Annotated in this window: 104 protein-coding genes and 2 pseudogenes (1 of these 106 only partly in view); 35 read left to right on the forward strand and 71 right to left on the reverse strand. The window is 49.7% G+C overall.

Annotated elements, in window-relative coordinates; genetic code table 11:
* Positions 1-12: 12 nt before the first annotated feature.
* The 7 genes from DFQ01_RS02160 to DFQ01_RS02190 form a co-directional block, all read right to left on the reverse strand.
* On the reverse strand, positions 13-927 hold the full coding sequence (locus tag DFQ01_RS02160; RefSeq protein ID WP_110042229.1) for a DUF4097 family beta strand repeat-containing protein: 915 nt from the start codon (positions 925-927) through the stop codon (positions 13-15).
* Positions 928-1,338: 411 nt separating this feature from the next.
* A complete protein-coding gene (locus DFQ01_RS02165; protein ID WP_110042230.1) occupies positions 1,339-1,818 on the reverse strand; it encodes a DinB family protein in 480 nt (159 codons plus the stop codon).
* 71 nt (positions 1,819-1,889) lie between these two features.
* Positions 1,890-2,645: a class I SAM-dependent methyltransferase gene (locus tag DFQ01_RS02170; protein ID WP_110042231.1), complete on the reverse strand. Its 756-nt coding sequence runs from the start codon at positions 2,643-2,645 to the stop codon at positions 1,890-1,892.
* Between the two features lie 24 nt (positions 2,646-2,669).
* Positions 2,670-3,425 carry a class I SAM-dependent methyltransferase gene (locus DFQ01_RS02175; RefSeq protein WP_110042232.1) on the reverse strand — a complete coding sequence of 252 codons (756 nt, stop codon included), beginning with the start codon at positions 3,423-3,425 and terminating at the stop codon, positions 2,670-2,672.
* Between the two features lie 175 nt (positions 3,426-3,600).
* A complete protein-coding gene (locus DFQ01_RS02180) occupies positions 3,601-4,575 on the reverse strand; it encodes a hypothetical protein (RefSeq protein ID WP_110042233.1) in 975 nt (324 codons plus the stop codon).
* 107 nt (positions 4,576-4,682) lie between these two features.
* Positions 4,683-5,039 (reverse strand): hypothetical protein, encoded by a 357-nt coding sequence (locus DFQ01_RS02185; RefSeq protein WP_110042234.1) that lies wholly within the window; start codon positions 5,037-5,039, stop codon positions 4,683-4,685.
* Between the two features lie 24 nt (positions 5,040-5,063).
* Positions 5,064-5,525, reverse strand: a complete 462-nt coding sequence (locus DFQ01_RS02190; RefSeq protein WP_146216828.1) for a hypothetical protein — start codon at positions 5,523-5,525, stop codon at positions 5,064-5,066.
* 386 nt (positions 5,526-5,911) lie between these two features.
* Here DFQ01_RS02190 and DFQ01_RS02195 point away from each other — a divergent pair, with 386 nt between their 5' ends.
* The 3 genes from DFQ01_RS02195 (at position 5,912) to DFQ01_RS02205 (ending at position 10,046) form a co-directional block, all read left to right on the forward strand.
* On the forward strand, positions 5,912-6,799 hold the full coding sequence (locus DFQ01_RS02195) for a cation diffusion facilitator family transporter (RefSeq protein ID WP_425452340.1): 888 nt from the start codon (positions 5,912-5,914) through the stop codon (positions 6,797-6,799).
* A gap of 203 nt (positions 6,800-7,002) precedes the next feature.
* A complete protein-coding gene (locus tag DFQ01_RS02200; protein WP_110042237.1) occupies positions 7,003-7,707 on the forward strand; it encodes an ABC transporter ATP-binding protein in 705 nt (234 codons plus the stop codon).
* Entirely contained in the window at positions 7,701-10,046 is a 2,346-nt protein-coding gene (locus DFQ01_RS02205) for an ABC transporter permease (RefSeq protein WP_425452341.1), read from the forward strand. The genes DFQ01_RS02200 and DFQ01_RS02205 overlap by 7 nt, the downstream gene beginning before the upstream one ends.
* 92 nt (positions 10,047-10,138) lie before the next feature.
* Here DFQ01_RS02205 and DFQ01_RS02210 read toward each other — a convergent pair whose 3' ends face one another.
* Positions 10,139-10,897, reverse strand: coding sequence for an SDR family oxidoreductase (locus DFQ01_RS02210; RefSeq protein ID WP_110042239.1), 759 nt, complete (start codon positions 10,895-10,897; stop codon positions 10,139-10,141).
* 110 nt (positions 10,898-11,007) lie between these two features.
* Between DFQ01_RS02210 and DFQ01_RS02215 the strand changes: the two genes are divergently transcribed.
* Together DFQ01_RS02215 and DFQ01_RS02220 are read left to right on the forward strand one after the other, a co-directional pair.
* On the forward strand, positions 11,008-11,415 hold the full coding sequence (locus tag DFQ01_RS02215) for an RrF2 family transcriptional regulator (RefSeq protein ID WP_174812898.1): 408 nt from the start codon (positions 11,008-11,010) through the stop codon (positions 11,413-11,415).
* Positions 11,416-11,811: 396 nt separating this feature from the next.
* Positions 11,812-13,359, forward strand: a complete 1,548-nt coding sequence (locus DFQ01_RS02220) for an MFS transporter (protein ID WP_110042241.1) — start codon at positions 11,812-11,814, stop codon at positions 13,357-13,359.
* Positions 13,360-13,426: 67 nt separating this feature from the next.
* Here DFQ01_RS02220 and DFQ01_RS02225 read toward each other — a convergent pair whose 3' ends face one another.
* The 7 genes from DFQ01_RS02225 to DFQ01_RS02255 all read right to left on the reverse strand — a co-directional run bounded on the left by DFQ01_RS02225 (position 13,427) and on the right by DFQ01_RS02255 (position 21,426).
* Positions 13,427-14,224 carry a TetR/AcrR family transcriptional regulator gene (locus DFQ01_RS02225; protein WP_110042242.1) on the reverse strand — a complete coding sequence of 266 codons (798 nt, stop codon included), beginning with the start codon at positions 14,222-14,224 and terminating at the stop codon, positions 13,427-13,429.
* Between the two features lie 213 nt (positions 14,225-14,437).
* Positions 14,438-15,808 carry a lytic polysaccharide monooxygenase gene (locus DFQ01_RS02230; protein WP_245946481.1) on the reverse strand — a complete coding sequence of 457 codons (1,371 nt, stop codon included), beginning with the start codon at positions 15,806-15,808 and terminating at the stop codon, positions 14,438-14,440.
* A 460-nt stretch (positions 15,809-16,268) separates the two neighbouring features.
* On the reverse strand, positions 16,269-16,565 hold the full coding sequence (locus tag DFQ01_RS02235) for a hypothetical protein (RefSeq protein WP_110042243.1): 297 nt from the start codon (positions 16,563-16,565) through the stop codon (positions 16,269-16,271).
* 151 nt (positions 16,566-16,716) lie between these two features.
* A complete protein-coding gene (locus DFQ01_RS02240) occupies positions 16,717-18,261 on the reverse strand; it encodes a histidine kinase N-terminal 7TM domain-containing diguanylate cyclase (protein WP_110042244.1) in 1,545 nt (514 codons plus the stop codon).
* A gap of 196 nt (positions 18,262-18,457) precedes the next feature.
* On the reverse strand, positions 18,458-19,360 hold the full coding sequence (locus tag DFQ01_RS02245; RefSeq protein ID WP_110042245.1) for a glycine betaine ABC transporter substrate-binding protein: 903 nt from the start codon (positions 19,358-19,360) through the stop codon (positions 18,458-18,460).
* Positions 19,353-20,192, reverse strand: coding sequence for an ABC transporter permease (locus DFQ01_RS02250; protein WP_217490358.1), 840 nt, complete (start codon positions 20,190-20,192; stop codon positions 19,353-19,355). Before DFQ01_RS02250 ends, DFQ01_RS02245 begins: the two co-directional genes overlap by 8 nt.
* Positions 20,185-21,426 (reverse strand): quaternary amine ABC transporter ATP-binding protein, encoded by a 1,242-nt coding sequence (locus DFQ01_RS02255; RefSeq protein ID WP_110042247.1) that lies wholly within the window; start codon positions 21,424-21,426, stop codon positions 20,185-20,187. The genes DFQ01_RS02250 and DFQ01_RS02255 overlap by 8 nt, the downstream gene beginning before the upstream one ends.
* 230 nt (positions 21,427-21,656) lie before the next feature.
* Here DFQ01_RS02255 and DFQ01_RS02260 point away from each other — a divergent pair, with 230 nt between their 5' ends.
* On the forward strand, positions 21,657-22,217 hold the full coding sequence (locus DFQ01_RS02260; RefSeq protein ID WP_110042379.1) for a GbsR/MarR family transcriptional regulator: 561 nt from the start codon (positions 21,657-21,659) through the stop codon (positions 22,215-22,217).
* 130 nt (positions 22,218-22,347) lie between these two features.
* Here the strand turns inward: DFQ01_RS02260 and DFQ01_RS02265 are convergent, their stop codons facing one another.
* Positions 22,348-23,487, reverse strand: a complete 1,140-nt coding sequence (locus DFQ01_RS02265; RefSeq protein ID WP_110042248.1) for a 5-methyltetrahydropteroyltriglutamate--homocysteine S-methyltransferase — start codon at positions 23,485-23,487, stop codon at positions 22,348-22,350.
* Between the two features lie 405 nt (positions 23,488-23,892).
* Between DFQ01_RS02265 and metE the strand changes: the two genes are divergently transcribed.
* Positions 23,893-26,163, forward strand: coding sequence for a 5-methyltetrahydropteroyltriglutamate--homocysteine S-methyltransferase (gene metE, locus DFQ01_RS02270; protein ID WP_110042249.1), 2,271 nt, complete (start codon positions 23,893-23,895; stop codon positions 26,161-26,163).
* Positions 26,164-26,248: 85 nt separating this feature from the next.
* Here metE and DFQ01_RS02275 read toward each other — a convergent pair whose 3' ends face one another.
* From DFQ01_RS02275 to DFQ01_RS02285, 3 genes are all read right to left on the reverse strand, one after another.
* Positions 26,249-26,752, reverse strand: a complete 504-nt coding sequence (locus tag DFQ01_RS02275; RefSeq protein ID WP_110042380.1) for a cysteine hydrolase family protein — start codon at positions 26,750-26,752, stop codon at positions 26,249-26,251.
* 82 nt (positions 26,753-26,834) lie between these two features.
* Positions 26,835-27,776 carry a LysR family transcriptional regulator gene (locus tag DFQ01_RS02280; protein WP_110042250.1) on the reverse strand — a complete coding sequence of 314 codons (942 nt, stop codon included), beginning with the start codon at positions 27,774-27,776 and terminating at the stop codon, positions 26,835-26,837.
* A 105-nt stretch (positions 27,777-27,881) separates the two neighbouring features.
* On the reverse strand, positions 27,882-28,763 hold the full coding sequence (locus DFQ01_RS02285) for a LysR family transcriptional regulator (RefSeq protein ID WP_110042251.1): 882 nt from the start codon (positions 28,761-28,763) through the stop codon (positions 27,882-27,884).
* Positions 28,764-28,943: 180 nt separating this feature from the next.
* Between DFQ01_RS02285 and DFQ01_RS02290 the strand changes: the two genes are divergently transcribed.
* From DFQ01_RS02290 to nspC, 3 genes are all read left to right on the forward strand, one after another.
* Complete coding sequence (locus DFQ01_RS02290; RefSeq protein WP_110042252.1) at positions 28,944-29,984, forward strand: YeiH family protein; 1,041 nt, start codon at positions 28,944-28,946, stop codon at positions 29,982-29,984.
* Between the two features lie 869 nt (positions 29,985-30,853).
* Complete coding sequence (locus DFQ01_RS02295) at positions 30,854-32,101, forward strand: saccharopine dehydrogenase family protein (RefSeq protein ID WP_110042253.1); 1,248 nt, start codon at positions 30,854-30,856, stop codon at positions 32,099-32,101.
* Position 32,102: 1 nt separating this feature from the next.
* Positions 32,103-33,230, forward strand: a complete 1,128-nt coding sequence (nspC, locus tag DFQ01_RS02300; protein WP_110042254.1) for a carboxynorspermidine decarboxylase — start codon at positions 32,103-32,105, stop codon at positions 33,228-33,230.
* Positions 33,231-33,285: 55 nt separating this feature from the next.
* On the opposite strand, the gene DFQ01_RS02305 is transcribed toward nspC, so the two are convergent.
* From DFQ01_RS02305 to DFQ01_RS02315, 3 genes are read right to left on the reverse strand one after another with little or no spacing between them, the layout of a single operon-like run.
* A complete protein-coding gene (locus DFQ01_RS02305; protein WP_110042255.1) occupies positions 33,286-34,080 on the reverse strand; it encodes an SDR family NAD(P)-dependent oxidoreductase in 795 nt (264 codons plus the stop codon).
* Between the two features lie 53 nt (positions 34,081-34,133).
* Complete coding sequence (locus tag DFQ01_RS02310) at positions 34,134-35,150, reverse strand: AraC family transcriptional regulator (RefSeq protein WP_110042256.1); 1,017 nt, start codon at positions 35,148-35,150, stop codon at positions 34,134-34,136.
* Positions 35,150-36,346, reverse strand: a complete 1,197-nt coding sequence (locus tag DFQ01_RS02315; protein WP_110042257.1) for an MFS transporter — start codon at positions 36,344-36,346, stop codon at positions 35,150-35,152. The genes DFQ01_RS02310 and DFQ01_RS02315 overlap by 1 nt, the downstream gene beginning before the upstream one ends.
* A gap of 167 nt (positions 36,347-36,513) precedes the next feature.
* Between DFQ01_RS02315 and DFQ01_RS02320 the strand changes: the two genes are divergently transcribed.
* Positions 36,514-37,188 (forward strand): TVP38/TMEM64 family protein, encoded by a 675-nt coding sequence (locus DFQ01_RS02320; RefSeq protein WP_110042258.1) that lies wholly within the window; start codon positions 36,514-36,516, stop codon positions 37,186-37,188.
* Between the two features lie 48 nt (positions 37,189-37,236).
* Here DFQ01_RS02320 and DFQ01_RS02325 read toward each other — a convergent pair whose 3' ends face one another.
* Entirely contained in the window at positions 37,237-38,052 is an 816-nt protein-coding gene (locus DFQ01_RS02325) for a YitT family protein (protein ID WP_425452348.1), read from the reverse strand.
* Between the two features lie 355 nt (positions 38,053-38,407).
* On the opposite strand from DFQ01_RS02325, the gene DFQ01_RS02330 reads away from it, so the two are divergent.
* From DFQ01_RS02330 to DFQ01_RS02340, 3 genes are all read left to right on the forward strand, one after another.
* The gene (locus tag DFQ01_RS02330; RefSeq protein WP_245946483.1) at positions 38,408-38,935 is read left to right on the forward strand and encodes a TetR/AcrR family transcriptional regulator; all 528 of its coding nucleotides are present in this window, start codon (positions 38,408-38,410) and stop codon (positions 38,933-38,935) included.
* A 101-nt stretch (positions 38,936-39,036) separates the two neighbouring features.
* Positions 39,037-40,236 carry an MFS transporter gene (locus DFQ01_RS02335; RefSeq protein ID WP_110042260.1) on the forward strand — a complete coding sequence of 400 codons (1,200 nt, stop codon included), beginning with the start codon at positions 39,037-39,039 and terminating at the stop codon, positions 40,234-40,236.
* A gap of 177 nt (positions 40,237-40,413) precedes the next feature.
* Positions 40,414-40,995 (forward strand): DUF3238 domain-containing protein, encoded by a 582-nt coding sequence (locus DFQ01_RS02340; RefSeq protein ID WP_110042261.1) that lies wholly within the window; start codon positions 40,414-40,416, stop codon positions 40,993-40,995.
* Between the two features lie 124 nt (positions 40,996-41,119).
* On the opposite strand, the gene DFQ01_RS02345 is transcribed toward DFQ01_RS02340, so the two are convergent.
* The 9 genes from DFQ01_RS02345 to DFQ01_RS02385 all read right to left on the reverse strand — a co-directional run bounded on the left by DFQ01_RS02345 (position 41,120) and on the right by DFQ01_RS02385 (position 54,654).
* Positions 41,120-42,781 (reverse strand): glycerol-3-phosphate dehydrogenase/oxidase, encoded by a 1,662-nt coding sequence (locus tag DFQ01_RS02345; protein WP_110042262.1) that lies wholly within the window; start codon positions 42,779-42,781, stop codon positions 41,120-41,122.
* Positions 42,782-42,965: 184 nt separating this feature from the next.
* Entirely contained in the window at positions 42,966-44,462 is a 1,497-nt protein-coding gene (gene glpK, locus DFQ01_RS02350; protein ID WP_342769972.1) for a glycerol kinase GlpK, read from the reverse strand.
* The gene (locus DFQ01_RS02355; RefSeq protein ID WP_110042263.1) at positions 44,463-45,041 is read right to left on the reverse strand and encodes a glycerol-3-phosphate responsive antiterminator; all 579 of its coding nucleotides are present in this window, start codon (positions 45,039-45,041) and stop codon (positions 44,463-44,465) included.
* 303 nt (positions 45,042-45,344) lie between these two features.
* Positions 45,345-46,121 carry a hypothetical protein gene (locus DFQ01_RS02360; RefSeq protein ID WP_110042264.1) on the reverse strand — a complete coding sequence of 259 codons (777 nt, stop codon included), beginning with the start codon at positions 46,119-46,121 and terminating at the stop codon, positions 45,345-45,347.
* A 119-nt stretch (positions 46,122-46,240) separates the two neighbouring features.
* Positions 46,241-48,052 (reverse strand): CotH kinase family protein, encoded by a 1,812-nt coding sequence (locus DFQ01_RS02365; RefSeq protein WP_245946484.1) that lies wholly within the window; start codon positions 48,050-48,052, stop codon positions 46,241-46,243.
* Positions 48,053-48,236: 184 nt separating this feature from the next.
* A complete protein-coding gene (locus tag DFQ01_RS02370; RefSeq protein WP_110042265.1) occupies positions 48,237-49,433 on the reverse strand; it encodes an efflux RND transporter periplasmic adaptor subunit in 1,197 nt (398 codons plus the stop codon).
* Positions 49,434-49,449: 16 nt separating this feature from the next.
* Positions 49,450-52,551, reverse strand: coding sequence for an efflux RND transporter permease subunit (locus DFQ01_RS02375; RefSeq protein WP_342769973.1), 3,102 nt, complete (start codon positions 52,549-52,551; stop codon positions 49,450-49,452).
* Positions 52,552-52,618: 67 nt separating this feature from the next.
* Positions 52,619-53,977 carry a sensor histidine kinase gene (locus DFQ01_RS02380; protein WP_110042266.1) on the reverse strand — a complete coding sequence of 453 codons (1,359 nt, stop codon included), beginning with the start codon at positions 53,975-53,977 and terminating at the stop codon, positions 52,619-52,621.
* Positions 53,974-54,654, reverse strand: a complete 681-nt coding sequence (locus DFQ01_RS02385; RefSeq protein ID WP_110042267.1) for a response regulator transcription factor — start codon at positions 54,652-54,654, stop codon at positions 53,974-53,976. The genes DFQ01_RS02380 and DFQ01_RS02385 overlap by 4 nt, the downstream gene beginning before the upstream one ends.
* 209 nt (positions 54,655-54,863) lie before the next feature.
* On the opposite strand from DFQ01_RS02385, the gene DFQ01_RS02390 reads away from it, so the two are divergent.
* A complete protein-coding gene (locus DFQ01_RS02390) occupies positions 54,864-55,004 on the forward strand; it encodes an alpha/beta hydrolase (RefSeq protein WP_245946493.1) in 141 nt (46 codons plus the stop codon).
* Positions 55,005-55,077: 73 nt separating this feature from the next.
* Here DFQ01_RS02390 and DFQ01_RS02395 read toward each other — a convergent pair whose 3' ends face one another.
* Positions 55,078-55,800, reverse strand: coding sequence for a YceI family protein (locus DFQ01_RS02395; protein WP_174812899.1), 723 nt, complete (start codon positions 55,798-55,800; stop codon positions 55,078-55,080).
* A gap of 189 nt (positions 55,801-55,989) precedes the next feature.
* Between DFQ01_RS02395 and DFQ01_RS02400 the strand changes: the two genes are divergently transcribed.
* Entirely contained in the window at positions 55,990-56,673 is a 684-nt protein-coding gene (locus DFQ01_RS02400; RefSeq protein WP_110042269.1) for a response regulator transcription factor, read from the forward strand.
* Positions 56,658-58,061, forward strand: a complete 1,404-nt coding sequence (locus tag DFQ01_RS02405) for a HAMP domain-containing sensor histidine kinase (RefSeq protein ID WP_110042270.1) — start codon at positions 56,658-56,660, stop codon at positions 58,059-58,061. The genes DFQ01_RS02400 and DFQ01_RS02405 overlap by 16 nt, the downstream gene beginning before the upstream one ends.
* A gap of 134 nt (positions 58,062-58,195) precedes the next feature.
* Here the strand turns inward: DFQ01_RS02405 and DFQ01_RS02410 are convergent, their stop codons facing one another.
* The 8 genes from DFQ01_RS02410 to DFQ01_RS02445 all read right to left on the reverse strand — a co-directional run bounded on the left by DFQ01_RS02410 (position 58,196) and on the right by DFQ01_RS02445 (position 66,113).
* Positions 58,196-58,618: an OsmC family protein gene (locus DFQ01_RS02410; RefSeq protein WP_110042271.1), complete on the reverse strand. Its 423-nt coding sequence runs from the start codon at positions 58,616-58,618 to the stop codon at positions 58,196-58,198.
* Positions 58,619-58,642: 24 nt separating this feature from the next.
* A complete protein-coding gene (locus DFQ01_RS02415) occupies positions 58,643-59,611 on the reverse strand; it encodes an ABC transporter ATP-binding protein (RefSeq protein WP_110042272.1) in 969 nt (322 codons plus the stop codon).
* Positions 59,595-60,584, reverse strand: a complete 990-nt coding sequence (locus DFQ01_RS02420) for an ABC transporter ATP-binding protein (RefSeq protein ID WP_110042273.1) — start codon at positions 60,582-60,584, stop codon at positions 59,595-59,597. Before DFQ01_RS02420 ends, DFQ01_RS02415 begins: the two co-directional genes overlap by 17 nt.
* Before the next feature lie 63 nt (positions 60,585-60,647).
* Positions 60,648-62,252 (reverse strand): ABC transporter substrate-binding protein, encoded by a 1,605-nt coding sequence (locus tag DFQ01_RS02425; protein ID WP_110042274.1) that lies wholly within the window; start codon positions 62,250-62,252, stop codon positions 60,648-60,650.
* A gap of 22 nt (positions 62,253-62,274) precedes the next feature.
* Positions 62,275-63,123, reverse strand: coding sequence for an ABC transporter permease (locus DFQ01_RS02430; protein ID WP_110042275.1), 849 nt, complete (start codon positions 63,121-63,123; stop codon positions 62,275-62,277).
* Positions 63,116-64,096, reverse strand: a complete 981-nt coding sequence (locus tag DFQ01_RS02435; protein WP_425452349.1) for an ABC transporter permease — start codon at positions 64,094-64,096, stop codon at positions 63,116-63,118. The genes DFQ01_RS02430 and DFQ01_RS02435 overlap by 8 nt, the downstream gene beginning before the upstream one ends.
* Positions 64,097-64,162: 66 nt before the next feature.
* Positions 64,163-64,792 (reverse strand): TetR/AcrR family transcriptional regulator, encoded by a 630-nt coding sequence (locus tag DFQ01_RS02440; RefSeq protein ID WP_245946486.1) that lies wholly within the window; start codon positions 64,790-64,792, stop codon positions 64,163-64,165.
* Between the two features lie 244 nt (positions 64,793-65,036).
* Positions 65,037-66,113 (reverse strand): HupE/UreJ family protein, encoded by a 1,077-nt coding sequence (locus tag DFQ01_RS02445; RefSeq protein ID WP_174812900.1) that lies wholly within the window; start codon positions 66,111-66,113, stop codon positions 65,037-65,039.
* A 170-nt stretch (positions 66,114-66,283) separates the two neighbouring features.
* Between DFQ01_RS02445 and DFQ01_RS02450 the strand changes: the two genes are divergently transcribed.
* Positions 66,284-69,037: an S-layer homology domain-containing protein gene (locus tag DFQ01_RS02450; protein WP_110042278.1), complete on the forward strand. Its 2,754-nt coding sequence runs from the start codon at positions 66,284-66,286 to the stop codon at positions 69,035-69,037.
* Between the two features lie 83 nt (positions 69,038-69,120).
* Positions 69,121-70,281 carry a HupE/UreJ family protein gene (locus DFQ01_RS02455; RefSeq protein WP_174812901.1) on the forward strand — a complete coding sequence of 387 codons (1,161 nt, stop codon included), beginning with the start codon at positions 69,121-69,123 and terminating at the stop codon, positions 70,279-70,281.
* Positions 70,282-70,447: 166 nt separating this feature from the next.
* On the opposite strand, the gene DFQ01_RS02460 is transcribed toward DFQ01_RS02455, so the two are convergent.
* The 3 genes from DFQ01_RS02460 to DFQ01_RS02470 form a co-directional block, all read right to left on the reverse strand.
* Positions 70,448-70,798, reverse strand: coding sequence for a VOC family protein (locus tag DFQ01_RS02460; RefSeq protein WP_110042280.1), 351 nt, complete (start codon positions 70,796-70,798; stop codon positions 70,448-70,450).
* Between the two features lie 90 nt (positions 70,799-70,888).
* Positions 70,889-71,323 carry an RNA polymerase sigma factor gene (locus tag DFQ01_RS02465; protein ID WP_110042281.1) on the reverse strand — a complete coding sequence of 145 codons (435 nt, stop codon included), beginning with the start codon at positions 71,321-71,323 and terminating at the stop codon, positions 70,889-70,891.
* A 146-nt stretch (positions 71,324-71,469) separates the two neighbouring features.
* A complete protein-coding gene (locus tag DFQ01_RS02470) occupies positions 71,470-71,868 on the reverse strand; it encodes a VOC family protein (RefSeq protein WP_110042282.1) in 399 nt (132 codons plus the stop codon).
* A gap of 539 nt (positions 71,869-72,407) precedes the next feature.
* Here DFQ01_RS02470 and DFQ01_RS02475 point away from each other — a divergent pair.
* Positions 72,408-73,073: a class I SAM-dependent DNA methyltransferase gene (locus DFQ01_RS02475; RefSeq protein WP_174812902.1), complete on the forward strand. Its 666-nt coding sequence runs from the start codon at positions 72,408-72,410 to the stop codon at positions 73,071-73,073.
* A 393-nt stretch (positions 73,074-73,466) separates the two neighbouring features.
* Here DFQ01_RS02475 and DFQ01_RS02480 read toward each other — a convergent pair whose 3' ends face one another.
* Positions 73,467-74,441 carry an SDR family NAD(P)-dependent oxidoreductase gene (locus DFQ01_RS02480; protein WP_110042284.1) on the reverse strand — a complete coding sequence of 325 codons (975 nt, stop codon included), beginning with the start codon at positions 74,439-74,441 and terminating at the stop codon, positions 73,467-73,469.
* Between the two features lie 141 nt (positions 74,442-74,582).
* Here DFQ01_RS02480 and DFQ01_RS02485 point away from each other — a divergent pair, with 141 nt between their 5' ends.
* Complete coding sequence (locus DFQ01_RS02485) at positions 74,583-75,158, forward strand: TetR/AcrR family transcriptional regulator (RefSeq protein WP_110042285.1); 576 nt, start codon at positions 74,583-74,585, stop codon at positions 75,156-75,158.
* 384 nt (positions 75,159-75,542) lie between these two features.
* On the opposite strand, the gene DFQ01_RS02490 is transcribed toward DFQ01_RS02485, so the two are convergent.
* From DFQ01_RS02490 to DFQ01_RS02500, 3 genes and pseudogenes are all read right to left on the reverse strand, one after another.
* Positions 75,543-76,397 (reverse strand): SDR family NAD(P)-dependent oxidoreductase, encoded by an 855-nt coding sequence (locus tag DFQ01_RS02490; protein WP_110042286.1) that lies wholly within the window; start codon positions 76,395-76,397, stop codon positions 75,543-75,545.
* Positions 76,398-76,444: 47 nt separating this feature from the next.
* Positions 76,445-77,395 (reverse strand): NAD(P)H-binding protein, encoded by a 951-nt coding sequence (locus DFQ01_RS02495; protein ID WP_110042287.1) that lies wholly within the window; start codon positions 77,393-77,395, stop codon positions 76,445-76,447.
* A 47-nt stretch (positions 77,396-77,442) separates the two neighbouring features.
* Positions 77,443-77,643 (reverse strand): annotated as a pseudogene (locus DFQ01_RS02500) (3-beta hydroxysteroid dehydrogenase); the annotation flags it as partial.
* A 297-nt stretch (positions 77,644-77,940) separates the two neighbouring features.
* On the opposite strand from DFQ01_RS02500, the gene DFQ01_RS02510 reads away from it, so the two are divergent.
* On the forward strand, positions 77,941-78,492 hold the full coding sequence (locus DFQ01_RS02510; RefSeq protein ID WP_110042288.1) for a TetR/AcrR family transcriptional regulator: 552 nt from the start codon (positions 77,941-77,943) through the stop codon (positions 78,490-78,492).
* A gap of 122 nt (positions 78,493-78,614) precedes the next feature.
* Here DFQ01_RS02510 and DFQ01_RS02515 read toward each other — a convergent pair whose 3' ends face one another.
* Positions 78,615-79,553 carry an AraC family transcriptional regulator gene (locus tag DFQ01_RS02515; protein WP_110042289.1) on the reverse strand — a complete coding sequence of 313 codons (939 nt, stop codon included), beginning with the start codon at positions 79,551-79,553 and terminating at the stop codon, positions 78,615-78,617.
* Positions 79,554-79,768: 215 nt separating this feature from the next.
* Between DFQ01_RS02515 and DFQ01_RS02520 the strand changes: the two genes are divergently transcribed.
* Together DFQ01_RS02520 and DFQ01_RS02525 are read left to right on the forward strand one after the other, a co-directional pair.
* Complete coding sequence (locus tag DFQ01_RS02520) at positions 79,769-80,023, forward strand: Atu4866 domain-containing protein (RefSeq protein WP_110042290.1); 255 nt, start codon at positions 79,769-79,771, stop codon at positions 80,021-80,023.
* 63 nt (positions 80,024-80,086) lie between these two features.
* Positions 80,087-80,407, forward strand: a pseudogene (locus DFQ01_RS02525) (SDR family oxidoreductase); the annotation flags it as partial.
* 329 nt (positions 80,408-80,736) lie between these two features.
* Here the strand turns inward: DFQ01_RS02525 and DFQ01_RS02530 are convergent.
* On the reverse strand, positions 80,737-81,294 hold the full coding sequence (locus DFQ01_RS02530) for a TetR/AcrR family transcriptional regulator (RefSeq protein WP_110042291.1): 558 nt from the start codon (positions 81,292-81,294) through the stop codon (positions 80,737-80,739).
* Between the two features lie 193 nt (positions 81,295-81,487).
* On the opposite strand from DFQ01_RS02530, the gene DFQ01_RS02535 reads away from it, so the two are divergent.
* The 4 genes from DFQ01_RS02535 (at position 81,488) to DFQ01_RS02550 (ending at position 86,062) form a co-directional block, all read left to right on the forward strand.
* A complete protein-coding gene (locus DFQ01_RS02535; RefSeq protein WP_110042292.1) occupies positions 81,488-82,348 on the forward strand; it encodes an NAD(P)-dependent oxidoreductase in 861 nt (286 codons plus the stop codon).
* A 59-nt stretch (positions 82,349-82,407) separates the two neighbouring features.
* Positions 82,408-83,877 (forward strand): DHA2 family efflux MFS transporter permease subunit, encoded by a 1,470-nt coding sequence (locus tag DFQ01_RS02540; protein WP_110042387.1) that lies wholly within the window; start codon positions 82,408-82,410, stop codon positions 83,875-83,877.
* 105 nt (positions 83,878-83,982) lie between these two features.
* A complete protein-coding gene (locus tag DFQ01_RS02545; protein ID WP_174812903.1) occupies positions 83,983-85,074 on the forward strand; it encodes an alpha/beta hydrolase fold domain-containing protein in 1,092 nt (363 codons plus the stop codon).
* Positions 85,075-85,078: 4 nt separating this feature from the next.
* A complete protein-coding gene (locus DFQ01_RS02550) occupies positions 85,079-86,062 on the forward strand; it encodes an alpha/beta hydrolase (protein WP_110042294.1) in 984 nt (327 codons plus the stop codon).
* A gap of 570 nt (positions 86,063-86,632) precedes the next feature.
* On the opposite strand, the gene DFQ01_RS02560 is transcribed toward DFQ01_RS02550, so the two are convergent.
* Complete coding sequence (locus tag DFQ01_RS02560) at positions 86,633-87,091, reverse strand: VOC family protein (protein ID WP_110042295.1); 459 nt, start codon at positions 87,089-87,091, stop codon at positions 86,633-86,635.
* A 289-nt stretch (positions 87,092-87,380) separates the two neighbouring features.
* Between DFQ01_RS02560 and DFQ01_RS02565 the strand changes: the two genes are divergently transcribed.
* The 3 genes from DFQ01_RS02565 to DFQ01_RS02575 are packed head-to-tail and all read left to right on the forward strand — an operon-like array spanning position 87,381 to position 89,386.
* A complete protein-coding gene (locus DFQ01_RS02565) occupies positions 87,381-87,827 on the forward strand; it encodes a hypothetical protein (RefSeq protein ID WP_110042296.1) in 447 nt (148 codons plus the stop codon).
* A gap of 18 nt (positions 87,828-87,845) precedes the next feature.
* On the forward strand, positions 87,846-88,712 hold the full coding sequence (locus tag DFQ01_RS02570; protein ID WP_110042297.1) for a recombinase family protein: 867 nt from the start codon (positions 87,846-87,848) through the stop codon (positions 88,710-88,712).
* Between the two features lie 35 nt (positions 88,713-88,747).
* Positions 88,748-89,386, forward strand: coding sequence for a recombinase zinc ribbon domain-containing protein (locus tag DFQ01_RS02575; RefSeq protein ID WP_245946488.1), 639 nt, complete (start codon positions 88,748-88,750; stop codon positions 89,384-89,386).
* On the opposite strand, the gene rlmH is transcribed toward DFQ01_RS02575, so the two are convergent.
* Together rlmH and DFQ01_RS02585 are read right to left on the reverse strand one after the other, a co-directional pair.
* Entirely contained in the window at positions 89,358-89,837 is a 480-nt protein-coding gene (gene rlmH / locus DFQ01_RS02580) for a 23S rRNA (pseudouridine(1915)-N(3))-methyltransferase RlmH (RefSeq protein ID WP_110042299.1), read from the reverse strand. The genes DFQ01_RS02575 and rlmH overlap by 29 nt on opposite strands.
* Positions 89,838-89,840: 3 nt before the next feature.
* The gene (locus tag DFQ01_RS02585) at positions 89,841-90,008 is read right to left on the reverse strand and encodes a CxxH/CxxC protein (protein WP_110042300.1); all 168 of its coding nucleotides are present in this window, start codon (positions 90,006-90,008) and stop codon (positions 89,841-89,843) included.
* Positions 90,009-90,469: 461 nt separating this feature from the next.
* Between DFQ01_RS02585 and DFQ01_RS02590 the strand changes: the two genes are divergently transcribed.
* On the forward strand, positions 90,470-92,161 hold the full coding sequence (locus DFQ01_RS02590) for a methyl-accepting chemotaxis protein (protein WP_110042301.1): 1,692 nt from the start codon (positions 90,470-90,472) through the stop codon (positions 92,159-92,161).
* Between the two features lie 122 nt (positions 92,162-92,283).
* On the opposite strand, the gene DFQ01_RS02595 is transcribed toward DFQ01_RS02590, so the two are convergent.
* Positions 92,284-93,669 carry a S1C family serine protease gene (locus DFQ01_RS02595; protein ID WP_110042302.1) on the reverse strand — a complete coding sequence of 462 codons (1,386 nt, stop codon included), beginning with the start codon at positions 93,667-93,669 and terminating at the stop codon, positions 92,284-92,286.
* Positions 93,670-93,981: 312 nt separating this feature from the next.
* Between DFQ01_RS02595 and DFQ01_RS02600 the strand changes: the two genes are divergently transcribed.
* The gene (locus DFQ01_RS02600; protein WP_110042303.1) at positions 93,982-94,203 is read left to right on the forward strand and encodes a hypothetical protein; all 222 of its coding nucleotides are present in this window, start codon (positions 93,982-93,984) and stop codon (positions 94,201-94,203) included.
* Here the strand turns inward: DFQ01_RS02600 and DFQ01_RS02605 are convergent.
* The 5 genes from DFQ01_RS02605 to yycF all read right to left on the reverse strand — a co-directional run bounded on the left by DFQ01_RS02605 (position 94,172) and on the right by yycF (position 100,190).
* The gene (locus tag DFQ01_RS02605; RefSeq protein ID WP_110042304.1) at positions 94,172-94,978 is read right to left on the reverse strand and encodes an MBL fold metallo-hydrolase; all 807 of its coding nucleotides are present in this window, start codon (positions 94,976-94,978) and stop codon (positions 94,172-94,174) included. The two genes, DFQ01_RS02600 and DFQ01_RS02605, sit on opposite strands and share 32 nt — an antisense overlap.
* Positions 94,979-95,096: 118 nt before the next feature.
* A complete protein-coding gene (yycI, locus tag DFQ01_RS02610) occupies positions 95,097-95,855 on the reverse strand; it encodes a two-component system regulatory protein YycI (RefSeq protein ID WP_110042305.1) in 759 nt (252 codons plus the stop codon).
* 176 nt (positions 95,856-96,031) lie between these two features.
* Positions 96,032-97,585 (reverse strand): YycH family regulatory protein, encoded by a 1,554-nt coding sequence (locus tag DFQ01_RS02615; protein WP_110042306.1) that lies wholly within the window; start codon positions 97,583-97,585, stop codon positions 96,032-96,034.
* On the reverse strand, positions 97,582-99,414 hold the full coding sequence (gene walK, locus DFQ01_RS02620; protein WP_110042307.1) for a cell wall metabolism sensor histidine kinase WalK: 1,833 nt from the start codon (positions 99,412-99,414) through the stop codon (positions 97,582-97,584). The genes DFQ01_RS02615 and walK overlap by 4 nt, the downstream gene beginning before the upstream one ends.
* Entirely contained in the window at positions 99,411-100,190 is a 780-nt protein-coding gene (yycF, locus tag DFQ01_RS02625; protein WP_110042308.1) for a response regulator YycF, read from the reverse strand. The genes walK and yycF overlap by 4 nt, the downstream gene beginning before the upstream one ends.
* 227 nt (positions 100,191-100,417) lie before the next feature.
* On the opposite strand from yycF, the gene DFQ01_RS02630 reads away from it, so the two are divergent.
* The gene (locus DFQ01_RS02630) at positions 100,418-100,612 is read left to right on the forward strand and encodes a hypothetical protein (RefSeq protein WP_110042309.1); all 195 of its coding nucleotides are present in this window, start codon (positions 100,418-100,420) and stop codon (positions 100,610-100,612) included.
* Between the two features lie 254 nt (positions 100,613-100,866).
* On the opposite strand, the gene DFQ01_RS02635 is transcribed toward DFQ01_RS02630, so the two are convergent.
* From DFQ01_RS02635 to DFQ01_RS02670, 8 genes are all read right to left on the reverse strand, one after another.
* Positions 100,867-102,381, reverse strand: a complete 1,515-nt coding sequence (locus DFQ01_RS02635) for a M23 family metallopeptidase (RefSeq protein ID WP_110042310.1) — start codon at positions 102,379-102,381, stop codon at positions 100,867-100,869.
* A 163-nt stretch (positions 102,382-102,544) separates the two neighbouring features.
* The gene (locus DFQ01_RS02640; protein WP_110042311.1) at positions 102,545-103,318 is read right to left on the reverse strand and encodes a hypothetical protein; all 774 of its coding nucleotides are present in this window, start codon (positions 103,316-103,318) and stop codon (positions 102,545-102,547) included.
* Positions 103,319-103,976: 658 nt separating this feature from the next.
* Positions 103,977-105,260, reverse strand: coding sequence for an adenylosuccinate synthase (locus tag DFQ01_RS02645; protein WP_110042312.1), 1,284 nt, complete (start codon positions 105,258-105,260; stop codon positions 103,977-103,979).
* Positions 105,261-105,624: 364 nt separating this feature from the next.
* Positions 105,625-106,989: a replicative DNA helicase gene (gene dnaB, locus DFQ01_RS02650; RefSeq protein ID WP_425452342.1), complete on the reverse strand. Its 1,365-nt coding sequence runs from the start codon at positions 106,987-106,989 to the stop codon at positions 105,625-105,627.
* Between the two features lie 167 nt (positions 106,990-107,156).
* Positions 107,157-107,603 carry a 50S ribosomal protein L9 gene (rplI, locus tag DFQ01_RS02655; protein ID WP_110042313.1) on the reverse strand — a complete coding sequence of 149 codons (447 nt, stop codon included), beginning with the start codon at positions 107,601-107,603 and terminating at the stop codon, positions 107,157-107,159.
* Positions 107,600-109,561: a DHH family phosphoesterase gene (locus DFQ01_RS02660; RefSeq protein ID WP_110042314.1), complete on the reverse strand. Its 1,962-nt coding sequence runs from the start codon at positions 109,559-109,561 to the stop codon at positions 107,600-107,602. The genes rplI and DFQ01_RS02660 overlap by 4 nt, the downstream gene beginning before the upstream one ends.
* An 18-nt stretch (positions 109,562-109,579) precedes the next feature.
* Positions 109,580-110,479 carry a DUF2232 domain-containing protein gene (locus DFQ01_RS02665; protein ID WP_110042315.1) on the reverse strand — a complete coding sequence of 300 codons (900 nt, stop codon included), beginning with the start codon at positions 110,477-110,479 and terminating at the stop codon, positions 109,580-109,582.
* A gap of 5 nt (positions 110,480-110,484) precedes the next feature.
* Positions 110,485-110,796, reverse strand: coding sequence for a MazG-like family protein (locus DFQ01_RS02670; protein ID WP_110042316.1), 312 nt, complete (start codon positions 110,794-110,796; stop codon positions 110,485-110,487).
* A 325-nt stretch (positions 110,797-111,121) separates the two neighbouring features.
* Here DFQ01_RS02670 and DFQ01_RS02675 point away from each other — a divergent pair, with 325 nt between their 5' ends.
* The gene (locus DFQ01_RS02675; protein ID WP_110042317.1) at positions 111,122-111,580 is read left to right on the forward strand and encodes a hypothetical protein; all 459 of its coding nucleotides are present in this window, start codon (positions 111,122-111,124) and stop codon (positions 111,578-111,580) included.
* Positions 111,581-111,720: 140 nt separating this feature from the next.
* Here the strand turns inward: DFQ01_RS02675 and DFQ01_RS02680 are convergent, their stop codons facing one another.
* The 4 genes in view from DFQ01_RS02680 to DFQ01_RS02695 are tightly spaced (at most 48 nt apart) and all read right to left on the reverse strand, a layout consistent with a single transcriptional unit that may run on beyond the window.
* Positions 111,721-112,731, reverse strand: coding sequence for an ABC transporter ATP-binding protein (locus DFQ01_RS02680; RefSeq protein ID WP_110042318.1), 1,011 nt, complete (start codon positions 112,729-112,731; stop codon positions 111,721-111,723).
* On the reverse strand, positions 112,728-113,738 hold the full coding sequence (locus tag DFQ01_RS02685; RefSeq protein WP_110042319.1) for an ABC transporter ATP-binding protein: 1,011 nt from the start codon (positions 113,736-113,738) through the stop codon (positions 112,728-112,730). The genes DFQ01_RS02680 and DFQ01_RS02685 overlap by 4 nt, the downstream gene beginning before the upstream one ends.
* Before the next feature lie 48 nt (positions 113,739-113,786).
* Positions 113,787-114,743, reverse strand: a complete 957-nt coding sequence (locus tag DFQ01_RS02690) for an ABC transporter permease (RefSeq protein ID WP_110042320.1) — start codon at positions 114,741-114,743, stop codon at positions 113,787-113,789.
* Between the two features lie 3 nt (positions 114,744-114,746).
* On the reverse strand, positions 114,747-115,343 hold the 3' portion of the coding sequence (locus DFQ01_RS02695) for an ABC transporter permease (RefSeq protein ID WP_110042321.1). Its footprint extends 336 nt past the window's final position; only the last 597 of its 933 coding nucleotides appear in the window; the start codon falls outside the window, past its right edge — the gene reads right to left on this strand; the stop codon is at positions 114,747-114,749.

Genomic DNA, 115,343 nt, shown 5'->3' on the forward strand with positions numbered 1-115,343 from the left:
TGTTAACAACACTTATTGGTTCTGCTCAACCCGAATGCTGCCGCTGTCCGTGCGTACCTTGATCACTTCACCGGATGTTCCGTGCTGATCTGGTTCACGCACCGATCCGGAGTCAGACTTCAAATCATAAGTACCGCTGTATGAAGCAGGCACTTCGATCCTAACGCTGCCGGAATCGCTCTTCACATTGGCGCCCGTGCTGTCTTCCTTCGTCAGTTCAATCCGGCCCGAATCCGAACTTACTTGAGCTGTGCCGCTCAGACGGTCAAATGTGATGCTGCCGGAATCAGAGGATGCCTTCACTTCTGCACGAATGTTCTCCCCGTGAATGCTGCCGGAGTCCGACTTGATCGACAGCTCTGTGCCCTGATAGTCACTAAGTTTGATGCTGCCCGAATCGGATTTCAACGACAGCGTATCCCCTTCAAAGCCTTCCAGCCTAATGCTGCCCGAGTCTGACTTGAAGGTGCCGTTCCGTGCAGCTGCGCCCGCAGCATTCAGAGAACCCGAATCCGCGCTAATATTCAAGGTTTCAAGCGACTTCCTCGCCTCATCGGTCAGCGTTACCGTAACCGACTGATTATTCGATCGGAACGCGCTAAAATCAAAGAGGTTAAATCGCCATTTGCCTTTCAGGTCGATTTTCAATTGCCCGTCTTCAAGATCCGTGCTCTTCACTTCGTCTACAACATCCTCTTTCGCCCGCCCCGTAATGCGAACCGAATTGCTGCCGTCCGTACTCTTCACGAACTTCACATCCAGCCCCATACTGTCGGAAACGATCGTAAGCTCTTTCAGCTCAGTATTGTCAAAGGTCCAAGTCCTGTCATAATCTAGGCTTGCGCTTTTGTCGCCGAATTTATACTGAATTAACGCAACGATGCCAACCAGAACCAATATGACGCCTAAAAACCGTTTTACACTCATCTTCGTTGTTCCTCCTTATTGACTAGAGAGGCCTTGCCCCAAGCTTTCTTCTTAGCTTTAGTTTACGATATTTGGGAATTGTTACAACCCTTCTATGGAACGGTTGAGTTCACGGACTTTGGTCGGGGTTCGTTACGGCGAAGACAGCCCGACAGGAGACCCTCTCGTGCAATCCCTCTGTGAGAAAATCGTCACCTGCTGGCATTCTTTCCGCAGAAGGAGTCGTCCGATGGCTGGGGCATCAATACGTCGCTGGAGAAGCTGTCACTGTGGAAACCGATCCCGGCCGTCAAGCAAAGAACCAGCGTAACGTCTATAGGAGATAGGGCCGCTTGATGCTCAAGCGCCGTTGTATTAGGTCCAGACACAAATAAACCGTGATAGCGATCGCTATCACGGTTTATTTGAATCTTATTTACTCGCTTGCATCTCTCGTGTTGGTCCAAGAACACCTGGCACTGGCAGGCCAGCTTGACGGAGCAGAACCGTCATTTGACCGCGATGATGGGTCTGATGATCAACCAGCAGGCGCAGGAACTTGCCGCGAGGCATCGTACGACCGAACGCATCGATTTCTTCTACCAGCTGCTCGTCCGTCAGCTTCACCGCTTCACGTGCATAAGCGTCATTAATTTCTTCGTATTTGCTGACGATGTCCGCCATATGGGCCGGAATTGCAGCGCCGCGTTCAACGCCCGGAATTGGCAGTCCTGCGAGTTGTCCGAAGAACCCTGCGGTACTGGTCAAGTGCCAAGCCAGCCAGCCGAGCGTGCTGTGCCCTTCCACGATCGCTTGTCCCATTTTGTCATCCGTAATGGACTTCATGACAGCCAGTGTTCCTTGTGCCGAAGCTGCCCAATCTTGTACAAAATCTTCTGTCGCACGGTACATTCGTATGTTCCCTCCATCATTTCAATTTCCCTTTTATTATAAAGAAGTGCTTGGGGCTCTTCAAACCTGGCCTATCGGCTCGTAATGCTGCATTCGAACACTTGGAAACGCGTCCCTTCCCCGTATCCGTCCTTCACATCGTGCATCTGAACATGCTGGAAACCATTCTGCTTCAGGATGCTCTCGAACTCTGCAAGATCATAAAGACGCAGCGGAAAATCCATGATTTCCGTCTTCTCGACGTTGCCTTCTCTCACGAGCTGATACTTCAATTGGGTGACGAGCAGCGACTGCTCTGCGTCATAATGCACCTTCTTGTACGTGACGATGCATTCGTCGTTCACGTCCTGCCGCGCCGTCTCGGTCCATTCCAGCATTTCATCGATGTGATCGCGTTTCAGTATGATGGTTAACAGCAGTTTTCCGTCAGGCTTTAGGGCAGCCCTCATATTCACTAGGCTTCGGTCAACCAACTCGTTAGGCAGCAGTGAGAATGATCCGAATGGAATCATAATGAGGTCGTACGGGCGTGGACTATCGAATTCCTCGATTGTCTGATGGTGTATGAGAGGCTGTAGGTTCAACCGCCGAGCCTTCTCCCTGCACGCCTGCAGCATGTCCTCCGAGATGTCGAACCCCTCGATATGGACGCCATTTTGCATAAAAGGAATCAACATCCGTCCGTTGCCGCACATCGGCTCCAGCACACGGAAATCGGAATTTGTTCTGTCCACGAAGGATAGATAGAACTCCAGTTCCTTGCCTGCTGCGATTGATTTATCTGTTTCATATAATTTCGTACAAAGCTCTCCGTAATAGCTGTTCAATTGTTTCTTCACTCCTGTTGTGATTTAGAGTTTGGTGCACTTGATAATGAATGCAGGAGGGATAAGAGCCGCCTTCTGATAGGTATACCACACGGCGGGATCACCCGATTGATTGTCCTCCCCGAGGACAACGTCCTCAACCACCCGTTCGATTCGAAAACCAACCTGGATAAGTTCATTCACGTACGTGCCCAGCTTCATCTGATTCACGATTGCCGGACTGTTCCATGGTTCGCATTGCTGCAGACCTTCATCATGGTAAGACCTGCTGATGACGAGCTGATCATCCTTTTGACTCACACGACTGTGAAGCGGATGCTCCCAGCTAAAGATAAAGGTGCCGCCTGGTTTCAAATAGCTGTAGACATTATGCAGCGTACTGCGAAGATCCACCGTCCAACCAAGCGCATAGATAGAGTAGACAACATCAAAATAGTCGCTCGGAACACCGGGGTTCTTCTCCATCGCCCCTTGGAACAAATGCAGCTTCTTCCCATGCTCCGCAAGCAGACCTCGAGCGGTATGGATCTGCGTATCGGACAGATCAATCCCCCACAGCTCTGCTGCATCCTGTGAAGCCATATAGAGCAGGGAATGCCCACTGCCGCAGCCCATTTCTAACACTCTCTTGTTCGTTATATCTCCGAATAGGTGTAATTCGTTTTCTGTTGGCAGATACGGGCCGTACGCCGGAAGCGCCGTCCTCCCAAAGAAGCGCGGAGCCGTGTCGTCCCAGCTTTTTTTATTCGATAAAAGATACTGTTCTTGTACAAGTTCCATTAGTCAGCCTCCTCTTCTAATGAGAGCTAGCACAATATATTCCATAATAGGATCCAAAAAACCTTCCAGCTGCATACAAATAAGCCGCCCCTGTGAATGGAGCGGCTCTGTTATGTATTCCTTTATGTTATATGACATGCGATCAGAACGCTTGACCGCACAACGAAATATGATCCTACAAATATGGCTCAACTACAGGTTTGATATAACGGTTTGTAATCTCCTGATAGTACTGAAGCGCGAACACGCCTGGCCGGACATCGCCATTGTTCGACTTCCACGGATCTCTGCTTGGGTCAGGGAAAGGCAGCAGCAGTACATGAACCATCTGGCCGTTCAACTGCACCTTGCCGAGCAATCCCGGATGGTTAGGAAAAACAGCAGATTGGAACGATTCAAACTGCAGCCCCGGGAAAATTTTCTCAAGCAGCTTCCGCTTCACCGGAATTTTGCCTAGCCCGATAATAAGCGGAATGGAGAAGGACGTAATCAACTGATGAAGCAGCCGTGCCCGTTTGATTGCATCGTTCGTGTAATGACTGAATTCGTCTTGATGCACACGTTTGAAATCGACATTATCGAATGCTTTGTTAAACAATGACTTGTTGACCGTGCTGTATTCAGGGTACCACTTCCCCATATTGGGCCTTGGCAGCGGGCGCCAATCCGTTAGAGCGAAGTCAATTCTGCATTCCGAATCTTTACGGTAAAGCTGTCCGATTCTTCGTTTAATATCAGCTGCTGCATTCTTATCTTCTGGATATAAGCGGAACCAATGATTTGAGTCTGGCTGAGGACGTTCAAGCGCCAAGCTGATTCGAGCGATGGTCGAGTTAAAGAAACCGCCCGTAAACGGTTCAACTGGTGGTAGTCCCAACACCTGCCGCACCTTTTGCCCCCCTAGTTGGGCATTCGGTTCCCAATAGCCATCCTCTCGGCTGCCTGGTGTGAAGGACGATACAATAGAGCCATTGTCGAACTGTCCGAAGGTTTCTGCCCGTGCAATAACATTCTCCGGGATCGCATACCCGCCGGTACCTTCCTCAATGCCGAAGAATACAATCTTTGCATTAGGGAAATTCCCGCATCCCATATAGGAAACCAAAGTCTGATACTGCTCCTGTGAAATGGTCCACTGCATCTTGTCCATTCAAGTATCCCCTTATTGTTCGCGTGAGTTATGTATACTGCTTCTGCATCTACCAGGAACGCTTCAGCCCCCTTAAGAGACGACCGAATTGTAAGGAATCTGCGCCGTTATTTCTCACCCGCTTCAGCAATGCTGAGTCCGGTGCCAAACTTCCATTCTTCATATCCTGCCGGCCTAAACCCTGCGCCCAACACTGCCGCCGCTGTTCCGCTCGTGCTGCCCGTTATTGGGGATACGACTTTATATTGAGAGCCAATTCGTTGTAAGCTGCCTTGATTCGCCAATGTCTCGAGGTCCCGGAATATCCAGCCGTCCGGGTCTGGCTTCTCAAGGATCGACCCTGCAAGCAAGGTGACTCGCGCTCCTCTTGCCGCCGTCCTATCGTAATAGCCCTGTGCCTGGTTTAGAAAGATATTGGCATCTTCTGGATGCTGCCCTGTGGCAAAAAGCTTTGGATTAGTCATCGTGTCCTCTCCGATCCATTGATTTTAACGAGTAAGGTAATCGATCTCTTCTTGGCTTAAGCCCCGGTAGATCCCACAGCCATGAGCTTTGGACCATTCAATCTGCACAAAAGGGCTCGTCTCTCGCTGACCGCCCAGCGAGACCCAACGCTGAGTCGCCTTGAACACACCTGGCATAGCGCCTTGCGGTTGCAGCTCTGGAACTGCCATCTTCAAATCCGTACCGATCGCATGGCCAGGATGCGCGATGAAATAATCCCACACCTTCTTCTGCTTGGGCGATAAGCCTTCAACAAAACCTTTCAGCATCTGCAGGTGCGCACCATCCTGCTCTTGCACTTGTACGGATGTTGATGATGGCGTTGCTGACGATTGCACCGTCTTCCCTTGCTCGCCTTGCAGCTGACCCAAATGGAAATCAAGCAGATCTCTCGCCTTCTTTAACGAATCGATATCATTGAGATCTATCTCCAGCGTCATTCTCACCTTGTTTTCACCTCTCGCTTAATTGTCTTAGGATAATTTTAACACCTACTTTAAAGTCTGTAAACAGTTTTAAGACATTATAATAAAGTGTTAACACTTATGTTCAAGCCGAACAACTTCCTTTAACAAACGGTGAAGATTGCATCGTCCATGATTTAACCCCGCTTCTAAGTGGAATACTACCCAAGAGTATGCATTGTTGGCCGGGGGCAAAACTATTAGGACGTTAAAACTTCTTTGCGCGCAGCCTAAAGTAGTTGACCGGTGCAAGACTGTTTCTCTAGACCCACACGGTTTCTGTAAACTATAATGACACAGGACCATCCATTAAGATGGGAATTCGGACCAATTACGTTTCAAGAATGCGATAAATGGAGGCACCTGTGTTGAGTAAGGATAGCAATCAGTCCATCATTGCCGTTTGGATCAGTTTATTCAGCAATATTTTTCTTACCGTTGGCAAAATAGCAGTTGGCGTCTTCTTCAACAGTCCCGTTCTCTTAGCTGACGGCGTACATAATGCGGGAGATGTAATCGCGACAGGCGCTGCGCTTGGCTCCATGCAGATTTCGAAGCGTCCTGCCGATGACGATCATCCGTATGGACATGGCAAAGCAGAGGTTCTAGCATCCGGCATTGTCGGCATCATCTTGGGCCTTGCATCGATCTATATGGCGTATCACGCTGTTCTGGGCCTGTTCGAAGACCCTCATCCGACAAGTTATATCGCGCTCATTGCGGCCTTTATTTCATTGGTGTGGAAGTTCTGGCTGTACAAATACACGATCAAATTAGGCAAGGCCACGAATTCCAAGGGCTTGCTTGCAACAGCGTATGACCACCTTGCCGATGTGTATGCATCGATCGCTGCTGTACTTGGCATTGGTCTATCCCTATTTGGTGAGCATTTTGGCATTACGTTCTTATCCTACGGTGACCCGGTTGCGGGTATTATCGTATCGTACTTCGTCCTGAAGCTGGCCATCGAGATGGGCAAGGAAGCAACGAATGTGCTCATGGAGACGAATGTAAGCAAGGATAAGCTGGACGATTTCTGCCGAATCATTGAATCCGTAGGAAATGTGAAACGGATCGACCGCGTTCGGGCAAGGGATCACGGCCATTACATTCTCGTTGACGTTCGTGTAAGCATCCCTGCTGAATTGACCATCCAAGAAGGTCACGATATTTCGCGTGAAATTAAACAATCGATCATGGATCGTCACGCCGATGTCGATGAAGTGCTCGTGCATCTGAATCCGTTTTATGCTTAAGGATATCTTGTCTAAAATCAACCGCTCGCGCTGCTGCGAGCGGTTTTTCGTTGTGCGTACAATCAACCTCGGAACCTAGCCCCGCTCCTTCCCAGGATGGAGGGCAAGATCATTACTCCGCACCATGGATAATCCCCCTTTTTCTGCTAAATTATAGTCAATTCATATTGGGATAACCCATACAAGATGAGGAGCGATAACAGGTGAAGACGTTAATTGAGTTCAAGAATGTAACGAAGCAGTACCGAATAGGAGAAGTGTCGATCAAGGCGCTGGATGGCGTCGACTTCTCGATTGCGGAAGGCGAGTTTGTCGTTATTCTAGGGGCAAGCGGTGCGGGTAAGAGCACCATTCTGAACATTCTTGGCGGAATGGATACGGCCACTTCTGGCCAAGTCATTGTTGGCGGCGAAGAGATCACGAGGCTCAAGGATAAACGGCTAACCGCCTATCGCGGGGAACAAGTCGGTTTTGTCTTTCAATTTTATAACCTCATTCCGAATCTGAACGCTCTGGAGAACGTCGAATTCGCTACTGAGGTGTGCAAGGACCATCTCGACGCGAAGAAGGTATTGGCTCAAGTCGGCTTACAGGATCGCGCCCGTAACTTCCCATCCCAGCTCTCGGGCGGCGAGCAGCAGCGGGTGGCAATCGCGAGAGCGGTAGCGAAAAACCCACTGCTCCTGCTGTGCGACGAGCCGACCGGCGCACTCGATTATATAACGGGCAAGTCAGTCCTGAAGCTGCTTCAAGACTTGAACCGGGATACGAAGAAATGTGTCATACTGGTCACCCACAATTCCGCCATCGCCCCTATCGCGGACAAAGTGATCAAGGTGAAGAGCGGCACAATCGAGAGCATCACCGTTAATGCCGTCAAACAGAGCATTGAGGAGATTGAATGGTGATGAACAAGCTGTGGCGCAAATCATTAAGGGATCTGAAGCAGGCGAAGGGGCAGTTCATCGCCTTCGTTCTCGTCATTGCAGTCGGTGCCTTCTTTTATGCGGGTCTCGTCACTTACAGCAGCAGCCTTGACGCTTATACCGAGGATTACTTCCAGCAGCATCATCTTAGCGATTTATATGTTTCCTATGACCAAATATCGAACAATGAAGTGACCGAGCTAAGCAAAGTGGATGGCGTTAGCCGAATAGAAGGCCGTTATACGCTGGACGCCACGCAACTCTGGGACGATTATAAATCGTCGCTCACTCTTCACTCGATCCCTGCTAACAATGCCATCAATACGCCAACGCTGATCGAGGGCCGCATTCCATCAAGAAGCAACGAGATCCTCTTGGATTCTCATTATGCAGTAGAGCATCAATACCAGGTGGGCGACAAGATGACCATTAACGCGGGTGAAACAAGCATCACGTTTACGATCAGCGGCTTGGGCGAGAACGTCGAGCATGCCAAGCTGAATGACACGCAGGACCATGCCCTATATGGAATAGCCTATATCGCTGAAGCGGCCATTCCTGAGATTACAGGAGACTCGTCCTCTCCCTACAACGAAGTCATGATTACAACTGCGGATGGGTATGACATCGATGCGCTCGGGCAATCGATTGCGGCTCAATCGGAGCGAATGAAGCTGCCGTATCTCGATCAGGTCAACAAGGAACGAACGTTCAACTACTCGCAAATTACGCAGACGATCTACAATAACAACCTGATGAGCAAAGTCATACCGCTCGTTCTGTTCATCATCGAGGCCATTATCCTCTTCTTGGCGATGTCGCGCATCATCGATTCCGAGCGGAAGCAGGTCGGTATTATGAAAGCGCTTGGCGTTCGGGACCGCAGCATATTGCTGCACTACATGGGTTATCCGGTGCTCGTAAGTATCGTTGGGTCGATTGCCGGCTGTGTCCTAGCCGCAGTTGTATTCATCCCGTTAATAACGGAGTCCAATGCAAGAGCCTATTCACTGCCTGGCATCGCGTTCTCCTTATCGCTGTACGCAGTCATCCCCCCGATGCTGTTCTCCGCTGCTTTCGGCATGCTGGCTTGCTACTTCAGCGGCAGATCGATCTTACGCGAGCATGCGGCGCAAGCGATGCGGCCAAAGCCTCCCAAGCAGATGAAGAAGCTCGTCATCGAACGCATTCCAGGTCTGTGGAGACGAATCTCGTACAGCTACAAGCTGATATTACGAAACATTTTTCTCAATAAACAGAAGGCTTTGGCAAGCTCCATCGGTATCGTTGTGAGCACGGTGCTGCTGATTACGGCATTCGGCACGCAGATGGCGCTGCTTAAGGTCGCGAATCAAGCAGAAGAGGTGTACACGTACGATCTACGGGTCGATTATAAGACGGGGTCTTCACCTGATCCATCGAGTCTGCCGTCCGGTATTACGACTAGTTATGGCCTATCCTCGTATCCCGTCGCGCTGCTCGAAGACGATGTACGGGAAAATGCCACGTTAGTCGTGACGGAGCAGGACAACCGCTTGATTCATTTCGTTGACGCCAATGATACCGAGGTATCGCTCGCAGAGGACGGGGTGCTGGTGCCTCAATCTTACGCAGATCACTATCACATAGCGGTAGGCGACACGATCAGGCTCAAGTTCACAGCGCCAGCGATGAACAATAAGACGGTCGAGATGAAGGTTGCGCAACTATCCGCTCAATATTCGAATCCGTCCTTCTACTGCACGCCAGCGTATCTAGCCAGCTTTGGTATCGCGTATCGCCCGACATCGCTTGTCGTTCAAGCGGATGCTGCTGCTGACCTTGAACCGATTCGCAGCTTCTTCGAGCAGGACTCGCACGTCGAAACGATCGCAGACCGACAGGATCTGCAGAAGTCCGCACAATATATCCTGAAGCAGAACAGCTTCGTCTTCATCATGTTCATTATTTCGGCGGTCATTCTGTCATTCGGCGCGATCTACACGATCTCGTCCATCAACATCTTTGAGCGCAATCGCGAGCTCGCCACACTGAAGGTGCTTGGCTATTACAAGAACAAGATCTACAAGCTCATTTTCTTAGAAAATATCGTGCTTACCGTGTTCGCAGCCATCGTCGCTCTGCCGATCAGCGGTTACGTATATGGCATTATTATCAACGCACTGTCCAGCACCCATCAGCAAATCCCGAATCAACTGAGCGCTCTAGTCATCTTGGCGGCTGTCGCTGTCGCATTCCTGCTCACGACACTCTCCAACCTGCTGCTCAGAAGCAAGGTGTCGAACATCGATATGATCGAATCGCTCAAAAGCGTAGAGTAACGAAGGAAGGGCCATCCGCCATGGATGGCCCTTCCCTTCTGCCTACTGAACACGCATGCGTTCAAATGTGATGGGTATATGAAGAGAATCGATTACTTCGCGCTCCAGCCGCCGTCTATAATGAGTTCTTCGCCCGTTACGAACTTTGATTCGTCCGATGCGAGATAAAGGTAGCCGTTGGCAATGTCGATCGCTTCGCCAGCGAATGGCGGCAGCGGAATGACACCCTCGAATGCTTTGCCGAGCACCTCGCGGGAGGTTACGCCATAACGCTGCGCCGCGCCTGTCAGAATGGCGCCTGGATAGATCGAGTTAACGCGAATGTTATCCTGCGCGAAGTTCACCGCTGCATGCTTCGACAATGCGCGAACGCCGCCCTTAGCTGCAGCATAAGCAGCAGCGCCATTATCCGCGCTGCCGATAATGGCCGCTAGAGATACGCAGTTTACGATTGAGCCGCCACCGTTCTGCTGCATCGTTGGAATAACCGACTGCATGCCCAAGAACACCGACGTCAGGTTCAGGCTGAGGGAGCGGTTCCATCCCTCTAATGTTTCGTCCAGCAGCTTCTTATGGAATGAGACGCCTGCATTATTGACGAGAATATCGACCTTGCCAAATGCAGTGACCGCCTCGGAAACGACCTGCTTCCACTGCTCCTCGGACGCAACATCGAGCGCTGCACATAAGATCTCGCCACCGATTGCAGCGGTTGCCTCCTTCAATTGTTCAAATGCAATGTCAGTCGCGACAACGCGTGCTCCTTCTCTCGTAAACAATTCAACCGCGGCTAATCCCATACCCGACGCGGCACCTGTAATGATTGCTACTTTGTTGGCTAAGCGGCCCATTCGTCATCACTCCTAATTGTGATTATTAATTCACAATTAAATTTAATGGAGATCTCTTTTAAAGTCAAATGGATAATAATAAAATGAGGGGAAGCTTGGAGGAGATCGCAATGATTGAATTAACGGTGTACGGCAATTTAAGTACAACCTGGTTTCATACTTCGATTCGAATATTAGTCCGTTTAGCGCAGCAGGATGGCTATATTTCAAGCAATGCCATGAGCGAGGAGCTGGGCATTGACGCAAGCTTCATTCGCAAAGTATTGAATCCCTTGATGAAGGAAAACTTAGTCACACGCGCGAGCGGCCGATACGGGGGATATCAATTGGCGAAGCCGCCCAATACGATCAGCCTGTTCGAGGTTTATCAGGCGCTTGTGAACAATGCGCTCGATACCAAGCGCGCAGAGCAGGACTATACATCGGTAGCATTGTCTCGGATCCTATCGGAGACAGAGCAGGAATTCACGAAGGTGCTGCGCAGACATATGCTGGACGAGCTGTATGAGCTTAAATAGTTGACGAATAGGCCGCCGAGTAAATCTCGACGGCCTATTCGTTTTCATTTGAACCCGGGAACCTCTTCTGCGTACAACGCTCCAGCTCGTCCACTATCGACCTCGAAATATTGAACGCCGGCCGCAGTCCTTTCTTTCAGGAAATCCCAAACGGGGCCGGTTCTTCCGATGATGCTCCAATCGTCGCTTCACCGCCTCCCCTTGACCTCTTCCGTTCACCATTCCGTTGTTAGGAGTCAAATCTTTGCGGACCTGTCCGCACGAATCCGGCCGATCTTCATTGTGGACAGGACACAAAAAAATTTTCTTGTTTTTGTGTTGACCATATACTGTTTACTTAATATACTGTATTCATAGATAACTGTTTAAGTAATTAACAATAAGGAGTGGATTGTAATGTTCAACGCTGCCCCTTCCGCTGGCAAACTAGCTGGCCGCAAAGAGTGGATTGCCTTGTGCATCCTATGTCTTCCGCTGATGGTCGTATCGATGGACGTCTCTGTGTTGTTCTTCGCCGCACCTGCCATCGCTGCCGATCTGCAGCCAACGGCAACCGAGCAATTGTGGATTTTCGACGTATACGGATTTATTCTCGCTGGCCTGCTGCTGACGATGGGCGCCATCGGCGATCGAATCGGACGCCGGCGACTGCTCATGATAGGCTCGATTGGCTTCGCGTTATGCTCGTTGTTCGCCGCGTATGCTCACACCCCCGAAACGCTTATTCTCGCCCGCGGTATTCTAGGAATTGCAGGCTCGACGCTCATGCCGTCGACGTTGGCGCTCGTTCGAACGATGTTCCAGGATCAAACGCAGCGAACGAAGGCGATGTCGATATGGAGCGCCGTTATGGCCAGCGGCGTAACCGTTGGACCGATTATCGGCGGCCTGCTCATTGACTCCTTCTCCTGGGGCGCCGTGTTCCTCATTAATATCCCAGCCATGGCACTGCTGCTGCTCATTGCACCATTCCTCCTGCCTGAATCGCGCAGCACCGTGCGCAATCGAATCGATATGGTCAGCTCGATTCTCGCACTCGCAGCCATACTCCCTGTCACTTACGGCGTGAAGACGATCGCAGAGAACGGATGGACGGTCATTCCCGCCATACTGCTTGCAGCCGGCTTGCTCGTCGGAGTATTATTCGTACGCCGTCAGCTCGCGATCTCCAATCCGTTAATCGATATTCGTGCATTGAAGGACCGTCGGACCGGCGGTTCGATCCTCGTGAACCTTATCGCGATGTTCACGCTAATGGCTAGTGCGTTGATCAATACGCAGTTTCTTCAATCCGTTCTCGGCTACTCCCCATTCGTCGCATCCCTATGGAGCGTACTGCCTTCCATTGCCGTTGGTGCAGCAGCGCCACTAGCCGCTAAGCTGTCGTTGACACTCGGAAGGCCGCGTGTCATGGCTGGAGGCTTCGCACTGTCGGCAATCGGATTTGGTATTTTGACCCAGGTTCGTGTGGATGGCTTCTCGCCGCTGCTCATCATGCTTGTTGGGGCTGGATTGGTCGCGGCGGGAATCGTCTCCGTCGTGACGCTCGTCACCGATTATGTCCTTGGCGTAACGCCGGCCGATCGCGCGGGAGCAGTCGGCGGACTGCTCGAAACGTCCAGTGAATTGGGCGGTGCATTCGGGATCGCACTTCTCGGCTGTGTACTTGCAGCCATCTATCGTCACACGGTCACCCCTCACCTGCCATCGGGGCTATCGACAGATGCCGCACAGGCTGCCGAGCAGACCATTGCCGGGGCAGCAGCCGCTGCTCAACATTTGCCTGCGGATACCGCCTTACAGGTCATCGATGCATCCCGCGACGCTTTCATGACCGCTATGCACGTCACCTGCCTCGTCTCGGGTATCATCCTGCTGCTGACGACTGCAGCTACGGTCGTATTGCTCCGCGACAAGAGGCCAGCTGTCAACGCCGCCTCATAAAACATGAAAAAGGCTTCTCCAAGGCTGATGTCCTTGGAGAAGCCTTCTTGCTATCGGCGAAGCAACCTTATTGGCCTGCTCCAGCATGCTGCTTCTGATTCAAATATTGTTCAATCCCGTCCAGAATCCGATCGAGACCAAAGTCCAAATCACTGCCAACCGGGTTCTCGCCGTTGTTCTCTTCCGTATAAGCGCCGGACATGATCACAGGCTGCAGGTCCGGATACTGCTCCTGCTTGACCAGCAGTCGAAGCGCTGCCGTGTAATTAAGTCCTCCGAACTCCCGCTCGCTGGAACCCGCTTGTACAGCACGATCGATATCCCTCTGAATCATTCCGCAGGAACGGGCATATCCGCTCAACAGCAGCACAAAGGACATTTTCTCATAGTCGTTCAATGGCATGTCCCGCATCGGCCGAAGCGCCCAGTCGACGATACGAAGATTATTAGGTGTAATCGGAATGCCGAGAATCGGAATATCGCCGTACCACGGATGTTCCCGGAATACGTTAATCGTTCCCAGCACGTATTCACGCAAGCCCTCCCGCCACTCGGAAGCAGGCCGCTCTGGAGGCAGTGGAAAATTGCATGCTGCATCCTGCATGAGAATCAATAGATCGTCTTTGCTTGGAATATAGCGGTAGAGAGACATCGCTGTGAAGCCCAACGCCGATGCAATTCGGCCCATCGAGACAGCAGCCAGACCATCCTTATCCGCAATATCGATGGCCGTCTGTACGATCTGCTCGATGCTCATCTCCCGCTTGGGGCCGCGCTGCGCGGGCTTCACTAGCCCCCAGCTGAGTGCTGCACCAGCAGGAAGTGCCTTCGCCGCCTCATCCAGCGTTATATCTTGATCGCTCATTGTATCCCTCCTGGTGACCAAAGCCGCTAATAAAGTGTATATATTATAAACAGTATATCACGTTTACATTAAAATCGTGAGGGGGAGTGTTATAGGGCGGTTCTATGCTGGCGGCCGATTTTGAAAATGAACGAATGGAACGTGAAAAAGGACGGCGAAATGCCGTCCTTTTCGTATTTTCGTCATCGAATGATATGGACTCGGATAACTGGATTAGCTGATCAGCTTCCATACGTCTGCTTTGCCAGGGGTCTCGCCTTTGGTCCACCATTTGGCCTGATACGTATGCCCTGCATAGACGACTTTGTCGCCAGCGTTGTACGCCTTGGATGTATTCCAATCTGGAACAACGCTTGAGGAGGCAGCCCTCCACACTTCGGATACATCCGGCTGTTCGCCCTGCGTCCACCAGCCAGCCGTATATTCAACGCCGTTGTACGTCACTTTGTCACCGACCAAATAAATCTTGGAGCCGTCCCAAGCTGCAGCCGTTCCAGCCGGAGGCGTAACCGTCGCTGTCGTCGTCGTTACTGACAGTGCAGCACTCGCTGTGGAGCGGTTGCCCGCCGCATCCAGTGCGATGACCGTATACGAGTAAGCCGTCGACGCCTGAAGCCCGCTGTCCGTGTAGCTGCGTGATGTTGTTGTAACGAGCAGCTTACCGTCGCGGTACACTTCGTACTTAGCCACACCGACGTTATCAGTGGAAGCTGTCCAACTCAGCGTAACTACTGACTCCGTTACACTGCTAGCCGCTAATCCTGTAGGACGAGAAGGTGCCTCCGTATCCGCTGCCGGTGTCGACACAGGCAGCGTACTTGCCACAACCGCCGCACTAGCACCCGAACGATTGCCCTTGTTGTCTACTGCCACTATTGTATACGTATAGGTCGTGTTGGTCGGCAACCCGCTATCGGTATACGACGTTTGTGTTGTCGTCCCGACGACTGCACCGTTCCGGCTAACCTCGTAATTTTTAATTCCGGCTGAAGCCGTTGATGCTGTCCATGCGAGTGTAATGCTGCCATCCGTATGACCCGTGCACAACGCATCGGATGGGATGTTCGGCAGCACAACAGGGTCAGGATCCGGGGTCACCGTTTCGCCGTCCTGCGTCAAGTTCACATCAATTGCTTGGTAGAAAGCATTAACCGTATCGCCGATCTCCCACACGCCGAGAATAATGTAATACCCTGATCGATCCGTCGGCACATTACATGTGTGTGTGACGGTCATCTCCGGCTTCACATTGCCACCATCAACGGTACAGAACGGCTTCGACTCCAGCTGGTCACGGGTCAACGGCTTATTCGGATCCCAGCCGATCTTCGTAATGTAATAGCGCCAGCCCTCTGTTACGTGGTTCGCTGTGAACTTCCACGTGAACGTGTTTGTGCCACCCTTCATATTCACCTTGGTCCACCGGTCGGACGTCTGAGCATCCAACTCACTGTATTTGCCCGCTCCGGCAATTTGACCGTCTGCTGGTCCCGTCTCAGGGAACCCGCCTACGCCTTCCAGGCTTTGCGGCTCGTATTGAATAGCCCCGCAATTCGTGAGCGAGCGCTTTGCCTGAGAAACCAAATAGGAAAACAACTCCGATCAGCATGAATCCGAATACAAATACTAGCTTTGACGCGCGGGCGTGAAACGTTAATTTCCCCCATCCCGCTTGTTGTGTAATCGTCATCTCGATTCCCCTTACATGATGTAATATTATTCCTTATTTAATCTAAGGCGAGAACATCATGTTTAGCTAGTTTCGAAAGGCCTAAGGGGGTGACTCCACTTATTATCAATAGGAATAAATATTTATTATCGAATGTAATTTGATACTTAGCCCGTAGTTATCTAATTTTTATATAAGAATACATGAGTAATCATTCTAATTGTCCTATAACTAAAATAGGCTGTAATCATCAGTTGATGTCAGGTACGTATGCGTCTGACAATCTAACCGTGCGATGCCAACTGTTGCTCTAGACCAAACTTTGTCTGTATCAATAGTCCCTTCGTACAAAGCCAAAATCTAAAATAAAGTTTCTTATATTATCGTTACGTCTGCGTTATCCTTGCCCGCCCAGAGCTTAAAGCTATAACCCGCTTCAAGCATGATCCAAGGTGCTTCATCAACGAGGTATGCAACATCAGCATGGGTATCCCATGTTTCATTGATATGGCCTGTTACTCTAACAAGAACAGTCCAAGTATCCCCTTGTAGTGATCGATCTTTGATTTCGCCCATATGTATGATGAAATCTCGCAGCCATTCGTTTACCGGAAGCTGACTCGGGTCTCTTCTCCAGCTTATGATAGCCTTTACATACCTTCTGTCGGTCACTATTAGCCTCCCTATAAATCCAAACAGCATTAATTTAGATAGATCATAATTTAACTTTTTCTACCAAACCAGCACATATTCGTGCAAAAAAATGCAAGGCCATCCTGTGAGTGGATGGCCTTTGAACGGCTTAATATTTATTCACTAAATCCTAAGCCGCCGCCGTCACACGATTGCGCCCTTCTTTCTTGGACGTGTACAAGGCTTCGTCCGCTCTGCGGAGGATCGCCTCCAGTGTCTCGGTATCGCTAAGCTGCTGCACGACGCCGAAGCTCGACGTCACATCGATGGCATTCCCCTTGAAATGCAGCGTGTTCTGCTGCAGCGCCTTACATATGTCTTCTGCCAGTCGAACAGCTTCGGACAGCTTCGCAGAAGGCAATGCGATAACGAACTCTTCTCCCCCATAACGAGCGAATGGCATTTCAGGCAACATGAAGCGTTGGCAAACAGAAACGATATGCTTGAGTGCCTGGTCACCCGTTTCGTGCCCGTACGTATCGTTAATTTGCTTGAAGTGGTCGATGTCGAACAAGATGAGCGAAACCGGCTTGCCACCTGCCTCCTCGAGCAGCGCTCTTCCCTCCACGAGAAACTGCGTCCGATTGTAGATGCCCGTCAAGCCATCATAATAAGCAAGCTTCTTCAACTGCTCCTGCAGCATGCGCTGCTCCGTCACATCAATCAGCATGAGCAGCATGCCAATCGCGTCGCCCTTCTTATTGGTCACAAGAGAGATTCGGGCCTGGTAGCTGGATAGCCCATCGGCGGAAGGCCAATGCACCTCTTCCTCCAGACCATCTACACTAACGTCATCAGGGAAAGCCCTTCCCGTTAATCGCGGCCACACGTCGTCCATACTCGTCCCAATTACACCACTATGCAGAAGCGGAACCATTCCTTTGACGGCATGATTGTAATCGATAATGCGACGATTGGCATCCAGCACAATAACGCCCTCTCGCATGCTTTCGAATATACTTTCCTTAGCAATCGGTACGATCGTAAGCAGGCGGCTGGCTGCAATGGACCATATGAACAGGGACGCAGTCACACACATCGTGATCGGCACTGGATCCATGCCGTATGGCGTAATGCCGAGCAGATAGACAAAGGCCGCTGACATCGGCAGCAGCTGCGATATAATGAGCGTCGCCAGCTGGAAGCGATACGCCTTCTTCGTGCTTCTCCATCTTCTGACTAGCAGCGTCGTGGCCGTAAACAAGCAGCCGAACGTGTAGGCGCCATGCACGATATACCATTGCCCGATCGATACGTCCGCCATCGGCGACGGTGCATCCGCCCTTAGATACATGCCCTTGTAGAATAGATGATGGTAATCGTTCGTCAGCACCATGAGGAAGCTGATGAACGGAATCACACACATGAGCAGCCCCGTCTTAGTTGAGACGGTTTTGCCGATATACTTCATAATGACGATCAAGCCAAGCGCAGCTGCAAAGGGCATACCGGCGTATTCCACCATCGTCCAATGCTTAATTTGTTCTAATGTATTGCTGGCCAGCTCGAATGCGTGGCCGAACACATAAACACACTGCGCAGCGGTAAACAGCATAAACGTATAGGCAAACGGAGTCTGTTTTCTTTTCACAAAAGAATAAATAAATAATAGTAAAATCAATACACCTGACGTTGTAACAAGGGAAATATACGCCGTAAGTTGTGGATTTGCCATTCGTTGTCTCCAATAATGAACGGTTTTGACACCATTCTACATCAAATAAAAGCATTCATAAATAGGATGGCAATTGGATAAAATTCGATGTTGCGTCCGTAGTTACAATACAAAACCCCGACCGCATATTGCGTGCCGGGGTTTCCTTAACAATCGTATGAGAGCAGTACATATGAACCTTTACCTATTTAAAATATTACTTCGTCTTCAGATCTTCAATCGAGGTAATATCCATATAGGATGGCACTACGAGACCAAGCTTCGTTCCGATCAAGTTCGCACCCAAGTCCTCGAATTGTCCTTGGTACTTGTCGTAGTAATCTTGGTGCGTCGTCGGCAGCCAAGCTGCTACGATTGCATCCGCACTGCCATTGGCGATGCCCGCCCACATTGGGCCCGCTTCGACCTGCAGCATCTCAACCTTGTAGCCAAGACGCTGCTCAAGCACCTGCTTCACAACGTTTGTGCTCGCTATCTCCGAGTCCCATGCGACGTACGCCAGCTTAACCTTCTTGCCAGACTCCTGCGGAAGATCCTTCACCCATGCGTCGACCTTATCGGCATGATCCTTCACCCATTGCGCGGCGGCTTCTTCCGGTTTCGTGCCGTCTGCAACTGCGTTCATGACGACTGCCATCTCATCCGGCGTCCACTCGAAGCGGTCGAGCATCGCATAAGCGGAAGGCGCATCCTCCTTGAATCCGTTGCGAACAATCGTATGAATCTCTTCATCCTGGCCGTAGGAACCCTTTGGATCCTCAAGGTACTTCAGGTCATATTTCGCAAACATCCAGTGCGGTGTCCAACCCGTGACGATGATCGGCTCTTTGTCTTTATACGCTTTGTCCAGTGCAGCAGCCATCGCTGCGCTTGAGCCCTCGACCAGATTCCAGTCAGACAGCTCGTAATCCTCCAGCGCTTTCTCCGTCTGCTTCATCAGACCAGCGCCGGGGTCGATCCCGACGATCTTGTGCTTCACCTGATCTCCAATGCTGCCTGTGCTAGCGCTGCTACTCCCGTTCGAGTTCGAGCACCCCGTAAGTGCGATAGCACCCGATAAGCCTGCGACCAACAACAGTTTCGAAGCATGTTTAAACATTAGACCCTCTCCTATTCTTTCTCACGATATGTTGTGTCATACGGTCCAGCACAATCGCCAACACGACGATTGCAAGTCCCGCTTCAAATCCCTCGCCTGTCTTAATCTGTGTCACCGCGCCATATACGTCGGCTCCGATACCCTGCGCGCCGATCATCGATGCGATAACGACCATCGACAGCGACAGCATGATCGTTTGGTTGATCCCTGTCATGATGGATGGCATCGCCAGTGGAATCTGCAGCTTGAACAGCTTCTGCCTGCTAGTTGATCCGAAGGCTTCCGCCGCCTCCACAAGATCCTCTGGCACTTGGCGGATACCGAGGTTCGTTAGACGAATCGTCGGTGGCACTGCGAAGATGACCGACGCAATGACGCCTGGCACGACGCCAAGACCGAAGAACGTAACAGCCGGAATCAAGTACACGAATGCGGGCATGGTCTGCATGAAGTCAAGCAGCGGTGTTACGATGCCCCTCACCCGATCGCTCTGCGCACTGCCAATGCCGAGCGGCACGCCGATGACGATCGACAGGATCGCCGACGTCAGCACAAGCGCAAGCGTATCGACGGTGTGATCCCACAAGCCGAGATTATCGATTAACAGCAGACCAATCGCTGTGAAGGCTGCGAACTTCCACTTGCCGAGATAATAGCCAAGCGCCGTTGCCAATACGATGAACACAAGCGCCGGCAGCCAGTGGAACGTATTAGCGATGCCATTCACAATGCCTTCAATAATTACCGAGATGACATGGAACAGCGGCTTTAAGCCCGTCTCCAGCGCGTCAACAATGCTCTCTACCCATTTATCGAGCGGAAGCTTAGACATTAGCACTCACTCCTTCCGTCGAGGCTGGTTTTACCTCAGCAGGCTGTTCGGTCCGCTGATCCGGATTGCCTGCGAGCGCACCAAGCACCGCGCCCCGCACAATCACTCCCATAAGCCGATTATTACTGTTCACGACGGCAACCGGATGCTTGGACGTGCTGCATATGTCGAACAACTGATACAGCAGCTTGTCTTTGTCCACTACCGCAACGTCACGGATAACAATATCCTCGAGCGTCCTGCCTTCGCGGACCGCCACAGAGGCGTCCTCCGCTGTAATGACACCAATCAGCCTGCGCCCCCGATCGACAACGAACAGGTTCGAGATGCCGCTCTCGCGCATCAGCTGAAGGGCAACACGCGGACCGCGGTCTAGCCCGATCGTCTCTGGCCGACGCATAACAGAGGATGCCGTCAGCACTTTAGACAAATCAACATCCTCGACGAACCGCTCGACATATTCGTTAGCCGGATTCGTCATGACTTCTTCCGGTGTGCCAACCTGTACGACACCGCCGTCCTTCATGAGCAGGATCCGGTCGCCGATGCGCAGCGCCTCATCCAGATCATGCGTAATGAAGATAATCGTTTTCTTCATCTTCTCTTGCAGCTCCAGCAGCTCATCCTGCATCTCCTTGCGGATCAACGGATCAAGCGCGCTGAACGCTTCGTCCATAAGCAGAATGTCAGGATCGTTCGCCAGCGCCCGAGCGAGCCCGACCCGCTGCTGCATGCCGCCGCTAAGCTGAGAAGGCAGGCTGTTTGCCCAATCGCCAAGCCCGACGAGCGTAAGCGACTCGATGGCCTTCTTCCTGCGAACTGCCTTATCTACTCCCTGAACCTCAAGGCCGTATTCGACGTTCTCGACCACCGTACGGTGCGGGAACAGTGCGAACTTTTGAAACACCATACTGATCTGCTTCTGGCGCACCTTGATCAGGCCTTCTTTATTCATCTTCACAATGTCTTTGCCATGTATGGCGATGCTCCCGCGAGTCGGCTCGATCAGCCGGTTCAGCATCCTCACGAGCGTCGATTTGCCACTGCCGGAGAGACCCATAATAACGAAGATCTCGCCCTCATTTACGGAGAAACTGACGTTGTTCACGCCAACGGTATGCTTTCTCTCGCGGTATATCTTCTCTTTATTCCACCCGTCATCCATTAGGCGGAGAATTGATTCTGGATCGGTACCAAACACTTTGGTGACTTGATTCACCTCAATGATAGCCATCCAGCTCACCCCTTCCTTTGCATGATCGCACTTTCTTCCCTATAAGTGTAAAAAGTTTCGTCGTACAATGTCAACAATCCCAACTGTTGTAACAGTACATACAGTTATTTCTGTACAAAGTATCCTCCCGAATGCTCCCGTTTCCTCTCTTTTTCCATTCAACTGGTTTCTTTACAAGGCGAACATTGTTCTTTACAATAACGGATATACAAAAGGTCAGGTGAATGAAGATGGAGCGCAGTGGCGGTCTCAGCCCCGAACAGGAGCTGGCTTTGCTCAAGACGCGGAAGAAAGTTATCGAGGCGATTGGGAACAATATGGATCTGTATGGCATTACGCCCTCCACGGGGCATCTGTACGGACTTTTATTTTTTCAAAATAAACCGATGACGCTCGACGAAATGAGACAGGCGATGGAGATGAGCAAGACCAGCATGAGTACCGGCGTACGGACGCTGGTCGACCTCAAAATGGTGAACAAGGTGTGGGAGAAAGGTTCCCGCAAAGATCTGTACGAGGTTGAGCATGACTGGTACCAGACCTTCGCTGATTTCTTCTCGATTAAATGGCGCAAGGCTTCGGAAATTAATCTACATGCTCTTCGCAAGTCAAGATTCGAGCTGCTGTCGCTTGCCGAGCAATATGCCGGTGACGAGGAGCTGGAACAGCAGGTACAGATTGATCTTGCCAAAATTGATGAGGCAATCCGCTATTATCAATGGTTAATTCGTCTTATTGAAACGCTCGAGTCGCAAGAAATCTTCAAGCTTGTGCCGAAGGATAACGGCTAGCTTACGACGCAAAGCCCCGATCTCGCTAATGAATAGCGATGCCGGGGCTTTCGTTCTTATATCACGACAAAGAAAAGAGGGGCCTCTGCCAGCGGCGGCAGAAGTCCCTCTCTTCATCTATATGAATGAATTACTTCCAGATCTCTTCTGCAATCTCCTTGATAAAAGCAAGCTTGCGCCACTGCTGCTCCTCCGTCAGGTGATTCCCTTCCTCCGTTGAAGCAAAGCCGCATTGCGGGCTTAGGCAGATCCGGTTCAAATCCACGTACTTCGAAGCTTCTTCAATGCGTTTCAGAATATCTTCTTTGCTCTCCAGCTCGCCGAATTTCGAGGAGAACAGACCAAGCACGACTTGCTGATCTTCCTTCAGGAAGCGCAGCGGCTTGAAGTCGCCCGCACGATCCGTGTCATACTCCAAGTAGAAGCCGGCATAGTTGTCGATGCCAAGCAGCGTCTGTGCAATTGGCTCGTAGCCGCCGCCTACGCCTGCATATGTCGATACATAGTTGCCGCGGCATACGTGCGTTGTAACGACGAGATCTGCTGGTAGGTCCGCAATGACCGCTGCATTCAGCTTCGCGAACTCATTCGCATAATCCGCAATATTGACGCCGATCTGTGCCATGAATGCCGAGAACTGCTCGTCGCACAGCGCGCCCCACGTGCAGTCATCGATTTGGATGCTGCGGCAGCCCGCTTCGTACAGTGCAAGAATCGCTCCACGGTACGCCTGCACAATGTCCGTAACGAGCTCTTCGCGGTTCGGGTAAACCGTCTTCGTGCTTTCTTGGTTCTCAGCGCGATCCAGCTCGAACAGGAACTGCGCAGCCGCAGGAATCGCTTGGCGGGCAACAACGTCATCGCCAGCTGCAGCTTTCAGGAACGTATAGTGCGCGACGAAAGGATGGCTGCTGAATTTGATTTTGCCCGTCAGACGCGATGTTTCCGGTCTCGATTGTGCGCCGTTGAACTGGTAGCCTTGGTCGATGATCGTCCGCTGCACGCCGTCGAAGCCCCAGAAGAAGTCGAGGTGCCACCACGAGCGGCGGAACTCGCCGTCCGTTACCGCCTTCAGGCCAACTTCCTTCTGCTTCTGTATCAGCTTCACGATCTCGGCGTTCTCCACTTCCGTAAGCTGCTCAGCCGTAATTGCGCCGTTCTGGAATTGGGATCTCGCCTCTTTCAACGCGCTTGGGCGCAGGAAGCTGCCCACAATATCATATCGAAAAGGAGTAACGGTGCGTTTGCTTGCTTCAGTCTGTATGCTCATGTTCATTCTCCTCGTCTCAAAGGTAGTTCAAAAAGACCGCTTTTGATCACGAAGCATCACGGGAAGTGTATTCGGCATCGAATCCTGAATGAATCAGAGACTTCCGGTTCTCACGTAGCACATCACTACGCTCCGATCCTCATTCCCCGCTTCCTTCAGCCTTCTCGGTGCTGAAAACCGATCTTTTTGAACACTCATTTAATAAAGTAATAAGAAATATAGCACAGGTGGCCGGCTATACCCTCATACGTATAAACGATGGGGAGCTATAAGTTATGCCTATACCTATCGCCGCACTTCGAGCATATAGGAAAAATCTATGACCCTGAATAGTTTTTAAGTGTTTCTCTATGGCTCCATTTCGCCCCTATACTGAAGCCACCACATTACGGGGAGCGATTGACAATGAAAACATCGATCATCGGATATCCACGCGTCGGAGCGCTTAGAGAGCTTAAATTCGCATCCGAGAACTATTTTAAAGGCACGGGCACGCTTGAGCAGTTGAACCAAACGGCGGTTGAGCTTCGAGCGTCCCACTGGAAGCTGCAGCAGGCACAAGGCATTGATTACATTCCTTCGAACGACTTCTCGTTCTATGACGGACTGCTCGATACGGCATGCCTGTTCAACATCATTCCTGAGCGTTACCGCGAGCTTGGCCTGAGTCCGCTGGAGACTTATTTCGCAATGGCGCGCGGCTATCAAGGCGAGCATGGCGACGTTAAAGCATTGGCGATGAAAAAATGGTTCAACACGAACTATCACTACATGACGCCTGAGATCGAAGATTCCGCTGCTATTCGTCTGGCAGGAACGAAGCTGTTCGACGAATTCAACGAAGCGAAGCAGCTCGGCATCACGACGAAGCCCGTACTCGTTGGTCCATTCACGCTGCTGAAGCTTGCGAAATTCACAGGCTCCAAACAAGCAACCGACTTCGTTGGCGCAATTGTTGAAGGTTATAAAGCCGTACTGGCACAGCTGAACACGCTGGGCGCAGAATGGGTTCAAGTAGACGAGCCTGCACTCGTCACGGACCTGTCGCCAGAAGAAATTGCACTGTTCACTGAGCTTCACACGCAAATTCTTGCAGCTAAAGGCGGCGTTAAAGTACTTGTTCAAACGTACTTCGGCGATGTTCGCGACTGCTACCAAACGCTGCAATCCCTGCCTTTCGACGGCATTGGCCTTGATTTTGTAGAAGGAACACAAACGCTGGCACTCGTGAAGCAGCATGGATTTGCACAGGGAAAAGTATTGTTCGCTGGCGTTGTTAACGGCAAGAACATTTGGAAGAACCAATACAAGAAGACGCTGTCGCTTATCCAAGCCATTAGCCAGCATGCTGCACAAGTCGTGCTCGGCACGTCCTGCTCGCTGCTTCACGTTCCTTACACGCTGAAGAACGAGACGAAGCTGCCGGAGTCGACGACCAAATATTTTGCATTCGCAGAAGAGAAGCTTCAAGAGCTTGCAGAACTCAAAACGATCGCTTCGCTTGAATATTCAAAGTCCTCACCACTGTATATAGAGAACGACAAGCTGTTCAGCGGATCGCGCTTTGCAGGCGACGCATCGGTACAAGCGAGAGCGGCTGCACTGACAGACGCTGATTTTACAAGACTGCCTGCTTTCGCCGAGCGCGAGCAAATCCAGAAGAACAAATTCAATCTGCCGCTGCTGCCAACGACGACGATCGGCTCTTTCCCACAAACGGCTGACGTGCGTGCGAACCGCGCTTCGTTCAAGAAGGGCGCGATCAGCGAAGAGCAGTACAAGCAATTCAACTTTGACAAAATCGCACAATGCATCGCGCAGCAAGAAGAAATCGGTCTTGATGTACTCGTTCACGGCGAATATGAGCGTAACGACATGGTGGAATACTTCGGCGAAAGCCTCGACGGCTTCGCCTTCACGCAGAACGCTTGGGTACAATCGTACGGCACGCGCTGCGTTAAGCCTCCAATCATCTGGGGCGATATCCGCCGCTCGAAGCCGATGACGGTCGAATATTCCGCTTATGCAAAGAGCCTGACGAACAAGCCGGTTAAAGGCATGCTGACAGGTCCTGTAACGATTCTGAACTGGTCGTTCACTCGCGAAGACATCAGCCTGAAGGACAGCGCTCTGCAAATCGCACTCGCGATCCGCGACGAAGTACTGGATCTTGAAGCGAACCAAATCGACATCATTCAAATCGACGAGGCTGCACTGCGTGAGAAGCTGCCGCTTCGCCAATCGGATTGGCAGAGCGAATACCTGAGCTGGGCAATCCCTGCGTTCCGTTTGACGCACTCCGGCGTTCAATCGGATACGCAAATCCATACGCATATGTGCTACAGCCAATTCAGCGATATCATTCGCGATATCGACGCGATGGATGCCGACGTTATCACGTTCGAGGCTTCGCGTTCGGACCTGTCGATCATCGACTCCATCAATGCGTGCGGCTTCAAAACGGAAGTTGGTCCAGGCGTATACGATATCCACTCCCCGCGTGTGCCTAGCGTTGATGAGCTGAAGCAAGGTCTCGGCCGCATGCTGGACAAGATCGATCCCGCTAAGCTGTGGGTGAACCCGGACTGCGGACTGAAGACGCGCGGCGAAGCTGAGACATGGGCTAGTCTGAAGCATCTGATCGAAGCGGCTCAAGAGGTTCGTGCAACGCTTTAATATAGAAAGATAAGCAAAGGGTTCCGCGTCTAAGTCACTACGACTAAGATGCGGAACCCTTTTATTGTTTAACCATCGTACTCCGTTACTCGATGAACGTTAAGTATCTATGCTTCCACATTTTTTCATAGAAATGAACAGTTTCTTCTGCAGACATAAAGGTATTGTTTAATGTAGAGGTTGCGTTTGGCACCATATAGTTCTTATAACCAAGCCCATGAGCAAACTTTATAGTAGCATCCATACAGTATTCCGTTTGGGCTCCGCAAAACTCTATGCTGTTTACATTTAATTGATCTAAAACTTCTTTCAAGTTCGTTCGGTAAAAAGAATTTGCATGTATTTTCTCTATCAACAAATCTTGCGCTTGAACATCAAGCCCCGCATGAATAGCCCAAGGCTCCTCTCCATGCACGAAATCTTCATCACAGTGTTGTACGAAAATAATTGGTTTATTCAATTTTCTGTACGAGGAGATTCTTTCATTTACTGTGGAAAGTAATTGTTCTAATCCGAATAAATGCTCTTCGCTGCAGCATACACCGTTTTGTAAATCGATGACGATTAAAACATCCGCACAAATCTCCATCATTTCCACCTCATTATTGACCTTAGACTTGTTCATTTCATTATATCATTCTCGTTCGTAATCATAAAAAAAGAGGACAAGCTCACTTGAGCCCATCCTCTTCGTTGATGACAGCATGTCCAAAATCCTTAATGACGCTTCGGAGCTTCTGCACATAAGCAGATGCCAGCTGGCTTAAGCTCGCCTTCTGATTCGTAATGTAGCCGACCTGCATCTTCTCTTCGGTGCGCAGACGTACGGACTTAATCTGCTCCCCGTTGAGGTCCTTGTTGAGTACTCCTGAGCTGATTGTATACCCGTTCAGCCCGATGAGCGTATTAAACAATGTCGCGCGGTCGCTCACCAGTATCTTCTTCTTGTATGTTCTTGTGCTAAGCATTTCTTCCGAGAAGTAGAAGGAGTTGTAATCGCCCTGCTCGAACGCCAGGCAAGGATAGTCGTCGAGTTCCTCAATGTCCACCTCATCGCGGCCGGCAAGCGGATGCTCGGAGCTGATGAATACATGCGCATCCGCTTGGAACAGCGGATGGAATCGTAGATGATTCTCGCTGAGCAGCTTCTGAATGACTTTCCGGTTGAAATCGCTCAGATACAGAATGCCAACCTCACTCCGCAGATTGCGCACATCCTCGATAATCTCGTACGTCCGCGTCTCACGCAGCGTACACTCGTATTCGGCCATGTTCATCTCTTTCAGCAGACTGACGAAGGCCTGAACGGCGAATGCGTAATGCTGCGTCGAGATGGAGAAGAGCTTCTTGGAAGGCTGCTGGTTCGTGTAGCGCTGCTCAAGAAGCTCAGCCTGCTCCACTACCTGCCGAGCGTAGGATAGAAACTCTGCGCCGTCATTCGACAACACAATCCCCTTCGGCGAACGCAGGAAGATCTCGATTCCGAACTCCTGCTCAATCTCCTTCACCGCGCTGGACAAGCTGGGCTGTGAAATGAACAATTTCTTCGCTGCCTCGCTAATGGAGCCGCAGCTTACGATCGTTAATATGTATCTCAATTGCTGCAATGTCATCGACAATGAACCTCCCTTCTATTCGGTTACCACCATAGATAAACCTCGACCCGAGTGTCCCATTACCATAATTAAAAATAATGATTAGGATCATTTATACGACGTTTATCCCTTGGTAAGCAGCTTCTCCAGGAACATCTGAACGGACATCGTAGGGACCTGCTCCTTCGTCCGTATGAGCGAGAAGCTCCTCTCCAATCGAACACCTTCGATAGGAATTTCGACAATCTCGCCTGCCTCCAGCTCGCGCTGCACAATGAGGCGAGATACGATGGCAATGCCTAGTCCAGCTGATACGGCTTCCTTCACGCCTTGGCTGCTGTTGAACACATACGATCGTTTCACATCGAGCGCAGCCTGCTCCATAAACTGGTCAACGAACGCCCGCGTGCCCGAGCCGCCTTCGCGAAGCACCCACACCTGGTGATGAAGGGCGTCCTGCTTTATCAGTTTCAATGATGAGAGAGGATGTCCGGCTGCAGCCACCAGAATCATTTCATCCCTCATATACGGTGTAACGATGAGATCCGTCGCAGTGACCTCTCCCTCAACTAGACCAAGATCAAGCTTGCTCTCTCGAATGCTCTGGATAATGGCCTCTGTATTCCCGATCGTCAGGTCCATCTCCACCTGGGGATACTGCTCCGCAAACGACGCGAGCAGGCGCGGCAGTATATATTCGCCGATTGTGAAGCTCCCCCCGATATGAAGAGAGCCCGTCACCCTATCGTGAAGCCGGTAAATATCCTGCTTCGCCGCTTCGTACAACGCTAATATTTCTTTGGCCCGCTTGTACAGGATCTCTCCCGCCTCTGTCAGCTTCACAAGCTTCGGGGAACGGATCATCAGCTTCGTTCCGAATTCGTTCTCCAGGTTGCGGATGTGCAGACTCACACCTGGCTGCGACAAATTAAGCAGCTCAGCCGCTCGGGAGAAATTGCGCTGTTCGGCTGTCGTCACGAATACACGCAGGGTTTCCACGATCATAGACAGCCCCCCTTATTTCTTACTATTGTACCCCTATCTCCATCGGGCAACAACTCAATCATAAGTATTACTAATCATTGAGATAGCAGATCGGTATTTCACTTCCGATCGACTGCTCCTTATAGTGAAGTCATACACAACACGAACGTGATTCGTTAACGATAAAGGGGAATGAGGACGATGGCTCAGACTAATGCACTCGCGCTAAGCAAGAGGAGAAGGGCTGATTGTGCACAAGGGATCGCATTAACGCTGCTACTTGCTGTGATTGCCAAGTATGCGGCGGGGTTCCCGTTTCTAAGCATTATGGGGCAGCTTGTCATCGCCATTATTCTTGGCATCGCTTGGAGAGCAGCATTCGGAATACCAGAATCGATGATGTCGGGAGTCTCCTTCTCTAGTAAAAAACTGCTTCGGTACGGCATCATCCTGCTCGGCATGCGGCTCAACTTGGCCGATATCGTTCACGCAGGACCGAAGGTGCTCGCCATCGCCGTCATCAATATCGCCTTTACGATATTCGCCGTTTACGGTATCGCCAAGCTTATGAAGGTCGAGAAGCGGCTGGCTCTCCTGACTGCCTGCGGCACAGCGATCTGCGGAGCTGCAGCGGTTGTTGCGATCTCGCCGCAGATTAAGGCCAACGACAATGAGACTGCTATAGGCGCAGCAACAGTAGCGATATTAGGCACCATTTTCACCCTGCTGTATACAGTAATGTATCCAATTCTAAGCCTGACGGCTGCTGGCTACGGCATTTTCTCAGGCGCAACCTTGCATGAGGTCGCACACGTAATCGCTGCAGCCGCACCGGCCGGTCAAGATGCGGTTGATCTCGCTGTCATTGTGAAGCTGACACGGGTCGCATTGCTTGTCCCGGTTGCCATCATTATCGGTATCTGGGTGAGCCGAACGGAACGTAAGGGCAATGGTGATGGGAAGAAAGCAAGCTGGCGATCGATTCCGATTCCATGGTTTATTGTCGGGTTTCTTCTAACGAGTGCCGTGAATACATTGGGGATCATACCTGCCGCGCTGGCGAACCAGCTCGTTCTTGCTGCATACTTGCTTATTGCGATGGCGATGGCCGGACTTGGTCTTCATGTCGATCTTCTGTCGTTCCGCCGTCTCGGCATGAAATCATTCGCAGCCGGTCTGATCGGATCGGTGCTGCTCTCAGGCCTAGGCTATGCACTTGTGACGCTGCTTCACTTGAATTGAGTACAAACCGTATGGTTCAGGGCAACTAAGCAAATCCTACTTCAGAAGACGATTGCCTTCCCAAGCAAGCGACTATTCTAGACATTTATTAGAGGATGTTCAAAAAGTCCGCTTTTGATCACGAAGCATCACACGAAGTTGATTCGACATCGAATCTTGGATGAATCAGAGACTTCCGGTTCTCACGTAGCACATCACTACGCTCCGATCCTCATTCCCTGCTTCATCCAACCTTCTTGGTGCTGAAAACCGAGCTTTTTGAATTCGCACTATTTGTAAAATGCCCCGCCAGGGCACGTTGCCTCGTTCATCAAAAAGACACTGACGAAAAATGCTAAAAACTTTTTAATTATTTTCTTATTGCTATCTGTGAAGTTTATGATATTATGAGTTGTGTTGTTGGAAAGTTGTTATTCAAAATATACGAGGATCTTTCCAAAAGCAGATAATTTTTGACCACATCCACTTAGGACGTTAAGGCCATACGGACAGCCGGGTCAAATGCCGAATTGGCAACTTTAGTTGCCTTATTGATTGAGCGAAGAGCTCAAATTTTATAAGTTTTGGTTTCTTTACGACCAGTGCGTTAAGAGCGCATCAACTTGTGAAACGATCAATAAGAGTATTAAAGGCGATTATTTGCTATATAGACTCTGATCCGTTATCGATATATTTTGAATATTAATGTGCTTCCTTAAAAAGCCATGTCCCATGTGATGGTGACATTTAATATTCGTAATTTATATCAAACAAGTGTGATTCGCGACGATGCGTTTTTACGACTTGTTTTTTTTGTGCGTAAAAATCGATCGTTTGCCGGGAAATTGCATGTTTTAACCAAAAAATTCATGAGGTAAGGGGATTGAGAAATGGGCAAAGCGTTAGTAATTGGTTGTGGCGGTGTGGCATCGGTGGCCATCCACAAATGTGTTCAAAACAGTGAGGTTTTCGAAGAAATCTGTATCGCAAGCCGTACGAAATCGAAATGCGACGATCTGAAAGCAAAGCTCGATGGCGGCAAAACGAAAATCACGACTGCTCAAGTTGATGCAGACAACGTTGACGAGCTGATCGCGCTGATCAACGAAGTGAAACCAGACATCGTTATGAACCTGGCGCTGCCTTACCAAGATCTCACGATCATGGATGCATGCCTGGCAACGAAAACACACTACATGGATACAGCTAACTACGAGCCGCATGATACGGCGAAATTCGAATACAAATGGCAGTGGGAATACCGCGAGCGCTTCGAGAAAGCCGGCATTACGGCACTTCTGGGCAGCGGCTTCGATCCAGGCGTAACGGGCGTGTTCTCTGCTTATGCACTGAAGCACTACTTCGACGAGATCGAGTACATCGACATTCTCGACTGCAACGGCGGCGACCATGGCTATCCGTTCGCAACGAACTTCAACCCAGAGATCAACATTCGCGAAGTTTCGGCTAACGGCCGCTACTGGGAGAACGGCGAATGGATCGAAACGAAGCCAATGGAAATCAAACGGGAGTACAACTTCGCTGAAGTTGGCCCTAAAGATATGTACCTGCTGTACCATGAAGAGCTGGAGTCCCTTGCACAGAACATGCCAGGTCTGAAACGCATTCGCTTCTTCATGACGTTCGGCCAAAGCTACCTGACGCATCTTCGCGCACTGGAGAACGTGGGCATGACGTCGATCGAGCCAATCGAGTTCGAAGGCAAACAAATCATCCCGCTGCAGTTCCTGAAAGCTGTATTGCCAGACCCAGCGTCCCTCGGACCGCGTACGGTTGGCAAAACGAACATCGGCTGCATTTTCCAAGGCAAAAAAGACGGCGTTGCAAAAACGTACTATGTATATAACGTATGCGACCACCAAGAGTGCTACAAGGAAGTGGGATCGCAAGCGATCTCCTACACGACTGGCGTACCTGCAATGATCGGCGCTGCCATGGTTCTGACGGGCAAATGGAACAAACCAGGCGTATACAATGTTGAAGAGTTCGATCCAGATCCATTCATGGAAGAGTTGAACAAATGGGGACTTCCATGGGTAGAAGACTTTAATCCGGTATTGGTTGATGACGGTCAGGATGCGCCTGCAGCTGCAAAACAACCGGTAATGGTTCGCTAAGATGCGGTTCGAAGAGCTACCTACTCCTTGCTTTGTCGTTGACGAGGCGCTCATCGAGAAAAATCTGAAGATCCTCAGCGGCGTCATGCAGCGTACGGGAGCGAAGATTGTGTTGGCGCAGAAAGCATTCTCCATGACAGCGATGTATCCCCTCATTGGCGAATACTTGAGCGGCACAACCGCAAGCGGCTTATATGAAGCTCGACTCGGCTACGAAGAAATGGGCAAAGAAACGCATGTCTTTGCCCCTGCATACCGTGCTGAAGAGATGGATGAGATTCTGTCCATCTGCGATCATATCATCTTCAACTCCTTCTCCCAGCTGGAGAAGTTCAAGGATAAGGCGCTCAAGGCTGGCCGCAAGGTTGGCCTGCGCATTAATCCGCAATGCTCGACGCAGGTTGGTCATGAGATCTACGATCCATGCTCCACGGGTTCGCGTTTCGGTGCCCTTCTGGATCAATTCCGTCCAGAACTGCTTGAAGGCGTAACGGGTCTGCACTTCCATACGCTCTGTCAGCAAAATTCCGACGACCTCGAGACGACGCTCAATGCAGTCGTGGAGAAGTTCGGCGAATGGCTGCCGAAGATGGAATGGATCAACTTCGGTGGTGGGCATCATATTACGAGAGACGATTATGATATCCCACGCCTCGAAGCTTGCATCAAGCGCATGCAGAACGACTACGGTCTAGAGGTATATCTGGAGCCAGGCGAAGCGGTTGCGCTGAACGCAGGCTACATGGTTGCTTCGGTACTGGACTTCCATAAGAACGGCATGGATATTGCCATTCTCGATACTTCTGCGACATGCCATATGCCAGACGTATTGGAAATGCCATATCGTCCGCCGGTTCAACAGTCCGGTATGCCTGGCGAGAAGTCGCATACGTATCGACTGGCAGGTCAAACTTGCCTGACGGGCGACGTCATCGGCGACTATTCGTTCGATCAACCCCTCCAAGAAGGCGACCGCATCGTGTTCGAGGACATGGCGATCTACTCCATGGTGAAGACGAACACGTTTAACGGCATGCCGCTTCCGGCGATTGCTGTTATGGGCAAAGACGGCGATTGCCGTGTCGTGCGCGAGTTCGGTTATGAAGATTTCAAGACGCGTCTAGCGTAAAATAAAGCAGGCATCGGTTTCATGACCGATGCCTGCTTTTTTCATATGGATAAGCTTAGAAGATCGTCGGCACCATGCCTCCGTCCATCCGGATGGGAGAGCCTTTGAACGCCGATGCAAAGGGACTGCACACGAACGCGGCTAACCTGCCGATCTCGCTTGGCCGGATGAAGCGTTGAATCTCGGATTGAGGCAGGTTGGTCTTCATGAAACTTCTTTCCTTCTCCGCCCAGGTCATCTCTTCATTCGCGTATATACCATCAATAATATGTTGGACATTCTCAGATAGAGTTGGACCCGGCAAGAGCGTATTGACGGTGACTTCTGTTCCGGTGGTTAGCTTGGACAGGCTCTTCGCCAAAGACAGCAGCATGGACTTGGTCACGCCGTATTGCGGCATCAACCCCGACGGCATGACAGCTTCTTCACTCGCAATAAAAATAATTCGACCGAACTCACGCTTCAGCATCTCTGGCAAATAAAGCTTACACAGTCCATTGGCGGCCAACACATTCGTACGGAAATACGTCTCCCACACTTCATCGGTTACGTCCTCATACTGCATGATCTCATAGATCCCCATGTTATTCACGAGTATATCAATATCAGGGAACTTATTGAATAAGGCCTCTCTCTGCTGGCTGTCGACGATATCCGCCGCAGCATTGCGGGGAGTGGTAGCCGGAAACTCTGCCTTGATCTCATTTACAACCCGCTCGACTTCATCTGCGCTGCGTCCGTTAATCAATACGTTGACGCCTTCCCTGGCAAGCTCGATAGCGATGGCCTTACCGATTCCTTTGGTCGATCCTGTAACGAGTGCTGTTTTGTTGATTAGTCCCATATCCACGGTGCATTCTCCTTATCATCAACGTTCTCGTTGATAATCGTAGCTCGTTTGGGTTAATCCGTAACTAGCCCTTCACGCCAACGTGCATGCCTAGCGCGCCAATTCGATGGCGTATCCCCTTCCCATATTCGAAAAGCACGATAGAACGAGTTCTGATCCTCATAGCCCGTTAAGAAGGCCACTTCCTTGATTTCCAACGAGGGATCTGCCAGGTGGATGAGCGCCAGCTCATGCCGGGCTTGCATCAGAAGCTGCTTGAAGCTTACGCCCTCGTCCGTCAGTCTGCGCTGTAAGGTTCGGCTGCTCATCTTAAGCTCGCCTGCAATCTGCTGAATGTTAATATGCCCGCTTGCAAAGCTGCGCTTCATGATCCATTTGACCGTCTCTGTCACGGAGCTGCTGCGCTGTTGTTCATTCAAGGTTTGATCAAGAACAGGAGTCAAGATCTCAAGCAGCTCCTCGTTATACGAGACAAAAGGACGATCCAGATCGCTCCGATTTAACGTTAGACGGTTGCATCCCGCCCCAATCCGGACAGCGCAGCCAAAGTAATTTTCAAGAACGGCTATATCACCCATGGGGTTTGTGAATTCAACCAACAACGCCTTGAGCGATTGACCCGTGCCCCGTCGGCCAAGCTCGAGAAGATACGCAAGTGTGATGCCAACGAGCACCGTTGGTCCCGCCTGTTCGGCATCCCACCAATCCAGCTGAATCGTACAGGTCTCGTCATGCTCGGATATCACCAAGCTTTCAGGCGGGCACAGCTGTTTGTATCGAGCCATTCGCATAAGCGCGTCTCGATAGTCCCGGGCATGAAAAGTCGCTAAGGCTGCAGGTGGATAATGAGCAGTCTCGAAGTTGGTCGCAAGCTTAATGATGGCGTCAGCCGTATCACCAACGAGCTCAGCGTAAGAATGCCAGATCGCAAAGTAATCGGCGGCGGATACAGTCGAATCCGTAACAATGTCTAGCGGTAATTGTGCTTGGCGAGCTACTTCAGAGGCGGGAATGCCCAATTGACGTAATCCTGTCCAAAATCCCGGATGGATTTTGATACGGTTAGACATCACCTGACTCGGCGCTCCGACACTATGCTGCCCACTCCAACCGCCAGCGCAAGGCCTACGAGGATGGCCCCGACCCAAGGAAGCGACGACAGTGACATATGCGTAATGACCCAACCGCCAACGAAGGCGCCAACCGCATTGCCGAGATTGCCTGCAGAGTGGCTCGATGTGGACGCTAATGCAGGTGCGCCCTGGGCGATACTCATAATGCGAACCTGCAGACCCGGCATGACGGCGAAAGATCCCGCTCCCCAGACGAAGATTGTCGCGACAGCAGCGATTTCATTGTGAATCGTGAACGTCAACGCCGTCAGCGCAATAACGATAACGCAGTAGATGCCAATAATGGAGGGCATCAGCTTCCAGTCCGCCAGCTTGCCGCCGACGATATTACCGATCGTAACACCAATACCGAATAGGACAAGAATCCAGGTTACGCTGTGCTCGGCAAAGCCCGTAATATCAACAAGCAGCGGCGTAATGTACGTAAAGACAGCGAACAATCCTGAGTTGCCGAGCGCGCAGATGAGCAGGAACACCATCAGCTTCGGGCTGATCAATGCTGCAATCTGCTGTTTGATACTAATCGCCTTCTCCTGCGGCAGGCGCGGAATTAAGATGACGATACCGATTAGAGCAATGACGCCCATCAGCGCGATAGCGCCAAAGGAAGCACGCCAGCCCATATGCTGGCCGATGTAAGTGCCAAGCGGTACACCAAGAATGTTGGCAATGGTCAGTCCCGCCATCATCACGGATACGGCTCCAGCTCTTTTGTCAGGACGAACAAGATTGGCCGCAATAACCGCCCCAACCCCAAAAAACGTACCGTGTGTTAAGGCTGTCAGCACCCGTGCACCCATCAGAACCGCATAGTTCGGTGCGATAACCGATACACCATTGCCTGCTATGAATAAGAACATGAGGAAGATCAACAGCTTCTTCTGCGGGATTTGCTGCGTCAGCATCGTCAGAATAGGGGCTCCCACGGCTACGCCTAGTGCATATAACGTGATGAGCTGCCCGGCTGCGGAAATAGATACGTTCAGGTCCTCTGCCACGTTTGGCAAAATCCCCATAATGACGAATTCGGTCATGCCGATCGCGAATGCGCCTACCGTTAACGAGAGCAGTGAGATCGGAAATCCTCCCTTAGCTGCCTCCGGACGACGACTGGCATGTTGTGTAAGTTCCATGATGCTGTACTCCTATCCTTGTTATCTCTATGCAGCCTCCATTCTACTACAACATCCGCCGAATCGTCTCGCCGAATCAAATTGTTGATTATTACTGCTTACATCCAAGAGGTGATTTTCGTTATAATATATTTAGTTAGGTAACCTAAAGGAGTTTGTGGTTCATTATGAATAAACGTAAATTGATCGTTCGCGTGGTTGGCTATATAGCCTTCCTGCTATGCTTGTTCTACTTAATAAGAAGCAGCGGCTATACGGTTGCGGACTTAACACCGGATACGATACGGGAGATCGCTCACGATGACATCATCCTCATCATGCTGATTATGCTCGTCATTATGACGCTGCAAAATATTTTTACATTCATCCCGCTTATCCTAGTCATTACGGCGAATATTACGTTATTCGGTTTCGTAAAGGGCTATCTATACGGCTGTTTATGCAGCGTTATCGGCAGTACAATCGTCTTCCTGTCGATCCGGTATCTGTTCCATGACGTATTCGCAGGCTCGCCGAAAATGCAGCAGTTCCAAGAAAAAATCGAGAAGAACGGCTTCACCTACGTGCTATTCGGACGGATTTTGCCGCTGATGCCAACGAACTTAATTAACATTACATCCGGATTAAGCTCCATCCGCACGCTGCATTTCGTAACCGCAACAACAATCGGCAACATGGTGTATGGTCTCGTCCTATCCTCGTTGTCCTTTGGTTTAATATCCGCATCCGCTCATAACCGAGTCTACATTATTGCAACGGTCATTGTGGTGTTAGCTATTGTCTGGTTGTACCGGTTAAACAAAAGAAGGCACAAGAAGGCAGTAGAAGTCGAAATGAAATAGGGCGCCCATCGGGCGCCCTTGTTGTCGTTTCAGTATTGTATTGTCGGCTTAGTGGATATCCTTCTTCTTGAAGTTTCCGCCCTTTACTTCTGCTACGTCATACACCATAACAAAAGCGCCTGGGTCGAGCTCGTGGATGATCTCTTTCATTTTGCTTTCTTCCAAGCGGTTAATGACGCAGGTGATCTCCCGAAATTGCTCGTTGGAGTATCCACCCTCCACGAGGTTATAGGTAGCACCACGGCCTAGGCGGTCACGAATCGTCTCGACCATTTCTTCTGGATGTCTGGTAATGATTTTGAACGTTTTGGCTCCGCTCAAGCCCTCTTCAACGATATGGATAACCTTCGAGGCAATGAAATAAGCAATACCGGACAAAATCGCCCCTTGCAGGCCGAAAATGCTCGAAACAACGATAAACACGAATGTATTCAGGAATAAGATCAGATCGCTTGTACCAAAAGGCAGCTTCCGAGAGAGCAGCACGGCCAGCATATCAATGCCGTCCAGTGCGCCGCCATTACGCAGAGCCAGACCCATTCCGAAACCGATGATGATACCGCCTACGACCGTAATCAGCAGCGTATCGCCTTCGATGATTGGGGTTAGTTCATGCATGACGGCGGTGCCGACAGCTAGCGATGCAATACCGAGCACGGAATAGATCGCGAAGCTTTTACCAATCTGCTTGTACCCTAGAAAAATAAATGGAATATTAAGTACCGCGATTAAAAGTCCCAGCGGCAATCCAATCAGCTCTGATCCCACGATACTAAGACCCGTCACGCCGCCATCGGATACGTTGTTCGGAATTAATACAGCTTCCAGTCCGTAGGCCGTTACGAACGCTCCAATGACCACCATAAGCCCGCGTACAATCTTTCTTAATACGGCAGGTTGTTTGCGCCCCACCTGTCCTCCAAGTCCCATCTGTCCCGTCTTCATGTCTTAACCTCATTTCGTTGTAAAGCATATTTGGTTTGCTCACGCGCCCGTTGCCAATATAAGCTAAAGGATGGCCCACCCGTTGTAGAATGATACCATTTTCGAGTGTTGGATGCGAATTTTCTCCCCACTCTGATGTGAATTAGTACGGTACAAGCTGTCAAAAAAATACTGGACCATTCGTTCCTGAAAATGTATACTACGTTTACGAAAGGGGGAACCCACCATCGGACGCAACAAGGAATTCGACCGGGAGCAAGTGCTCCACAAGGCGATGCTGGTGTTCTGGGCGAAGGGATATGAAGCAACCAGCATGCCCGATCTGCTGCAAGCCATGGACCTAAGCCGCTCCAGCTTATATGAGACGTTCACGGACAAAGAAACGCTATACCTGGAAGCCATCGAGCGATACAAGTCCATCAGTCAGAGCAAGAGAGCCCTCTTGCAAAGCGCACCATCCGCGAAGGAAGGCATTCGTCGATACTTCGATCGCCAAGTGTCTAATGCGCTGGATGAAGCTTCCCCTCATGGCTGTCTTATCACGAACGCAACCGTTGGCATGGAATCGCCTGACGAACAGGTGCGGGCCGCTATTCGGGACAGCTTCGATGGACTGGAGCAATGTTATATCGATGTGTTGAGGCGAGGGCAGCAAGCCGGGGAAATCGCTCCGGACAAAGATGTGCAGACAATGGCAACTCTACTGTTGAACCTGAATCACGGAATCAATGTCGTCACCAAGATGAAGCCGGACCGGAAGCTTTATGACGACATGATTGAGGCCGTTCTCAACATGCTGTAAGAGGGAGCGGCATTTTTCGCACCAATTTCGGAACGATTGTTCCAGTAAATCAGCTGCATCATTACGAACGAGCACCCCGTTTGGAGTAAAGGAGAATTGCAATGCGTACAGTTGAAAATCATCAATCAGTCGAGAAGTCGTTCTCGCCGGCCATTATTCTTATTCTCGCCGCCGCCTGCGGATTAATTGTGGCGAACCTGTATTATGCACAGCCGCTAATCGGACCTATCAGCGAGGACCTTGGGCTGTCTTCTGGGGCGGCCGGCTTGATCGTCACCCTTGCCCAAATCGGTTATGGCCTTGGGCTGTTGTTCCTTGTTCCGCTAGGGGATATCGTGGAAAATCGGAAGCTTGTCGTCATTCTGCTAGTCCTCGCAGCCATTGCACTTGCGCTCGGGGGCGGTATCCATAACGCCTCGCTGTTTCTGCTGGCTTCCATGCTGATCGGCATGAGCTCAGTAGCTGCCCAAGTGCTGGTACCGTATGCGGCGCACCTGTCCCCGGAAGCGACGCGGGGTCGGAACGTCGGCAACGTCATGAGCGGATTGCTGCTTGGCATTATGCTCGCTCGACCGGTATCGAGTCTTGTAGCAGAGTACATGGGCTGGAGAGCGGTATATTATTTGTCTGCAGCTGCGATTCTGTTATTGGCACTGGTACTGCTCCGTGCGCTCCCGGTAAGAAAGCCATCGACCTCAACTCGGTATTCTGAACTGATGGGCTCCATGCTTCATTTGTTGAAATCGACGCCCATCTTACAGCGGAGAGCGCTGTACCATGCATGCGTATTCGGTACGTTCAGCTTGTTCTGGACGACGGTCCCGCTGTACCTAACCGGCCCAGCGTTCCACTTCTCTCAGCAGGAAGTTGCTCTCTTCGCACTGGTCGGAGTATCCGGCGCACTGGCCGCACCTTTCGCTGGCCGACTGGCGGACCGGGGATGGATTCGTCCCGGGACCGGAATTGCACTGGTGCTCGTTCTCGCTTCGATGGCACTGCCCCTTATCGATCAGAGCGGCTCAACGTTCGCGTTAATCCTACTCCTTGTCGCTGCCATCGTGCTCGATATGGGCGTATCGGCGAACCTCGTGTTAAGCCAACGCACGATTTTCTCGCTCGGGGATGAGATACGCAGCCGACTTAACGGCTTGTTCATGGCGATCTTCTTCGCCGGCGGTGCCATTGGCTCAGCACTTGGCGGATGGGCGTATGCGGCAGGCGGCTGGAACGCAGCGCTGTGGATCGGCATTATCCTGCCTACGCTTGCTCTGGTTTATTATTTAACGGAGAAACGATCGTAACGACATTCATGATACAAACCGCCAGTCACATGAAGAGCCAGCTGCCGATCCTGCATCGGTTGCTGGCTCTATTTGCTTCCTGCTCTGACATGGATCCGGCATTCAGGTCAGGGCCGTTATGATAGAATACGTTGAAGATCAATAGATTCAAAGCCTAATATAGCGAGGGGTTCGTATATGGCAGACATTATCAAGATTAGAGGCAGTGTATTTATCGGCGGAATCCTTTATTTACCGCCCACTCAAGACCCGTCCACAGGCACGATTTATGAATTTCAAGGGGACGCGCGGGAATTTACCCCTTACGCGGTAAACACGGGACGCTGCCGCGTCGAGCAAGAGGTCGTAATTGACTTCGTGAAGCGGAGAGTGACGACTTTCGCTAATACAGGCGTCACCATTCTGCGATTAACGGCTTCTGATGGAAGCGTCGAATATAAGTATGGCAAAGCATCGATCGAGGGCATTCGAGTTGAGGATGAAATGTGGGCAGAGGATACAGTGGCCCTTACAATGCGAGCAAGCGCAAGCAACCCCCTGATTGCGGATTCTCCGACTGTTGACTACCTCCTACAGGTTGTTGCCCATCGGAACGGCAGCGTTCAAATGAAGGGCAGTCATGACGGCTTCCCTTGCTTCGAATTTTATAAGCAAGTCGATTTCGGCCACTTCGAATTGCTTCACGCTCATGATTATAGGAAAACGGGCGATACACCGGCCGCAATGGCTGGCGATATGGAATATCATTTTGAAGTGTAGTCACTGAACCTTTCTCATTAAGAAGCATGAGTGAAGAGCTTCTTCCCCGCCAAATGAAACAAGAGACCCACAGCAGCAGCTATGGGTCTCTTGTGTACGAATAAACTTGAGGAAGCCTGCCAGCTTAATGCTCGCTTGCCTTCGAAGCTGCAGCCATTTCAAGCTCCACTTCTTGCGTGTACTCGCGCTTCTGGTCATCGGAATAGGCCAGCCAGTCCGCCATGAAATCGATGACGGCTTCCTTCCAGCGTCTTGCCCAATCCATGTCGAACAGAATAGCGCCCGTTCTCCGCATAAGGAAGTCTACAGGCTTGACGACCATCTCCTCCTCGATCGCGTAGAGCAGCTCAGCCCGCAGCTCATTCGGAAGATGTGGCGCTTGGAGGCTGCCCTTACCGTTCCGAATCAGTTCATGAATGACTGTCACATTCGAGCCATAACGGCGGACAAGTTTCTCGGACGATTCCTTCGACAAGCCGAGCTTCATACCGGCATCTGTCATCTTGTTGACGTACAAGGGGAACTGGCGGGACCCGCCTACGTCGCCTCCTGATATCGGCAGCGTCTTCGTGCTGCACGGCTTGAACGTCCCACGGCCCGCTTCCCCTAGTTTGGTCGCCAGAAGATCGGTTACCGTCTCAGCCATTTTGCGATAGCCCGTCAGCTTACCGCCCGCAATTGTGATCAGCCCCGAAGGAGATACAAAAATCTCGTCTCTTCGAGACACTTCCGAGGGCGATTTGCCCTCTTCGTAGATCAGTGGACGCAGCCCCGCCCAGCTGGACTCGACGTCATCTGCAGTCAGCTTCAGCTCTGGGAACATGCCGTTGGCAGCAGCGAGTATATAATCTCGATCCTCTTCGCTCATGCGAGGATGTACCGTGTCGCCTTTATAATCCGTATCTGTCGTGCCGACGTACGTTTTGCCGTCACGAGGAATAGCGAACACCATACGTCCGTCCGGCGTATCGAAATAAATAGCCTGTCGAAGCGGGAAGCAGCCTCCGTCGAACACAAGATGGACGCCCTTCGTTAGACGCAATGTCTTCCCTTGCTTGGAGCGGTCCAGCTCGCGAAGCGTATCTACCCAAGGACCCGTTGCATTGACGATCTGGCGCGCCTTGATTCGGTACGTCCCTCCTCCAATAACATCACGAACGACAACCCCAACAAGCTTGCCTTCCTCATACAGAAGCTCTTCTGCTTTCACATAGTTCGCAACTTGTGCCCCTGCTTCGACGGCCTTCTTCATGACTTCAATCGTCAAACGAGCGTCATCCGTCCGGTACTCCACATAGTAGCCGCCGCCCTTCAGGCCGTCACGCCGAAGCAGTGGTTCCTTTGCCAACGTTTCTTCCTTGCTTAGCATTTTGCGCCGTTCTTCGCGCTTAACCCCAGCCAGAAAGTCATATACGCGCAGCCCGATCGACGTAGAGAACGCGCCGAACGTTCCTCCTTGATAAAACGGCAGCAGCATCCATTCCGGTGTCGTTACGTGCGGGCCATTCTCGTATACGACCGCGCGCTCTTTGCCAACCTCGGCGACCATCTTCACCTCGAATTGTTTCAAATACCGCAGTCCCCCGTGGACAAGCTTCGTCGAACGACTTGATGTTCCAGCCGCGAAATCCTGCATCTCTATCAGTACTGTCGACATTCCCCGCTTCCGGGTATCCAGCGCTATGCCTGCGCCTGTAATTCCGCCGCCAACGATAAGGACGTCGAACACTTCATTCTCCAAATTGGACAGCCGGCTACGACGATCTGATACGATGTTGTTATTCATCTGTTATCCCTCATTTTCTTGTTAATATCCTATGCGTATATGAAAAAAGAGAACCACACTCAACCCGCCGCGCAATGCGCGGCGGGAACCTTCGTGGCTCTCCCGATCTCCTACCGATTATTAACTTGTGAATGTGATGATTGCATTACGATTAAACGAATTGATACAAATGGCTTCCCGCCGATTACATCCTATACGCCATAGCGGCTTTGACCGCCTTCTTCCAGCCTTCATATAAACGATCGCGCTCATTCTCCGGCATCGTTGGCGCAAACGTCCGCTCCAGCTTCCAGCCTTCAGCAATTTCCTGCTTATCGGCCCAATAGCCTACCGCCAGTCCGGCCAGATAAGCCGCTCCCAGCGCTGTCGTCTCATTGACGACCGGGCGCTCAACCTCCGCCCCGAGCAGGTCACTCTGGAACTGCATGAGAAAGTCATTACGTACCGCGCCGCCATCTACCCGCAGCCCCCGGAGAGTTAATCCTGAATCGAGGGCCATTACGTCCAACACTTCTTTGCTCTGATAAGCGAGCGATTCAAGCGTCGCCCGAATGAAATGCTCCTTCGTTGTTCCTCGTGTAAGTCCGAAGACGGCACCCCGTACGTCGCTGTCCCAATAAGGCGTTCCCATGCCAACAAAGGCCGGTACAACATATACGCCGTCCGAGGACGTTACCCGCGATGCATACATCTCACTATCCGATGTTTGTTTCAGCATCCGAAGACCGTCACGCAGCCACTGGATAGCTGATCCGGCTACGAATACGCTGCCCTCCAGTGCGTATTCGACCTTGCCGTCAATTCCCCAGGCGATCGTCGTTAGCAGCCCATGCTCGGAGCGGACAGCTTCTTCGCCGGTGTTCATGAGCATGAAGCAGCCCGTTCCGTACGTATTCTTAGCCATCCCCTTCTCGAAGCAAGCTTGACCGAACAATGCTGCCTGTTGATCGCCAGCGATGCCCGCGATCGGTATCTCGAAGCCGAAGAAGTGATGCTTGATCGTTCGGCCATAGACCTCCGACGAAGGACGAACCTCTGGGAGCATAGACGCTGGAATATCCAGAATGCCGAGCAGCTCGTTATCCCACGTGAGCTCGTGAATATTGTAGAGCAGCGTTCTTGACGCGTTGGAATAATCGGTAACGTGAACCTTGCCCCCGCTCAGCTTCCAGAGCAGCCAAGAATCAATGGTGCCGAATAGCAAATCGCCATTCTCGGCTTTCTCCCGAGCTCCTTCAACGTGATCGAGCAGCCATTTGATCTTAGTTCCCGAGAAGTATGGATCAATCAGCAGCCCCGTCTTCTCATGAAACAGCTGTTCATGCCCTTGACGCTTCAGTTCCTCGCAAATGTCCTGCGTCTGCCTGGATTGCCAGACGACGGCATGATGGATCGGCCGACTCGTATGACGATCCCAGACGACCGCTGTCTCCCGCTGGTTCGTAATGCCGATGGCCTCGATCTGCTCGGGGCGAATCTCCGCCTTGGACAGCGATGCAGCAATTACACCAAGCACCGATACCCAAATTTCGTTCGCGTCATGCTCCACCCAGCCAGGCTGCGGAAAATACTGCTGGATCTCCTGCTGAGCTGTGCTGACAATGTGGCCCTGGCGATCAAAGATGATGGCCCGAGAGCTCGTCGTTCCCTGATCGATCGCCATAATGTATTTGTTCGACACTTAGCGTTCCCCTTTCCGCCCCGCGGGCTCAAAATGCTTCCACAGCTCATTCTTCGATGTCGTTACTGCCGACGCTCCAGCTTGAAGCGCCTGCTCGACGTCCTGCACCGTACGAATCAAGCCGCCTGCGAAAATCGGAATACCCGTCCGTTCCGCCACCTCTGTGATAATATGCGGAATGACACCGGGAAGGACCTCGATGAAGTCTGGCTTCGTCCTCTCAAACATCGAGTAGCTCTTCTCTAAAGCATTCGTATCGAGCAGAAACAGCCTTTGAATCGCCAGCAGCCCGTTCTGCTTTGTCTTCGCGATAACGCCTGCCCGAGTGGACACGATGCCAGCCGGTTTAACAACCTGGCACAAGTACTCTGCCGCGTATTCATCATTTTTCAGACCTTCAATTAAATCAGCGTGCAGGATCGGCTTCTTCCCGTGTGACTTCGCCAGATCGACGACCGGCCGGATTTGGCTGATGTGGGTGTCCAAGATGACGATATACTCATATGACAGCTTAATAAGCTTCTCCAGATCCTTCACTTTGCGAGCAGCGGGCAATATGCTCTGGTTATGAAAGCTCAAGTGGTCCTCCCCTTCCGCTCTTTCGATTGGCTCGCTTATATGACAAAAAAGGAGAACGACGAACTTGACCCACCAGGGCCTAATTCGCGTGTTCTCCTTGTCTCCGCCACATCTATTAACTTGCGTTCATTATAAACGATACGGAAAGGAGTGTCTATACGGGACCTTATATTGGCACGGTAAGGTTGTTCCGTAATCATGGTACTGCGGGAAAGGTTATGCTTTCATTTTGCCCATGTCGAGCTGTAATGCATACAGAAGCGGCCATTTACTTTCAAGCGCCTGCATGAGCCGTTCCCATCCTTAATTACCTTGTTTGGACGCTAACCGCCTAATCTCCGCACTCATTCTACGGTTAACGGGATACACATCCTCCAGGTAACGAAGAATATGCAGCGCCGACTCCGGGGTCCGCTCGTAGCCAAGAATCATGTCCCCTACCCGTTCTGCAAAAGAAGGAAATCTCTTCTCCAGCCTCCGCTCCTCTCCAAACACGTCCGGAAAGTACGCCTCCTCCTTCTCCAACAAATGCAGAACGGACAAGATGCTGTCCACGGCATAGCTTTGAACGAAACGCGCTGCGGACAGCTTCTCTCCCCGGGCATATCGGCATAGCCCCACATACAAGTTGGTCAAAGCTTCATTCAACGGGAAATCCAGTCCTTCTCTTCGCCGCGTCTCCGTTCTCCCTCCGCTCTTGGCGATGTCCGGCTTCGCATAACTTGGATCCATCCAAACAATCCTCGCCCCCGTGTAAGCGATATGCTCCAGCTCTTCCTCCTCGAACACGGCATACTCGCCATATATCCCGTCCTCGAACATGATTTTGTATCCGTCCACCGTATTTCGGAAGGAATACGCCAATGGACATACATCCTCCAACCAATCCAACCGCTCGATATACCTTTGTTTGTACCCCTGCTTCACGATTACAAAAAAGTCCAAATCCGAATACTCATCGATTCGATCTGTCTCCACCCCGACCGACCCGACTCCCAACAGAAATAGCGTCTCGCCTCTCCGCTCCAGTGAGCCTCCGATTTCATTGAGCCTTCCAAGCAGCCGCTCCTTCGTCGCCATCCCCAATCTCCTCCATCCGGCTAACAAAAAAAGGTCCAACCTCAACTACTAGCGAGGTTGAACCTTTCGGTTGCATAGCCTTTAAATTACTTTTACATTATTTGATAATTATTGCTATGTCAAGACTTCTCCTGGGTGGCGTTGCCATCCGGACGCTGCCCGCCGCCATTACGCATTTGAGAGAACATTGTAATTTGCTCCTCAGTCAGACCGAGCTCAAGAAGCTTGGATTTGATTTCGTCCGTGATCTCTCCTCCGGCATCTTGGATAAGCTGCATAGCCTGCTGCATGATATCACTATCAATGCCGCCCATGTCAGGGAAACCACCTTTGCCGCCTTCGCCTCCCATGCCGCCGCCGCCCTGAGAGCCGAGCGCTTGCATGTCTACAGACGATGCGTCAATGAGTGCGCTTGAGTCCGCTTCCTGCCCTTCTGTCGTCGATGGAATCGTCCCGTCGAGCTGGCCTTGAATGCTCTCTGCACGAAGTGCTCCCAGTTCCTTTAGCTCAGCGACTCCCGCTTCAAACTCATCGTAGGTGTAGAACGCCGATGGATCGTTTTTGACATATTCCGAGATCATCGTGCTTAGCTTATCAACCGTCTGCTCGAATTTGCCGTCTGCAAAATAACCGTCGACGATCTGCTGCAGATACTCATGATACTGTTCGAGATAATCGGGATTCTCAAGCAGCTTGTCGAGCAGCGGACGGTCTTCCATGCTCACGCCTGAAACAGGCGTGTCAATTGGGAAGTTCACGACATCTGACGCGCTGCCCGACTGGAAGCCGCCGAACGCAAGATTGTAATCCCAAGGAAGGATGCTGATCTGCCCGTCGTTCTCATACAGGTAGTAGTTGTGCGCCATATTAGACACATAGCTATCTAGATTAACGACCACCGTATGAGCTGCGAAATACTTAAGTACTGCTTCGACATCAACAGTGGACGCAAGATTCGTGCCTTCGCTCAAGTTCTTCAAAGCTGCAATAAGGCGCTGCTGATCGGTTTCATCTGTTTTGGTCTCCGCATTGTCGAAGATAGCCGAATAGCTGCTGATCTCATCGTCGGTATATTGAAGGGAGGTGCCGTTATCGGCCTTGCCACCCATCATCCCGCCGCCTCCGTTCTGACGGTCAGGCATCTGCTCAGTCGTTTTCTCCGCTGATTCCGTCTGATTTGAATCAGAATTGGTCGAAGTCACCTCTTCGGATGCACTGTCATTCGCATCAGGAGCTGTACCGTCTTGTCCTCCCTTGGCGCCGTCAGGCATGCCACCTCCGCCCATATCTGATTCAGGCTTATACAGCTCCCCTTCATCGTTATGCGTACGTTCCATATAGCTATCATCAAGATCCTCGACTGCCAGATAGAAGCCCCATGTCTCGCCGTTGACCGAAATGTCCGCATACGAGTACAGCGGCGAATCTACCCCAATGTAGGACATAATGTCATAGGACAGGTATTCTTTCATGCTTGTTGCATCGGAGAAATTGTTGTTAAGCACGATCGTGTCTAGGCCCTCCCAAGTCTGCCCATCCACATACTCATCAAACTTAATCTTGAAGCTGTATCGATCCGTCGTGTCATCACGCACAATGGAACTGAGACTGGAGTTGCCCTTCGGGCGAATGCCGACATTGGTAATCGTCGTACCATTAATCGTAATGTCTGCCGAAATATATTCTTCTGCTGACGCGTTGTCCAGCATTTCCTGCCATTTGGTTTGATCGACCGAAATCTGGAATGTCATGACTTCGTTTTTGTCCATCTCTTCCGTATAGGCAAGCGTCGTAACCTGGCTTCCTCCGCTCTGCGCAGTATCCTCAGACTGGGTGGCAGACGTTGCAGCCGTCCCACAACCCGTCAGTGCGGAAGTTGCTGCTATAGTTAACGTTAATAATATGGCGAGTTTAGATTTTCTAAACATCATTCTCATCACCTCTACGTCTATCTTGGGTTGTGGACCTTTAATGGAACTTAAATAGATCCGTGGAAAGTAAGCCCAGGCGATTTTGAGACTGAACATTGTTTCTGGCATAAAAAAGAGGCTCAATCCGTAGATTGCACCTCTTCATGAAAAAGGCATCTGCGTTCTGCCGCAGATGCCCCTCTAATTATGAAACGACTGTCACTGTGTCTCCATCCTTCAGCAAATGCTGTCCAGACGTGATCAACGACTCGTCGGTCTTTAATCCTTCCAGGATCTCTTGATAAGCTCCATTGAGCCGACCAAGCTTCACCTGACGCTTCTCTGCCACGCTACCGTTCGATACGAATACAAACGTATCGCTGCCATCGCGGACGATACTGAGCGTAGGAACAGCGACGACATTCTCTTCTTCCACGGTCGTCAACTGAACCTGAACCCGAGTACCTGGTGTAAAGAAGCCATCCGAATTGTCAACCGAAAGCTCTAGATCGTACAACCGGTTTGTCGTGTTCGGCTGGTCCGCTAGATAAAGGATGGACGCTTGACGGGTAGCGGAAGCATCGCTCGCGTAATAAACGGTAAGCTCCTTCTTGTTGCGAGCCAATCCCGCATATTCTTCACTCAGCTTCGCCTTAATCGTCACTTGACCGTTGTTCTGAACGACACCTACCTGGCTGCCTTGCGTCACTGCACTTCCTTTAGTCAGATCGACGCCCGTCAGCACACCGTCCGTCGGAGCCGTTATCGAGTAGCCCTCCAGCGTGCTTTTGGCTTGCTCCAATTGCAATAGCGCTGATTCGTATTGGGCTTGGGATCCGGCGACCGAAGTGCCCGAATCCAGATCGGCCAATTGCTGCTTGTACGATTCCAGGTTTGCTTTAAGGGTATCCTGCGTATCGCTGTCATCGCGAATGGCATCTTTAAGCTGCGTCTCAAGGCTGCCGATCGTCGCTTTCAACTGCTGACGGCTTGACGCGACGCTGGACTTGGCAGAGCTCAGTGATTTCTCAGCGCTCCGAACCGAAGCTTCGGCCGAGCTGACCGACTTAGCCGCTATCTCCGAATCCATAACCGCGATTACGTCACCTTTCTTGACGGACGCGCCATTCGCCTTAAGAACGCCGGTAATTGTACCTGACGCCTGCGCCTGAACGCTGATCTCGATTGACGAACTCACGTCGGCAATCTGCTCACGAGGTGCTCCCATGCTATGCTTGGCGACTTTCTCAACTTTGACTTCCCCTGTGCCCAGCGTGGCAGTCGGCTCCGCTCCCGGAGGCGTAGGCATGCTGCACCCTGCGAGCATGACGGCCCCAAGCAGCAGCAGCGTGCTTGTTCGAATCCAACCAACCGTTTTCTTTTTCCCTGTCGAATAAACCATTTAACCGATCTCCCCTCTACATCTCCAGACTATCTGTTTCGATACCGTTGCCCTTGCGATGAGACGACCGCGACAAGCGATTTCTCATGTTATCGATCATTTCATAAATAATTGGAACGACAACCAGCGTCAGCAACGTAGACGTGGTCAACCCACCAATTACGACGACGGCGAGTCCCTTGGATATCAATGTCCCGCCTGAGGAGCCCAGAGCAAGCGGAATCATGGCAACAATCGTCGCTGAAGCTGTCATGATGATCGGACGAAGACGGACTCGACCAGCTTCAAGCAAAGCATCCCTTGTTGTATAGCCATCCTTCATCAACTGCTGAGCTCGATCCAGAAGAACGATGGCATTCGTCACGACGATACCAATCAGCATCATAAAGCCAATGAGCGAAGTTACATTCAATGCTTCGCCCGAAACAAGCAGGCCGAGAAGGCCGCCGATAACGGCGAGCGGCAAGGAGAACAAAATCGCGAAAGGCGAGCTGGCATTGCCGAAGCACAATACCATAATCAGATACACAACAGCGATTGCAGCCGCCATAGCCACGAACAGCTGCGAGAAGCTATCGCCTATGTCGGCGTTGACGCCGCCAACACTGGTTGAAACACCTTCTGGCAGTTGAAGCTGACTTAGCGCCATCGATATTTTGTTGCTGACTGCTGATTTGTTTGATGACTCGATCGAAGCGGTGATGGTAACAATCTGCTTCTGGTCCGTCCGTGCCAGTGATACCGGGGCTTCAACCTTCTTGATGCTTGCCACTTCGTTCAGATAAACGATATCCCCAGTTGCAGATCTGAGCGGAAGCTGTGCCAGCTTCTCGATCGAATTCTTATCCTCTTCCGACAGCTTCACAGTCGTCGAATACAATTCGCCGTCGATGCGAATATCTCCGAGGTCCGTATCGTTGATCCATCCGCGAACTGTGTTCAAAATGGAATCGACGCTTAAACCAAACTGCTTAGCCTTAGGCTGCGATACCGAAACGTCGATCTGCATCTTGGCATCGCCAAGCGAGTCCTCGACATCTTTAAGTTCCGGGAATTCCTTCAGCTTATCCTTCACAAGCTCCGTTGCCTGCTCCAGCAAATCCTGATCATCTCCGTTAAGCGAATAGGAGAAGTCCGTCGTACTGAGGCCGCCGCCGCCGCCTGACAAAGAGCCCGGCGTCACTTCCGAGCCCTTAGGAATATCGGCCAGAATTTTATTAGTATACTCTTCCTTAATCGCTGCAGGGTCGACCTTATCTGTCACTTCTGTATTGATCGTCACCGCATAAGGGGCCTGCTCGTCGCTGCCCGAATAACCGATAAGCGATTCGACGAATGTAAAGATCGGCTTGCCGGATTCATCCTTCGCCTCGTTAAACATCTCTTCAATCCGTTTAGTCTCTTCGTCCGTGCTCTCGAGCGTTGTTTCGTATGGCAGCTTAACCGTAAAGCTCATCTGCGTCTCGCTGTCATCCTCCGAGATAAAGTTGATTGACAGGTTCGGTATCGTCCCAACCAACGTGACGATAAACAACACAGCCGAAAGCAACAGCGTCCTGAATTTATGATTCAGGCACCAGCCCAGGATGCGTCCATAGAAGGAAGTAATCTTGCCAGTTGCGTTCTCGTCGTGGCCGCCCGACTTGAAGCTGCGCAGCACCATCATCTTCGCCATCAGTGGGATGACAGTAAGCGCCACGAGCAGCGACGACAGCAAAGCGACGGCGACGGTTACCGCGAACGGCCGGAACAGATCGCCGACAATGCCGCTGACGAACGCAATCGGCAAGAAGACGCCAACCGTAACAAATGTGGAAGAGCTTATCGCCATCGCCACCTGTTGGGCCGCCATGAGGATAACCGATTGACCTCGTTTCTGCGCATTCTGCAAATTGGTGAATATATTCTCGATGACAACAATGCTGTCGTCGACGATACGACCAACCGCGATAAACATGCCGCCAAGCGACATAATGTTCAACGTAATGTCTAAGTAGTTCATCGCGATTAGCGTAATTAGAATCGACAGCGGAATCGAAACAAGCACGATTGCGGTCATCCGGATATTCCGCAGGAAGAGTAGAATGATTAGTGCAGCAAGCGCGACCCCGATCAGACCTTCTCTTAACAAACCGCTAATGGATTCACGCACCGTATCCGAGCTGTCGTAGATGACTTTGAATGTCAGACTCGGATTGGACTTCTCCCATTTCTCGATCAAAGCATTCGTATCATTCGAGAAATCGACTGCGTTCGTCTCTGTTGTCTTGTACAGATTAATCCCAATCGCCGGCTTGCCGTCGACTCGGGAAATAAATTCGGAATCGTTAATGGCTTGAACCTCGGCCACTTCCTGCAGCAGCAGGGTCTGGCCGTCGGAGGTGGTAAGCTCCAAATGATTCAGGCTATACACGCTGTTCAACTCGCCTGTGATCCGCACGACTTGATCGTTGCCATCGACTTTGATCATGCCGGCTGACCCGCTGGTCAATGCCGATCTGATGGCATTCGTCACATCGGACGGAGTCATTCCAAACGCATTAAGCGTGTTCGCATTAAGCTTGATGTCGAGCGAAGTCTCGCGGGCGCCGATCGAATCGATATGGTCGACGCCGTCGATCGATTCAAAGCCGGGCTTCAATTCTTCCTGGAACAGATTGTCGAGATCGGTCTGCGTCATCCCCTCATCCGCATATACGGCCAGATAATAGGCCGGGATGGAAGCGAAGCCGAAGGTCGAAACGACTGGCCTGGATGCATCTGTGGGCAACGAGACCGTCTGAATCAAGCTTTCGAGATCAGACTTCTTTTTGTCGACGTCAACATCCGTTGAGAATTGGATCATAACGGTCGAGCCGGTGTCACTAGACGTCGAAGACATCGTATCCAATCCTTCGATATTGGAGACTTTGTCCTCGATCGGCTTGGTGACCTCCGTCATCACGTCTTGTGGGGAAGCGGAATAAGTCGTGGATATAATGACGTACGGCATGGAGACGTCCGGTATATTCTCCATTTTGAGCGAGTTGGCCGAATAGAGGCCGCCACCTATAAGGATGACGATCAAGATCAGCATCGCGGCTACCTTATTCATGGAAAAGCCGATGATTCCTTTCAATCCGATACCCTCCTGTATGTACTTCCAAAATTTCTGATCACATCTATCATAATCAGGAAATGTGAAGCTAGTATTTCGTAGCAGGAAAAGATATAGACACGACGGTCCCCCCGCCAGGACCGCCCCCTATACTGATATGCCCTCTGTGGACGGTGACAATCTTATGAACGATGGCAAGACCAAGACCATTGCCAGCCAGCTTCTTCTCTCGGGCCGCGTCTACCTTGTAGAATCTTTCGAACACCCGTTGTCGCGCTTCTTCGGGGATTCCGGTTCCGTTATCGGTAATCGTAACTTCGATACTATGCAGCTCTTTGCGAGCTGAAATCGTGATCCATCCCCCTTCAGGGGTGAATTTGATTGCGTTGCCGATAACGTTGATCCACACCATACTTAACAAATCCTCATCCGCCCAGATCTTCACCGATGGCAGATCCAGATCGATCTCCAAGCTTTTCTCGCTCCATAGAGGCTCGCAAGCGAGCACGATGCGGCGTATCTGCTCGTCCAGATCGAAGAATCGGGGATTGAACGGGTGATGCTCAGAATCTAGGGAAGCCAGTTTCAGAAGATTGTCGCTCAACCTGGACAACCGCTCGCTTTCTTCCTTAATGATGCCCAAGTAGCGCGACCGCTCGTTCTCCGAAAGATTCTTCTTAAGCAGTACATTGGAAAACCCTGAGATCGAGGTAAGAGGAGACTGGATCTCATGCGAAACGTTGGAGACGAAGTTCTGGCGCATCTCCTCTATTTCCCGAAGCTCTCCCGCCATCGTAGCGAAGCTCTGAGCAAGATCCCCGAGCTCATCCTTCCTCCCTTTCTTCCAATTGAATTCGATATTGAATTGTCCTCGGGATATCCGATCGACCGCACGCTTCATCTCCTTAAGAGGCTTTACCAAATAATGCGCCCAGACAACAGCACATAAGCTCCCGACTACCAAAGCAATAACCAAGGCCGTAAGCACGATGTAATTGATAAAAGAACTATCTACTTCATTAGCACGATGAAGGAACATAACATACCTTTGTCCCTCCAAGTCGAACGATACCCCGGTTGCCCCCCCATGATGCAAGTCTCCGTATTGTTGACCGTGAAGCAACGGAACAATCGACTCCCGATCTTTCTCGATCTCGCGTCGCGTTGCGTTCGAAATTGATTTGATAAGCTTCCCGTCCGCGTCGAAAACCACGAATCGAAATTGTCCCTTACGAGTGAGAACCGACGGATAGTTCTCAACCTCTTCCATTCCGACCATTCGAATGAGATCGATATTGAGCTCAGCCTGCTCCCGAATATCCGTCTTGCTCCAATTATCCAATCGATCTTTGTAGATCAAAATCGTACTGAAGAAAGCACAGACCAACCCGACAATAACAGAGAGAATAAAAAAGACAACGATACGTATGTATAGCGTCCGAATCATTCGGCAACCTCCATCTTATATCCCAGTCCTCTTTTTGTTACGATCGTTACCTTGCAATTGTCCAGCGCAGCGAGCCTCTCGCGTATTCGCATGACATGAACGTCGACCGTCCGTTCATCGCCATCGAAATCGATCCCCCAAATCTGCTCGATTAGTTGATACCGTGTGAAGATCTTGCCCGGATTGCTAACCAGTTTGAACAGGAGATCAAATTCTTTTAGAGGTAGAGAGTCCCTTCTATCCTTCCAGACGATCTCATAACGGTTCTTATCTAGTTGGAGTTCTCCCGCTTCAATGATCATTGAAGCCTGAATCTTGTATCGCCGGAGCAAGGTCCGAACCCTAGCTACGATCTCGAGTGGATCAAAAGGTTTAACCACGTAGTCGTCTGCTCCGAGCTGAAGACCCTTGATTTTGTGCATCGTTTCGTTCTTGGCCGACACCATCATAACCGGCAAATCGGGATAGGACTCCTTGATCAGCGTGCACAGCTCCCAGCCGTCGACCACTGGCATCATAATGTCGATAACGGCCAGATCGATTCGTTGCTTGCGCAGCAAATGCATGGCCATTCGTCCGTTCGAAGCACCAACAACTTGAAATCCTTCGTCCTTTAAGCAAACCTCAATCAGTTCTCTTATATTCGGATCATCGTCCACAACGAGTAAATTTGCCATAATACCCCGCCCTTTTCCCATACTTCAAAACACTTCGCGTTAATATAAGACTAGCTCTGAAATATGTACTTAATATGACATCTTCTGAATTATTTGCTTTCCTAATCGCCTGCTCCGGTACAACATCACTGCAGGGTGGTGTAAGGAGGCTTGGGAATCTGCGAAGACCCTCTTGCCTGCATCAACTACAATTAAAATAAATTATAACCATCGATGGAGGTAATCATAGTCAATTCGGCAGCTACGGCTTTCAAAAAGGAGATGTACCGGCGGATATTTCTGCCGACGAGCGGCTGAGAATGACAATAGATGCAATTGAAGACTGGATCCTATCCGTCTCATTGTCTTAAAAAACGGAGGCCTTCTCTCGGTTTCCTGCAGATAACAAACAGGGCACCCGTCACAGGGTGCCCTTACAAATTCTTATGCCTTATCCAACACAAGCTCCAGCTGTACAGAAAACTCATTCTGGGTCTCCAGAGCAACCGAATGCGGATTGGTCATGCCGAAATCGGCGAATGTCACGTTAGTCTTGCCGGAAAGAAGCAGTTGTCCGCCTTTGTACATCGCGTTCGAGTCGAACGTCACTTCCTTGTCTATCCCTTTGATCGTTAGTGTACCCGTAATCGTAACCGGCACCGCCGTTCCTTCATTCCACTCCGTCGGTACCGATGAGATGGATTTCGTCTTAAACGTCGCTTCCGGGTACTTCGTAACCGTAAGCAAATCTTCGCGCTCCTTCACATGGCTGTCGCGCATGCTGTTGCCCGAATCGAGAGCCGTCAGATCAACAACCCCTTCGCCCGTCATGGACGCGGCATCGTTCAGATCGACGTTCCATGAGCCCGTCACCGCTTCATCAACAAAATTGACCGTTTCCTGTGATGTCGTAACCGACCAGTATACTTTGGAACCACTCGCTACGCTCCATGCGCCATTCAGCTCGTCCGATGATACCGCAGCTCCCGTTGCCGCCGCCGTGTCTTGTCCAGCACCCTCCGTCGTCGCGTCTTCATTTCCTTGTGCCATGACCGACTCGATCTCTACATTGTTGCCAACGAAACGGTTGAAACTTGTATATGCCACAATCCCGGCTGCCACCACCACAATTACTGCTGCCAACCAAATAACCTTCTTCTTCATCATTGTCACTCCTATCTCTATTTAGCGATCTCTCATCCGCTGTCATTGTAACAGCCCAATAAGTCGAGCAGATGTCGAGATGTAAAATGTGGACTTTATTACCACGACCGGGACCACGATGCCCTACTTCATTGTGCGGTTTCCTTGCGGTTGCTATAATGGTGGCACTTAGATCGGAGAGGAGCTGCCTGCTTGAAGACGATTATGGTTGTCGAAGATGAACCCGCTATCGCTCGCGTATTAGCTGCCTATCTACGTAAAGCGGGCTTCGACGTTACGCTTGCGTCCGATGGGCGGAAGGCGCTGGAGCTATTCGCACAGAAACCTCCCTCGCTCATTCTGCTTGACGTAATGCTTCCGCATATGGATGGCTGGGAAGTACTTCGCCAAATACGCGAAACAAGCAGCTGTCCCATCATCATGCTGACCGCTCGCGACGGGATCGACGACAGGTTGTCCGGTCTGAACGGGGGAGCCGACGACTACATGTCTAAACCGTTCATACCCGAGGAGGTCGTTGCCAGGGTCCATGCGATACTGCGTCGACCATTGCAATGGACGGATGCGGGCAGACAGAGCCGTTTCGGCCGCTTGAGTATCGATTTCCTTGGCCAGCGAGTTACGCTCAGCGGTGCCGAAGTCACCTTAATGCCCCGCGATATGGCGGTGCTGCTCTACTTGGCAGAACACCCGAACCGGACGTTTACCCGGGAACAACTCATAGAGAATGTGTGGGGAACGGACTATGAAGGAAGCGACCGTGCGGTCGATTTGTCGATTAAGCGGATAAGACAGTTACTGTCCCACTGGCCGGCGGAGGAAGGGGAAATTCGGACTTTAAGGGGAACGGGGTATCAATTTTGGATCGAAAACTGAAGCAAACCTCGATATTATCGTATTGGACCCTGCGATACTTCGCTATTCTCATTATTGTGCTGCTTGCCCTTGCCGCCGCCGTCCTATGGTGGACCAATCGCGAAACGATGGACAGCCGCCAGCAGGCCGCAGAGCTGCTTGCACAGGAAATTACAGAATATCTTGACTCTACGAATGGAATTATCGTTATTCCTCCTAACATGAACACTATCATTGAGAAGCGATCGCAGTTTTTCAAGGGCGGGGCTAGATTATGCGTCATCGTTACCGATCAGGAGGGTAAGCTTCTTTATTCTAACGAACCGATCACGCAAGAGGATCTGCCCAAATGGCTGAATGACAGCCTCGATCAATCACGTTCGCCCGGACTGCATGCGGTTCCGGCGCCGATTATCTATGGTGGGGATACAATCGGACAAGTCACCCTGCTGTATCCATCCGAATCCTTGTTCCAGCAGCCCGAGGTCCAATTGGCGCTCGTCCTGATGTTCGTCAGTTTGACCGCACTCGGCTGGCTGATGATTTATTTGTTGTCCAGGAAGCTTGCACGACCGATTCGCAACGTGGCGTCAGCCGCCCGCGAGATCAGTCAGGGGCACTACGACATTGAGCTCAACGCGAATGCCAAGGAGCGTGAACTAGGCGAGCTGATCGTATCGTTCAAGGAGATGGCCGGCAAGCTGAAGCAGCTGGAGCATTCCCGTGCCTTTATGCTGGCCGGCTTGACGCATGAGTTGAAAACACCCGTTACTTCGGCGAAAGGCCTCATCCATGCGGTCAAAGAAAAAGTGGTTCAGGACGAAGAAGCGGACGAATTTCTTCAGATCGCCTTGCAAGAGACTGGCAGGCTGGAACGGATGATCGCCGACCTGCTCGATTACAATGCATTAGCCGCCGGACTTATTCAGTCAAGCAGCAAGCATCTGGATGTTGCTGAGCTGCTGTCCGAAATTACCTATCAGTGGACGCTGCATCAGGACGAGGGCATCCGCGAGCCCGAGCTATCTCTGCCTGATCATCGGGTCGAGGTGGAGGGCGACCCGCTTCGCATTCAGCAAATTATCGTGAATCTGCTCAATAACAGTGCCCAGTCCAAGCATCCGGACCGCCCGCTCCGAATAAATATCACCTTGCGCGAACGGAACGACGGGTACGTCGACATCCTTGTTGTCGACAACGGCTCCGGCATTCCTCCGTCCGAACAAAACCTTGTGTTCGAGCGCTTCTTCCGCGGGGAGAACAAGAAACAGCGTGTACGCGGACTTGGTCTTGGCCTGGCGTTCAGCAGACTTCTCGCGCAAGCGCAGCAAGGTAACCTCGTATTGAACAAGAGCTCGGAAGAAGGAACCTCGTTCCTGCTGACGCTTCCGCTTGTTACGGAAGGTTAAGGGCATCCAATGGATACCCTTAACCTTTTTTGCTTTCCACAAGCAAAAGACCCCTCCTGCTCGCTCATGTTTCGAGGCAAAGGGGCCGGGATTGGCTTAGGTTCGGTTATTGAAACTTAATGGTTATAAAATGATTATTCCTTGTGCACTTCCACGCCATTCAGAACAAGTCTATGCGTAATAACGGCATTCAAAGAGTCCGATACCGAGCAATACTTCTCTGTTCCCATTTGGATCGCTTTCCAAATACGATAATCCGGAATATCTCCATCCACCTTGAAAGTAAGTTCAATGGCAGCAAACCCTTTAGGAGCTTCTTCTTTACGAACGCCATCCGTTATAATTTCAATACTCTTGATCGACGGCAGGAATTGTTCCAGAATCATCGTCACATCGATTCCAATGCAGCCAGCCAGACTCGCCAACAGCACCTCTACAGGTGAAGCACCTTTATCCTGTCCGCCCCATGCGGGCGTTGCATCCATGTTAATAGTGTGGCCCGAAGGACCCGTCGCTTGAAAAAATCGTTTACCTTGCCAAATCGTCGATACTTGCATAATGTAAAGCCCACTTTCTTCTCATTAGTTGTTGTATAGATGACATGCGATATAACGATTCTCGGAAACCTGAAGCCACTCCGGTTGAATGCTGCTGCACTGTGGCATAGCTTTCGGACAACGAGTATGAAACACGCAGCCTGACGGTGCGTTACGCGGACTCGGAACTTCCCCGGAGAGTACAATTCTCTCTCTTCGTTTGTCCGGATCCGGCTGAGGAATAGCAGAGATAAGCGCCTCCGTATAAGGATGAAGCGGATTGGAGAATAATTGTTCCGAAGGTCCGGTCTCCATCATCTTCCCTAAGTACATGACCCCGACATGATCGCTAATGTAACGAACAACCGATAAATCATGCGAAATAAACAGATACGTGAGCGATAGACGACTTTGCAAATCCTGCAGCAGCGTCAGCACCTGCGCCTGAATCGATACATCCAGCGCCGATACCGGCTCATCGAACACGACGAATTGGGGCTCAAGAATAAGCGCCCGGGCAATGCCGACCCGTTGGCGCTGTCCTCCCGACAATTCATAAGGATACCGAAGGGCATGTTGTGGCGTTAGACCAACAACCTCCAGTATTTCATCTACCTTCTTCGTTATCGTCTCAGCGGAATAGCTGTAATGGGTGCGAAGCGGCTCCTCCAGCGTGCGGCGGACGGTCCATCTGGGGTCCAAGGAACCAAACGGATCCTGGAACACAATCTGCATATCCGTCTTAAGCTTCCTCATGGATTCTGTGCCGAGTGCCATAATGTCTTGTCCATTAAAAATGATGCTTCCGGACGTAGGCTCAATCAATCGCAGCATCGTTTTTCCGAGCGTTGTTTTGCCGGAGCCCGATTCTCCTACGATCGCGAACGTTTTCCCCTTCTCGATGGCAAGAGATATCCCATCTAAGGCTTTAACCGTGTTGCTCATGCGGCCGAACAAGCCTGTCTTCGCAGCGTAATGTTTTTTTAAATCTTTTATCTCAAGAATAGGCAACATTCGTAACCTCCCTATAGAGATGGCACTTGCAGCTATGACCGTCATTCATGTCATAAAAGGCAGGGTCGATATGCTCACACACGTCCATCTTAGAAGGACACCTTGAAGCAAATCGGCATCCGGCGGCAAATTCTGATGGATGAGGAACTTGTCCAGCTATCGCTTGCAGGCGCTCCATCTCTCCTGAGAATTGAGGCATGGAATTCAATAGACCGACTGTATAAGGATGCTTAGGGTTCTTAAACAGCGATTGGACATCCCCTTGCTCGACGATTTGTCCTGCATACATGACGCATACCCGATCACAAGTTTCGGCCACTACCCCAAGATCGTGGGTAATGAGAATGATCGCTGTTCCCCGTACCTTCTGGAGCTTCCTCATGAGATCAAGAATTTGGGCCTGTATCGTAACGTCTAGTGCCGTTGTCGGTTCATCTGCGATCAGAATCTCCGGGTTGGATGCCATGGCCATTGCAATCATCACCCGCTGGCGCATACCGCCGGATAATTGATGAGGATAAACCTCCATAATCTGTTCCGGTGAAGATATACCGACTTCGCTTAGCAATTCAATCGATTGCTGGTGCGCTTCTTTCTTGCCCTTCTTCGAATGCTGACGTATCGATTCCCGAATTTGGCGGCCAATCTTAAAGACCGGATTCAGGGCCGTCATCGGCTCCTGAAAGATCGTAGCAATTTGATTGCCGCGAACTTTTTGCATCTGGGATTCAGACATATCTAACAGACTCTGGCCGCGTAGACGTATATCCCCTTCTACTACACGAGCCAGCCCGCTGGGCAATAATCGCATAACGGATAAGGACGTTACACTCTTCCCGCTTCCCGACTCCCCAACAATTCCAAGCGTTTGTCCCGATTCAAGCGCCAGACTAATGCCGCTTACCACCCGAATCGGACCCGAAGCATTGGCGAATTCGATAGACAATTGATCTATTTCCAAAAGCTTCGTCATACCCGTGCCTCCCTTAAGCATGTAAAAGTAGACAAGACCCCCTTAGGCTCGGGGGTCTTCTCCTTATTTGTACAGTGAGCTGAAACGAGCGATCTCGTCTGGGTAGAAGATATAGCCCTTTACATCCTTGCTAATTCCGACAATAAGATTGCTCTCATACAGGTACGCCCACGGTGAATCAGCCGTAACCTGTTTCTGAACTTGTTTGTAGAGCTCTGCACGCTTCGCATCATCCGGTTCTACATTGGCCTGCGCTAACAGGTCATCGACCGTCTTGCTCGAGTAGCCGGTGTAGTTAGAAGCGCCATTGCTTTCTAGCAGGAATCCGTAGTGATAGGAAGGATCATTGACCAAGGAAGTATACTTGCCCAGGTATGCTGCTGCTTTCTTATTGTTGATCAGCTCGCGGTATTGCGCAGGCGCGACCTTATTAATGTTTAATGTAACGCCAATTTTCTCAAGCTCCGCTTTGAGCAGAACCGCGATGTCCTCGTAATCTTGCGTGGAAGAGTTAACCGTCAGGTCAAAGGTAAAGCCATTCTCATAGCCTGCTTCCTTAAGCAGCGCTTTTGCTTTCTCCAAATCGTATTTGTACTCGTAGCCTTCAGCGGTGTAATCCGGCGATTTGCTCGAAATCGAGCTTAGCAGCGGAGCCGCTTGACCGTATGCAACATCTTGGATGAGCTTGTTTTGATCAATTACATAGTTAATGGCTTGTCGTACTTTCAGCTGGTCGAACGGCTTGAAATTAGCGTTCATGCCAAGGTAAACAATTCGGTTCGAGGACTCCGAGTTAATCGTCACGTTATCGTTCTTAGACAGACTTTCTACGTCCTTAGCCGGAATATCGAAAGCGACATCAACTTCCCCTTTTTGAAGGAACAATTCACGGTTGGAAGCTTCCGCTACAAATTTAATAACGATCTTCTCAACCTTTGGCGCACCATTCCAGTAATCCTTGTTCGCTACGAATACCGCTTCTGTTGCCGGATCCCATTTCTCCAGCTTATAAGCACCGGAGCCTGCGGAGTGCGTCGTCAAATAATCATCAGCGTTGTTCTTGGCAATGGACGGATCAACGATAGAGAACGAGAAGGTCGCCAAGTATTTCAGGAACAAGTGATTAGGCGCACCGAGCTTAAACGCTACGGTTTTATCGTCAATTTTGGTAACCGACTTAATGTTAGCAAGCGTGTAGGCACTGCCGCCTTCACCTTTCGTCTGTACGCGTTCGAACGAATACACGACTGCATCGGCATTCACAGGTTCGCCGCTTTGGAATTTCACACCATCCCGCAGCGTGAATGTATAGGTCGTTAAATCATCGGAAATTGTCCAAGACTCAGCTAGAGAAGGCACGATTTGATCGGTACGCCCCATCGTTTTGCCGTCGACTTCTTCCGTTCCGCTCGTAACCAACTGATCATATAGAGCGAACGCGTAGGAAGCAGAGGTCAAATCACCAGCATCATGCGGGTCCATCGTTTGTCCTGCACCTTGCGAATAGGCAAGCGTAATTGTTTTCCCTGCTGCGGATTCCGTAGATGCTGTCGTCGATTGTCCATCCGTGCTGGCAGTATCGTTGGAATTTGAGTTTTTGGCGCAGCCCGCTAGAAGCAGTACAACGAGTAATGCTGCAATAAGGACGTTAAACTTTTTCTGTGTCACAACTTCCACTCCCAATCGTTATTTATTTGTGTCTTGGCGAGCGCCCATGTGGATCAAGCGCATCCCTCAGTCCGTCTCCGAGTAAAATAAAGCCGAATATCGTTGTAGCGATTGCGATGCCAGGGAAGAACGTCATCCACCATTCACCTGACATAATATAATCGCGTCCGTATGAGATCATCGCTCCCCATTCAGCGGTAGGAGGCCTAACGCCTAACCCGAGAAAGCTTAGACTGGACGTGATTAACACGGCAGAACCAAGGCCAAGCGTAATTTGGACAATTAAAGGGGCAAGCGCATTAGGTAAGATGTGTTGAAAAATAATAGCGGTATGCCGAACGCCCAACGCTCTGCTGGCTTCAATAAATTCCTTTTCCTTGATCACCACGGTTTGCCCATACATCAATCTTGCGAATTCCGGCATCGCTACAATGCCTACCGCAAGCAGTGCGCCGAGAAGCCCCGGGCCTATGGATGCGGCAAGCGCCATCGCCAGAATCAGCGACGGAAAGGCCAATAAAGTATCCATCATACGCATGATGATATTTCCGACTTTTCCTCCGAAGTAGCCCGCAATAGCTCCGAGCGGAATTCCAGCGACGCAAGCGATGCCTATCGCTAAGACCCCCGTCCATAAGGTGACTCGGGCGCCATAGAGAATGCGGCTGAAAATGTCTCTGCCAAAATTATCGGTGCCAAACCAATGCGCCATATTCGGTGATTGCAGTTTATCTTCCGTTCGTATTCCATTCGGATCGTAAGGCGCGATCCAAGGGGCAAGCAAAGCCAGCACAACCCATAGGAGGATGAATACTAATCCAACTAATAATAGCCGCCGTTGCAACAATGTTCTCCATAGTGATCTATTCATATCTCACCCGAGGATCCAGTACCCCATATAGCAGTTCTACGACAAGATTGATAAGTCCATACAATACCGCACTAATGAGCGTCATCGCTTGAATAGGTGCATAGTCTGCAGAAAGAATCGATTCCGTGACGTAACTACCTATTCCCGGCCATACGAAGATCGTCTCAATAATGACAGCCCCGCCAAGCAGCGCACCGAATTGAAGGCCGATTACCGTTAGGGTAGGTATTAAGGAATTAATAAGACCATGCTTATAAATAACAGCCCGTTCCGATAATCCTTTGGCCTTCGCCGTTCTCATAAAATCTTGCCGGATAACTTCAAGCATGCTCGCTCGAATCATTTTCGTCACGATTGCCATTGTACTCATGCTCAGACAGATTGCAGGCAGTAATAGATGATGCAGAGAACTTTTCAATGCAACGAGGTCCCCGCTCAATAAGCTGTCCGCTATGTATAAGCCTGTTATATGGGTTGGTGGATTAATATTGCCGCTAATCCGTCCTATCGGGGCAGGCAGCCAACCGAGCTTGGAATAGAACAGCGTAATAAGCAGCAGACCAAGCCAGAAAATCGGAACCGATGTTCCAATAATGGAGAGCACGCGGGAAATATGGTCAACGATAGAATTTTGCTTGGATGCCGCAACAATCCCAAGCGGCACTGCAACGATTAATGCTATAGCCATGCTCGCTAATGTAAGCTCTAATGTGGCAGGGAAACGTGAGGCGAAATCTGAAGCAACCGAATGCCCCGTGTGCCAAGCAAACCCCAAATCTCCCCTAAACAATTGCTTCATATAGTCCCATAGCTGAATGAACAACGGTTCATTGAAACCGTACTCCTCGCGAACCTTATCCACGAACTCCGGAAGCGCTTGTTCTCCCGTAATCATCAATGCGGGATCACCTGGCAAAACCCTTGTTAAGATGAACGTGATAATGATAATTCCGGCGACGCTAGGAATCATCATTGCTATACGTTTCAGCACGTATCGCGGCACTCACATCATCCTCCTTATACGTACAGTTGTCTGTTGTCATACTCCCAACAATCCGAAAAATTCAAAATGAACGGTTTCCGCGGCTAGTTCTTCCACCGTTCGCTCTGCCAATTTGGAATTGGGAAGGACAGGACCAAACAACCACCTTGCTACCGTTCCCTCGATTAGGCTCATCAGTAACGCTGCACGCATATGGAAATCTATAGATGCGGGCAGCATGCCTAGTTCCACCGCACGCTCGATATTACGTTTGAACGCCTCTTCCATCTCGATGCGCGTTTCCCGAAATGCATTACGAATGGCTTCTTCTTCTCCATTGCCCGTAATCAGCAATTCCATAAAGTACCGATTCTCCTGAGCAAACCTAAAGATATCGGCCAGTAGACGCTGTGAGCCTTGAACCATCTCCTGAACAGTTCCTTCTCCAGTGCGATAGCCTTTGCCTATGACTTCAAGCAGCTGCTGCCTGCCTTGTTCAATAATCTCCAGCGCTATCGCTTCCTTGCTCTTGAAATACCAATAGAACGTTCCCTGCGCTACTCCAGCTTCATTAACGATTTCAGAGATTTTGGTGTTCTGGTAGCCATACTTGGCAAATCTCTCTACCGCAATCTCCATTAATTGAAGCTTTCTCGTATCCCGCAATGTAGGCTGCTTATCATTCATTCGACCATAATCCCCTTCCAGATTGACTGGTCAGTCAATTATTTTTATATCATATAGGCTTACTCGGATTATGTCAACAATTACAAAATTTTTGTCCAATTATGGTTATCCAAGCATGATTGGGAAGATACGACGATCGTTCTGAGCCCTGGATTTTCCTTTATGTAAAAAGAAAATGCTCGACCGCTGCACACATTCAGGCGCGCATAATCGAGCATTTTATCCAAAATAATCAGAAATAATCTTACAAGTAGGCATCTGTAAGCAAGAGAACCAGTCCGCCCAAGGCTATTGCGCTCAAGGCCGCTGGAACAGCCCGCTTGAAGCGTTGAGCAAATCGGCTTGCTGGATAGGCAATTAGTGCAGCGAGCACAAGTCCGGCTTCGATTCCCACTAGGAAGGAAACAGTCGCGTCCGCGATCAAGCTTCCGCTCAGATTCGATCCGGACAGCACTTGACCGAATTGGAAGCCGAAGAGGAGTCCGAATGCCGCAGACAGCCAGAGGAGAGGCTTCTCGTTGCGGGATAAGAGAATGTGCAGGGCCGTATAGAGAATGCCCAGCGCAGCCGTCACGTCAACGAAAGAATCGGGCAGCATTACAATCTTAAGCACGCTTAGGAGCAAAGTCGGCACCAGAGCCGCAGCGAACGTTCCCACGATCAGTAAAGCCCGCTTGAGAGTACGGCTTCCAATAATAAGCGCTATGACGAGCAGAGCTGCTCCGGGCGTTGTTCCCACATGTTTCAAGCCGAGCTTCAAATACGTTGCCATCGCGTAAGACGGACTCATCTGTCCCGCTTCCAACGTTCGGAGATCGCTTACGATGACCCCCGTCTTCTGCAAATCCCCTAGAGACAGGTCCACATAGTTGACATGCCATTGATCCCCGTCATAGACAAGCTCGTAGTCAAGCTTGAATTGCAGAGGAGCATGCCCAATCGGATACTCCAGAATCGCTTCAGCGAACTTCTGAGTCTCGCCTTCCACCTCGGTGCCGTGAAGCTGCGTCAATCTTCCTTGGAGTGGGAGACCGTCGGCATACAGCTTAATCTTGGAAAGCAGGAGGGCTTCGACTTCCTTCTTCGAGTTTGAATAGAATCGATCCAATACTTCAGGTGTTTCGGAACTGATGTCCGGGTCTTCCGGCGTTGCCGTCGTGCGCAAGTCATAGAGGTCTATCTTCAAGGAATAGCGGATCATTCCATGCTCATACGTAATGTCCGAATAAGCTAGGCTGCTATTGGTGTGGGCCTCCACGGCAGATGGCAGCAAACCAAGCAATGCGATTGGGAATAGCAGAAGCAGAATCCATCTTCTCATCGTAAACTTGTCCTCGCAATCTTCTTCTCTCATGCAGTACGTTAATTAATTTACGAAATTAATGTTTACACTGGGTTAATTTTAATAGTGATCTTTGTTAATACTTCCAAGTTACATTGTCATAGTTATGTTTGTTTAGCATGTACATATTATTAAGAGGTGAAGTATGAATGAGGAGAAATGTTAATTTCTCGCAGAAGAAGGTTTCTCGAATCGGAGTCGCTGCATTGGCTGCCACGCTGGTATTCTCCGGCCTGCCTATTAAACTAGGGGGTCAAAGCATCGATATCAGCAAGGCAGCAACGGCACATGCAGAGGCAATTTACGCGGCGACGGATATCGCGTTAACTCCGGGAGCTGCTGCGAGCCAGTTGAATTTCGCTTGGTACTCGCCGATCCAGACGACAAGCATCGTTCAGATCGCGAAGAAGAGCGACATGACGGGGAGCGATTTTCCGGTTGATGAGGCGGTAATAACGACGTTCACCGGAACATCCTCCGCAGCTGTTACGGGGTATTACTCCAATAAAGTAACGGCGACGGGACTTGCGCCTAATACGCAGTACGTTTATCGCGTGGGTGACGGCAGCGAAGGCAATTGGAGCGCGGTTTACGATTATACGACCAAGGATCTCTATAACTATCAGGTTATGTTCATCGGGGATCCGCAGATCGGATCCTCGGGCAACGTAGCCAACGATACAGCAGGTTTCATCTCAACGCTTAATACGGCATATGGGTCTTTCCCGAACATGAGCTTCATCATGTCCGCCGGTGACCAGATCGAGCATGCGACCACTGAAGCGGAGTTTGACGCATTCATAAGCCCGGACTTGTTCCGCAACATTCCTGTTGCCACAACGATTGGCAACCACGAAACATCCGGCGCGAACTACAAATATCATTTCAACGTGCCTAACGAGTCTTCCACATTAGGAACAACTACCGCAGGCGGGGACTACTACTACGTTTATGGCGATACCTTGTTTATGGTATTGAACAGCAATAATACGGATGGCACGAAGCATGCCCAATTCATGAAAGAGGCGGTTGCGGCTGCTCCGGATACACAGTGGAGAATCGTCACCCTGCACCAAGACATTTATGGCGCTGGTTCGCACGCGACGGAAACGGGAATCAAGAATTTGAGGAAGGCTCTGTTCCCGACGTTCGACGAATTGGACATCGACATGATCTTCATGGGACATGACCACTCGTACGCTCGCACAGATGTCATGAACAACGATATCTCTCAAGGAGCGCAGCTCCAAAATGATTCGCTGCAGGACGTCAATCCGACGGGAACGACGTACGTGACGGCCAACTCGGCCAGCGGCAGTAAATATTACGCCTTGGCGGATACGACAAAATTGGACGTTGTGCCTACGGTAAGAAACCAGGAGAATACGCCCAACTTCACGATGATCAGCTTCACACCGACCAGCCTTACGGTTACTACGTACCGTTCAGACAACATGGCAGTAGTCGATTCTTACGGATTGGTCAAAGAAGCGGAGAACGCTAAAATTTATACGAAAGACAGCCAGCAAACGGATACTAATGCCGACATCGACTTCTACTATGCTATCAACAACGCCAATGCGGTATCGAAGCTGAATACTACTTTCAGCTATGACACTTCGAAGCTAGTCTTCAAGAGCGCAGAGCTTGTTAATACAACCTCTACGAACTCCGATCCTGTCACGAATGACTCGGATAATGGTATCGTGACGGTTAACGCCGATTTGGCTTCGCCGATTCGTTCCGAATTATACAACGGAGACTACACGGACGTAGTCAAGCTGACCTTCGAGCTTATCGACAAGGCTAACGCGACTACAGCAAGTGTTGGACTTACAGGTTCCGCACTGACGACGCTGAACAAGCACAAAGCCATTGATTCGATGATTACCGTGGTCAGTGCCGACAAGACGGTTGGCGTACCTGTTACGAAAGTTACGCTGGATCACTCGTCGCTCAGCCTTAGAATTAACAAAACAAGCCAATTGACTGCAACGGTATTGCCGGACAATGCAACGAACAAGACGGTGGTATGGACTTCTAGCAATCCAGCTATCGCGACGGTTGATTCGACCGGTCTCGTGACGGCAGTTGCAAGAGGAACGGCAACCATTACGGCGACGGCTGTTAATGGCGGCGTACTTACGACTAGCGACATTACGGTAACGCAAACGACCAGCACGACGGGCACATCGTCCGGCTCTACGGGTACGACGACGAATACAGACACGACAACGAACACGGATACAGCAACAAATACGGACACGACAACAAATCCAGATACGACAGGCAACTCCGGTAATACGGACGTTTCGCAGTCGGGCAACTCCAACAGCAGCAACAGCGGAAGCGGCACAGGTACGGCAAAGTCCTTCTCCGATATCCCATCCGGCTACTGGGCTGAAGAAGCGATTAATTACCTGTCCGCAAGAGATATTCTGAATGGCACGAGCGACACGACCTTCGAACCGAAGCGTTCGGTAACCCGCGCCGAGTTCACGGCAATGATTGTACGAGCACTGCAGCTTACGGATCAAGGCAGCGCCTCGTTTAATGACGTGAATGCAAGCGCTTGGTACGCCGACGCAGTATCCGCAGCCGTACAAGCTGGCATCGTGCAAGGGAAAAGCGATTCAACGTTTGGTCCATCGGCCCTCATCTCGAGAGAAGAAATGGCGACGATGATTGTTCGCGCATACGAATATCTGCATGGACAACAGTCTGTCAGCGGCAACAATTCCTATACGGATTCCGCTGCCATCTCGGCTTGGGCGTTGACATTCATCAATAAAGCGGCTGAACTGAAGCTGATTCAGGGAACCAATTCGGGCGCATTCAACCCGCATGGCATCGCCAGCCGTTCGGAAGCTGCACAGATCATCTATAATCTTTTGAACAACTAATCTAATTAGTAATCTAGCCAATAACAGGGATGTCATTCTTGGCAATGGCATCCTTGTTTGTCTATGTGAAAGGGGGAACATCTTTGTCCCGCACTCGAAATGCCTTTCGTTATCCTATCTTTCTTGCCGCACTTCTCGCGCTGCTCCTGCTGCCCAATCAACAAGTTGCGGACGCTCATGCTTATAGTGCAGCTTATACGACGATTCAGTTCACCAAGTCGAGCGTCGACATGACTTATACGCTGGATGGCTTGTCCGTCATTGAGCTATTGGGCGGAGATACGAGCAACGACCTCACCCTTGAGCCCGAACAATTCAATATCATGAAAGACTCGTTCCTGGAGCTGATACGCAATCAGATTGTACTGAACGTCAACGATAAGCCCCAATCCTGGACTCACGTGGAGAGCCTGGAACTGCTGCCGAACAGCAGCCCACAGAAGGTGGAGCTAAAGGTTCAGTACGCTCCCGTCGCGGCTTCCCAAGTTGTCTCGCTGACAGATCAGCTCTACTCAGGTTCGAGCGACAAGTCGACCAATTACGTCGACCTGGTGACGATTGAGTATGGCAGCCACAAGGCCAACTCGGCCTTGTCCGGCAAATACCGCGAGTGGTCGATGCAGATGTCGGACAAGGATTACAGCAGCCTTGCAGACTCCTCATCTAATGCGGATTCACAGGAGACTGACTCGTCGAAGGCGTCCGGTTCGGGCTGGTATTCGTTCTTTGTCCTCGGTATCAACCATATTCTCTCGGGCTACGATCATCTATTGTTCTTGTTCTCACTTCTGATCGCCAGACAGAAATTCAAGCAGTACGCCGCAATGATTACTGCCTTCACCATCGCACACAGCATTACATTGACGCTGACTGTATTGGGAGTCATCTCCGTGCCCTCCCATATTGTCGAACCACTAATCGCCCTTAGCATCTGCTTCGTTGCGATTGATAATATGATCCGTAAGCAAGTCAGCGGACGCTGGATTCTGACGTTCCTCTTCGGTCTTGTTCACGGCATGGGCTTCGCCGACATTTTGCAAGAGATGGACATTCCGCGGACCGAGCTGGCAGCCGACCTGATCAGCTTTAATCTCGGCATCGAGACCGTCCAGCTCACTTTAGTCGCTGCTGCGCTGCCGCTGCTATATTGGCTGCACTCCTGGAAATTCTCCAGACGAGTCGTCATCGCCGGCTCTTCCATTGCGTTTATGTTGGGCGGCATTTGGCTTATCGATCGTCTGTAAAGCTTACCTAATGAGGAATAACCGAACGATGAATAATCACTCCTAACATAAATAAGGTGATCTCCGTGAGGGGATCACCTTTGTTCTTGATCTACAAAGCATCGACCATGATATGATTTCCTGCTGGGTCCTTCATTCGGAAGCTTTTCCCGCAGATTCCGCGATCTCAAATTTCAGTAACCTCAACGCCTTTTAGTTTTAAAAATTCATGGTAATCTTCAATATCAGGTGTTCCTATCATCATGACCGCACTTTTGTTATTTGCTTGTTCAAATTGTACAGGATGTGTGTCGCAGCCGACCTCAGACAATATGATCTTGAGGTACCCAGGTTTCTCCAATGACCAAATATCCCCTCTATGCGTCACTTTATACCCCATATATTTCTCGTACCAGTCAGCAGATTCATTAAGATTCAAAGCAGGAATATAAACGACGACTACCCCTTGAAGCCTTTCAAGAACTCTGCGTCCGAAATGTTCGTCCAGTTGGTTCTGTCTCAATGTTTCCTCTACCAAATGACTCAGCTCCTTTTTAAGTTTGTCTTTTGCACGTCTAAGTCGGCTCTCCGCGGCGCTCACACTAATATTGAGAAAACGGCTAATTTCTTATACGCTAAATCCGCTAATGAAATACATTGCAATGACGGTACGGTACTTCTCATCTAGTGTGTTTAGAGCACTCCAAACCGCCCTTTTCCGCTCTAGATTGTCTATCCTCTCTTCCAATGAGATCGGATCGATAAGGTCATTCATCAAGTGACCTCCCGGAGGAATCTCCCTCTTCCTAATCCAATCCATGCTCATACGTTTGGTTATCGTGTACAGCCAGCTGCCGAAACCCTCCTTCTGCTCTAAAGTGTGAATTTTGTACCAAGCCTTTACGAAGGACTCCTGCGCGATATCCTGGGCAATATGAAAATCACCGACGACACTGAACGCAGCGGCATACACCGCGTTTGAATATTTGGTTGTCAACTCGGCGAACGCATTCATATCCCCTTCGCAGACTCGAATAACAAGTCTCTCGTCTTGCAGTGACACATCATCACCTCATATGTCTTTCACTATATAGACGTGAAAAGAAGAAAATATCGGTCAACTACTATATAAAGAAGAAGCCACTCCTAACAAAGGAATGGCTTCTTTGGACAGAACTTCACTTTTTTATTGAGATTGCCTTAGCGATCCTAATCTAACTTTTTACTCACTCCACCGCCAAAAGCGATGCAATAACCATCAGCATCTTTCAGTGTAAATTCACTCCAATGTTCAGAGTAATTGGGACCATTAACTATTTCTACACCTTTGGCACGACATTCATCAACCAACAAGTCGACTGCATCTGTATAGGCAAAAGCGTCAAAGTACAGCCCACCTTTAACAGAAGAAGAAGGTCTTACGTCCTCTTTATTCATTGCGGGATGCAAAATAAATGTAATGCTGCCTCTTGATACGTGTACATGTCCACCAACTTCTTCATAGGAAAACCCAAGACTCTTGTAAAAATCAGAGGAAACTTGTGCATCTGCAACTAGTAAAACAATCGATGAACCCGATATATTTGCTACTACTGCTTGCTCGCTCATTTCATCCCATCCTAAACTGGAATATTTGACCATTATGAATAAATAATACAATAGCACATTTTCTCTGTAAACTACGGCACAGGAATATGTCTGTACAAGCATGAGATAAATTTGGACTATATTTACTGAAAACCCCTTAGGATGTTCAGATAGACTTAAACACCTACTGCTTTACAAACGATCTCATTAGCTTTTTTGGCTAGCACAAACTTTACTGTATTTCGATAAAAGTAACGTGGTTTTATATGACGTTGCTTGGACAATTACGCCTAAAAGCATTGCTCCTGCTCCGATTCCAATGTCAAAGCAATTATAAAACGTACGCATTGCATTTTCTCTATCCTTTGGTTCGACTACATTTAATACCCAAGCCTGAATCGCAGGGAAAATGGCGCCGAACGCTACGCCGTAGAATATTCCGTCTATATTTAATTGTAGTTATGCAATTCTAATTGCTAAGGCTACGTTTTCATATACAATAAAAACATGCGGGTCACTAAATGATGCGACCTGGCGATATTGCAGAGGTGAGGTATGAAGTGCATTATTCGCAAAACGATAAGCTCAAAGTGGCGCAAATATACGACAATATCGCCGAGAGCTACGAAGAACGTACGACGCCACTGACTTACTTTCAAGCTGCCGTGCGGGAGTTTCTCTTGGAGAACGTGCATGCTGGACAACGCGTACTCGATCTCGGTTGTGGTCCTGGACACTTGACGAGTCCACTGCCACTTGACGTGGAGGTTGTCGGGCTCGATATTTCGACCGCCATGGTCGACGCGGCGCGACGAAAACGTCCAACCGGCACCTATCTCGTGCATGACTTCCACCAGCCACTACCTGCAGAACTCGGAAAATTCGACGCGATAGTGGCAAACGGTTGTTTCGATTTCTGCGAGAATCTAGTACAAGTCATCGATAATGTGTCGGTAGCCCTTGCTTACGGCGGTCGCTTCTTCTTCACCATAAACGAGCGCCGTGCGGAATTGCCCTTTCACGATGCACGCTGGATTGATGCAGGTGGTGGACAAGTTGATATCCGAATGTTCTTCTGGTCGTTTTCCGAAACGGCAGCCGCGATTGAGACATTAGGACTTCGACCTCTAACGTACCGGCACGCACCGGGTTGGGAAAACGAGACTCTACAGACAACGATCTACTACGGCTACTGGGTGGTCGAACATCTCCGGACGAAGGAATAGGATCTTGGTCGAAATACACACAAACCACTTCTCCAAAGAAAGTTGCATTGAAGGTGAGCTCGACACTGCCGACGCGCTTGCGGTGCAGCAGGGTCTTACACTGCAGGAACGGTGATTGGCGGGAGACTAAAAAACCTTGTTAAGCATAGCCTCCTATGCTTAGGGATAAGACGTTTTCTGCATCTAGCTCCCGAAAGATTTCCGATCCCACAAGTACAAGGGCGAATTTTCGCCCTACTTGTGATACGGTTCGGCGTAACATCAATAGGGCGACATTGAAGCCACCCGAATAGGCGCCTTGTATGCAATGATTAGCGACCACATGTATGGTGTATGATGTGCACCGTCTAAGTTCTTGCTCTTATAGGTACAACATGTCAGCCTGTATTTTATTTAGTCTACGTTTAATATGGTTTCTGATTTATCCATTTTTGTCAACTCAACACTGGTCCTCCATAATTCTTCCCTATTTTCACGGCTATAGGAGAGTTCAGAAGATTTCACTTCTCTTGTACCATCAAAATACTTACCAGTCATCCCCCCGAACTCTGAATTAAGCACCAGCGATGCCAATGCTTTTCCTGATTTATCAGCCGTAATCATACTTGGACGAAGTAAGGCAAGTACGGGGAGGATATTCTTTAGAATAATTTTCATAAAGAGAGGAAATGTTCGAGAGAACCCTGTGCCGGGCATCTGTCCAGGATTAAACGCATTTACAGTAATATTTTTATTCGTTTGCTGCTTGATTCTTTCGGCCAACTCGTAAGCGCAGTATATATTGCATAATTTCGAAGTCGAGTAGCGACGTTGGCCTACGGTAAGCATCTTCTCATCTTCGTTCAGTTTCTTTGGATAGGCCAGTAATCTAGCATTATTATAAACAGGCACAGCGACAATTGTTTTTTGTGCGGGGTCATGAGTGCCACTGCTAACAAACAATATTCTACCAGAATCATCCATATTATCAAGTAACCTATTGACCAGCAAAAAGTGTCCAAGATGATTAATTCCAAAAGTACTCTCAAAGCCATCTTTGGTATAGTACGTTTTATCAACCAAGATTAACCCCGCGTTGCAGATGAGTGAATATAAAGGCGGATAATCTGCAGCAATAAATTGGGTGACAAAATTTCTGACAGATGCTAAGGACGCAAGATCAAGCTCCATAGACGTGATGTTGGGATTGTCTGTTTCCCTAATCAATGAATGGACAGCTTCATTTGCCTTAGCCGCATTACGACAAGCCAGTACGATATGATGATTATGATCGGCTTTAGCAATGTGTTTCGCACTTGCATAACCTAACCCCGAGTTTCCGCCAGTTATAATAAAAGTTCGTTTACGTGGGTCCCCTTTTGTTAACATACCATACACTCCCTTTTCAAAAGTTAGTTTAGTTTGTTCCAGGTTGACACCGTCAACTAAAACACATCATACGCCTGCACATTGACGGTGTCAACATGTAGGCGTATGATGATTTTATAATTATTTATTTAAGAGGGTACTATGAAGAATAGCAACGATACCAAACAAAAGCTGATCGATGTCACAAGACAAATGATTGATACCCATGGCGTTGATTCCGTTAGCATGCGGGACCTTGGAAAGGAAATGAATTTATCTCGAGGTGCCGTCTATGTATATTTTAAAAATAAAGACGATCTACTCGCGGCTCTTACTACTGAGAATTTTGATACGCTGAACAGTCGCATGAACAAGTTAATTAAAGAAACAAGCGATCCAAGAAAACTTATTTACGAATTGCTATATACGTTTTATGACTTTGGGGTAAAGAATCAAGAACATTGCCAACTGATGTTCCGCAAACAATGGGACAAGGAGCAATATCATAACCTTCACCTTGCAGCCATTGAAACATTTAGAATCATCTATAGCTGTTTGGAAACAGCTCATGAACAAAAACGGACGATCAGTAAACCACCCAAACAATTAACGGCCATGGTTTCTGCCTTTATTGCTGGTCTTGTTGATCTCAATTCTGCTGGACATCTAGAACCTGAAAAAGGATTAGATGATCCGGCTGGTTTAATCTATTCATTTGTGGATTTGATCATTGTTTAGTCGTAACCGATAGTATCGCTCTTGCCATGACCATTTATTGCTCTTCTCACTATCAAGTGTAGGAGTGAATTTGCGGACATGCAGTGAGAAAAGATTATGCCTAATTTCAATGTGTTGGGTTTCAACTATAAATTTCGCCCTACTTATGATACGGTTCAGCGTAACGGTCATAACGGCGAAAAAGGCACTCTAGTTTGGAGTGCCTTCGCTTTGCCCTGATTCGAATCCAACGGTGACGACTCCGGAAGCAACGTTCCTCGTCCAACATGCGTTTTAGAAGATTCGCCCTACTTATTTAGATATGCATCAATTGCTTTACAGACTCTTTCGGTTCTATCCCTAACTCTTGACAAAGCATTCTCAATCGCTGGACGAGCGGCTCAGTTAGTAACTTGTCAGCCCTTCGCACAAGGTCCACAGTTTTTTTCCCGCTCCATCCTCAAACTTGGTTTGAATCGGTACGATCTGCTTCTTATTATCGAAGAACACGCCATTTGCGCGCTCTATTTCTTTCGCGGACGCCAGATGAACCCCGATCCCGCATTCTGCTTTGACACTTATATTCATGAGAGGTGCAGCGGCCCTCAAATACCAAGGCGCGTTCCTCGAGAGATTGGATTTCACGAACCCCGGATAAAAAGCGTTGGAGGTCACACCTGTTCCTTCCAAACGTTTTGCCAATTCGAATGCAAATAACGTCTTGGCGATCAGCGACTGGTTGGCTGCACGCATCCCGCTATACTGGTGCTCCATTTGAATATCATCGAAGTTAATGACGGGATTCTTCAAAAATCTAGGGTTACCCGACACTGTGATAACGCGTGCAGTTCCGCTTTCTTGGAGGATGTCGAGCAGCCGGTTAGTCAGCAGATAATGACTAAGCACATTGACCGCGAACATACGATCAATCCCCTCTGCCGTCAATTCCTTCTTAAAATAGATTGCACCGCAAGCATTAACAAGCACATGCAATTGATCGTATTTCCGTTTGATCACGTCGCTGACTTCCCGGATCGATGACTGTAGGGAAAGGTCCGCCGCGACCCAATCTCCCCTGCTGTTGCCTGTAGCTTCCGAAATATCCTTTAATGCAGCTTTTCCACTTTCCTCACTTCTGCTAATGATCACGACCTTGGCGCCGAGATTGGCTAGTCCCTTTGCGATTGCTTTACCAACTCCGGACGATCCTCCTGAAATTAAAAATATTCTGTTTTTAATATCCGTGGGTGTTTCGTTCATTGTCTCTCCTCACCTTTATCGCTCGTCAGTGGAGAATATTGAACACTTTATTTCTGATTATATTTTGTAGCAAACTCTGTTGCATATTGTTTCAATTTTGTTTTACCTAAAGTTGGGCGGTTTTTGTAATAATCTTCATACAGTTTACCTGTACGACCCGCCACACCCATTTCCACAATACCATTTACCATTTGCTCATTCATACCTGTTTTTAGCATGGCATTTGCGAGCATTTTATCCGAGATTTTTCCATGTTTTAAATATGGTTTACCAATTGCTTCACCTAATATTTTGGCGATCTCATTGCAGGTAAGTTCCTCACTGGCTATATATCGAACGGTTCTGCCTTCAAAAGGTTTTTCCATTTCTTCAAAAATGACAGTAGCAATATCATCAGCAGAGACCATTAGGTTTATGACTTCACCGCCATAGTTGGCCAGAATCACGCCTCTTTTGCCAGTCAATAAACCTCGGATACCATAATATTGCAAAGACAATAATCCACCTAGAAACCCTTTGCTTGTTGATTTTATTACATCAATATTGGACAATAAATTGCTATAAAAACCAGTAGGCCGCATAAATTTGATATCCACATAATTGGGCAATTTTTTCAAAATATTCTCAGCAAGGTTATGGAAACTTAATATACCAACACCCTTGTCGGTGTGGGCTCCGATACTGCTCAAGTGCACTATTTTTTTTACACCTGATTGCTCAACTGCTTTTTTATAAGTAGCTACTATTTCACTCACGGCACCGTAGCTATTGGCAGCGGGTGGTTCCATCAGATAAACGATGTCTGCTCCGGTGAATGTTCTTAGAAGAAATGCATAGTCCAAAACTGACCCAATGGCAGCCTTAGCTCCTAGTGCTTCAATTTCCTTCTGCCTCTCTGCTTTACTGCTTATGACGGTAACCGAATGACCATTCTGAACTAGCTTTTGAGTGAGCGGTTTACCGATATTTCCTAAAGAACCAGTTACTATTATTTTCATCTTATTTCCTCCTTGATTTCTTCCATAAAGTTGATAGCTTTTTTGTCACTCGCCTCTTCGCTTGAAATACTCTCTACTGGAACATTCAAATACTTGCCAATGTCACCCGCGATGCCGCGAAATGGCACCCCTTCATCCCCTACCCCATCTAACCGTGATCCAGCAGGTGCCTTTTCCAATGCTAGGCGGTAAAGGTGGGCGGCATCAAGACGGTGAACAGCCGGCCAGCGATTAGACCCATCGCCAATATTTCGCGCTTTTGCCCGCTGTGGTGTGATAAATTAGGCATAAGCGACGTCCGCAATATCAATGGGGCTGACCCCACCGTGCGCGATATTAGTCGAAACTGGGTAACGAATATTATTGCCAAGTGTGCCGAGTACTGTGATTTTCATTGTGTATTCTCCTTCTCTTTGATAAAATAGTGTCACAAACTGACATTTGAGTTTATTGTATACCTGCGGTTTTTTTATTGTCAAGAAAAAATGTCACAAACTGACTACTTTATTTTTATTCCATTAATAACATAAATAGGAATGATAAAAATGAAAAGCAAAGAAAAATTACAGGCGGCGGCCGCCAAATTATTTATGGAAAAAGGCTATGAAAACACGACTGTGCAGGAGATTGCAAGTCTTGCAGGTGTGACGGAGCGAACCTTTTTCCGGCAGTTCAAGGACAAGTCGGACGTGCTTTTTGACACGAACAATGAGCTGGGGCAGGGGGTCGCGGCTTTTATTACAGACAATTTTGACGTCGAGAAAAAACCGCTGAAGCTTGCGGTTGAAGGCTTTGTGTCGATTTCCGAGTTTTTCGAGGGCTCGCGGGAGAGGGTGCTTGCGCGGAATCAAATCATTCAAAGTAACCCTGATCTGCAGGAACGGGAGCTGTTGAAGGGGCAGGCGCTCATTGCGTCTGTCACAAACTCGTTATCTGCCAAATATGATAGCGATTTGTCGGAGCTTGCCGCGCGATTTGCGGTTGAAATTTTTCACATGGCATTTATTAAATGGATTAAAAGCGCTGAGAAAGGCCTTGCGGAGCAGCTGCTCGCCGTTTATGAGCTGTATGAGAACTCGTTTTGTTGCGTGGATTGAAAGATTAAAAAGAACTTTCCGTTACTTGTGATATAGTTCCCCGGATCATCTATAGAGCGAAAGCTAAAGGCACCCCATTGGGTGCCTTCGCTACCTCTTTTTATGTTAACATGATGATCCGGCTACCCTTCATTAATCTCCTCGGAAATCGTCATTTCGCCAACAAGTGAGCTGCGTAAACGGCGAACGTCCCGGACTGGCGGCAGCCCAAACATCCGCGCATATTCCCGGTTAAAATAGGATGGGCTCTCGTATCCGACCTGAAACGCGGCTTCCGCCGCATCAATCGATTCGGAGAAAAGCAGGCGACGCGCCTCTTGTAATCGGATATGCTTTTGAAACTGGATCGGACTCATCCCCGTGACTTCCTTAAAGTAATCGTACAAAGACGAGGTGCTCATATGGGCCTCTGCTGCCAATTCGTCTACGCGCAGGGGCTGGGCAAAGTCGCGACTAAGCTTCTTGATGACCCCCGCGATTCGCTGCGCATGGCTTCCGATGATAGCAAATTGCTTCAAAGACGCGTTGTTTTCGTTCTGAAGCACCCGGTAAATGATCTCCCGAATGACATAAGGCGCAAGTACCGGGATATCCTGCGGCGTTTCGACCAGTTTTACAAGCCGAAGCACCGCATCCAGGAGCGTATCGTTCATCCTGCTCACCTTCACCCCCCGGCTGGCCTCACCTTTTGATCGTTTAGCCTCTCCAAGTACCTGAATGACATCAAGAATCTGGTTCATATCGAATAGGATTTGGAGGCTTAAATATGGCGTTTCTCTTGAAGCTTCCATCACTTGTCCAGTAATCGGCAAATGAACCGAAGCGGTTAAATAGCTGCTTGGATCATACTGGTACACCTCATGCCCTAACATAACCACCTTGGAACCCTGCGCCACGATGCAAAGGGAGGGTTCATAGACAGAGTAAACCGGCTCGGATAACCGAGAAGCACGGATCAATCGTAAACCGGGAACTTGCGTGTCATGCGTCCCGTCTTCCGGGGTGAATTTATCGATGATCCGCAACAGCTCTCTCCTTTGTTTCTCGAACCATTCATCCATACTCTTAGTCCCCTCTTATCCGTACGAACAACTTAATTTTATCTCAATTGGAGGATTAGGCAATCTTCTCGTGTGATCCTGCTACCTCCTAGCTTTCCGCTGATACGATAATGGAAATGTAACAAATGCGTTGCATAGTACAAAGTTCGCAACTGTGAAACCAATGACTAGTTAGACATAATCCTCGACTCGTAAATGGAAGGAGAAGATCCTAAATGAGTACTCCAAACGTAAACCCCCATCCCTATGTAGGAATGTGGGTGACAAAAGACGGTTACATCCGGCATGAACTGCTACCGAACAACCGATATGACGAAGCGCGTGGAAACCGGAAGAGCGCTTATCAGGGCCGATATACCATCTTAGGCGACCATATCGAATATGTGGATGATACAGGTTTTACAGCGGACGGTGATTTCCGTGATTCGGTGCTCTATCATGCCGGCATGGTTCTCTACCGTGTTAAATAGCTGAAAATAGTAATCTCATCATGGCGTTAATTTAATGAGATAAATTGGAGTGAATAAACGTTTCTCGCCAGCCGGGGGGCCTATGTCGTCATTGGGGCCAGACGCTTGGAAAGACTGGAAGTTCTGGCATCCCTCATTGAAGCCGAAGGAGGTTCCGTCGCTTATCAAAAGCTGGACGTTACGAATATAGATCAGATGCAGGCGATCATCCACTTGGCGCAGAGCCGGTTTGGCCGTGTCGATGTGGTAGTGAACAACGCCGGTGTGATGCCTCTCTCTCCTTTGGAAGCCTTGAAAATCGACGAATGGAACCGAATGATCGACGTCAATATTCGCGGGGTTCTGCACGGCATTGCTGCCGGTCTCCCCATTATGAAAGAGCAAAGTGCAGCAACCGATCATTATCGACCGGCTACTGTACTTTTCTTGTTGAGGTATAGATAGTCTCCCGTTGGCCATCCATGCATCCGACATTTGCTCCACAGAGCATTAGAAGCACTCCCCATAAGCCCTTCCCTATGTTGATCCATTCATTAAGAACACAATACTCGCTATTTAATTTCAAGCGCAACAACAGCTTCAGCAAGGAATTAATTCTATCAGTCTTGCGCATTTTTGACAGCGAAAAGACTTGTGGAAGGACTAAGAATATTGATTACGATAATTTAGGTATTAACCGCAGTTTGCTTCCGTTAATTAGAGAAGTTTTTGGATTAGATTTGTTTGTTGATGAAACCGGAAACTCCTAATTGAGATAGTCGTTCAATATATCTCATTATTTTTTCTGGCTGCTCTTGGTATCCGGATTCTACCCATGAGCTTATAACACCTATACATCCTGAGGTGAAGTATGTGTATATAAAATGAAAATCCTCCTCTTTTACACCGTTCTTACCGTATTTGTTATAGCTGCTTTGCCGGTATAAATCCAAAATGCGCTTTAAGAATTTTGTATCGCCAAATTTACCGAGTATAGCTCTACAGGTATCCCTTTCATTATTAATCAATGTAATAGCAGCAGATGCGTCAGAACTTATGGAGTTTTCTTGCATCAGCTGCATTTCTTTAAATTTCTCGAACAATTCATTTTCAATAGATTCTAGAAGCTGATAAACATCATGATAATGTTGATAAAACGTACCTCTATGGATATCCGCGAGTTGACAAATTTCCGCGATTGTAATTTTTCCAATGGATTTTTCCAGAAGCAGTTGCAGAAAACTCTCCTTGATAACTCTGCGAGTATACTTCACTTTCCTACTTTCGTTCATAAAAACCACCTTTTAAATAGACATTTCGAAGAATAGTGTCATGTTCGTGACATATAGCAGATGATTGATTAATGAAATAACGACACAGTGTCATTATAATAACATTCAGGCACAAAATAAACTAGTGTTGGGAAACTGTGAAATTTCGTGGAATGGATTAAAAAAAATTTGCACTTTAGAGGAGAAGATTGAAATGGTGAAACACATTGAAACTCCAAAAAGTAGACATGATGAATTAAGAGCCGGTGTTATTGGATTAGGTATGATTGGTGGGGGTGTTGCAGTTAGCCTTTCCAAAAATAACCGCATTCCAAACGTTTATGATGTTTTTCCTGAAGCAGCTGACAAGCTTAAAGGAGTACCTAAACCCTTAGCTTCACCAGCAGAAGTTGCCAAAGTTAGCGATGTTGTTATGGTCGCTGTCGTTAATGCTGAACAAGCTCGTCAAGTAATTTATGGGGAGAATGGACTGTTTGACGGTGCCGATCATCCATTAACCATTGTATTATTATCGACGATCTCACATGGGGATGTTCTTGATCTGGCTCAGAGATGTGCCAAACGTGGCATTGGATTTTTAGATTGTGGCGTAACGCGTGGGGATAAAGCAGCTGAACAGGGACTTGTGGCAATACTCGGTGGTGATCAGGATACAGTTAATTCAGCTATGCCTGTCTTAAATGATTGGGCCAAGGAAGTTGTCCATTGTGGACCAATAGGAGCTGGAATGGCAGCAAAAATTGCTAGAAATCTTATTACTTTTGGAACATGGAGCATAGTAGCTGAAGCAGAAGCCATTGCAACGGCAGCCGGTATTAATCTCAAGAAGTTAGTCGATATCATTGAAGGCGCAGATCCGCAAGGTGAAACATTGCTAACCTTGTTAAAAATAAAGATCGCCGGTACACCAAAAGAAATTATTCAGCAACAAATTCAGCGGTATATGGAAAAAGACTTAAGTGCCGCTGGGGAATTGGCTTCCGAATTAGCTTTGAACTTGCCTCTAAGAGATGTAGCGGAAGCAAGAATGCGGTTTACATTAGGCCTAGAATAACTTCGTTGAGGAAAATTCGAAATTTGCTGATCATATAAAAATGAGAAGGATAGAAAATGATGAATAAAAACCACAAACCTGAGACTAAGCCTATAAAAACAGTTCCGATCATGCTCATTTTAATTTTGGGAGCGTTCATTACAACGCTAAACCAAACCGTTATGAGCGTTGCCACCCCGGAATTAATGACTGATTTTAATATTTCAGCTGCAACAGCTCAGTGGTTAACGACAGGGTACATGCTTGTCAACGGGATTTTGGTACCTGTTACCGCCTATTTGATGGTGAGATTTACTCTTCGGCAGTTATTCCAGGCGTCCATGATCATTTTTTTAGTTGGTACAATTGTTGCTGCATTAGCAACCGGATTCCCTGTTTTATTAAGTGGCCGTTTAATTCAAGCAGCAGGTGCCGGAATGATTATGCCTTTGATTATGCAAGTTGCCTTAACGCTTTTTCCTCCAGAAAAACGGGGAGGAATCATGGGGATCGTCGGGCTTGCTCTGGTTGTTGCTCCCGCGATTGGACCTACACTTGCCGGTTTTATTTTAGATAAATTCAACTGGCAAACCATGTTTTACGGTATGATTCCAGTCGCTGTATTGGTCATTGTACTAGGCTTTATTTTCCTTCAAAATATCGCAGAACGAATCAAGATAAAACTCGATATACTAAGCGTTGCACTCTCTACCCTTGGATTTGGAGGGATGTTGTATGGATTTAGCCGGGCAGGAAGTCTTGGCTGGTCAAGCTTTGAGGTGTTGAGTACGATTACGGTCGGAATTATCGCTTTAGCTGCTTTTGCATGGAAGCAATTGAAGTCCCAAAATCCCTTGCTTGATTTGCGGGCATTTAAGTACAATATGTTCTCTTTAACAACAGTCATCTCGATACTCGTTACGATGGTCATGTATGCTGATATGATCCTACTGCCGCTTTACCTTCAGAATATCCGTGGCTACTCAGCTCTTGAGTCTGGACTATTCCTGCTTCCCGGAGCACTACTCATGGGTTTATTAATGCCAGTAGCCGGCAAGCTTTTCGATCGCTTTGGAGCGAAATGGTTATCCGTTATTGGGATGGTGCTTATTATTGGATCCACTTTATCCTTCATCAACTTAACCGACACCACAAGTTATACCTATTTGCTTATTATGGCAACAATTCGCCGAATGGGGATGGGGTTGCTGCTCATGCCGATACAAACAGCTGGTTTTAATCAATTGCCAACAAGTTTGAATGCACATGGCACAGCCATCAGTAATACGGTGCAAAGGGTTGCAGGTGCAATAGGAACATCTCTGTTTGTAACGGTTATGTCTGATCGTACGAAAACGCATTTTCAGGATACAGCTGCCAATGGAATAGCTCAAGGGATCAGCGAACAAAAGCTGATGACTGATGCATCTATTCAGGGCATTAATGATGCCTTCTTAATAATTATTGGAATTGGCGTTATCACGTTGTTACTTTCCTTCTTTATCAAAAAGGTTAAAGAAGAAGCCAATATAGCTCAAAGTTCACAGTAAAGATCAAGTCAAAAACGAAGCTGTTATCGGAGCAATGGGGATAGAACTTGTTCATAAGTTTTATCCTCATTTTTTTAAGCAGCAGGAATGAAGGAGGAACTTTTTATGATTAAGCGCATATACAGCCCTAGAACATTACAGAAGATACTCTATGTAATTTTAGGTGCAGCAATTGCTTGGGTCGTTTTTATAAATATCGGATCGCTGTCAGCCTGGCAGAAAGTTATCGGACTAATATTAGCTTTAATTGCAATATTGATAGCCATTGTGAATGTTTGGGCTCTGATTGAAAAACAAAGCACTTCGAGCCTTGTTCTGGATAGACTGCTCAGATTCATGCCTATAAAGGATCGAAAAAGTGAAGAGTACTATAAACAAGCAATGTTAGAAAGCAGCCTGCCTTATAAACTTCCCGAAAATGTTCGAAGCAAATATGACGTCAAAGAATATGAGGATTTTAAAGATACGTTTGTAATTGACCGCACGGATGGCTCGAATGAATTAGTCATATTCTATTTACATGGTGGTGGTTATTGGGTACAGCCGGTTTCTTTGCACTATATGTTTTTCAATAAAATTGCGAAAGAACTGCGTGCAGAAATTATATTGCCCATGTACCCCTTAGCACCTTCTTACACTGCGCTGGATGTTCATACAATGGTGATGGATCGTTACTTATATCTGATAAACGAAAAAAGAAAGAACAGTAATAATATTATTTTTATGGGAGATTCTGCAGGAGCAGGTCTTGCGCTCTCCTTTGTGCAAGTTCTGAGAGATCAGAGTTTACCTTTGCCTAGACAAGTTGTTCTATTATCCCCTTGGTTAGATGTTACGAATTCAACTGCAGGTATCAAAGAAGTATACGATCCATTTGATAATGTAGATAATCTAACTTTCGGAGGAAAGGTTTATGCAGGGAACTTAGACCCTAAAGATCCTTTAGTAAGTCCCATATATGGAGATATTTCAAATCTCCCTCCGATAACGTTATTTTCAGGCACATATGATGCCCTAAATATAGATGTAGAGAAATTTGCCCAAATAGCTGAGCGAGAAAAAATCGATTTTACCTTAAATTCTTATGCAAAAATGGTACATGGTTTTACGGGTTTTTTCATCACTCCAGAAGCCAAAGATTCATTTAAAAAGATAATTGAAATTATTCGCAGCCCAAAATCATTAGGAAGGAGATGATTCCATGCGGGTGACAAAAGATATGATTCATCCAGAACTTCGATTGCCTAAAAAGCTGATACACTTGCTCTCCACTCCAAACAGAACGGAAGAAATGATACGTAATCAAAAAGCATCTAGTGTCCTACGTATTATGAAATATCTGAAACCTGCAGGAATAAAAGTTGAAGAAAAATATATTTCCCGGCCGGATGATTCCCAAATGAAACTATATATTGTCACTAGAAAGAACTCCAATAGTAACAAACGCCCTGGAATTCTTTCCATTCATGGCGGTGGGTATTCTGGCGGTGACCCACTCCAAGATATCATTCAAGCTAAAGTAATTCTGGGGCTTGTAGACGGAGTATTTATCACACCTGATTATCGCAGAAGTGTAGAAGCGCCTTACCCAGCAGCGGTTAACGATTGTTATACAGCGCTAAAATGGATGAAGGATCACACAGTTCAATTGGGCATTCGCAGCGATCAGCTTATTGTCATAGGTGGTAGTGCCGGTGGCGGACTTACAGCTGCGACTACATTAATGGCCAGGGAAAAAGGCGAAGTCAATATTGCATTTCAAATGCCACTATATCCTATGATTGACGATCGCCCTACTCCATCCTCCATTGATAACAATGCGCCTATCTATGATGGAATAACCAACCAGTCCAATTGGAAAATCTATTTGGGTGATCTTTACGGAACTGATCATATTCCTGCAACAGCAGCACCTGCCCGCGCTGATGATTTCACCGGGCTTCCCCCTACAATTAGTATGGCAGGAAGTATTGATCCATTCCATGATGAGACCGTGACATACGTGGATAATTTAAGAAGGGCTGGCATCCCAGTGGAATTTCGCGAGTTTATAGGAGCATGGCATGGTTTTGAAGGGATCGCTTTTTGGACCAAAATCGCAAAGGAAGCCAACAAATGGCGAAATGAAAAGTTTGTTGAATATTTATCCAAATATACTGCTCCTCAACCAGATACAGGATTCTAAATCTAGAACCAACAGAGTCTCTGTGAACAGAGTACAAGCTCTAAGGAGTTCAATTAATGAAACAATCTTATTCCTAACCCGGACCTTTAATAGGCCGGGTTAGCTGTATTTATGGGGATTTTAATGTTTTCCACCAGGCGTGTCGTTCACCGACCTGACGCAGGTCACGGGTGTCGAACGACCCGCGCTCTACTCGGCATTTGGCAACAAGGAAGCGTTGTTCCGCCGAGTCTTGGCGAGCTATTGTTCAAGAGTTCCGTTAAACTGGACACTCTACAGACAAATCAGGCGCTCGCACGAACCTCCCCTCCTACAATTCAAATACTTGTACAATATATCAACATTACATCACTCATTTAGAAAATATTGCCGTTCTTGATGAGCCATATATTTGAAGTTGCTCGTTTCACAAATTTTTCGCCGTTACTTGTGATACGGTTCACCGTAATGTATCTAAGCACAAAGTACAGTTTGACCAAAAAATATACATCAGTATATAAAGACAAAAGCCACTCCTGACAATGGAGTGGCTTCTTTGTAATTGAAAGCTATATACTCTCATTTACGTAATTAGCTTGAATAACCAAACCACAACTTAATAAAATTTCCATCAGGGTCAAATACATCAAAAGATTTTCCGCATCCGCCACTATCTTTGATTGTGCTAGTCCTTATACCAGCTTCAACTAATCTGCTGTGGCATTTTTCAATATCCTCGCTAATTTCCAATATGAGAACATGATTAGGTCTTCCATTATGATTGAAAGCTAGTCGTTCTTCCCCATCAGTTTGTACAAGCATGATATGTACGCCTGATGCAGGATAGATAAATACCTCTGTGTTGTCTGCTTCAATAGGAAGACGATTTTTAGTGGTGTTCATATAGAATCCCAATTGAAACACATAGAAGTCGACTGCACGTTGCATGTTTTTAACTGGAACTTCAATACAAATAACTGATTTTACTGTCGCTTCTTCTTTCACGCTTGGTAGCAAGTTCTCATGTTTATTGATTACTTGGTCACCCATATCACATCACACCACCTATTGGAAATTTAATCCACAAAGTTAGTGTACATCAGGAATATCAATCTGTATACGGTTACTTGATTCACGTATCGCTTCAATTTTTAACCACAATCGGTCGATGGAAGTGCTTACGGCGTATGTGATAACGTCTAACATGGAAAAGGTGTAAACCACGCCCCCACTCCTTAAACCTCGTCAGACCAACTAGAATCCATTCTGACGGCTTGTAGGGAAAGCGATCACCTATGTATCGCAACTTGAAAATGGAAAAATCAAAAGCCCCGACTACATGACCTGTTTCCAACTACTAGAAATACTTGGCGTTGAGAGTACAAAAATTGAACCACTTCTTGACTACTACGGTATTATTTCGCCTGAAATGGAACAACACAACCTCGAAATGGGGCTACGCCTTATGGAGGAAGAAGAAGAAAAGTGGAACAGTGGTTGGTATGAAAAGCGTTACGATGCGGTTCAAAAACGGCAGAGCCTTATTGATAAGTCACTGAACGAACTCGTTCGTTTTGATTTAAGCAGAGCCGAAACTGTTATTGGTAACATCTACAAGCTAACTAAGGACGAGGAAGACTTTGAGTTTCTTTGTACAATTTTCGATCACAACTTTGCCTCTTTGGATACAAAGGGCAAGAAAGAACTACGCCAAATAATTGCTGATTTCATGCGAAAGAAGAACAGCGAAGCATGGGATAAGATGTTTAATAACGATCAGGAATAACTGGGAGGATGTAATACGATGAAAGTTGCCATTTACGTAAGGGTTTCTACCCAAGAGCAAGCCAAGGATGGATATTCCATTGACGCTCAAACGAAGCTACTGACCCAGCATTTCACAAATGCAGGTTATGAGATATATGAGGTTTACAAAGATGAAGGATACAGTGGCAAGGATATTAAAGGTAGACCTGCAATGGTCAAGCTGCTTGAAGATAGTAACAAAGGATTATTCGATACTGTTGCTGTTTGGAAAGTGACACGACTTGCCAGAGTGCATCTACACACCTTACAAATCCTTGAAACGTTTGAGAAGAACAACATCAAGTTTTTCAGTCTTAGCGATGAAAATATTGACGCATCCACACCAATTGGGAAAGCTATGTTTCACATCATGGGGACGTTTGCGGAGTTTGAACGGAATCAAATTATTGAGAACGTGAAAATGGGGATGAATGAACGGGCTGAACAGGGCAAGTGGAACGGTGGCTCTGTGTTAGGCTACAAGTCCGAAAACAAGAAACTTGTCATCATTGATGATGAAGCTAATATCGTTAGACGTGTCTTTGACCTATATGTCAATGGAAAGGGGTATAAAGCAATTGCAAATCAGCTAAATAGAGACGGCTACAAGACAAAGCAGAAGAATGACTTTGCGATTGCTACGGTACGAACAATCATTACCAACCCGCTTTATGCAGGATTCATTCGTTTCAATCAGCACCTAGACTGGACTGATAAAAGGCGCAAAGGCGTAAATAAAGATTACATCCTTGTAAAAGGAGAGCATGATGCTATTATCCCGCCTTCGGTTTGGGACGCAGCAGTCTCCATGAATAAGATAAGTCACATAAACCAGCAAAGACCTTTACGGGTCACTTCCCTTTAACTGGGCTATTACGCTGTCCTATGTGTGGCTGTAGCATGATCGGACATAGATCAAAGGATATTCGCTATTATCAGTGTTCAACTCTCCACTCCAAAGGCTCGTCTGTATGTAAAAGTAACCTTGTCTATGCAGACCAAGCAGAGGAATACGTTTATAAGAGATTGGAACAAATAGCTGCTCAACCCGATCTGTTAAGTGACATATTGGACAGAGTCAACTCTAAGGTGCGTGACGTTAAACGCCCACTGCAGGAACAGCTTAATTACATCAACGGTCAAATTGTGGAGAAACAAAAGAACATTGCTAAGTTCATTTCAATGATTGAGAAGTCTGAATCCCCTCCTGCATCTATGATGGAAAGAATTTCGTCGCTAGAAGCAGAAAAGAAACAGTTACTCACTCGTAGGTCAGAGATTGAGCAAGAACTAAACATACCGACTATAAAAGAGGTGTCTTTCGAGCGAGTATATTATGTTCTGAATGGCTTCTCAAAGATCATAACGAAAATTGAACCAGAGAAACAGAAAGACTTACTACATTCGATCATCAGTAAAATAACTGTGAATACTGGCAACCATCCAGCAAAAAGAAGCGTCAAGGACATTGTATTGTTCTTTGACGCTTCCCTTAACGATGAGTTTGTGCTTACTTATGGTACGGTTCACCGCGGTTAATCTTCACCGCGCGGTACACCTGCTCGATCAGCACCAGTCGCATCAGCTGGTGCGGTAGCGTCATGCGCCCGAAGCTCAGCTTCTGCTGGGCGCGTCGCAGCACAGCCGGGGACAATCCTGTGCTGCCGCCTATGACAAAAGCCACGTGGCTCTTGCCATACGTGGCTAATTTATCGAGCTGCACAGCGAGGTCCTCGCTGGACCAGAGCTCACCGTCGAGCGCCAGTGCGATGACATGTGCATCTGGCTTAATCTGCGCGAGCAGGCGCTCGCCTTCGCGGTCGCGCACCTGCGCTTCTTCCGCCGGGCTCATCGTCTCCGGCGCTTTCTCGTCCGGCACCTCTGTCAGCTGCAGCTTCACATACGGCCCGAGACGCTTCGCGTACTCGGCAATGCCTTGGACGAGATACTTCTCCTTCAGCTTCCCAATCGTCGCAATCTGAATCAACATCGGCTACACCACCAGAAATACAGCCGGTTGCTGGCACATATCGCATTGGCGCGGCGGATCCCAGTTCGAGAACTCCGTGTCCTTCAGATTGACCATATCTGGCGCGTCTTCATATTCATCAACAAATTTATCGAGTGCGAGTTCTACATGCTCTTTGCAAACACAGTACATAGGTTCATTACTCCGATCTCTGCTGTAAAGTCCATCTCCTATTATACCGTAACCTGCACCTCAGCAACCATCCTCTTACCGGATTTTCACTCCGCGTCCACACGAAGCTGTCCAATCGCGACAGCCACACTGCCTTCAGTCCAATTGCTGGCCGTACTGAATCCACGTCACCGTCTCCGTCGACAGCTCCGTCAGTTTCACCGTCTACACCAGGTTTACACTAGAATGAAACCCGAATTTTACGACACATCATCCTCACTTTTACTACCCATCCTCTATCTTCCACAACAATTGATGCGACCACCCCTTCGTTTACAATTTCTTTATGAAATACCCTCATATCCGCACCACTGCGCTAATCTTCTCATCACTTCCTGCCGACATATATAAACGTTGCATCAAATGTTCTAGCCTTATAGCTCGCAAGTGCCATTAATATTTTAAGTCAACTGGAGGCCCGCATGAAAATCTCGTACAAGCTCATCGCCGCATTCTCGATCATTATCGCCTTAATGCTCACGATGGCAACAACAAGCTACCTGCATATGCAGCGTTCCGAACGCGCTTATGACGAAATGCTGCAAGATGCTGATTACAATAAAAATCTGCGTCTGCTGCAGTACCGCCTGACCGGCATGTCCAATGATGAACGTGCCTACCTGCTGCAAGGGGACAAACAGTACCACGAAGAGATTGCTGCCAAAAGCAAAGAGGTAACAGCTCTCCTCGAAAACTTGGATGCTAACCCGACACTTGACGCTGAGGATCGCGCCAAGCTAGAGCAGATAAAAAACAGCTTTAAAGTCTACACCGAATCAAGCGACCAGGTCTTCGCTCATCTTGACAACGGCGACCACGATGGTGCCTATTCCCTGCATTTCAACGAAGAACGTACATCCCGCAAGGAACTTGATGTGGTCGTAGCTGAAGCTGTCACGAAGATAGAAGCTGAGCTTGCATCGGACCAACGTAAACGCGTAAAATCTGCCAACCAACAAGAAATCGTGATGGGTGCAATCCCCTTCACCTCTCTTATCATCGTCGTGCTTATCACCATTCTGCTTAATATATTCATCACCCGTCCAATTCGCACGATCAACCGACAGCTCGCCGAAATCGCTGATGGCAACGGGGATCTCAGTCATAACCTCGACGTGCGCTCACGTGATGAGGTTGGTGAACTAGCCAGCTCGTTCAACCGAATGACAGAGAAGCTTCGCTCGATCCTCTCGCAAGCGATGGATACCGCGCTTCACGTCGCTTCATCGTCGAACCAATTGAGCGCAAGCGCCGAACAGACAACACGCGCTACCGAGCTCATTGTCTCGACGACGCAAGAAATCGCGGCCAGCGCCGAGAACGAACAGCAGCAGATGGCTGAAGCAGCACACGCAATCAGCAGTATCGCGGATGGCATCGGCGAAGTATCCCATATGAATGACCGTATGCGTACCAGTGCTCAATCGGCATTGGAAGCCTCTACTTTAGGTTCGTCTGCCGTACAAGACATGGTACAATCGATGGCTGAGATGCGGACGAACGTACAGCATACGTCCTCTGTTATCCAAACGCTCGGCAGCCGTTCGCAGCAGATTAACAGCATTACCGACATCATTACCGATGTGGCCAAAAGAACGAATCTGCTCGCGCTTAACGCATCCATCGAGGCGTCCCGCGCGGGCGAGCAAGGCCGCGGCTTCGCTGTCGTCGCCCAAGAGATTCGTAAGCTCGCTGAACAATCCGGTGAATCCGCCAACCAGATCGGCGAACTCATTCATGAGGTCGTTAAACAGACCGGCAATGCCGTCGATTCGATGCAGACCGTATCCGAGCAGACGGAACACGGGCTTGCGAAGACGGAGCAAATGAACGAGCTGTTCCACGCGATCGAGAACAATGTTGCCGACGTCGGTCAGCAGGCCCAGCAGGCTGCTGCAATTACGGAGGAACTGGCTGCAGCGAGCCGCCAGCTCGTTCAGATTACCGAAGCCGTATCGAACGCCAGCCACGAAGTAGCTGCAGCTTGCCAGCACAACTCTGCTTCTACTGAGGAGCAGCTTGCGACGATGGAAGAAATTTCGTCCAGCTCGGAGGCGCTCGCTCGCACCGCCGACGATCTGCGTGAGACACTGTCCCGCTTTAAGCTGCAATAACATATCTAACCCGCTCAGCACGCTACCGCAAAAAGCCGAAGGAGACGTCCATCTCCCTCGGCTTTTTCTCACCACAGCTATAACAAAAGCGGACGCCATCAAGGCGCCCGCTCCTTATCGACTTAATCGTCGTCCTTACTCTTTTCCGACAGCTTCAGCTTCGCCGTCTGCTTCTCGCCATCACGATAGTACGTAATTTCGATCGAATCGCCAATCTTCTTATGATCATATAGATATTTGCGAAGCTCCATCGTACTGCCAATTGGCGTCTTATCAAGCTTCACGATCAGATCGTTGAACTGAAGTCCCGCTTCCTGTGCAGGGCCAACCGCCTCAAGCACAATAACGCCGTCCTTCACATCATCGGGAATAATGATGCCGCTGTCATCGATAACCGCATCACTCGTCTCCGCATCCCCGCCATTACTTGAATCGGGCACTACAATACTGCCGTCAACGCCTGTCTGTGGACTATCTAGACTGTCCTTCGGCTTCGTCAACGCCTGCTGTGCAAGATACTGATCCAGATCCAGCGTGTACACACCCAGGTAAGGACGCTTCACTACGCCATACTTGATCAGGCTGTCGATAACCGGCTTTGCGTTGTCGATCGGAATAGCGAAGCCTACGCCTTCAACGCCGAGATCGGCAATTTTCATACTGTTGATGCCGACTACATGACCGTCCAGATCGATCAGTGGACCACCGCTGTTGCCTTGGTTGATCGATGCATCGATCTGAATCACTTCCTGCTCCCAGTCATAGTTGCCATCCTGGTTCAGTGACACCGGAATAACCCGTGTCGTCTTGCTTATAATACCCATCGTGAGCGAGTCGTCGAGACCAAGCGGACTGCCGATCGCCATGACCCATTCACCATTGCGCAGCTTGCTCGAATCACCGAACTCCGCTACCTCGCCGATGCCGTCGTCATCGATTTGTAGAACAGCAAGGTCCGTAATTTGATCGCTGCCAACTATCGTTGCAACACGGGACGTGCCGTCAATCATCGCAACCTGTACCCGCTCTGCTCCTGCGATTACGTGGTAGTTCGTTACAACAAGCGCCTTGCCATCCTCTTTCTCGAAAATAACGCCCGAACCAATGCCCGCCTGCTGGAGCTGATCTTCCATTGCACCAGAGTCGCTGTCCAGCGATCCATCAAATCCACTTACACCGTACTGCTCATTTATGACACTAACAACCATCGGACGAACTTTCGCCGCCGCGGTAATCGTCTTCTCGTAAGGATCTGCCGTCTGCGTCGCCGTTACAGCTGATGCTGTCGGTACCGCTTTATCTGAGCTGCCGCCTCCGTGATAGAACAGCGTGCCGAATATGAGCGCCGCCGCCGCTGCACTAATCGTTGACGATAGCACAGCTACCCGCATAGTCGACCAATTGGATTTGCTTCGCAGTACCTTCGACTGCCTCGCATCCTCTTGAAGCCAGCGGCTTTTCCGCCGGGATACCCGGCTTGAATAGAAATCGTCGTCGAACAAGCTCATATCTATCTCTCCTCTCAATGCCTGCCCTGCAGCGCATTAAGACAAATTTCATTAATAAGGAATCCGCTTTTGATCACGAAGCATCGCATGATAGTGTATTCGGCATCGAATCTTGCATGCAGCTGAGAGACTTCCGGTTCTCACGTAGCACTTCACTACGCTCCGATCCTCATTCTCCACTTCATCCAACCTTCTCGGTGCTGAAAACCGAATTTTTTAAACATGCACTTATAGGAATATTTTCGGTAATTACGACTACAATAATAATAGATTACAAGACGAAATGATAGAGATGAAGGAGTGAAATCTCATATGTCTAAGAAATCATCTCCCGCATGGGACTTTGTACAGCTCGCCGGCGCTGTCGCCGACCTCAGACGCGACCAATATCGCATCCTATTAACCGTTGGCGTCCTGCTAGATGTACTAGTCGAACGCGGACTAATTACCCGTGAAGAGCTGGAAAACCGTACGTCCATGCTCGATGACGAGCTGGAGACGCTTATCGACGCTTCACTTCGTCCCATGGGGTAGCACGATCATAATAGGTATCGCGCAATGGGTCCTCATCTCTTTTAAAGAATATGCCGTTATTCTCGAAAATACCATTGATCGTAAGCTTCGCCAAATCCATCACATTATGATCGAGACTTAAGTGGGCCAGATAGACGCGCTTCGTCCGATCCGTCATCAGCTCGCACAGCGCCTCACCTGCTGCTACGTTGGACAAGTGTCCGACATCGCTAAGAATACGCCGCTTAATGTTCCATGGATATCGCCCCATTCGGAGCATCTCGGTATCATGATTCGATTCAAGCACCAGCACGTCGGAGTCAATGATTGCTTGCTTTACTTTGTCGCTAACGTAGCCAAGGTCCGTTGCTAGACTCAGCTTATAGCCGTCCTCGGTCATACAATACCCGACCGGCTCGGCCGCATCATGCGAGATCGGGTACGACGTCACTCGCATATTGCCGAACGATACCGTCTCTCCTGACTCCATAATTGTCCGCTTCTCCGGCGCGATATTGCCGACATGCTTCTCCATCGCTTCCCACGTCGCTGCATTAGCGAAGATCGGAAGATTGTATTTGCGCGCTACCGCACCAAGCCCTTTAATATGATCGGAATGCTCGTGCGTCACGAACAGGGCGTCAATGCTATGTCCTGACACCCCGCGATCCGCCAGCAGCTGGTCGATTCGCTTCGCGCTCAGTCCTGCATCAACGAGCACCGTATGCTCATCGTTCTGGACAACCGTCGCGTTGCCAGTCGACCCGCTGGATAACACCGTAAATCGAAATCCCATAACGTCCCTTACGTCCCTTCTCCCACATTCCCTAACAACCTAACCTTACTAGCACTGAGCTTTGATGACCACGCCCAATTGCTTCCTGCCTGCTATAGCCAACTAGCATTCCCCAATGCTAGTGTTCTGCCGTTTCGTCCTCAACCTTCTCCTGTACAACTTCAGCGCTTATCGCATGCACGTAGAATGGCTTGCCATTCTCCAGCAGTACGCGCCATGAAGGCGCTGCATATTGCGTTTCGGAGTTGAACAGCTGACCGTGATAGCCAAGCGAAATTTCTTTTATAACCGAGCCTTCCTCCAAATACTTGTCCACGAGCGGTACGATTGCCTTCGATGCCGGCAGCACCTCATGCGCTTCCGACGCCTCGGAATCAACCAGCTCGACTTGTGTTTGTCGGTACGCTGTTATTTTCTGATTTTGATTGCTGTAGAGCAGCTCCAGCTTCACATCGAACATTGGCCGCCCGCCTGCCATCCGGTACAACACGAAGACACCGTCCGTACTGGCAAGCTGGTCATACTGGTACTCTGCTAGATCGGGAATGACATCGCCCAGCTGAGCGAGCAGCTCCTTCTCGTCGAAAATAATCCGGCTGTCCACCGGCTTCTCCAGTTCAACCTCTTCCGCCGTGCCCGTCGTTATAAACCGATAAGTCAGGTCACGCAGCTCTGGCGTCTCCGATGGAATGCTTGCTGAGGTGGCGAGTCCGATACCCCGCTCCTTCATCATCCGCTGCGTGTCCGCGTCCAGATCGCCGAGCTTCTGGCCTGTATTCAACCGTTCACTGACGTTCTCCCACAGCTGATAGCCAAGTACGACATTCAGCGCGAGAAAAGCGAGTATGAGCACGCTCTTGGCGCGGCTCCAATCCATGCGCATTCACCTCCGACTTAGGCGCGCAATACTGGTGATCAGCCCTGTGCCGCGAACGAGGCGGACCATGTAGGCTCATGCTCCACTGTTCGTAAAGCTGGACCTTCATCATCCGCCTGCCGTTGCTTGTCTTAATGTAATTACTCGAGCTCTTCAGAACGTCCGCTTTATAACCATTACGGCTGCATCGGACTCTGATTCGGTTCTTGTGCTTGGTCCTGCTCTTGTTCGAGAGCTTCCTCTTGGTCAACGGCCGCTGTCTCTTGCTCCAGCGTCGATAACTCGCCGACCGATGTGTTCGAACGACCACTGCCGCCTGTAATCCCGACTCCGCTAGTGCTTTTGACGTTGCTTGCCGTCTTGTTCTTCTGCTGCTGCTCGAGCTGCCATTGATGACGTTCTGCAACGCCATCATAACCTGCAGGTTGTGCGCTCATAACAATACGCTGCGTACCGTCGGCATAACGAGCCGCCCAGACCGGTTCAAGCGACAGGCTCTGTCCGTCCGAGGACGGGTTTACGCGTACAGCCGGATATACCGACCGGATCTCGCTTCGGTTATCCATTGCCCGCAGTGTGGACTGCAGGATCTCGCCGCCTGGCAGCCAGCGTGTTGTCTTCAATTGAGCAACGCTGTCTAGTGTCATTAATGAACGTTCATACTCGGTTACGACACCCTGCTGCAGCAACAGCCGCATGTAGCCGAATTTGTACAGATCGTCCGATAGGATCGGATACGCACCGTAGTATTGCTGGAATAGCACCGTGCGTCCATCTTCGGTCGTCGTACCTGCGCTTGTTGTTGAACTAACTGGCACATAACGATGCAGACCATCCCAACCGCCATGCTCGTTAACGAATTGCAGCGAAGCGAGTACGTTTTCTGTTATATCGTTTTGCGTCGTTTGCGGAGCAGCCGGATTCGTGTAAATCGCCCATTTGCCGTTCTGCTCAATCTGCAAACCGCGCTTGCCATCGGTGAAAATCAATGCGCCGTTCAAGTTCTCCAGTGTCCGCGTCGTACCCGGATCGGAGAACAAGCTGCGCTGCATTTGCTCCGGTGGGTACGTTTTGTAGCCGACCACCGCTTCTACCGCTTCGATCGAAATCTCTGGCAAATAAATATCGCCATCCGGCTTGTACGATGTGCCGTATTGGCCGAAGCCGATATACTCCTCGACATCCCGCGCTGTTACATCTGTTCGTGATGCCTCATACACCGTACGCCCATCGGAGCTGAATAAGAAGGCATGCACCAGTTCGGTATCCTCGTCCATGTAGATCCAGATCCGATCGATCCGGTCTGCCATAAACACCAGATCGCCCTCCAGCTTCATCAGTTTGCCGAGCAGCGCCACTGGCACACCATCGAACCGAAGCTCGACGCCTTTCTTCTTGTCGCGGATTTGGTTCCAGTCATAGCTCGACTTTGCGTAGCGGGTAAAGCTCTTGAACCCAACCGCCTGAATCTTGCGGAACACGAGATCATAAAAGTTCGTCGGTGGATACAGCACCGTATGCTCCGACTGCCCCATATGAAGAACGATCGATTCGGGAAAAATAACGTTCTCGATCTGCTCGGCCGCCCCCATCTGCTCCGTATTTACGTAGTCGATACCCGTGCGGACTCTCGCAGCAAGACCTGGCATGCTGTAAGCAAGCCAGTAGCTTTGCAGCAAACTCAGGACGATGAGCACGCTCAGAATGACCGTCTTCATCTTCTCGATCATGCGGACTCGCCCCCTTCCTTCAAGTCAGGCGTCGGCAGCGTGAACGTTACCGTCGTACCTACATTGAGCTCGGAGTCGAGCGAGATTGTCCCGCCGTGGGCTCGTACTATTTCCCGGGCAATTGATAGACCTAGACCTGTGCCGCCCATGTTGCGGGAACGGGCCTTATCGACCCGATAGAACCGGTCGAATATGCGCCCCATGTCCTTCTTCGGAATGCCTATGCCGGCATCTTTAACGCTGATGGAGACCGAATGTGCATCTGGCCTGCGAGCCGTCAGCACAATGCTGCCGCCGCCTTGTGTATATTTGATTGCATTGGATAGCAAATTATCGAGTACTTGATCAATGCCATCGCGATCCAGCCAGACGGAGCCAACGCCATCCTCAATGCGTACTTCCGACTGAATCTCTTTCTGATTCATCTGGAACGCGAACCGGTCAGCCGCTTCCTCCAGCAGCTCAGGCAGATTCGTCGAGCTCCGCCGCAGCGGCGCTTGATTCGAATCGAATCGCGACAGGTGCAGCAGGTCCGTAACAAGACGAATCATACGTTCGGTTTCATTACGAATAACGTTCACGAACCGATCGGCCAGCTGACGTTCATCGAGAGCACCTTCATCCAGTGCCTCTGCATAGCTCTTAATTGTCGTTAGCGGTGTCCGCAGCTCATGGGATACATTCGCAACGAACTCCCGGCGCGACTGCTCCAGCTTCTCCTGCTCGGTAACATCCTCAAGGATAACGATCGTGCTCGTCGTACCTTTGTCACGACGATGCACCGGCGTGAAGGTCACACGCAGCAGCCATTCGCTGCCGTCCTCGCTTTCTTGATAAAGCAGACGGGAGCCGCTTGTCTTCTGCAGCTCTGTCATATCCTCCTGCGATAAGCCAAGGAGCTGTGTCAGCGGCTCGCCTTCGCACTCGGTTACATCCAGCAGCTCCAGCGCGCGGCGGTTCGATACGATAACATGCCCGCTCTGATCCGCTGCAACGACACCGTCACTCATGTTCGCAAGTACAGAAGCGAGCTTGTCCCGCTCTTCTTCGTTGACCGACAGCGCCTCGCGCAGGCGGTTCGTCATATCGTTGAACGCTTCGCTCAATCGGCCGATCTCGTCATCACCGAGCACCTTTACCTGCTGATCGAATCGACCTTCAGCAATAGCTGCAGCAGACCGAGTCAGCGTCTTAATCGGGCTTGTAATCGTATGTGCCAGCAGAACGCCGAGTACACCCGTCAAGCCAAGCGCGAGCAGCGTGCCTGTTACGAAGATTCGATTAACGCGATCCATTGTGCTGTACAAATCGTTCATCGAAGCAACGATATATACGGCACCTATGACCCGGCCGCCCTCATAAATGACCGGCTGGGCAATGATTTTCTTCCGAACATTGTCTTCGTCAATAATCTCTTCTTCGTTATCACGAATCGACTGCAGCGCCCGCGTAACCGCCAACGATGTGTTCTTCTTGCCAACATAAGACTGGTGGGAAGCGTCGGACGTTGCCAATACTTTACCGCTGCTGTCAAGCACCTGAATCTCCGCTTCGCTAATGGAGAACAGGTTGCGCACCAGGTTGCTCAGCTCTGCTGAATCCGAAGGCTTGTCATCTCGACTCGCCACCTTGCCAGACAGCGTAGGCACCGCCATCTCCGACAGCAGATTCGCTTGATCCTTCAGGTTGCTCGTAAAGCTCTCGGTCAGTGAATTCTTGACCGTACTAATGAAATAGACACCAATGAGCTGCATCGCAATGAGGATGAGCAGCACATAGATAATAATCAGCTTAACCTGAACCGTGCGGAACAACCGAATCCCGTTCATGCAAACCCGAAGCCGCCTGATTTCGGATTACGCATCATGTAACCGAGACCACGTCGAGTCAGAATGTACTCCGGCCGGCTTGGATCGTCCTCGATTTTCTCCCGAATACGCCGCACCGTCACGTCGACCGTCCGTACGTCACCGAAATATTCGAAGCCCCATACCGCCTGAAGCAGATGTTCGCGCGTCATGACTTTCCCGCTATTGCGGGCCAAATAATAGACCAGCTCATACTCCCTATGCGTCAGGTCGAGCGGTTCGTTATCTTTATAAATGACATACATATCTGTATCAATAAACAGGTTGAAAATCGTCAGCCCGTTCTTGCTCTGCTCCGCTTCAACAGCACCATTCGCTACCGCAGCATCAGCAGCAGCCGTCTGCGCTTCCGCAACCGCTTCGCTCGCCTTCTTCTGCCTGCGCAGATGCGCCTTCACTCTTGCCAGCAGCTCTCGCGTGCTGAATGGCTTCGTCACATAATCGTCGGCGCCAAGCTCTAGGCCAAGTACCTTGTCGAGCTCCGTATCCTTCGCCGTCAGCATAATGATCGGCAGCTGGAGACTCGCTGCCCGTACTTCACGGCATACGTCCATGCCATCCTTTACTGGCAGCATCAGATCGAGCAGCATTAAATCTGGACGTTCCTCATATGCGAGACGTACCGCCTCGCCGCCATCGAAGGCACAGATAACCTCGTAGCCTTCTTTCTCGAGGTTGAATTTCAAGATGTCAGCAATCGGCTGTTCATCGTCTACTACTAATATTTTGCCGTGCATGGCTTCACCGCCCGCCCGTAATAGTTTCTCATACGTCTAACAGTTCCATTTTACCATACCCGTCCCTGCAGTCCCAATGAAAACTCTTTCATGTACGAAGAAACAATTCGCTTCCGATTCTAATCTAGATTTAACATTCCTTTCATACTCTGTTGAACATTGTGCTCTACAATGAAGTCATTCAAACCGATCAACCTGCATAATGAAAGTGAGAGTGTCTACCTATCATGAACAAAACGAACCGCCGCCGAATGAACCGCCTCGTCCAGACGGCTGCAGCAGCTATTGTACTTGCAGCCGCACTCAGCCAGAACAGCAGCCTTCTGTCGGAAAAATCGGTCGACCGCGATCCACACGACATGCAGCCGAAGCCCGTACTCATCCCTCAGCATGCAATGAGAATCGAACGCAGCGCCGTGTAATTCCATCCCCCGCTTCCATGTTCCCGTCACATCCCAGCTAGTCCTCGCTTAAGCCGTACGTCCTTTTCAGACAATGCTCACTTCGATCAATCGCAATCTTACCTGCCGCCACTATCACGACCCTAAACGCACGTTCTCCTCCCGCCTCGTCTCAACCAGCCGTACATAATCCCCGTTCTATACTTACCCATCTGATGTTAAAAACAAAAAGCACCGCATTCCGGCGGTTAGCCGATACGCGATGCTTTCTTCTCTTACAAATATTTGAGCGGGTTCTGTACAACGCCGTTCTTCTGAATCTCGAAGTGAAGATGCGTGCCCGTCGAATGGCCTGTGTTGCCCATCACACCGATCTTATCGCCCTTCTCCACGATCTCTCCCTCTTTCACGGAGATCGATTTCATGTGTCCGTACAACGTTTTATAACCATTCTTATGATTTATAATGACACAATTGCCGTAACCACTCTTCTCTCCTGCGAATTCAACGACGCCATCATCCGCTGCCATAATCGTACTGCTGCCAACGAGATCGATGCCTTCATGCATCTTGCCCCAGCGTTTGCCGAAGCTGCTCGACAGCGTGTGGCTGCTGATCGGCCAAGCAAATACGCCTGAACCTTCGCCCTGTACAACCTTCGTACCCTTCACAACGATCTTTGGAGTACCCTTCTTCAGTATCTCGTATCCGATCAGCTCTTCGCTCACCAAATAACCATTGTCCTTCGTCAGTCGGTAGGTAAGACGCTTCTTGCCGCCGCTGCCTTGCTGAAGCACCTTCGTCTCGCCGACTTTCATGTTCGCGCTCGTCCGATATACGACTTGAGGATCAGTTGCAATCGTTTCCGCTACACTCTCGACTGTACGAACCGTCACTGCCGGCTTCTTCACCGTCAGATCCAGGACGTCACCAACCTTAATCAGATCATCCTCGATCCAAGGGTTGTTATCATAAATGACCTGCTTCGGAATGTCCATCTTCTGCGCAATACATCCGACGCAATCGCCTTCTTGCACCGTATATTGGGTGCTTGTCAAATTGCCAACAACGAGCTTCTGATACATCGTCGTCTCGTCTAATATGTTCTCCGGATCAGTGTTTACAGCTGTCTGATCGACTTCATCGATGATCTCAACCTTTTTCAACTTGCGCTCTGAGCTTGTATCCGAATCGTCGCTGTATGCCAGCGCCGTAACCTCGCCATCCTTGCTTGTCTGTGGCGTGAACTTATCCTTAACCTTCTCCATAATGCGGTCAGCCGTCTCGCGGTCCTTCACGACTCCGATGACCTCGCCGTTGACTTTCACCTCAACGCCGGTTGCGTAAGAAGTGAGCATGCCCTCCAGCTTCGTAATCGTCGCTTCCGTCTCTGGCTCCGCCTTATAGCCGCTTGCTGGCTCATAGGACACCTTATCTGTATCTAGGACCATATTCACATCAGGATGGGCCTTCTTTACTTCTTCTGCCTTGCTGAGCAGCATGGCTTCTACCGATTCAGGCTTGTCTACCGAACCGACCACCTGGTCATTCATCAGCACATTATAGTAAGCTACCGTATTTGCTTCTACGTATTGTTTGCCGCCTGCCACTGCAAGCACGCCAACAACACCGACAAGGGCCGCAGTCAATGCGACTCTACGATATCGGTTACCGGATGCTCCCTCTGGGGCTTTTACTGCTGATACTGCTGCTTTCCGAACATACCGGTACAACCGCAATACGGTTTGCCATCCGGCATTGCCCGGCTTGGAATCCTTGTTAACGGTCATGACAATCTCCTTCTCTTATCTACTTCTTATAGTCTCGTTGGCATGGATTGGATATATTTAGAGTTTTCAACAAAAAAAGCGCAACATTCACTCCGAATGTTCACGCTCTTTACTGTACCATAGTAAAAAAGTTGGAAGCAAATAATTCGCCTCGACAAAAGGATTAATATTTTTTCAGAATGTCCATAAACTGCTTATATTGTTCCTCCGTTAGATACTGTGCGACAATTTGTTGGATATTCGTCAATTCCCCTTCGGTCAGCCCATCCTCTGTATAAGTCGAAATTGTCTGCCATGCTTCCTGCGGCAGCTTCGTCGCCAACATCTCGAATAATTGGTCTCTATCCGCGTCACTAAGCTGATTCTTGGCCTCTGTCAATTCCTCCGTCGTCACCGCTGTTGCGCCCGCTTCCGCCTTAGGTCCCGTACCGCCGCCGACTCCTGTTATCGCGCCCTCTTCTTCTTGACCAAACGCGTCTATTGCAACAGGATCTTCATCCGTTCCGCTAGCTGAACTGCTTCCCGAGGTACTAGCGTCATCCGTTGATGTGCCGCTTGCGTCCTTACTCGATGCATCTCCAGTCCCGGTTGTCGCGCCGCTTTCATCCGTTGTCGAACTGCCTTTGTCGTCTCCGACGCCATTCGCGCTGTTCGAGCTATTTTCGCTGCTAGTATCGCTTGAATTCTGATCGTCATCGTGGGCCGAGCTGTCCGCATCGGCAATCCCGGTATTATCCTTCGAAACCGGATCCGCTCCCCACAGCTTGCCCCATACACCCGATAAGGCGAATGGCTGCACGTCCAGCGGCATATTATACTGCTTCAGCAGCGACTCTACGTAACTATTGACGATATAACCCGTTGTCCATATAGACAAAAAGCTGGCGATCAGGCCAACGGCTATCGCGCGGCCGACCCAGCCGAACATTTTCCACATGCTTATTCCCTCCGTATCCTCTTATGACCGCTCCTACGGACTATTGAACACTCTCTATCTCTGGCGTACTCGTCTACGTCTACAACCAGTATGGTCAGCTAGAAGGGAAGGTATAACCACCTCTCTGAAAATCCTCCCTCAAGGGAGGATTCAAGGGACTCCGCCCCTTGAACCCCATTTTATTTACTGCCTACTTAACAGATTTCTACCCACCCAAACCCTCCCTGCTAGGGAGGGCCCCAGGGTCTCCGACCCCTGGACCCCGGAGATGGGCGGTGGCAGGACTGAGGTGCGTGTAGGTTACTGCGTGCTTGGGGACGCGTGCCCCACGGGGCATAGCTTTCTTTCGAGCTCATTATCAAATAAGTAATGCTAAATCATACTTATTCCTGATTAGGTTATATAGTTGGGAGATTAAGTATAGCTAAACATCTCTTAATTACACGCTAGATGCTAATTTACGTGCCAGGGATCGAGTTAAGTGTGGTTTTGGTGCGCTTAACGGTCGATAAAGAAGCGAATACAAGGATTAGGTGTGGGTTTACCACACTTATTCTCACTGGGCCCCCGGGAGATCAAGGGCAAACAAAAACAGGCAACCGAAGCGCGGCTTCGGTTGCCTGTTGTTCAATCATTCAAGCTATTTAGCTACGAAATATTAGTAAATTGGACGTACGATGTTCGTTTGCTCACGGTTGCGGCCAACCGAGAAGATAGCGATTGGGATACCCGTCAGCTCGGATACGCGCTCTACGTAACGGCGCGTGTTTTCTGGCAGATCCTCAAGCGTCTTCGCGTCCGAGATATCTTCGCTCCAGCCTGGAAGCTCTTCGTACACAGCTTCGCATTCCGAGATCAGCTTCAGGGAAGCTGGGTAGTGGTGAATGATCTCGCCGCGGCATTTGTAAGCGACGCAGATTTTCACCGTTTCAAGACCGGACAATACGTCCAGCGAGTTGAGCGACAGGCCCGTAATACCGCTGACGCGGCGAGCGTGGCGAACAACAACCGTATCGAACCAGCCTACACGGCGTGGACGGCCTGTAACTGTACCGTACTCATGGCCGCGGTCACGGATCCATGCGCCCGTCTCGTTGTCCTGTTCCGTAGGGAATGGACCGTCGCCAACGCGCGTCGTGTACGCTTTTGCAACGCCAATTACTTGTTGAATCTTCGAAGGACCTACGCCGGAGCCGATGCACACGCCGCCAGCCGATGGGTTCGACGATGTTACGTATGGGTACGTACCTTGGTCGATATCGAGCATAACGCCTTGTGCGCCTTCGAACAGTACTTTTTGGTTCGAATCAATAGCGTCATTCAGAACAACGGACGTATCCGTTACATACTGACGCAGCTTCTCCGCAAAACCAAGATATTCAGCGATGATCGAAGCAGCGTCAAGCGGCTCGCCGCCATACACTTGCTGGATCACTTGGTTTTTCTCCGCGACCAGGCGCGTTGCCTTCTGCGTGAACTCTTCAGCGTCCATCAGATCGGCAATACGAATGCCGTTACGTGCTGCTTTATCCATATACGCTGGGCCGATACCTTTACGCGTCGTACCGATCTTGTTATCGCCCTTGCGCTCTTCTTCCAGACCGTCGAGCACGAGGTGATAAGGCATGATGACGTGCGCGCGATCGCTGATTTTCAGGTTATCCGTTTTGAAACCATTATCATGAATATAGTTAATTTCATCGATAAGAGCTGATGGATTGATTACCATACCGTTGCCGATGACACACGTTTTATTCTCATTGAAGATGCCCGAAGGAACCATCGTAAGCTTATATTTCTTGTTACCGATCAGAATCGTATGACCCGCATTATTACCGCCTTGGTAACGAGCGACGACGTCGGCACCTTCCGCCAAATAATCGGTAATCTTGCCTTTCCCTTCGTCTCCCCACTGCGTTCCGACAACAACAACCGTAGACATGATCATACCCCCGCCCGATGCTGACTTGCACCGAAAATGATTGCCAACTCCGATCAACCGCCAGCTCGTCCTTCGTCCTCGACCATTATGTTAGGGTCATGTAGACAGGCAGAACCAAGGCCGCAATCGAACTGAAGGCAGCATGACTAGTGTATCAGCCGCACCGCTCAAAGTCAATTAAAACGCGAACGATTATACAGTGCTCTATGTGAATGTTCGGAAATGATACAACTCTCCGTCCATCTCATTCTATTCTGGATTATTATTTGCGAGCGAAGATGATTTTATGAGCAATGAAAATATGCAAACAAAAAGCCCGACGCTTATGCTGCATCGGGCCTTCCAATCCACTGCTATCTTACCGTTACGAAGCCGGCTCTTGATGTGTCCGGTCGAGACCAACGAACTTGTTGAACTGCTTCAAGAACGCCAGCTCTACTGTACCTACGGGACCATTCCGCTGCTTGGCGATAATGATCTCGATAATGTTCTTCTTCTCGGATTCTTTATCGTAGTAATCGTCGCGGTACAAGAACGCAACGATGTCGGCATCCTGCTCGATCGAGCCCGATTCACGAAGGTCAGACATCATCGGGCGCTTGTCCTGCCGCTGCTCTACGCCCCGCGACAGCTGAGACAGTGCAATAACCGGGACTTCCAGCTCACGGGCAATCTGCTTCAGCGTACGCGAGATTTCGGATACTTCCTGCTGCCGATTCTCGCCCGCTTTGCCGCGGCCTTGAATGAGCTGCAAGTAGTCAATTAGAATCATGCCAAGCCCGCGCTCTTTCTTCAGCCGCCGGCACTTCGCACGGATATCCGCTACCGTAATACCCGGCGTATCGTCGATGTAGATCTCTGCCTCTGACAACGAGCCGATCGCCATCGTCAGTTTCTCCCAGTCGTCGCCTTCAAGAAAACCGGTACGCATCCTACCTGCATCTACGTTCGACTCGGCACAAATCATACGTTGGCAGAGCTGCGCCGCGCTCATCTCGAGACTGAAGATCGCGACCGTCTCCTTCGCCCGCACACCTACGTTCTGTGCGATGTTCAGTGCGAATGCCGTCTTACCTACGGAAGGACGGGCGGCTACGATGATCAAGTCGCTGCGTTGGAAGCCCGACGTCATCTTATCGAGATCCGAGAAGCCCGATGGAATACCGGATGATCCACCTTTATTCGAGTAGAGCATCTCAACCCGTTCGAATACTTCCATGAGCACGTCTCGGATCGAGATGAAGCCGCTGCTTGAACGGCGGTTCGAAATCTCAAGAATTTTCTGCTCAGCTTCACCAAGCAGCGCACCGACATCATCCTCTGCCGCATAGCCGCTCGATACGATATTCGTTGCGGTGCGGATGAGCCGGCGGAGCATCGATTTCTCTTCGACGATCTGTGCATAGTACTCCACGTTCGCCGCAGTCGGGACCGCATTCGCTAGCTTAGCTAGATACGTAATGCCGCCCGCTTCTTCGAGCATCTGGCGATCCTGCAGGTAGGCAGTCAGCGTAACAAGGTCGATTGGCTGTCCGCCTTCGCCAAGCTCGACCATCGCTTCGAAGATACGCTGATGCGCTGCGCTGTAGAAATCGTCGCTCTTCACCCGCTCCATCGCCGTAATTAGCGCTTCACCTTGCAGCAGGACGGCGCCGAGAATCGCCTGCTCGGCCTCCAGGTTCTGCGGCGGTATACGGTCAAACGCTAATTCATCCGGGTTCATGCCCATGGAATATCCTCCTTACATCAAGCTCAAAGTCACCCTGCTTTTATCTATGGTGCAACACTTGTCCCTCTAACGAACAGCCGCCCGCGGCCGGCGCTGATAACCCATGCGCCTAACTCCGCGAGCGGACTGCCCTTCTATTACAGCCTGCCTTCAAAAGGCTTGCTTGATTACTCTTCTGCCGCTTGTACTTTCAGCGTCGTCTTCACTTCTGGATGAAGCTTCACCGGGATTTGCGTCACGCCAAGTGTACGAATCGGATCAGCGAGCTCGATTTTCCGTTTATCGACTCTTACACCCGTCTGTGCTTCGAGCGCTTCCGCAATTTGCTTACTTGTAATTGCACCGAACAGTCGGCCTCCTTCGCCAGCCTTCGCTTTAATGACCACCGTCAGCTCCGCCAGACGAACGCCAAGTGCCTGCGCGTCTTCCTTTTCCTTCTCTTTGCGCTTTACCTCGGAGTTCTGTTGCGCCTTCAACGTGTTAATGTTACCCGCCGATGCTTCCTTCACGAGGCCTTTCGGCAGCAGGAAGTTGCGTGCGTAGCCTTCCGAGATTTCTTTAACTTCGCCCTTCTTGCCTTGTCCCTTTACGTCTTGCAGAAAAATAACCTTCATTCGAATAGCCCCTCTTCCTTCTCGATCTCTTCCAAAATTTTGCGCAGCCGCGCTGATGCTTCTCGCACGCCGCACTCCAGCTGCGCAGCCGCATTCGTCAAGTGGCCGCCGCCGCCAAGTCGCTCCATCACGACTTGTACGTTCATCGCGCCAAGCGAACGGGCGCTGACGCCGATGAGGCCATCCGGCCGTTCACTAATGACGAACGATGCGTAGATCCCTGTCATATTGAGCAGCGTGTCCGCCGACTGCGCAATATGCAGCTGCGAATATTTGCGACCCGGCTCCGTCACCGCGATCGCGATATGGTCATACAGTATTTCTGCATGCTTAATGATGTCAGCCTTCAGAATATACTCTTCCAGGTCTTCCTTCAGCATTCGCTGAATGAGCATCGAATCGGCGCCGTTGCGACGAAGGAACGATGCCGCCTCGAACGTACGAGCACCTGTTCGAAGCGAGAAGCTCTTCGTATCAACCGTAATGCCTGCGAGAAGCGCCGTTGCTTCGCGTACATCAATCGATACACGCTCATGAATGTATTGCAGAAGCTCGGTCACGAGCTCGCATGTCGATGAAGCATATGGCTCCATGTAGACGAGTGTCGACTTCGAGATAAACTCCTCGCTCCGACGATGGTGGTCCACGACCACGATCCGATCGGTCTGCTGCAGCAGTCTAGGTTCCTTCACCATCGAAGCTTTATGCGTATCGACGACAACCGCCAGCGTCTTCGACTCCACGAGATGAAGCGCCTGCTCCGGCGAGACGAATCGCTTAATGATCCGCTCGTCCTCTTTGAGCATCTCCATCATCCGCTGAATCGCAGGGTTAATTCCCTCAAGCACGATGTACGCTTCTTTATTGAACAGCTGAGCCGCCTTCAGTACGCCGATCGCTGCGCCGATCGCATCCATATCCGGCATCCGATGACCCATAATGACGACATTCGTACTCTCACGAATCATGTCCCGCAGTGCGTGAGCGACGACGCGTGCGCGTACCCGCGTCCGCTTCTCGACCGCATTGGACTTGCCGCCGTAGAACGATTGGCGCTCGCCTACCTTCACAGCTGCTTGGTCACCGCCGCGTCCAAGCGCAATATCGAGACTTGTCTGCATCCACTGGCCGATTTCCGTTATCGAGTCAGCACCGGCTGCGAAGCCGATACTGAGCGTCACCGGAATTTTGTTCTCAACCGTAATCTCACGAACCTCATCCAGCAGCTCGAAACGGCTCTGCTCCAACTGCTTGAGCGTCTTCAGATCGGTAATGATCAGGAAGCGATCCGAGCTGAGCCGCTTTAAGTACGTATGGTACTTTTGCGCCCAATCGGTAATCTCGGTTGTAACCTTTGACAACAGCGTCGTCCGCTGTTGATCGTCCATGCCTTGCGTCACTTCATCGAGATTATCCATCAACACAACGCCAAGCGCGAGCTTCTCATCCTCATGCCTGCGGGCCAATTGCCACATGAGCGTAATATCGTGGATGTAGACCATCCGTTCCTTGCTCTTGAAATTAAGCTCGAACACGCGGCTGCCAAGCGTTACTTCATAGATGCCTTCGTTGTTCTTGCTCTCTTTCATGGATGGGAACAGCTCACCAAGCGGCATGCCAACAACCGAATCGTTGTCGAAAATACGCGCCGCATAAGCGTTGTTCCACTCCACAATACGCTCATCATCATAAATGATAATACCGAACGGCAGCTCGCTAATAACCTCGCTGCCCGCTTTTTTCACCCGATAGGACAGCGTCCCAAGGTACGATTTCAGATCGCGGCGGAAAGCCCGCTCCGCGTAGATGGCATAAACACCTACTGAAATCGTTAAGATCAGTCCCGCCAGCCCGATCACCCAATTGAAGAAGGTGAGTGCGGTCGACAGGAGCAGCAGCAGCACGAATGCCCATAGCTGGTGCATTCCGTGCCATCGCTTAACTAGAAACTTAGGCATTTCTTCTCCGCTCCCGTGTCATCGTTTCTCGAACGCCTTCCGAATCGGGAAGGCTGTGTCCAGCAGACCAATAAGACTGAGCGGCGGAAGCATCAGCACGATTACCCCAATAATGAGCGGTACGATCTTCGACCATCCTCGCTGCTGCGCAATGTAGTAGAAGAAGCCAATCGTCTGAATCGTGAATGCCAGCCGCAGAAGCGGCACAAGGTTCAGCAGCGCTACCGACAAGAACGAATCGTCGGACACAATAATCATGCTGAGCACCAGAGCGACCAAATAGTAAAACACCATAACACGCGGCAGCTTCCAATCATGCGCCTTAGGCATCGATGGAATGCGCATATCTAGGCGGTTAAGAACAGCGCGGCTAATATATTGCGTTACCGCTGCGTACACGAACGAAATCGTCATGATAACAACAGGTACCGATTGCGTAACCATTTTCACGAGGGAATCGGTTAAATCTGCGGTCCATTCTGCTGGCAGCAGCCCTTCCTTTTGCAAGGAATTAGTCATTTCTCGCATCTGGTCGCCCATCTCGCCGATTAACGACAGATCGAAGATAAGATTGAATAACAGCAGCTCAAGCAGCATGATACCAAGCAGCGACAGAATGCCGGATACGAGCACGCGTCCTGGCGGTGACTGCTTCACAATCAAATGCCCCATAATAATAGCCGGCACGATGAAAAATAGTCCCAGCAGCGGGGCAAGCCATCCGAGCAGCAGGGACGATAGAGCCCATACAACCGCGACATGAGCCGCGAAAGCCCGACGTGACAGCGATGCATACAGCACCACATAAGGAACCATCATGAGCATAATGGAAATAACGTTAAGGAATGGCACAGCCATCGAGAGCATCAGTAGTACAAGAACTGCACTCCAGAGTAGCGAATGTTTGCCGGTGTTCAACCCGTTCACCTCTTGCGAATATGATCTTCCAGTCGCGATAAATCGCCATAATCGTCTTCCAACGTATGACCTTCTTGTGAAAGCTTGCGAAGCTTAGCGAGTACCGCGTCATCGAGCTCCTTGTAGGAGAGACCTAAGCGCCGGCCAAGAACATAGCTGCTGGAAATCAGACTCGCCAGACTGTCTGTCAGCCTAGCCGTGCTTCCTTCCCACAACGCTCTGAACAATCGAGCCATCTGATCCACGATCTCCGTCTTCAACCAGTCGATTGTCTGTGCGCGCTTCGCCACATCCATTTCGCGTTCCGTACCCCGCATACCGATCCTCCTTCACTTCAGAACAAAGCGTCAGACTTCAGGGGTGAGCATTCACTAAAGCTTTACAGCTCATTATAGCATAAATCCGAAATCGTACACATGGGGCGCATCGGTAGGCGCTTCGGCCAGTAACAGCTATTCCCCCGATCATTCGACGATAATAAACATGCTTAGATGCCTATGAGCACAAGCATTCACACATATTCGGCAGCCTTAGACATGGATATAATAACTCGGATTAGATGAAACTTTTTTTACCAGAATACCGTCAATATTGAAGTCCTTCCTTAAGAATGGTACAGAGAAATCGTGAGAGGTGTATGATATGATCCGAAATAAAGCAGTCCTGATGTCGCTCGCTTCACTAGTTGCTTTGACCTGTGTCAGTGTCGCCCACGCTCAGTCTGATCTGAGCAGCTCATCAGTAACAGCCGAGGAGCAAAACGCTGAGGAGATGCTAATAAACCCGGCGGAAATGTCAAAACAAATGATAAATCGTTATTTTACGTCCATTAAGGATTCGGGAGACCGTGAAGAGTCTGCCCTAGCAGATTTTAAAATCATCGATATCGATGACTCGGACCTTGCAGATATTAAAGTAACGCTCAATCTCGACTACATAGATGTCCCTCCACTGCCAAACGTCGTGTACCACATCAAGAGAAACAAACAGTACTATCAAGTAGAACAACAATTCTGTTCATACGATCTATCTCCGAACTCTCCTCATTACGGAGAGGTAAGCTGCAGTGCTGGCGGCAGTAGCGCCGTCCGATGGCAGTAAACAGTAAACCTATCCTTTCTAACTGGTCCAAAATAAAAACACCTTCAAGGTCATCTCCATTTCATCAGACATGGATGAGTAACCCTTAAAGGTGTTTTTATTATGCCGTAGCACTGGCTAGGCTTATTGGGCCGAAGCTGTTAAACCGAGGCATAATGACAGGCTGCAAAATGGCCCTTCTTCACTTCCGCGAGCGCTGGCGTATCCTTGGCGCACTTCTCGGTTGCGAGCGGGCAGCGCGTACGGAACGGGCAGCCGCTTGGCGGGTTAATCGGGCTAGGCAGCTCGCCCTTCAGCTCGATACGCTCCCGCTCTGCCTCAATATCCGGATCCGGGATCGGAATCGCGGACAACAGCGCTTGTGTATAGGGATGCGCCGGGTTAGCGTACAGCTCGCTGCTCTCCGCCAGCTCAACGACGCGACCGAGATACATAACGGCTACGCGGTCACTGATGTGCTTCACCATCGACAGGTCATGCGCGATGAACAAGTACGTCAGTCCCATTTGCCGCTGCAGATCCTGCATCAGGTTAACGACCTGTGCTTGAATCGATACGTCGAGTGCCGATATCGGCTCATCGGCAATGATGAACTTTGGCTGCACGGCAAGCGCACGCGCGATACCGATACGCTGGCGCTGGCCGCCGGAGAATTCATGCGGATAACGCGTTGCATGGTCTGGGTTCAGACCGACCACGTCAAGCAGCGACTCTACCTTCTTCTTGCGTTCGGCACGACTGCCAGCAAGCTTATGAATATCGAGCGCTTCCCCGATGACGTCCGTAATCGTCATCCGTGGGTTAAGCGAGGCATACGGATCTTGGAAAATCATCTGCATATCGCGACGGACCGCTTTCATCTGCGAGCCCTTCAAATCATACAACGACTTGCCGTCGAACATCACATTGCCCGATGTCGGCTCGTACAGACGCATGACCGTCCGTCCCATCGTCGACTTACCACAGCCGGATTCGCCAACGACGCCAAGCGTCTCGCCACGGCCGATTTTCAAGTTAACATCGCTGACGGCTTTCAGAATTTGACCGCCGCCCAGATTGAAGTGTTTGTTCAGATCGTGAATCTCGATTAGCGCATCGCCGTTCGAGGCTTTCACGAGTGGTGCTGCAGCGCTGGCATTCCCCTTGCTCATGCGCTTTCCCCTCCTTCGCTGGAGATTGGATGGGCTAGCTCATGATTGAGCCAACAAGCGGCTCGATGATCCTCGCCCTCCACCGATACGAGTGCCGGATCGTTCGGCAAGCATACTCGCATTGCCTCTTTGCAGCGTGCCGCGAATGCGCAGCCTGCTGGCGGCTTAATCAGATCCGGCGGTGTGCCGTAGATCGGAATAAGCGGCTCGTCCTTCTTCTGGTCAAGCCGAGGTACCGATTCGAGCAATCCGCGTGTGTACGGATGCTTTGGATTTTTGAATATATCACGGGTCTTGCCCGATTCAACGACTTTGCCTGCATACATAACGATAACGCGGTCCGCTACGTCAGCGACGACGCCAAGGTCATGCGTAATGAGAATAATCGATGTGCCGAACTTCACCTGCAGATCCTTCATGACATTCATGATCTGTGCCTGCACGGTTACGTCCAATGCCGTTGTTGGCTCATCCGCGATCAACAGTGACGGGTTGCACGCGAGTGCGATCGCGATCATCCCCCGTTGACGCATACCACCGGAGAACTCATGAGGGTATTGATTGACCCGCGACTCAGGGTTTGGAATACCGACAAGCTTCAGCATTTCAATCGCACGCTGCTTCGCAGCAGCTGCGCTCATGCCTTGATGCTTGACCAGACCTTCTGTAATCTGTTTGCCAATCGTAAGCGTCGGGTTAAGCGAAGTCATCGGGTCCTGAAAGATCATGCCCATCTCTTTACCACGGACATTCTCCATCTGCCGTAGCGACTTCGTCAGAACCTCCTCGCCCTTGAATAGGATCGAGCCTGTTGTTACAGCCGGAGGGGAAGGAACTAGACGCATAAGCGATTGGGCCGTTACGCTCTTGCCACAGCCGGACTCACCGACAATTGCAACGGTTTCCCCTTTATTCACGTGGAAGTTTACGCCGCGCACCGCTTGTACGATACCGCCGCGAACTTTGAAGTTCACGCGCAGATCTTTTACCTCTAATATTCGTTCCATGGCTGCCACCTCCTAAAAGTTATATTTGAAATGCATTCATGCATTGATTTATTTCTTCAACTTCGGATCGAGCGCGTCACGCAGACCGTCGCCAAAGATATTGAAGCAGAGCATCGTCAAGCTGATCAGAACAGCTGGGAACAGCATCCGCCATGGGTAGATTGTCATTGCTTTCAAAGCGTCGTTGATCATCGTACCAAGCGATGCAGCTGGCGATTGAACGCCAAGACCCAGGAAGCTCAGGAAGGCCTCGGAGAATATCGCATTGGGCACTGTCATCGTCAACGTAACGATAATTGGACCAATCGCATTCGGAATCAAGTGACGGAACAGAATACGTCCCGGACCTGCACCAAGCGAGCGGGAAGCGAGTACATACTCCTGGTTTTTCAGCTGCATAATCTGACCCCGAACAATCCAGGCCATACTAATCCAGCCCGTAATACTAAGCGCAATAACGATGGTGAACATACTCGGCTCCAGCACAACAATGAGCAGAATGACGATGAGCATGCTCGGAATGGAATAGAGAATATCGCAAATACGGTTCAGAATTTCGTCGACTTTACCGCCGAAGTAACCCATAATGCCGCCAATAATAACGCCAATAAAAAGGTCTACGAGTGCCGCATATAAGCCGACCTGAAGCGAAATGCCCGCACCCATCCATGTTCTTGCGAACATATCACGACCGAGGTCGTCGGTTCCGAACCAGTGGTTCGAGGACGGCTTCTCGTTCGTTGCCATCAGATCGTTCGTCCGATAATCATGGCCGCTGATCGACTGTCCGATAATCGCCATGAAGACGATGAGCAGCAGGATGATGAGGCTCGCCATCGCATACTTATTGGAACGTAGACGCAGCCATGCATCTTTCCATGCCGAAATACTTTCTCGAACAACGACTTCGCCTTTTTTCTCTGACTGGTCCAGCTTCTGAAAATCAGCTTTCGTTAATCCTTGCGGATCAACGGCTTGTCCATGCTTTGTTTCTATCGTCGCCATCGCTTACCCCTCCTTCCTGCTGCTCAGCTTGATGCGCGGATCAATGAATGCATAAGCAATATCCGTTAAGAAACGAGCTAGCATCAGAATAACCGCGTAGAACAGCGTCAGACCCATAATAAGCGTATAGTCGCGGTTCGTGATGCTGTTTACGAAGAACTTACCCAAGCCGCCGATGCCGAAGATTTGCTCTACGATTACGGAGCCTGTAATGATGTTGGCCGTCATTGGTCCGATATAAGTGACAACAGGCAGAATGGCATTGCGAAGTGCATGCCGGTACAAAATGATGCGTCCAGACATCCCTTTTGCCCGAGCGGTCTTGATATAGTCAGCTGTTAGCACTTCCAGCATGCTCGAACGCGTCAGACGCGCAATGAAAGCAGCCGGAAGCACGGCGAGCGCGATAGTCGGCATTACATAGTCGGTCGGGTCGTTCAGTCCAGCGACGTCGAACCAACGCAGTTTGACTCCTAAGAAATACTGTAGACCGGATGCGACAACGAAGTTCGGAATCGACACCCCTAATACGGCAATGAAGATAGTAAACGTGTCGAGAAATTTGCGATGGTTCAATGCTGCAATAATACCAAGCACAAT

This window comes from Paenibacillus cellulosilyticus (assembly GCF_003182255.1).
GTDB lineage: Bacteria > Bacillota > Bacilli > Paenibacillales > Paenibacillaceae > Paenibacillus_T > Paenibacillus_T cellulosilyticus.

Coding starts and splice junctions, on each gene's coding strand:
- DFQ01_RS02160 (WP_110042229.1), bottom strand. CDS start 927: ATGAGTGTAAAACGGTTTTTAGGCGTCATATTGGTTCTGGTTGGCATC.
- DFQ01_RS02165 (WP_110042230.1), bottom strand. CDS start 1,818: ATGTACCGTGCGACAGAAGATTTTGTACAAGATTGGGCAGCTTCGGCA.
- DFQ01_RS02175 (WP_110042232.1), bottom strand. CDS start 3,425: ATGGAACTTGTACAAGAACAGTATCTTTTATCGAATAAAAAAAGCTGG.
- DFQ01_RS02180 (WP_110042233.1), bottom strand. CDS start 4,575: ATGGACAAGATGCAGTGGACCATTTCACAGGAGCAGTATCAGACTTTG.
- DFQ01_RS02185 (WP_110042234.1), bottom strand. CDS start 5,039: ATGACTAATCCAAAGCTTTTTGCCACAGGGCAGCATCCAGAAGATGCC.
- DFQ01_RS02205 (WP_425452341.1), top strand. CDS start 7,701: ATGGTGATGAACAAGCTGTGGCGCAAATCATTAAGGGATCTGAAGCAG.
- DFQ01_RS02210 (WP_110042239.1), bottom strand. CDS start 10,897: ATGGGCCGCTTAGCCAACAAAGTAGCAATCATTACAGGTGCCGCGTCG.
- DFQ01_RS02215 (WP_174812898.1), top strand. CDS start 11,008: ATGATTGAATTAACGGTGTACGGCAATTTAAGTACAACCTGGTTTCAT.
- DFQ01_RS02220 (WP_110042241.1), top strand. CDS start 11,812: ATGTTCAACGCTGCCCCTTCCGCTGGCAAACTAGCTGGCCGCAAAGAG.
- DFQ01_RS02225 (WP_110042242.1), bottom strand. CDS start 14,224: ATGAGCGATCAAGATATAACGCTGGATGAGGCGGCGAAGGCACTTCCT.
- DFQ01_RS02240 (WP_110042244.1), bottom strand. CDS start 18,261: ATGGCAAATCCACAACTTACGGCGTATATTTCCCTTGTTACAACGTCA.
- DFQ01_RS02245 (WP_110042245.1), bottom strand. CDS start 19,360: ATGTTTAAACATGCTTCGAAACTGTTGTTGGTCGCAGGCTTATCGGGT.
- DFQ01_RS02250 (WP_217490358.1), bottom strand. CDS start 20,192: ATGTCTAAGCTTCCGCTCGATAAATGGGTAGAGAGCATTGTTGACGCG.
- DFQ01_RS02255 (WP_110042247.1), bottom strand. CDS start 21,426: ATGGCTATCATTGAGGTGAATCAAGTCACCAAAGTGTTTGGTACCGAT.
- DFQ01_RS02260 (WP_110042379.1), top strand. CDS start 21,657: ATGGAGCGCAGTGGCGGTCTCAGCCCCGAACAGGAGCTGGCTTTGCTC.
- DFQ01_RS02265 (WP_110042248.1), bottom strand. CDS start 23,487: ATGAGCATACAGACTGAAGCAAGCAAACGCACCGTTACTCCTTTTCGA.
- metE (WP_110042249.1), top strand. CDS start 23,893: ATGAAAACATCGATCATCGGATATCCACGCGTCGGAGCGCTTAGAGAG.
- DFQ01_RS02275 (WP_110042380.1), bottom strand. CDS start 26,752: ATGGAGATTTGTGCGGATGTTTTAATCGTCATCGATTTACAAAACGGT.
- DFQ01_RS02280 (WP_110042250.1), bottom strand. CDS start 27,776: ATGACATTGCAGCAATTGAGATACATATTAACGATCGTAAGCTGCGGC.
- DFQ01_RS02285 (WP_110042251.1), bottom strand. CDS start 28,763: ATGATCGTGGAAACCCTGCGTGTATTCGTGACGACAGCCGAACAGCGC.
- DFQ01_RS02290 (WP_110042252.1), top strand. CDS start 28,944: ATGGCTCAGACTAATGCACTCGCGCTAAGCAAGAGGAGAAGGGCTGAT.
- DFQ01_RS02295 (WP_110042253.1), top strand. CDS start 30,854: ATGGGCAAAGCGTTAGTAATTGGTTGTGGCGGTGTGGCATCGGTGGCC.
- nspC (WP_110042254.1), top strand. CDS start 32,103: ATGCGGTTCGAAGAGCTACCTACTCCTTGCTTTGTCGTTGACGAGGCG.
- DFQ01_RS02310 (WP_110042256.1), bottom strand. CDS start 35,150: ATGTCTAACCGTATCAAAATCCATCCGGGATTTTGGACAGGATTACGT.
- DFQ01_RS02315 (WP_110042257.1), bottom strand. CDS start 36,346: ATGGAACTTACACAACATGCCAGTCGTCGTCCGGAGGCAGCTAAGGGA.
- DFQ01_RS02320 (WP_110042258.1), top strand. CDS start 36,514: ATGAATAAACGTAAATTGATCGTTCGCGTGGTTGGCTATATAGCCTTC.
- DFQ01_RS02325 (WP_425452348.1), bottom strand. CDS start 38,052: ATGGTGGTCATTGGAGCGTTCGTAACGGCCTACGGACTGGAAGCTGTA.
- DFQ01_RS02330 (WP_245946483.1), top strand. CDS start 38,408: ATGCTGGTGTTCTGGGCGAAGGGATATGAAGCAACCAGCATGCCCGAT.
- DFQ01_RS02335 (WP_110042260.1), top strand. CDS start 39,037: ATGCGTACAGTTGAAAATCATCAATCAGTCGAGAAGTCGTTCTCGCCG.
- DFQ01_RS02340 (WP_110042261.1), top strand. CDS start 40,414: ATGGCAGACATTATCAAGATTAGAGGCAGTGTATTTATCGGCGGAATC.
- DFQ01_RS02345 (WP_110042262.1), bottom strand. CDS start 42,781: ATGAATAACAACATCGTATCAGATCGTCGTAGCCGGCTGTCCAATTTG.
- DFQ01_RS02360 (WP_110042264.1), bottom strand. CDS start 46,121: ATGGCGACGAAGGAGCGGCTGCTTGGAAGGCTCAATGAAATCGGAGGC.
- DFQ01_RS02365 (WP_245946484.1), bottom strand. CDS start 48,052: ATGATGTTTAGAAAATCTAAACTCGCCATATTATTAACGTTAACTATA.
- DFQ01_RS02370 (WP_110042265.1), bottom strand. CDS start 49,433: ATGGTTTATTCGACAGGGAAAAAGAAAACGGTTGGTTGGATTCGAACA.
- DFQ01_RS02380 (WP_110042266.1), bottom strand. CDS start 53,977: ATGATTCGGACGCTATACATACGTATCGTTGTCTTTTTTATTCTCTCT.
- DFQ01_RS02385 (WP_110042267.1), bottom strand. CDS start 54,654: ATGGCAAATTTACTCGTTGTGGACGATGATCCGAATATAAGAGAACTG.
- DFQ01_RS02395 (WP_174812899.1), bottom strand. CDS start 55,800: ATGATGAAGAAGAAGGTTATTTGGTTGGCAGCAGTAATTGTGGTGGTG.
- DFQ01_RS02410 (WP_110042271.1), bottom strand. CDS start 58,618: ATGCAAGTATCGACGATTTGGCAAGGTAAACGATTTTTTCAAGCGACG.
- DFQ01_RS02415 (WP_110042272.1), bottom strand. CDS start 59,611: ATGTTGCCTATTCTTGAGATAAAAGATTTAAAAAAACATTACGCTGCG.
- DFQ01_RS02420 (WP_110042273.1), bottom strand. CDS start 60,584: ATGACGAAGCTTTTGGAAATAGATCAATTGTCTATCGAATTCGCCAAT.
- DFQ01_RS02430 (WP_110042275.1), bottom strand. CDS start 63,123: ATGAATAGATCACTATGGAGAACATTGTTGCAACGGCGGCTATTATTA.
- DFQ01_RS02435 (WP_425452349.1), bottom strand. CDS start 64,096: ATGATGATTCCTAGCGTCGCCGGAATTATCATTATCACGTTCATCTTA.
- DFQ01_RS02440 (WP_245946486.1), bottom strand. CDS start 64,792: ATGAATGATAAGCAGCCTACATTGCGGGATACGAGAAAGCTTCAATTA.
- DFQ01_RS02445 (WP_174812900.1), bottom strand. CDS start 66,113: ATGAGAAGATGGATTCTGCTTCTGCTATTCCCAATCGCATTGCTTGGT.
- DFQ01_RS02450 (WP_110042278.1), top strand. CDS start 66,284: ATGAGGAGAAATGTTAATTTCTCGCAGAAGAAGGTTTCTCGAATCGGA.
- DFQ01_RS02470 (WP_110042282.1), bottom strand. CDS start 71,868: ATGAGCGAGCAAGCAGTAGTAGCAAATATATCGGGTTCATCGATTGTT.
- DFQ01_RS02480 (WP_110042284.1), bottom strand. CDS start 74,441: ATGTTAACAAAAGGGGACCCACGTAAACGAACTTTTATTATAACTGGC.
- DFQ01_RS02485 (WP_110042285.1), top strand. CDS start 74,583: ATGAAGAATAGCAACGATACCAAACAAAAGCTGATCGATGTCACAAGA.
- DFQ01_RS02490 (WP_110042286.1), bottom strand. CDS start 76,397: ATGAACGAAACACCCACGGATATTAAAAACAGAATATTTTTAATTTCA.
- DFQ01_RS02495 (WP_110042287.1), bottom strand. CDS start 77,395: ATGAAAATAATAGTAACTGGTTCTTTAGGAAATATCGGTAAACCGCTC.
- DFQ01_RS02510 (WP_110042288.1), top strand. CDS start 77,941: ATGAAAAGCAAAGAAAAATTACAGGCGGCGGCCGCCAAATTATTTATG.
- DFQ01_RS02515 (WP_110042289.1), bottom strand. CDS start 79,553: ATGGATGAATGGTTCGAGAAACAAAGGAGAGAGCTGTTGCGGATCATC.
- DFQ01_RS02520 (WP_110042290.1), top strand. CDS start 79,769: ATGAGTACTCCAAACGTAAACCCCCATCCCTATGTAGGAATGTGGGTG.
- DFQ01_RS02530 (WP_110042291.1), bottom strand. CDS start 81,294: ATGAACGAAAGTAGGAAAGTGAAGTATACTCGCAGAGTTATCAAGGAG.
- DFQ01_RS02535 (WP_110042292.1), top strand. CDS start 81,488: ATGGTGAAACACATTGAAACTCCAAAAAGTAGACATGATGAATTAAGA.
- DFQ01_RS02540 (WP_110042387.1), top strand. CDS start 82,408: ATGAATAAAAACCACAAACCTGAGACTAAGCCTATAAAAACAGTTCCG.
- DFQ01_RS02545 (WP_174812903.1), top strand. CDS start 83,983: ATGATTAAGCGCATATACAGCCCTAGAACATTACAGAAGATACTCTAT.
- DFQ01_RS02550 (WP_110042294.1), top strand. CDS start 85,079: ATGCGGGTGACAAAAGATATGATTCATCCAGAACTTCGATTGCCTAAA.
- DFQ01_RS02560 (WP_110042295.1), bottom strand. CDS start 87,091: ATGGGTGACCAAGTAATCAATAAACATGAGAACTTGCTACCAAGCGTG.
- DFQ01_RS02565 (WP_110042296.1), top strand. CDS start 87,381: ATGACCTGTTTCCAACTACTAGAAATACTTGGCGTTGAGAGTACAAAA.
- DFQ01_RS02570 (WP_110042297.1), top strand. CDS start 87,846: ATGAAAGTTGCCATTTACGTAAGGGTTTCTACCCAAGAGCAAGCCAAG.
- DFQ01_RS02575 (WP_245946488.1), top strand. CDS start 88,748: ATGATCGGACATAGATCAAAGGATATTCGCTATTATCAGTGTTCAACT.
- rlmH (WP_110042299.1), bottom strand. CDS start 89,837: ATGTTGATTCAGATTGCGACGATTGGGAAGCTGAAGGAGAAGTATCTC.
- DFQ01_RS02585 (WP_110042300.1), bottom strand. CDS start 90,008: ATGTACTGTGTTTGCAAAGAGCATGTAGAACTCGCACTCGATAAATTT.
- DFQ01_RS02590 (WP_110042301.1), top strand. CDS start 90,470: ATGAAAATCTCGTACAAGCTCATCGCCGCATTCTCGATCATTATCGCC.
- DFQ01_RS02595 (WP_110042302.1), bottom strand. CDS start 93,669: ATGAGCTTGTTCGACGACGATTTCTATTCAAGCCGGGTATCCCGGCGG.
- DFQ01_RS02600 (WP_110042303.1), top strand. CDS start 93,982: ATGTCTAAGAAATCATCTCCCGCATGGGACTTTGTACAGCTCGCCGGC.
- DFQ01_RS02605 (WP_110042304.1), bottom strand. CDS start 94,978: ATGGGATTTCGATTTACGGTGTTATCCAGCGGGTCGACTGGCAACGCG.
- yycI (WP_110042305.1), bottom strand. CDS start 95,855: ATGGATTGGAGCCGCGCCAAGAGCGTGCTCATACTCGCTTTTCTCGCG.
- DFQ01_RS02615 (WP_110042306.1), bottom strand. CDS start 97,585: ATGATCGAGAAGATGAAGACGGTCATTCTGAGCGTGCTCATCGTCCTG.
- walK (WP_110042307.1), bottom strand. CDS start 99,414: ATGAACGGGATTCGGTTGTTCCGCACGGTTCAGGTTAAGCTGATTATT.
- yycF (WP_110042308.1), bottom strand. CDS start 100,190: ATGCACGGCAAAATATTAGTAGTAGACGATGAACAGCCGATTGCTGAC.
- DFQ01_RS02630 (WP_110042309.1), top strand. CDS start 100,418: ATGAACAAAACGAACCGCCGCCGAATGAACCGCCTCGTCCAGACGGCT.
- DFQ01_RS02635 (WP_110042310.1), bottom strand. CDS start 102,381: ATGACCGTTAACAAGGATTCCAAGCCGGGCAATGCCGGATGGCAAACC.
- DFQ01_RS02640 (WP_110042311.1), bottom strand. CDS start 103,318: ATGTGGAAAATGTTCGGCTGGGTCGGCCGCGCGATAGCCGTTGGCCTG.
- DFQ01_RS02645 (WP_110042312.1), bottom strand. CDS start 105,260: ATGTCTACGGTTGTTGTTGTCGGAACGCAGTGGGGAGACGAAGGGAAA.
- dnaB (WP_425452342.1), bottom strand. CDS start 106,989: ATGGGCATGAACCCGGATGAATTAGCGTTTGACCGTATACCGCCGCAG.
- rplI (WP_110042313.1), bottom strand. CDS start 107,603: ATGAAGGTTATTTTTCTGCAAGACGTAAAGGGACAAGGCAAGAAGGGC.
- DFQ01_RS02660 (WP_110042314.1), bottom strand. CDS start 109,561: ATGCCTAAGTTTCTAGTTAAGCGATGGCACGGAATGCACCAGCTATGG.
- DFQ01_RS02670 (WP_110042316.1), bottom strand. CDS start 110,796: ATGCGGGGTACGGAACGCGAAATGGATGTGGCGAAGCGCGCACAGACA.
- DFQ01_RS02675 (WP_110042317.1), top strand. CDS start 111,122: ATGATCCGAAATAAAGCAGTCCTGATGTCGCTCGCTTCACTAGTTGCT.
- DFQ01_RS02680 (WP_110042318.1), bottom strand. CDS start 112,731: ATGAGCAAGGGGAATGCCAGCGCTGCAGCACCACTCGTGAAAGCCTCG.
- DFQ01_RS02685 (WP_110042319.1), bottom strand. CDS start 113,738: ATGGAACGAATATTAGAGGTAAAAGATCTGCGCGTGAACTTCAAAGTT.
- DFQ01_RS02690 (WP_110042320.1), bottom strand. CDS start 114,743: ATGGCGACGATAGAAACAAAGCATGGACAAGCCGTTGATCCGCAAGGA.